General features: G+C 72.7%; 85 protein-coding genes, 9 pseudogenes and 1 riboswitch. Of the genes and pseudogenes, 63 read left to right on the top strand and 31 right to left on the bottom strand.

Going from position 1 to position 100,010, the window contains the following annotated elements; translation table 11 throughout:
* The 8 genes from VT52_RS17470 to VT52_RS17435 form a co-directional block, all read left to right on the top strand.
* Window positions 1-1,330 (top strand): alpha/beta fold hydrolase (locus VT52_RS17470; RefSeq protein ID WP_240509786.1); only part of this gene is annotated, 1,330 nt, incomplete at its 5' end.
* A gap of 251 nt (window positions 1,331-1,581) precedes the next feature.
* On the top strand, window positions 1,582-2,499 hold the full coding sequence (locus tag VT52_RS17465; protein WP_046426999.1) for a GHMP family kinase ATP-binding protein: 918 nt from the start codon (window positions 1,582-1,584) through the stop codon (window positions 2,497-2,499).
* A gap of 1 nt (window position 2,500) precedes the next feature.
* Window positions 2,501-3,559, top strand: coding sequence for a PLP-dependent cysteine synthase family protein (locus VT52_RS17460; protein ID WP_046427000.1), 1,059 nt, complete (start codon window positions 2,501-2,503; stop codon window positions 3,557-3,559).
* Window positions 3,556-4,857: an ATP-grasp domain-containing protein gene (locus VT52_RS17455; protein ID WP_046427003.1), complete on the top strand. Its 1,302-nt coding sequence runs from the start codon at window positions 3,556-3,558 to the stop codon at window positions 4,855-4,857. Before VT52_RS17460 ends, VT52_RS17455 begins: the two co-directional genes overlap by 4 nt.
* Window positions 4,854-6,410 (top strand): argininosuccinate lyase, encoded by a 1,557-nt coding sequence (argH, locus tag VT52_RS17450; RefSeq protein ID WP_053055696.1) that lies wholly within the window; start codon window positions 4,854-4,856, stop codon window positions 6,408-6,410. Before VT52_RS17455 ends, argH begins: the two co-directional genes overlap by 4 nt.
* Window positions 6,407-7,732 carry an MFS transporter gene (locus tag VT52_RS17445; protein WP_046427005.1) on the top strand — a complete coding sequence of 442 codons (1,326 nt, stop codon included), beginning with the start codon at window positions 6,407-6,409 and terminating at the stop codon, window positions 7,730-7,732. The genes argH and VT52_RS17445 overlap by 4 nt, the downstream gene beginning before the upstream one ends.
* A 54-nt stretch (window positions 7,733-7,786) precedes the next feature.
* The gene (locus VT52_RS17440; protein WP_053055698.1) at window positions 7,787-8,521 is read left to right on the top strand and encodes a 4'-phosphopantetheinyl transferase family protein; all 735 of its coding nucleotides are present in this window, start codon (window positions 7,787-7,789) and stop codon (window positions 8,519-8,521) included.
* Between the two features lie 110 nt (window positions 8,522-8,631).
* A complete protein-coding gene (locus VT52_RS17435) occupies window positions 8,632-9,546 on the top strand; it encodes a HipA family kinase (RefSeq protein WP_046427009.1) in 915 nt (304 codons plus the stop codon).
* A 66-nt stretch (window positions 9,547-9,612) separates the two neighbouring features.
* Here VT52_RS17435 and aceB read toward each other — a convergent pair whose 3' ends face one another.
* Together aceB and VT52_RS17425 are read right to left on the bottom strand one after the other, a co-directional pair.
* Window positions 9,613-11,238: a malate synthase A gene (aceB, locus tag VT52_RS17430; protein WP_046427011.1), complete on the bottom strand. Its 1,626-nt coding sequence runs from the start codon at window positions 11,236-11,238 to the stop codon at window positions 9,613-9,615.
* A gap of 184 nt (window positions 11,239-11,422) precedes the next feature.
* Window positions 11,423-12,031: a nucleotidyltransferase family protein gene (locus VT52_RS17425; RefSeq protein ID WP_046427012.1), complete on the bottom strand. Its 609-nt coding sequence runs from the start codon at window positions 12,029-12,031 to the stop codon at window positions 11,423-11,425.
* 160 nt (window positions 12,032-12,191) lie between these two features.
* Here VT52_RS17425 and VT52_RS17420 point away from each other — a divergent pair, with 160 nt between their 5' ends.
* Window positions 12,192-12,536, top strand: coding sequence for a DUF5955 family protein (locus VT52_RS17420; RefSeq protein WP_046427014.1), 345 nt, complete (start codon window positions 12,192-12,194; stop codon window positions 12,534-12,536).
* Window positions 12,537-12,718: 182 nt separating this feature from the next.
* On the opposite strand, the gene VT52_RS17415 is transcribed toward VT52_RS17420, so the two are convergent.
* Window positions 12,719-13,513, bottom strand: coding sequence for an IclR family transcriptional regulator (locus VT52_RS17415; protein ID WP_046427016.1), 795 nt, complete (start codon window positions 13,511-13,513; stop codon window positions 12,719-12,721).
* Window positions 13,514-13,798: 285 nt separating this feature from the next.
* On the opposite strand from VT52_RS17415, the gene allB reads away from it, so the two are divergent.
* The 6 genes from allB (at window position 13,799) to VT52_RS17385 (ending at window position 21,212) form a co-directional block, all read left to right on the top strand.
* Window positions 13,799-15,136 (top strand): allantoinase AllB, encoded by a 1,338-nt coding sequence (gene allB / locus VT52_RS17410; RefSeq protein WP_046427018.1) that lies wholly within the window; start codon window positions 13,799-13,801, stop codon window positions 15,134-15,136.
* 70 nt (window positions 15,137-15,206) lie between these two features.
* Window positions 15,207-16,322 carry an allantoicase gene (gene alc / locus VT52_RS17405; RefSeq protein ID WP_046427020.1) on the top strand — a complete coding sequence of 372 codons (1,116 nt, stop codon included), beginning with the start codon at window positions 15,207-15,209 and terminating at the stop codon, window positions 16,320-16,322.
* Window positions 16,323-16,725: 403 nt separating this feature from the next.
* Complete coding sequence (locus tag VT52_RS17400) at window positions 16,726-18,054, top strand: globin domain-containing protein (protein WP_046427022.1); 1,329 nt, start codon at window positions 16,726-16,728, stop codon at window positions 18,052-18,054.
* Between the two features lie 60 nt (window positions 18,055-18,114).
* The gene (locus VT52_RS17395; protein ID WP_079175091.1) at window positions 18,115-18,927 is read left to right on the top strand and encodes an AIM24 family protein; all 813 of its coding nucleotides are present in this window, start codon (window positions 18,115-18,117) and stop codon (window positions 18,925-18,927) included.
* A gap of 445 nt (window positions 18,928-19,372) precedes the next feature.
* Entirely contained in the window at window positions 19,373-19,777 is a 405-nt protein-coding gene (locus tag VT52_RS17390) for a guanyl-specific ribonuclease (RefSeq protein WP_046427024.1), read from the top strand.
* 238 nt (window positions 19,778-20,015) lie between these two features.
* A complete protein-coding gene (locus tag VT52_RS17385) occupies window positions 20,016-21,212 on the top strand; it encodes a cytochrome P450 family protein (RefSeq protein ID WP_046427026.1) in 1,197 nt (398 codons plus the stop codon).
* An 86-nt stretch (window positions 21,213-21,298) separates the two neighbouring features.
* Here VT52_RS17385 and VT52_RS17380 read toward each other — a convergent pair whose 3' ends face one another.
* A complete protein-coding gene (locus tag VT52_RS17380) occupies window positions 21,299-22,321 on the bottom strand; it encodes a Gfo/Idh/MocA family protein (protein ID WP_046427028.1) in 1,023 nt (340 codons plus the stop codon).
* 117 nt (window positions 22,322-22,438) lie between these two features.
* Here VT52_RS17380 and VT52_RS17375 point away from each other — a divergent pair, with 117 nt between their 5' ends.
* The 8 genes from VT52_RS17375 (at window position 22,439) to VT52_RS38830 (ending at window position 33,372) form a co-directional block, all read left to right on the top strand.
* Window positions 22,439-23,188, top strand: a complete 750-nt coding sequence (locus VT52_RS17375; RefSeq protein WP_046427030.1) for a GntR family transcriptional regulator — start codon at window positions 22,439-22,441, stop codon at window positions 23,186-23,188.
* A gap of 212 nt (window positions 23,189-23,400) precedes the next feature.
* Window positions 23,401-24,405, top strand: a complete 1,005-nt coding sequence (locus VT52_RS17370; protein WP_046427032.1) for a sugar ABC transporter substrate-binding protein — start codon at window positions 23,401-23,403, stop codon at window positions 24,403-24,405.
* Window positions 24,402-25,466: an ABC transporter permease gene (locus VT52_RS17365; protein ID WP_046427034.1), complete on the top strand. Its 1,065-nt coding sequence runs from the start codon at window positions 24,402-24,404 to the stop codon at window positions 25,464-25,466. Before VT52_RS17370 ends, VT52_RS17365 begins: the two co-directional genes overlap by 4 nt.
* The gene (locus tag VT52_RS17360) at window positions 25,463-26,287 is read left to right on the top strand and encodes an ATP-binding cassette domain-containing protein (RefSeq protein WP_420856288.1); all 825 of its coding nucleotides are present in this window, start codon (window positions 25,463-25,465) and stop codon (window positions 26,285-26,287) included. The genes VT52_RS17365 and VT52_RS17360 overlap by 4 nt, the downstream gene beginning before the upstream one ends.
* Window positions 26,288-26,393: 106 nt before the next feature.
* A complete protein-coding gene (locus VT52_RS17355; RefSeq protein ID WP_046427036.1) occupies window positions 26,394-27,539 on the top strand; it encodes an ROK family glucokinase in 1,146 nt (381 codons plus the stop codon).
* Window positions 27,536-28,123, top strand: a complete 588-nt coding sequence (locus tag VT52_RS17350; protein WP_046427038.1) for a hypothetical protein — start codon at window positions 27,536-27,538, stop codon at window positions 28,121-28,123. The genes VT52_RS17355 and VT52_RS17350 overlap by 4 nt, the downstream gene beginning before the upstream one ends.
* Window positions 28,124-28,270: 147 nt before the next feature.
* Window positions 28,271-31,123 (top strand): DEAD/DEAH box helicase, encoded by a 2,853-nt coding sequence (locus VT52_RS17345; RefSeq protein WP_046427040.1) that lies wholly within the window; start codon window positions 28,271-28,273, stop codon window positions 31,121-31,123.
* Window positions 31,120-33,372, top strand: a complete 2,253-nt coding sequence (locus VT52_RS38830) for an SWIM zinc finger family protein (protein ID WP_240509785.1) — start codon at window positions 31,120-31,122, stop codon at window positions 33,370-33,372. Before VT52_RS17345 ends, VT52_RS38830 begins: the two co-directional genes overlap by 4 nt.
* Window positions 33,373-33,473: 101 nt before the next feature.
* Here VT52_RS38830 and VT52_RS17335 read toward each other — a convergent pair whose 3' ends face one another.
* Window positions 33,474-33,977: a transglycosylase SLT domain-containing protein gene (locus VT52_RS17335; protein WP_046427044.1), complete on the bottom strand. Its 504-nt coding sequence runs from the start codon at window positions 33,975-33,977 to the stop codon at window positions 33,474-33,476.
* Between the two features lie 565 nt (window positions 33,978-34,542).
* Between VT52_RS17335 and VT52_RS17330 the strand changes: the two genes are divergently transcribed.
* Window positions 34,543-35,490 carry a ketopantoate reductase family protein gene (locus tag VT52_RS17330; RefSeq protein WP_046427045.1) on the top strand — a complete coding sequence of 316 codons (948 nt, stop codon included), beginning with the start codon at window positions 34,543-34,545 and terminating at the stop codon, window positions 35,488-35,490.
* 25 nt (window positions 35,491-35,515) lie between these two features.
* On the opposite strand, the gene VT52_RS17325 is transcribed toward VT52_RS17330, so the two are convergent.
* The 3 genes from VT52_RS17325 to VT52_RS17315 all read right to left on the bottom strand — a co-directional run bounded on the left by VT52_RS17325 (window position 35,516) and on the right by VT52_RS17315 (window position 38,839).
* The gene (locus tag VT52_RS17325) at window positions 35,516-36,415 is read right to left on the bottom strand and encodes a LysR family transcriptional regulator (protein WP_046427047.1); all 900 of its coding nucleotides are present in this window, start codon (window positions 36,413-36,415) and stop codon (window positions 35,516-35,518) included.
* Between the two features lie 256 nt (window positions 36,416-36,671).
* Window positions 36,672-37,928 (bottom strand): glutamate synthase-related protein, encoded by a 1,257-nt coding sequence (locus tag VT52_RS17320; protein ID WP_046427049.1) that lies wholly within the window; start codon window positions 37,926-37,928, stop codon window positions 36,672-36,674.
* Window positions 37,925-38,839 (bottom strand): asparagine synthetase A, encoded by a 915-nt coding sequence (locus tag VT52_RS17315; RefSeq protein ID WP_240509788.1) that lies wholly within the window; start codon window positions 38,837-38,839, stop codon window positions 37,925-37,927. Before VT52_RS17315 ends, VT52_RS17320 begins: the two co-directional genes overlap by 4 nt.
* A 532-nt stretch (window positions 38,840-39,371) precedes the next feature.
* On the opposite strand from VT52_RS17315, the gene VT52_RS17310 reads away from it, so the two are divergent.
* The 16 genes from VT52_RS17310 (at window position 39,372) to VT52_RS17235 (ending at window position 56,840) form a co-directional block, all read left to right on the top strand.
* Window positions 39,372-40,439, top strand: coding sequence for an LLM class flavin-dependent oxidoreductase (locus VT52_RS17310; protein WP_046427053.1), 1,068 nt, complete (start codon window positions 39,372-39,374; stop codon window positions 40,437-40,439).
* A complete protein-coding gene (locus VT52_RS17305; RefSeq protein ID WP_240509783.1) occupies window positions 40,436-41,677 on the top strand; it encodes an MFS transporter in 1,242 nt (413 codons plus the stop codon). The genes VT52_RS17310 and VT52_RS17305 overlap by 4 nt, the downstream gene beginning before the upstream one ends.
* A complete protein-coding gene (locus VT52_RS17300) occupies window positions 41,674-42,162 on the top strand; it encodes a cobalamin-dependent protein (RefSeq protein WP_046427054.1) in 489 nt (162 codons plus the stop codon). Before VT52_RS17305 ends, VT52_RS17300 begins: the two co-directional genes overlap by 4 nt.
* Window positions 42,163-43,404: an ATP-grasp domain-containing protein gene (locus VT52_RS17295; RefSeq protein ID WP_046427056.1), complete on the top strand. Its 1,242-nt coding sequence runs from the start codon at window positions 42,163-42,165 to the stop codon at window positions 43,402-43,404. It begins immediately after the preceding gene.
* Window positions 43,401-44,906 (top strand): hypothetical protein, encoded by a 1,506-nt coding sequence (locus VT52_RS17290; protein ID WP_046427058.1) that lies wholly within the window; start codon window positions 43,401-43,403, stop codon window positions 44,904-44,906. Before VT52_RS17295 ends, VT52_RS17290 begins: the two co-directional genes overlap by 4 nt.
* Window positions 44,903-46,168, top strand: a complete 1,266-nt coding sequence (locus VT52_RS17285; protein ID WP_046427060.1) for a methylaspartate mutase — start codon at window positions 44,903-44,905, stop codon at window positions 46,166-46,168. The genes VT52_RS17290 and VT52_RS17285 overlap by 4 nt, the downstream gene beginning before the upstream one ends.
* A complete protein-coding gene (locus VT52_RS17280) occupies window positions 46,165-47,421 on the top strand; it encodes an ATP-grasp domain-containing protein (RefSeq protein ID WP_046427062.1) in 1,257 nt (418 codons plus the stop codon). Before VT52_RS17285 ends, VT52_RS17280 begins: the two co-directional genes overlap by 4 nt.
* A gap of 24 nt (window positions 47,422-47,445) precedes the next feature.
* Entirely contained in the window at window positions 47,446-47,946 is a 501-nt protein-coding gene (locus VT52_RS17275) for a flavin reductase family protein (protein WP_046427064.1), read from the top strand.
* A gap of 342 nt (window positions 47,947-48,288) precedes the next feature.
* Window positions 48,289-49,770, top strand: a complete 1,482-nt coding sequence (locus VT52_RS17270) for an ATP-binding protein (protein ID WP_046427066.1) — start codon at window positions 48,289-48,291, stop codon at window positions 49,768-49,770.
* The gene (locus tag VT52_RS17265; RefSeq protein WP_046427068.1) at window positions 49,767-50,189 is read left to right on the top strand and encodes a roadblock/LC7 domain-containing protein; all 423 of its coding nucleotides are present in this window, start codon (window positions 49,767-49,769) and stop codon (window positions 50,187-50,189) included. The genes VT52_RS17270 and VT52_RS17265 overlap by 4 nt, the downstream gene beginning before the upstream one ends.
* Entirely contained in the window at window positions 50,186-50,545 is a 360-nt protein-coding gene (locus VT52_RS17260) for a DUF742 domain-containing protein (protein WP_046427070.1), read from the top strand. Before VT52_RS17265 ends, VT52_RS17260 begins: the two co-directional genes overlap by 4 nt.
* Complete coding sequence (locus tag VT52_RS17255) at window positions 50,520-51,185, top strand: GTP-binding protein (protein WP_046427071.1); 666 nt, start codon at window positions 50,520-50,522, stop codon at window positions 51,183-51,185. Before VT52_RS17260 ends, VT52_RS17255 begins: the two co-directional genes overlap by 26 nt.
* Entirely contained in the window at window positions 51,182-52,456 is a 1,275-nt protein-coding gene (locus VT52_RS17250; RefSeq protein WP_046427074.1) for a cytochrome P450 family protein, read from the top strand. Before VT52_RS17255 ends, VT52_RS17250 begins: the two co-directional genes overlap by 4 nt.
* A complete protein-coding gene (locus VT52_RS17245) occupies window positions 52,453-53,688 on the top strand; it encodes a cytochrome P450 family protein (protein ID WP_046427076.1) in 1,236 nt (411 codons plus the stop codon). The genes VT52_RS17250 and VT52_RS17245 overlap by 4 nt, the downstream gene beginning before the upstream one ends.
* 316 nt (window positions 53,689-54,004) lie before the next feature.
* Window positions 54,005-54,901, top strand: a complete 897-nt coding sequence (locus tag VT52_RS17240; protein WP_240509782.1) for a DUF389 domain-containing protein — start codon at window positions 54,005-54,007, stop codon at window positions 54,899-54,901.
* A 112-nt stretch (window positions 54,902-55,013) separates the two neighbouring features.
* Window positions 55,014-56,840, top strand: coding sequence for an FUSC family protein (locus tag VT52_RS17235; RefSeq protein ID WP_079175090.1), 1,827 nt, complete (start codon window positions 55,014-55,016; stop codon window positions 56,838-56,840).
* On the opposite strand, the gene VT52_RS17230 is transcribed toward VT52_RS17235, so the two are convergent.
* The 4 genes from VT52_RS17230 to VT52_RS17215 form a co-directional block, all read right to left on the bottom strand.
* Entirely contained in the window at window positions 56,824-59,151 is a 2,328-nt protein-coding gene (locus tag VT52_RS17230) for an FdhF/YdeP family oxidoreductase (RefSeq protein WP_046427081.1), read from the bottom strand. The genes VT52_RS17235 and VT52_RS17230 overlap by 17 nt on opposite strands.
* A 179-nt stretch (window positions 59,152-59,330) precedes the next feature.
* Window positions 59,331-59,765, bottom strand: coding sequence for a hypothetical protein (locus tag VT52_RS38445; RefSeq protein WP_046427083.1), 435 nt, complete (start codon window positions 59,763-59,765; stop codon window positions 59,331-59,333).
* 124 nt (window positions 59,766-59,889) lie between these two features.
* On the bottom strand, window positions 59,890-60,900 hold the full coding sequence (locus VT52_RS17220; protein ID WP_046427085.1) for an SDR family oxidoreductase: 1,011 nt from the start codon (window positions 60,898-60,900) through the stop codon (window positions 59,890-59,892).
* Window positions 60,897-62,681 (bottom strand): glycoside hydrolase family 15 protein, encoded by a 1,785-nt coding sequence (locus VT52_RS17215; protein ID WP_240509781.1) that lies wholly within the window; start codon window positions 62,679-62,681, stop codon window positions 60,897-60,899. The genes VT52_RS17220 and VT52_RS17215 overlap by 4 nt, the downstream gene beginning before the upstream one ends.
* 385 nt (window positions 62,682-63,066) lie before the next feature.
* On the opposite strand from VT52_RS17215, the pseudogene VT52_RS38825 reads away from it, so the two are divergent.
* Window positions 63,067-63,213: pseudogene (locus VT52_RS38825) on the top strand (cobalamin biosynthesis bifunctional protein CbiET); the annotation flags it as partial.
* On the top strand, window positions 63,210-63,959 hold the full coding sequence (cobM, locus tag VT52_RS17210) for a precorrin-4 C(11)-methyltransferase (RefSeq protein ID WP_046427086.1): 750 nt from the start codon (window positions 63,210-63,212) through the stop codon (window positions 63,957-63,959). The pseudogene VT52_RS38825 and the gene cobM, both read left to right, overlap by 4 nt.
* A 51-nt stretch (window positions 63,960-64,010) precedes the next feature.
* Here cobM and VT52_RS17205 read toward each other — a convergent pair whose 3' ends face one another.
* Window positions 64,011-65,186, bottom strand: a complete 1,176-nt coding sequence (locus VT52_RS17205; RefSeq protein WP_046427089.1) for a cobalt-precorrin-5B (C(1))-methyltransferase — start codon at window positions 65,184-65,186, stop codon at window positions 64,011-64,013.
* An 18-nt stretch (window positions 65,187-65,204) separates the two neighbouring features.
* Here VT52_RS17205 and VT52_RS17200 point away from each other — a divergent pair, with 18 nt between their 5' ends.
* Window positions 65,205-65,969 carry a cobalt-precorrin-6A reductase gene (locus tag VT52_RS17200; RefSeq protein WP_046427090.1) on the top strand — a complete coding sequence of 255 codons (765 nt, stop codon included), beginning with the start codon at window positions 65,205-65,207 and terminating at the stop codon, window positions 65,967-65,969.
* 106 nt (window positions 65,970-66,075) lie between these two features.
* Here the strand turns inward: VT52_RS17200 and VT52_RS35735 are convergent.
* From VT52_RS35735 to VT52_RS17190, 3 genes and pseudogenes are all read right to left on the bottom strand, one after another.
* Window positions 66,076-66,235, bottom strand: a pseudogene (locus VT52_RS35735) (SAM-dependent methyltransferase); the annotation flags it as partial.
* Window positions 66,232-66,903: a precorrin-8X methylmutase gene (locus tag VT52_RS17195; protein WP_206306542.1), complete on the bottom strand. Its 672-nt coding sequence runs from the start codon at window positions 66,901-66,903 to the stop codon at window positions 66,232-66,234. The gene VT52_RS17195 and the pseudogene VT52_RS35735, both read right to left, overlap by 4 nt.
* Window positions 66,900-68,175: pseudogene (locus tag VT52_RS17190) on the bottom strand (cobalamin biosynthesis protein CobG). The gene VT52_RS17195 and the pseudogene VT52_RS17190 overlap by 4 nt, the downstream one beginning before the upstream one ends.
* Before the next feature lie 102 nt (window positions 68,176-68,277).
* Window positions 68,278-68,353: riboswitch (cobalamin riboswitch) on the top strand.
* An 86-nt stretch (window positions 68,354-68,439) separates the two neighbouring features.
* On the opposite strand from VT52_RS17190, the pseudogene VT52_RS17185 reads away from it, so the two are divergent.
* From VT52_RS17185 to VT52_RS17180, 3 genes and pseudogenes are all read left to right on the top strand, one after another.
* Window positions 68,440-70,025, top strand: a pseudogene (locus VT52_RS17185) (cobaltochelatase subunit CobN); the annotation flags it as partial.
* Entirely contained in the window at window positions 70,005-70,463 is a 459-nt protein-coding gene (locus tag VT52_RS39875; RefSeq protein WP_476756023.1) for a cobaltochelatase subunit CobN, read from the top strand. The pseudogene VT52_RS17185 and the gene VT52_RS39875, both read left to right, overlap by 21 nt.
* Window positions 70,464-70,669: 206 nt before the next feature.
* Complete coding sequence (locus VT52_RS17180) at window positions 70,670-71,317, top strand: superoxide dismutase (RefSeq protein ID WP_046427092.1); 648 nt, start codon at window positions 70,670-70,672, stop codon at window positions 71,315-71,317.
* 730 nt (window positions 71,318-72,047) lie between these two features.
* On the opposite strand, the gene VT52_RS17175 is transcribed toward VT52_RS17180, so the two are convergent.
* Entirely contained in the window at window positions 72,048-72,698 is a 651-nt protein-coding gene (locus VT52_RS17175) for a phosphatase PAP2 family protein (RefSeq protein ID WP_046427094.1), read from the bottom strand.
* A gap of 201 nt (window positions 72,699-72,899) precedes the next feature.
* Between VT52_RS17175 and VT52_RS17170 the strand changes: the two genes are divergently transcribed.
* Complete coding sequence (locus tag VT52_RS17170) at window positions 72,900-73,640, top strand: VTC domain-containing protein (protein ID WP_046427096.1); 741 nt, start codon at window positions 72,900-72,902, stop codon at window positions 73,638-73,640.
* Complete coding sequence (locus tag VT52_RS17165; RefSeq protein ID WP_046427097.1) at window positions 73,637-74,488, top strand: phosphatase PAP2 family protein; 852 nt, start codon at window positions 73,637-73,639, stop codon at window positions 74,486-74,488. Before VT52_RS17170 ends, VT52_RS17165 begins: the two co-directional genes overlap by 4 nt.
* Before the next feature lie 39 nt (window positions 74,489-74,527).
* On the opposite strand, the gene VT52_RS17160 is transcribed toward VT52_RS17165, so the two are convergent.
* The 4 genes and pseudogenes from VT52_RS17160 to VT52_RS17150 all read right to left on the bottom strand — a co-directional run bounded on the left by VT52_RS17160 (window position 74,528) and on the right by VT52_RS17150 (window position 77,534).
* On the bottom strand, window positions 74,528-75,664 hold the full coding sequence (locus tag VT52_RS17160) for an MFS transporter (RefSeq protein WP_046427099.1): 1,137 nt from the start codon (window positions 75,662-75,664) through the stop codon (window positions 74,528-74,530).
* Window positions 75,665-75,702: 38 nt separating this feature from the next.
* Window positions 75,703-75,999, bottom strand: a complete 297-nt coding sequence (locus VT52_RS38820; protein ID WP_240509780.1) for a Chromate resistance protein ChrB — start codon at window positions 75,997-75,999, stop codon at window positions 75,703-75,705.
* Between the two features lie 107 nt (window positions 76,000-76,106).
* Window positions 76,107-76,190 (bottom strand): annotated as a pseudogene (locus VT52_RS39565) (Chromate resistance protein ChrB); the annotation flags it as partial.
* A gap of 423 nt (window positions 76,191-76,613) precedes the next feature.
* The gene (locus VT52_RS17150; RefSeq protein WP_046427101.1) at window positions 76,614-77,534 is read right to left on the bottom strand and encodes an undecaprenyl-diphosphate phosphatase; all 921 of its coding nucleotides are present in this window, start codon (window positions 77,532-77,534) and stop codon (window positions 76,614-76,616) included.
* 221 nt (window positions 77,535-77,755) lie between these two features.
* On the opposite strand from VT52_RS17150, the pseudogene VT52_RS35730 reads away from it, so the two are divergent.
* Window positions 77,756-78,148 (top strand): annotated as a pseudogene (locus tag VT52_RS35730) (HAD-IC family P-type ATPase); the annotation flags it as partial.
* Window positions 78,149-78,206: 58 nt separating this feature from the next.
* A complete protein-coding gene (locus VT52_RS17145; RefSeq protein ID WP_046427105.1) occupies window positions 78,207-78,611 on the top strand; it encodes a hypothetical protein in 405 nt (134 codons plus the stop codon).
* Between the two features lie 54 nt (window positions 78,612-78,665).
* Here VT52_RS17145 and VT52_RS17140 read toward each other — a convergent pair whose 3' ends face one another.
* Window positions 78,666-79,022 carry a metalloregulator ArsR/SmtB family transcription factor gene (locus tag VT52_RS17140; protein WP_046427106.1) on the bottom strand — a complete coding sequence of 119 codons (357 nt, stop codon included), beginning with the start codon at window positions 79,020-79,022 and terminating at the stop codon, window positions 78,666-78,668.
* 73 nt (window positions 79,023-79,095) lie between these two features.
* Between VT52_RS17140 and VT52_RS17135 the strand changes: the two genes are divergently transcribed.
* The 6 genes and pseudogenes from VT52_RS17135 to VT52_RS17115 all read left to right on the top strand — a co-directional run bounded on the left by VT52_RS17135 (window position 79,096) and on the right by VT52_RS17115 (window position 84,235).
* Window positions 79,096-80,235, top strand: a complete 1,140-nt coding sequence (locus VT52_RS17135) for a cation diffusion facilitator family transporter (protein ID WP_046427108.1) — start codon at window positions 79,096-79,098, stop codon at window positions 80,233-80,235.
* Window positions 80,236-80,992: 757 nt separating this feature from the next.
* Window positions 80,993-81,403 carry a DUF302 domain-containing protein gene (locus VT52_RS17125; RefSeq protein WP_046427111.1) on the top strand — a complete coding sequence of 137 codons (411 nt, stop codon included), beginning with the start codon at window positions 80,993-80,995 and terminating at the stop codon, window positions 81,401-81,403.
* Window positions 81,404-81,702: 299 nt separating this feature from the next.
* Window positions 81,703-82,028 (top strand): annotated as a pseudogene (locus tag VT52_RS35720) (transposase); the annotation flags it as partial.
* A gap of 376 nt (window positions 82,029-82,404) precedes the next feature.
* On the top strand, window positions 82,405-82,593 hold the full coding sequence (locus VT52_RS37575; RefSeq protein ID WP_143070879.1) for a hypothetical protein: 189 nt from the start codon (window positions 82,405-82,407) through the stop codon (window positions 82,591-82,593).
* Window positions 82,594-82,700: 107 nt separating this feature from the next.
* Window positions 82,701-83,276 carry a cytochrome b N-terminal domain-containing protein gene (locus VT52_RS17120; protein WP_206306541.1) on the top strand — a complete coding sequence of 192 codons (576 nt, stop codon included), beginning with the start codon at window positions 82,701-82,703 and terminating at the stop codon, window positions 83,274-83,276.
* The gene (locus VT52_RS17115; RefSeq protein ID WP_046427115.1) at window positions 83,273-84,235 is read left to right on the top strand and encodes a hypothetical protein; all 963 of its coding nucleotides are present in this window, start codon (window positions 83,273-83,275) and stop codon (window positions 84,233-84,235) included. The genes VT52_RS17120 and VT52_RS17115 overlap by 4 nt, the downstream gene beginning before the upstream one ends.
* Window positions 84,236-85,154: 919 nt before the next feature.
* On the opposite strand, the gene VT52_RS17110 is transcribed toward VT52_RS17115, so the two are convergent.
* The 5 genes and pseudogenes from VT52_RS17110 to VT52_RS35715 all read right to left on the bottom strand — a co-directional run.
* The gene (locus VT52_RS17110) at window positions 85,155-85,565 is read right to left on the bottom strand and encodes an Hsp20/alpha crystallin family protein (RefSeq protein WP_046427116.1); all 411 of its coding nucleotides are present in this window, start codon (window positions 85,563-85,565) and stop codon (window positions 85,155-85,157) included.
* Between the two features lie 324 nt (window positions 85,566-85,889).
* Window positions 85,890-86,768: a universal stress protein gene (locus VT52_RS17105; protein ID WP_046427118.1), complete on the bottom strand. Its 879-nt coding sequence runs from the start codon at window positions 86,766-86,768 to the stop codon at window positions 85,890-85,892.
* 317 nt (window positions 86,769-87,085) lie between these two features.
* Entirely contained in the window at window positions 87,086-87,934 is an 849-nt protein-coding gene (locus VT52_RS17100; protein WP_046427148.1) for a DMT family transporter, read from the bottom strand.
* A gap of 109 nt (window positions 87,935-88,043) precedes the next feature.
* Window positions 88,044-88,379 (bottom strand): cation transporting ATPase C-terminal domain-containing protein, encoded by a 336-nt coding sequence (locus VT52_RS17095; RefSeq protein ID WP_338059191.1) that lies wholly within the window; start codon window positions 88,377-88,379, stop codon window positions 88,044-88,046.
* A 45-nt stretch (window positions 88,380-88,424) separates the two neighbouring features.
* Window positions 88,425-88,643, bottom strand: a pseudogene (locus VT52_RS35715) (universal stress protein); the annotation flags it as partial.
* 90 nt (window positions 88,644-88,733) lie between these two features.
* On the opposite strand from VT52_RS35715, the gene VT52_RS17090 reads away from it, so the two are divergent.
* The 6 genes and pseudogenes from VT52_RS17090 (at window position 88,734) to VT52_RS17070 (ending at window position 93,230) form a co-directional block, all read left to right on the top strand.
* Window positions 88,734-89,399 carry a cation:proton antiporter gene (locus tag VT52_RS17090; RefSeq protein WP_240509779.1) on the top strand — a complete coding sequence of 222 codons (666 nt, stop codon included), beginning with the start codon at window positions 88,734-88,736 and terminating at the stop codon, window positions 89,397-89,399.
* A 262-nt stretch (window positions 89,400-89,661) separates the two neighbouring features.
* Window positions 89,662-89,778, top strand: a pseudogene (locus tag VT52_RS38440) (universal stress protein); the annotation flags it as partial.
* 159 nt (window positions 89,779-89,937) lie between these two features.
* Window positions 89,938-91,230, top strand: coding sequence for a bifunctional 3-oxoadipate enol-lactonase/4-carboxymuconolactone decarboxylase PcaDC (gene pcaDC / locus VT52_RS17085; RefSeq protein ID WP_046427151.1), 1,293 nt, complete (start codon window positions 89,938-89,940; stop codon window positions 91,228-91,230).
* A 110-nt stretch (window positions 91,231-91,340) separates the two neighbouring features.
* On the top strand, window positions 91,341-91,976 hold the full coding sequence (locus tag VT52_RS17080) for an MBL fold metallo-hydrolase (protein WP_046427123.1): 636 nt from the start codon (window positions 91,341-91,343) through the stop codon (window positions 91,974-91,976).
* A gap of 45 nt (window positions 91,977-92,021) precedes the next feature.
* Window positions 92,022-92,801, top strand: a complete 780-nt coding sequence (locus VT52_RS17075; RefSeq protein ID WP_046427125.1) for an exodeoxyribonuclease III — start codon at window positions 92,022-92,024, stop codon at window positions 92,799-92,801.
* 15 nt (window positions 92,802-92,816) lie between these two features.
* Window positions 92,817-93,230, top strand: a complete 414-nt coding sequence (locus VT52_RS17070) for a DUF6278 family protein (protein WP_046427127.1) — start codon at window positions 92,817-92,819, stop codon at window positions 93,228-93,230.
* 601 nt (window positions 93,231-93,831) lie between these two features.
* Here VT52_RS17070 and VT52_RS17065 read toward each other — a convergent pair.
* Window positions 93,832-94,572 carry a hypothetical protein gene (locus tag VT52_RS17065; RefSeq protein ID WP_046427129.1) on the bottom strand — a complete coding sequence of 247 codons (741 nt, stop codon included), beginning with the start codon at window positions 94,570-94,572 and terminating at the stop codon, window positions 93,832-93,834.
* Window positions 94,573-94,732: 160 nt separating this feature from the next.
* Between VT52_RS17065 and ggt the strand changes: the two genes are divergently transcribed.
* Complete coding sequence (gene ggt / locus VT52_RS17060; protein WP_046427131.1) at window positions 94,733-96,547, top strand: gamma-glutamyltransferase; 1,815 nt, start codon at window positions 94,733-94,735, stop codon at window positions 96,545-96,547.
* Between the two features lie 77 nt (window positions 96,548-96,624).
* Here the strand turns inward: ggt and VT52_RS17055 are convergent, their stop codons facing one another.
* The 3 genes from VT52_RS17055 to VT52_RS17045 form a co-directional block, all read right to left on the bottom strand.
* A complete protein-coding gene (locus VT52_RS17055; protein ID WP_046427133.1) occupies window positions 96,625-99,201 on the bottom strand; it encodes an ATP-dependent Clp protease ATP-binding subunit in 2,577 nt (858 codons plus the stop codon).
* A gap of 184 nt (window positions 99,202-99,385) precedes the next feature.
* Entirely contained in the window at window positions 99,386-99,673 is a 288-nt protein-coding gene (locus tag VT52_RS17050; RefSeq protein WP_046427135.1) for a metal-sensitive transcriptional regulator, read from the bottom strand.
* Window positions 99,674-99,793: 120 nt separating this feature from the next.
* Window positions 99,794-100,010: YgaP family membrane protein (locus VT52_RS17045; protein ID WP_143070878.1), on the bottom strand; the 217-nt coding region annotated here is incomplete at its 5' end.

Genomic DNA, 100,010 nt, shown 5'->3' with positions numbered 1-100,010 from the left:
GCACGACTGCGTGGCCCAGGCGGCCGTGGTCATCGGCGAGATCAGGCCGGGAAACAAGGGCCTCATCGCCTATGTGACACCCCTCGACGGGGCCCGCATCGACATCCCGGGCCTCCGCGCCCACGCCGCCGCGTCGCTCCCCGACCACATGGTCCCGGCGGCCTACGTCCCGCTGGCCGCCCTCCCGCGCACCACCAACGGCAAGCTCGACCGCCGGGCCCTGCCCCAGCCAGGCCCCGACGACCAGTCCGGCACGGGCCGGGGCCCCCGCACCCCCGCCGAAGAGGTCCTGTGCACCCTGTTCGCCGAGGTCCTGGGCCTGCCCTCGGCCTCCGCGGACGACGACTTCTTCCACCGCGGCGGGCACTCCCTGCTCGCCACCCGGCTGATCAGCCGGATCCGCGCCATCTGGAGCACGCACACGACGATCAGCGACCTGTTCCGCCATCCGACACCCGCGCGGCTCGCCGAGCACATCGCGGACGGTCCGGGCGGCGCCGGGGCCAACCCGCTGGAGGCGGTCCTGCGCATCCGCGGCTCGGCCCGGGGCGTGCCGGGCCCGGCGGACGGGGCGGCGCCGCCGCTGTTCTGCGTCCACCCGGTTTCCGGGATCAGCTGGGGATACGCCGGTCTGCTGCGGCACATCGGGGAGGATCACCCCGTCATCGGGCTGCAGTCCCGGCACTTCACCGAGCCCCAGCGCCGGCCCGCCTCCATCGCGGAGATGGCGGACGACTACCTGGCCTCGATCCGCGCGCTCCAGCCGCACGGGCCGTACCACCTGATCGGCTGGTCCTTCGGCGGCATGGTCGCGCACGCCGTCGCCGCCCGGCTGGAGCGGCTGGGTGAGGAGGTACGGCTCCTCGGGCTGCTGGACGCCTATCCGCTGCCGGAGGGCTTCGAACCGCGGCCGATCACCGGCGGGGACGTACTGCACGGCCTGCTCGGCGAGGTGCCGGCGGACGTGTCCGTCCACTGCGCCGACGGGGCGCCTGACGTACGGGAACTCGCACGGCTCGTAAGGGACCGGGCACCCGGGTTCGGCGAGCTCGACGGGCCGGGCGCGGCCGCCGTCGTCGAGGCGACGATCGCCAACCTGGACATCCGGCTGCGCCATGTGCCGGACCTGTCCTTCGGCGGAGACCTGCTCTTCTTCAACGCCATCGGCACACCGGCCCCGTTGACGGCCGCGGAGGCCTGGGCACCGTATGTGCGCGGGCGGATCGAGGAGGTCGGCATCGACTGCCGGCACGCCGAGATGACCGACCCCGAGCCGCTGCGCGCGATCGGAGAGGTCCTGGCCGGCCGACTGCGACCCGCCAGGCGTTAGGACCGCTACCGGCGGCCCCCCGCCCCACCGGCCGGCCACCGACCGACGGCCGACGACCCGTCACCCATCGTCCGCCGCCCGGTCTCCGGGCATCGGTCGGTCGCCGGCCGCGGCCGCGCACCGTGGTGACTGCCCGGGAACTGCCGCCCCAGCCACCGGACCCGGCCGATGCGCTTCCCTAACGTGAACGTGTCCGAACGGCCGACCCGGTACGCAAAGGAGCGGCCCGGCCTCCAGAGGAAGCAAGGGATATGGCTGATCATTCCGGCTGGCGCCTCGGTATCGCTTCGGCTCCCATCCATCACGGCGAGATCCTGCAGGGCGTCTTCCCCCACGAGGGCGGACTCACCAGGGGTCTGGTGACGCTCCCCTGCACCATCTACAAGACACACGCGGCCTTCATGCCGGCGCCCGGTGCCGAACTGTCGGTCTCCCCGGCCTGGAAGACCAAGGCCCTGCGCGCGGCCGAACTCACCATCGCCGCGATCAGCCCGGACGGGGAACACCCCGTGGGCGGTCACCTCGACCTCTCCGGCGACGTCCCGCTGTGCCGCGGCTTCGGTTCCTCGACGAGCGACGTCCTCGCGACCATCTGGGCGGTGAAGGACGCGTTCGTCAGCGCGCTGGCACCCGAGGACGTGGCCCGGCTCGCCGTACAGGCCGAACTGGCCTCCGACTCCCTTATGTTCGAGGAGACGTCGGTACTGTTCGCGCAGCGCGACGGCGAGGTCATCGAGGACTTCGGCTACCGTATGCCGCCGGTGCGCGTCCTCGGTTTCGGCTCGCGGCCGCAGCACAACGGGCAGGGCGTGGACACGCTCGCCTTCCCGCCGGCCAGCTACGGCACCGAGGAGACCAGGAGCTTCGCCGAGCTCCAGGCCATGCTCCGCGACGCCATCCAGACGAAGGACGCGGCCCTCCTGGGAGCGGTGGCCACGGCCAGCACCGAGATCAACCAGCGGCATCTGCCGATACCGGACCTCGACCGGATCCGCCGGATCGTCCGGGAGGTCGGCGCCCTCGGGGTGCAGGCCGCCCACAGCGGTGACATCGCCGGCATCCTCTTCGACCGCGACGACCGCGACGTCGAGGCCCGCACCGAACACGCGAAAGACCTTCTGCACAGCACGGGCATCCACGAGCAGTGGATCTTCACGACGGGTGACTGACATGACGACGACCGTGGTCGCGAGTGCCGCCAAAGTGCACTCGTCCGTAGTGGAAGCCACCGAGCTCCCGCGCATCATCCGACTCACCGACAACCTCTACGGGGCCGCCTTCAGCCTGATGAAGCTGCTGCCCGCCCGCTACATCATCGACCAGGCGGAGGCCGCCGGGACCCTGCTGCCGGGCACCCCGATCATCGAGACCTCCTCCGGTACGTTCGCCCTGGGCCTCGCCATGGTGTGCCGGCTGCGCGGCTACCCCCTCACCATCGTCGGCGACGCGGCGATCGACCGGGAGCTGTACACCCGGCTGACGATGCTCGGCGCGACCGTGGAGATCGTCGAGGACACCGGACAGCCCGGCGGCATCCAGGGCGCCCGCCTCGCCCGGGTGGAGGAACTGCGCCTGCTGCGCCCGGACAGCTTCGTACCGGGCCAGTACGACAACCCCGACAACCCGGCCGCGTACGGCTCGGTCGCCGAACTGATCGGCAACACCATCGGCTCGGTGGACTGCCTGGTCGGTCCGGTCGGTTCGGGCGGCTCCACCGGCGGTCTGGCGGCGGCGCTGCGGCCGGCCGACCCGACCCTGCACCTGGTCGGCGTCGACACCCACGGCTCGATCATCTTCGGTACACCGGACGGCCCCCGGATGCTGCGCGGCCTGGGCAGCAGCATCCACCCGGGCAATGTGCGGCACTCGGCCTACGACGAGGTGCACTGGGTCACCGCGCCCGAGGCGTTCCACGCCACCCATGAACTGTTCCGCACCCACGGCCTGTTCATGGGCCCGACCAGCGGCGCCTCCTTCCAGGTCGCCTCCTGGTGGGCGCGGCGGAACCCCGACAGCACGGTGGTGGCCGTACTGCCGGACGAGGGCTACCGCTACCAGTCGACCGTGTACAACGAGGCCTGGCTGCGCGAGCAGGGCATCACCCCGGCCGCCAACACGGCGGGCCCCGCCCTGGTCGACCACCCGCTGGACGCGCCGGCGACCTGGTCACGGCTGATGTGGGCGCGCCGGCGGTTCGACGACGTGATGGTGCCCGGAGCGAGCGCATGAAAGACCGGCTGCTCCTCCTGATCGAGTCCAACACCACCGGCACCGGCCGCCGGTTCGCACAGCGGGCGGTGGCGGCGGGCATCGAACCGGTGCTGCTCAGCGCGGATCCGGGGCGCTATCCGTACGCCGCCGAGGACGGGCTGCGCACGGTGGTCGTCGACACCGCCGACCCGCCGGCCCTCTGGCCGGCGGTGCGGGAACTGGCCGCGGACGCGGAGATCGCGGGCGTGCTGTCCAGCTCCGAGTACTTCGTGGCCACCGCCGCCGAGGTGGCGGCCCGGCTCGGGCTGCCCGGACCGTCCGCCGACGCCGTGCGGGCCTGCCGTGACAAGGCGTCACAGCGCCGCCTCCTCGCCGGTGCCGGGGTGCCGGTGCCCGGGTTCGCGGAGGCCGGCGAGGTCGCGGAGGCCGTCGGCGCGGCCTCCCGGCTGGGCCTGCCCGTCGTGGTCAAGCCGGTGCAGGGCTCCGGAAGCGTCGGCGTACGGCTGTGCGCGAGCCTCGGGGAGGTCGCCGACCACGCCGGCACCCTGCTGGCGGCCACCGCCAACGAGCGGGGGCTGACCGCGCCCACCCGGATCCTGGTCGAGTCGTATCTGACGGGCCGGGAGTTCTCGGTCGAGGTGGTCGGGCACGAGGCCGTGGCGGTCGTGGCCAAGCATGTCGGTCCGCCACCGGTGTTCGTCGAGACCGGCCACGACCTGCCCGCCGCCCTGCCGGCGCGGCAACGGGACGCCCTGACCGCGTGCGCGGTCGCGGCCGTGCGGGCCCTCGGCCTCGGCTGGGGCGCGGCGCACGTGGAGCTGCGGCTGGACGGGGCGGCGCCCCGGGTGATCGAGGTCAACCCGCGGCCGGCCGGCGGCATGATCCCCGAACTGGTGCGCCACGCCCACGGGATCGACCTGGTCACCGCGCAGGTACGGGCGGCCGCCGGGCTGCCGGTTTCGCTGGAGCGCGACCGGGACGCCGGGGCGTCGATCCGCTTCCTCACCGCCGACGCGGCGGGCACCCTCGGGCCGGCGGCCGCCGTCGAGGAGGCGCTGTCCCGGGCGCGGGCGGTGCCGGGGGTGGTCGACGCCGCGCTGTACCGCGCGCCGGAGGCGCCCGTGGGGCCCGCCGAGGACTTCCGCGGCCGGCTGGGCCATGTGATCACGACCGGACCCTCCGCCGCCGCCTCGGCGCGGGCGGCGCAGGAGGCGGCGGCCGTGCTGGCCCGCGCGCTGCGCCCCTCGGCCGAGCCGTCCGCGGTCCGGTCACCCGCTCGGGGCGACACCGCCTCGGACCGCAAGGAGACCGTATGAGTGCCATCGACGCCATCGACGCGCTCGGCGCCATCACCCGCCGGGCCGAACCTGCCGTTCGCGACGGGGCCGACACCGGCCGGCTGCGGACCACGCTCAACGGCGAGGCGCACCGGATCGTCTACGACCAGTACCTGCCGGGCTCCGGCTCCGGGCAGGACGGCCTGGTCCAGGAGCTGCGCCTGATCAGCGAGGTGGACCTGGCCCATCTGGTCATGCTGGCCGAACGCGGCATCGTGGACACCGGCCGGGTCGCGGTCCTGCTGGACACCATCTCCGGCCTGCGCGACGACGACTTCGCCGCCCTGCGCGGCATGCCCATGCCCCGGGGCGTCTACCTGGCCTACGAGGGCAGGCTGGTGGAGCGGCTCGGCGAGCGGATCGGCGGTGTGCTGCACACCGGACGCTCCCGCAACGACCTCAACGCGACGACAGTGCGGCTGAAGACACGCGGCCCGTACGGCGAACTCCTCGCCCAGGTGGCCGACTTGGCCGACATCCTGCTGGCCGCGGCCGATGTGTACCGCGATGTCACCATGCCCGCGTACACCCACGGCCAGCCCGCCGTGCCGATCACCTACGGGCACTACCTCACCGGTGTGGCCGGCTCGGTGCTGCGCGGTCTGGAGGCGCTGCTGGAGGCGGGCCGGGAGATCGACGTCAACCCGCTCGGGGCCGGTGCCGTCGGCGGCACCTCCGTCCGGATCGACCCGCACCGCACGGCCGAGCTGCTGGGCTTCACCGGTGCGGCACCGAACTCGGTCGACGCGGTCGCCTCCCGCGACTTCGTGCTGCGCCTGCTCGCCGCCTGCTCCACCCTCGGGGTGACGATGGCCCGGGTCGCCCGGGACCTGAGCACCTGGACGTCGGAGGAGTTCGGGCTGCTGCGGATGGCCGACGACCTGGTCGGATCCAGCTCGATGATGCCGCAGAAGCGCAACCCGTTCCTGCTGGAGCACATCCAGGGCCGGTCGAGCGCCGCCCTCGGCAGCTTCGTCGCCGCCTCCTCGGCGATGAGCACGGCCGGCTTCACCAACGCCATCGCGGTGGGCACGGAGTCGGTACGCCACCTGTGGCCGGGCCTGCGCGACACCCTGGACGCGGTCACCCTGCTGCGGCTGGTGGTGGCCGGCGCGGAGCCGGAGCGCGAGCGGATGGAGGAGCGGGCCGCCGGCGGCTTCACCACGGCGACGTATCTGGCGGAGTCCCTGGTGATGGACGGCATGCCGTTCCGCAAGGCCCACCATCTGGTGGGGGAGACGGTGCTGTCGGCCCTGGGCCGGGGTGTCTCGCTGACCGAGGCGGGCCGCGACCGGCCCGAGGTCGCCGCCCTCGCACCGGGGGACGGCTCGTCCTGGCTGGACCCCGCCGACGTCGCCGCCGCCTACGCCTACGGCGGAGGCCCCGGCGCGGACTCCGCCGAGGCGGCCCTCGGCCGGCTCACGGCGGAACTCGAACGGCTGGAGGACGAGGTGGCGGCGCGCAGGACGCGCTGGACGCGCGCGGCCGACCGGCTCGCCGCGACGGTGCGGGCGATGGTCGAGTCGTCATGACCGAAGGGGAAGAGCGGGAGGAGAGGGGCGGGCCGGGGCGCCGGCACGACTTCCGGCTCCTGTGGGGCGGGGAGACCGTCAGCAAATTCGGCAGCAGTGTCTCCGGCGTCGCCATGCCGCTGGTGGCCGTGGTGACCCTGCGCGCCGACACGCTGTGGGTGAGCGTGCTGGCGGCCGCCGCCTGGCTGCCCTGGCTGCTCTTCGGGCTGTCGGCGGGCGCCTGGGTGGACCGGGTGCGCCGGCGCCCGCTGATGATCGCCTGCAACCTGGGTTCGCTGGTGCTGCTGGCCAGTGTCCCCGTCGCCGCCTGGTGCGGCGTCCTCGGCATGGCGCAGCTGCTCGCCGTGGCCCTGCTGACCGGCTGCGCGAGCGTCCTCTTCTCGGTGGCGTACCGCGTCTATCTGCCGACCGTCGTGCCCAGGGAGGAGCTGTCCGCGGCCAACGCGAAGCTCCAGGGCAGCGAGTCGGTGGCGCAGCTGGGCGGTCTGGGCGCCGGCGGTCTGCTGGCGGGGGCCCTCGGCGCGGTGAGCGGGCTGCTGGCCGACGGGGCGACCTTCCTGGTCTCCACGCTGTGCCTGCTCGCCGTCCGCGGCCGGGAACCGCGCGCCGGGAAGCCACAGGCGCGCCCCGGACTGCGCGCCGAGATCCGGGAGGGCCTGCGCTACACCCTGCGCGATCCCTATCTGCGGGTGCTCACGGTCTACGGGTCGGTCACCAACCTGCTGCTGACCGGCTGCCAGGCCATCCTCACCGTCTTCCTGGTGCGTGAACTGGGCGTCGGCGAGGGCGCGGTGGGCTGCCTGCTCGCGGCGGGCGGCGTGGGCGGGTTCCTCGGCGCCCTCGCCGCGGGCCCGACGGCCCGGCGCTTCGGCACGGCCCGCGGCATGCTGCTGTGCAAACTCCTCACCGCGCCCCTGGGGCTGCTGATCCCGTTGGCGGGCGAGGGCGCGCGGTCCCTGCTCCTGGCCCTGGGCCTCGCGGGCCTGTCGGTGGGCGTCGTCTGCGGCAGCGTCATCCAGGGCGCGTTCCGGCAGACGTACTGCCCGCCCGAACTGCTCGGCCGGATCACGGCGAGCTACTCCGTCGCCAACTACGGATCGGTGCCGGTCGGCGCGCTGCTCGGCGGGGCGCTCGGCACGGCCCTCGGGCTGCGGCCGACGCTCTGGCTGCTGACCTCGGGACTCGCGCTCAGCAGCCTGCTGCTGCTGGTGAGACCGCTGGCCGGGCGCCGTGACCTGCCCACCGAGCCGGGGACGGGGAAGCGGGGCGCGACGGAGGCGGCGGCGGTGCCGGTGCGCTCGGCCACGGCCGGCGCGATGTGACGGGCCCCTCGTATGACCGCGTACGTCACCCCCTCCACGGCCGGGAGCAGCCCAGTGGAATCCACCCCCCAGCCCGTACGACGCGGTCTTCCGCCGCCGGGCTCCCCCGACCTGTGGCTGCTCAGGCTGTCCGACGCCTCGGACATCACCCTGAACGCCGCCACGCTGGACGCGTCCGAACGCGAGCGGTCCGCGTCCTTCGCCAGACCCGAGGACCGTGGCCGCTTCACGGCGGCGCACGGCACGTTGCGCGCGGTGCTGGGGTCCTATCTCGGGGTGCCGCCCGCGGAGATCCGCTACGCCCGGGAGACCTGCCCCTGCTGCGGCGGACCCCACGGCCGCCCCGCCCTCCTCGGCTTCCCCGCCGATCTCCACTTCTCGCTGTCGCACCGGAGCGACCTGGTGCTGATCGGCGTCGCGGGAGAGCCGATCGGGGTGGATGTGGAGCTGGTTCCCGACATCGGGGGGAGCGGCGAGCTGGCCCTGATGCTGCACCCCGACGAGCAGCGGGAGGCGTGGGCACTCGACCCGGTCCGGCGCCCGCAGGCCGTCGCCCGGCTGTGGACGCGCAAGGAGGCGTACCTGAAGGGCCTCGGCACCGGCCTCGGCCGCGACCCCGCCATGGACTACATCGGCCTGGGCGCCCCGGACGGCCCGCGCCCCCGGGTCGACTGGCACTTCCGGGACGTCCCGGTGGACCGCGGCTACGTCGCCTCGGTGGCGACGCGCGGACCGATGACCACCACCGCTCCACGCCCGGCCCGCGTCACCGGCCCCGGCACCGGCTGACGCCCGCGGTCTATGCTCACCTCATGCCCGGACCCGGAAGCTCCCGCACCCCGGTGCCTCCGGGGTCCGCTCGTGGAACGCATGGCGCAAGAGGCTGGTGACGTGAGGAGATGCTGAGAGAGGTCACCGCGACCCGCTACATCGAGCCCCTGCGCTCGGGCGGATCGGTCCCCGGGATCGTCGAGGCCGACGACCTGGGCACGTACGTCGTGAAGTTCACCGGTTCGGCACAGGGGCACAAGGCGCTGGTCGCGGAGGTGATCGTCGGGGAGCTGGCCCGCGCGCTCGGGCTGCGCTTCCCCGAGCTGGTCCTCGTGCACTTCGACCCGGCCGTCGCCGCCGCGGAGCCGCACCAGGAGGTGCGCGAGCTGCACAGCGCCAGCGCGGGGGTGAACCTCGGCATGGATCATCTGCCGGGCGCCCGCGACCTCACCCCGGAACTCGCCCGCGACTTCCCGCTGGACCCGCTGGAGGCGGGCCGGGTTGTGTGGCTGGACGCGCTGACCGTCAACGTCGACCGCACCGTGCACAGCTCCAACCTGATGGTGTGGCCCACCCTCGGCACCGTGCCGCCGCGGCTGTGGCTCATCGACCACGGGGCCGCCCTCGTCTTCCACCACCGCTGGGACACCACGGCCCCGGGCAAGCGGTACGACTTCCGCCACCACGCCCTCGGCCAGTACGGCCCCGACGTCCGCGCCGCCGACGCCGAACTCGCCCCGCGCGTCACCCGGGAGCTGCTGCGCGCGATCGTCGCCGAGGTGCCGGACGCCTGGCTGGCCGAGGACGCCGGGTTCGCCACGCCGGACGACGTGCGGGATGCCTACGTCGGCTATCTGCTGGCCCGGGTGCGGCTGTCGGCCGAGTGGCTGCCCACCGAGTTCCCGGGCCGAGAGCAGCTCGCCGCCGAGGAGAGCGCCCGCGCGGCCCGCACCCAGGCGGGCCGCCCGGACTGGCTGAAGCAGGTCCCCGACCTGCACGGGAGGCCGGCCGTGCAACACGACGGAGCGGTCCACCTGCGCTGACGGTTCCGGAGAGACGGCGGGGTGGCCCGGGGCGGGAGCCCCGGGCCACCCGAGACCGGCCGGGGCTCAGCCCCTGAGCTGCTCGTACGCCGGCAGTGTCAGGAAGTCGGCGTAGTCCTCGTCCAGGGACACCCGCAGCAGCAGATCGTGCGCCTCCTGCCAGTGCCCGGCGGCGAACGCCTCCTCACCGATCTCCTCGCGGATGCTGCCGAGTTCCCCGGCGGCGATCTCGCGGGCCAGCTCGGGCGTCGCCTTCTGGCCGTTCTCGAACTCGACGCCGGCGTTGATCCACTGCCAGATCTGGGAGCGGGAGATCTCGGCGGTGGCCGCGTCCTCCATCAGGTTGAAGATGGCGACCGCGCCGAGACCGCGCAGCCACGCCTCGATGTAACGGATGCCCACCTGCACGGCGTTGACCAGGCCGGCGTACGTCGGCTTCGCCTCCAGCGAGTCGACGGCGATCAGGTCGGCGGCCGACACGTGCACGTCCTCGCGCAGCCGGTCCTTCTGGTTCGGCTTGTCGCCGAGGACCCGGTCGAAGGACTCCATGGCGATCGGCACCAGGTCGGGGTGGGCGACCCAGGAGCCGTCGAACCCGTCGTTCGCCTCGCGGTCCTTGTCGGCGCGGACCTTCTCGAAGGCCACCTTGTTGACCTCCGCGTCCCGGCGGGAGGGGATGAAGGCCGCCATGCCGCCGATCGCGTGCGCGCCCCGCTTGTGGCAGGTGCGCACGAGGAGTTCGGTGTAGGCGCGCATGAACGGGGCGGTCATCGTCACCGCGTTGCGGTCCGGCAGGACGAACCTCGGCCCGCCGTCGCGGAAGTTCTTCACGATGGAGAACAGGTAGTCCCAGCGTCCCGCGTTCAATCCCGAGGCGTGGTCGCGCAGTTCGTAGAGGATCTCCTCCATCTCGTAGGCCGCCGTGATGGTCTCGATCAGCACCGTGGCGCGGACGGTGCCCTGCGGGACGCCGACGTAGTCCTGCGCGAAGACGAACACGTCGTTCCACAGGCGTGCTTCGAGGTGCGACTCGGTCTTCGGCAGGTAGAAGTACGGGCCCTTGCCGAGGTCGAGCAGCCGCTGGGCGTTGTGGAAGAAGTACAGGCCGAAGTCCACGAGCGCGCCCGGCACCTGGTCGCCGGCGGCGTCGACGAGGTGCCGCTCGTCCAGGTGCCAGCCGCGCGGGCGCATGACGACGGTCGCCAGCTCCTCGTCGGGCCGCAGCGCGTACGACTTCCCGGAGCCGGGGTCGGTGAAGTCGATGTCCCGGCTGTAGGCGGCGATCAGGTTGAGCTGGCCGAGGACGACGTTCTCCCAGGTGGGCGCGGATGCGTCCTCGAAGTCGGCGAGCCAGACCCGGGCGCCGGAGTTGAGCGCGTTGATGGTCATCTTGCGGTCGGTGGGCCCGGTGATCTCGACGCGCCGGTCGTTCAGCGCGGCCGGGGCCGGGGCGACCCGCCAGGAGTCGTCCGCGCGGATCGCGGCGGTCTCCGGCAGGAAGTCGAGCGTGGAGGTGCGGGCGATCTCGGCGCGGCGCTCGGCCCGGCGGGCCAGGAGTTCGTCACGGCGCGGGGTGAACCGCCGGTGCAGCTCCGCCACGAAGGCGAGCGCCGCATCCGTGAGGACCTCTTCCTGCCGGGGCAGGGGCTCGGCGTCGACGATGGCCAGCGGGGACGGCGCTGGTGCGGACATGAGCTGTCACTTCCTTCAGCGGTGGCACCACGTGCCAAGTGGCACGAAAGGGATGAATCGCGCCCGCTGTGCGGCCGGACGCTTCTGAGCAGTGGATACTAGTTTCCTCATCGTGGAACTTCAATGGTTTGTTGATGTCGAGATTCTCCGGGTCGAGGCAAGCTGACGCCGGGTGCCACCCCGTTCACTCAAGGTGGCTCAGGTCGGCCTCGGTGTCGATGTCGTAGGGCCGCGCCACATCCGCGCACTCCACCAGCCGGACGGCTCCCTCGTGGGCCTTCAGGTAGTCGCGGGCGCCCCGGTCGCCGGTGGCGGCCGCCGCGATCCCCGCCCAGTGGGCCGCCCCGAACAGCACGGGATGCCCGCGCGTCCCGTCGTACGCCGCCGAGACCAGCGCGTTCTCGCCGTCGTACGCCCCGAGGACCCGGGCCACCGCCTCGGGTCCGATGCCCGGCTGGTCGACCAGGCAGACCAGGGCCGCCCGTGCGTCCGTCCGGGCGAGCGCGGCGAGTCCCGCGCGCAGCGAGGAGCCCATGCCCTCGGCCCAGTGCGGGTTGTCCACCAGGGCGCAGCCGTCCAGCTCCGCCCGCTCGCGCACCTCCGTGGCCCGCGCGCCCAGCACGACATGGATCCGCCCGACCCCGGCCGCCCGCAGCACCCCCACCGCGTGCTCGACCAGGGGCCGTCCGTGGTGTTCCAGCAGTGCCTTGGGCCGTCCGCCGAGCCGTCTGCCGCCCCCGGCGGCCAGCACCAGGCCGGCGACCCGCGCGGCGGGCTCCTCGATGTCCGTCATGGCTCCTGCATACCCGACGGCGGCCCGGCTTTCAGGATTCCGTGGGCTGAATTTCGGCATGCCCTGTGGCGCTCGCCGGGCCGGGTGGCGTTTACTGACCCGCGCACGACGGCGTGGCTGCCTGGGGAGGGCTGCTTTGCGGAGCTTGGGGCACAGGCCGGTGACCGGCGGTGAAGGGGACCCGAGGGTGACGGAGCTGCGCCTGGCGGTGACCCGCTTACGCCGCGAACTCGCCGCCCTGCGCACGGACTTCCCGGACCGTGCGATAGCCGAGGACGAACTGGCCGCGCTCGCCGCCATGACCTGCGACGGCTTTCCTGAGATACCCCGGCTGCGCGGCTCCCTGCTTCTCCTCGCGGGCGCCATCGGCTCGATGAGCGCCCTGTCGGGGGCCCTGCGGGACGTCAGGGCCGCGGTGGACCTGTTCGGGGAACCCGCGCGGCGGGGCCAGGGGGCACTGCCCCGTCCGGATCGGCCCTCCGACGCGAACAGCCCCCGCCCCTGAGCCTGTGCGCGGATGCGGCGGTACGACGCGGCCGGCGCCCCGCTCGCCTCCGGCCGGGGCGGTTCCCGGTGTACCGCCCGGCCTCGCGGAGCCGGTCGGTACGGGCGGCGCCGCGGACCGGCTCGCGCGGCCGGGGTCCCTCGCCGGCGGCGCCCCCTCCGGGGCGGCCGGACCGGCCGGGACTACGTGCCGGAACTGGCCAGCGACCGGGACAGCTCGGCCGCGACCTGCTGGAGCACCGGCACGATCTTCTCCGTCGCCTCCTCGGTCACCCGGCCCGCCGGCCCCGAGATGGAGACCGCCGCGGCGGTGGGGGAGTCGGGCACGCAGACGGCGAGGCAGCGCACCCCGATCTCCTGCTCGTTGTCGTCCACGGCGTACCCCTGCCGCCGCACCTCCGCCAGCGCCGCGAGGAACCCCTCCGGCGTGGTGATGGTCCGGTCCGTCGCCGCGGGCATCCCGGTGCGGCCCAGCAGCGCCCGCACCTCGTCGTCCGGCACCGCCGACAGCAGGGCCTTGCCGACGCCCGTGGAGTGCGGCAGCACCCGCCGGCCGACCTCGGTGAACATCCGCATCGAGTGCTTGGACGGCACCTGTGCCACGTACACGATCTCGTCGCCGTCCAGCAGTGCCATGTTCGCGGTCTCGCCGGTCTCCTCCACGAGCTGTGCGAGATACGGCCGTGCCCAGGTGCCGAGCAGCCGGGACGCCGACTCCCCGAGCCGGATCAGCCGGGGGCCGAGCGCGTAGCGCCGGTTGGGCTGCTGGCGCACGTAGCCGCAGGCGACCAGGGTGCGCATCAGCCGGTGGATGGTGGGCAGCGGCAGCCCGCTGGTCGCGGACAGTTCGCTCAGGCCGACCTCGCCGCCCGCGTCCGCCATCCGTTCCAGCAGGTCGAAGGCGCGCTCAAGGGACTGGACCCCGCCACCGCCGGAGGCCTTGGCGGATTCGGGGGTGCTGGCGCTCGACGTCGGCACGGCACGTTCCTTTCGGGGCGGACGGAGGGCAGCAGCCTACCCGGCAGACGGTTGACTCCCCGCTTGTGCGGAGCTACGTTCTGCTTGATGGAATTCTAATTCCGCTTTGTGGAAACGTCCAGGGTGTCATCCCCGGCCCGCCATCGGGTGGACGCCCCTTGACGGCGCCGAACGGGGAGTGAAGACTCCTTCAACAGAACGTTGAAATCCGTTTCATGGCTGTATATCCCGTTCCCCGGGCGCGAAGGCCCGGGTGTCTCGACGGCGGTACGGAAAGGGGTCCGGGTGTCCGACGCTGAACTGGTGCTGCGCTCGACACGCGTCATCACCCCGGAGGGGACACGGGCCGCCACGGTCACCGTGTCCGCCGGGACGATCACGGCCGTGCTGCCGTACGACGCCGAGGTCCCGGTCGGCGCGCGCCTGGTGGACGTCGGCGACGACGTGCTGCTGCCCGGCCTGGTCGACACCCATGTGCACGTCAACGACCCGGGCCGCACCGAGTGGGAGGGCTTCTGGACCGCCACCCGTGCCGCGGCCGCCGGCGGCATCACCACCCTGGTCGACATGCCGCTGAACTCCCTGCCGCCGACCACCACCGTCGAGCATCTGCGGATCAAGCGGGACGTTGCCCGGGACAAGGCGCACATCGACGTCGGGTTCTGGGGCGGGGCCCTGCCCGGCAACGTCAAGGACCTGCGCCCGCTGCACGACGCCGGGGTCTTCGGCTTCAAGGCGTTCCTGTCCCCGTCCGGGGTGGAGGAGTTCCCGCATCTCGATCAGGAACAGCTCGCCCGCTCCCTCGCGGAGATCGCCGGCTTCGGCGGCCTGTTGATCGTGCACGCCGAGGACCCGCACCACCTGGCCGCCGCCCCGCAGCACGGCGGTCCCCGCTACGCCGACTTCCTCGCCTCGCGCCCGCGCGACGCCGAGGACACCGCCATCGCCGCGCTGATCGCGCACGCCCGCCGTCTGGACGCCCGGGTGCACGTGCTGCACCTGTCCTCCAGCGACGCGCTGCCGCTGATCCGCGCCGCCCGCGCCGAGGGCGTCCGGATCACGGTGGAGACCTGCCCGCACTACCTCACCCTCACCGCCGAGGAAGTCCCCGACGGCGCCAGCGAGTTCAAGTGCTGCCCGCCGATCCGCGAGGCCGCCAACCAGGACCTGCTGTGGGAGGCGCTCGCCGACGGCACCATCGACTGTGTCGTCACCGACCACTCGCCCTCCACGGCCGACCTGAAGACCGGTGACTTCGCCACCGCCTGGGGCGGCATCTCCGGCCTCCAGCTCAGCCTCTCCGCCGTGTGGACCGAGGCCCGCGAGCGGGGCCACACCCTGGAGGACGTCGTGCGCTGGATGTCCGCGCGCACCGCCGCCCTGGTCGGACTCGACGCCCGCAAGGGCGCCATCGCACCCGGCCGCGACGCCGACTTCGCGGTCCTCGCCCCCGAGGAGACCTTCACCGTCGACCCGGCCGGCCTCCAGCACCGCAACCGGGTCACCGCGTACGCCGGCCGCACCCTGCACGGCGTCGTCAGGTCCACCTGGCTGCGCGGCGAACGCATCATTTCCGACGGAGAGTTCACCCCGCCGAAGGGCACGCTGCTCGACCGCCCCTGAGCCCTGCCCCGGCCAGGGGCACCCCCGCAGACCCATCCGGCCGACTTCCCGAGAGGAACCACTGATCACCGTGACGGCGACACCAGGTTTTACCGGCGACGCGAACCCCTACGGAGGCGGTGACCCGTACGCGGACTACCGCACCGCCGACTTTCCCTTCACCCAGTACGCCAACCTCGCCGACCGCCGCCTCGGCGCCGGTGTCGTCGCCGCCAACGACGAGTTCTTCGCCCAGCGCGAGAACCTGCTGGTGCCCGAGCGCGCCGAGTTCGACCCCGAGCACTTCGGGCACAAGGGCAAGATCATGGACGGCTGGGAGACCCGCCGCCGGCGCGGTGCCGGCGCCGACGACCCCTGGCCCACCGCCGAGGACCACGACTGGGCCCTGGTCCGCCTCGGCGCCCCCGGGGTGATCCGCGGTGTCGTCGTGGACACCGCCCACTTCCGCGGCAACTACCCGCAGGCCGTCTCCGTCGAGGCCGCCTCGGTCCCCGGCTCGCCCTCGCCCGCCGAACTGCTCGGCGGCGACGTGAAGTGGACCACCCTCGTCCCGCGCACCCCCGTCGGCGGCCACGCCGCGAACGGCTTCCCCGTGTCGCTGGAGCAGCGCTTCACCCACCTGCGCGTCAACCAGCACCCCGACGGCGGCATCGCCCGCCTGCGCGTGTACGGCGAAGTCGCGCCGGATCCCGCGTGGTTGGCGGCGCTCGGCACCTTCGACACGGTCGCCCTGGAGAACGGCGGCAGCGTGGAGGACGCCTCCGACCGCTTCTACTCGCCGGCCACCAACACCATCCAGCCCGGCCGCTCCGGAAAGATGGACGACGGCTGGGAGACCCGGCGCCGCCGCGACCGGGGCCACGACTGGATCCGCTACCGGCTCGTCACCCAGTCCCGCATCGGCGCCGTCGAGATCGACACCGCGTACCTCAAGGGCAACAGCGCCGGCTGGGCATCGGTCTCCGTGCGCGACGGGGAGGACGGCGACTGGCGCGAGATCCTGCCCCGCACCCGCCTACAGCCCGACACCAACCACCGGTTCGTCCTGCCGGAACCGGCCGTCGGCACCCACGCGCGCATCGACATCTACCCCGATGGCGGCATCTCCCGGCTGCGCCTGTACGGCGCCCCGACCGAGGCCGGTGCGGCCCGACTGGCCGCGCGGCACCAGGAACTGGGCGGCTGACACACCGTCACACGGATCGAGGGGCGGGCACCGCGGGGAGGCGGGAGCCCGCCCCTCGTGCTGTCCGCGGTGCGTGCCGCCCGTACAGCGAACCAGCCGCCCACGGGGGATGAAAGGGGCCGAACGGCCCCATCGCACAGGGCCGGACGGCAGCGGGACCGCGGTGCGATACTGCCTCGTCTTCCGGCCGGACCCGCGGCGCCGTGGGCACGAGTGGACCGCCACCGTCTTCTTCCGGCGGTGCACTCGCCCACGCCGTCGCGCGCTCGCGCGGCGCCCCCGACCCGGCGCACCGCGCGGTCCACGCGAAGACGGCGCCGAGAGAGCGCGCCGACGACCGCCGGGTGACGGGGCCGGGCACGGTGGGCGGCGCGCGACGTACCGCAGGGAGAGAGCCAGTTTCGTGAACACCACCAGAAGCGAAGGCCACGACGAGTACCACGCGCTCCTCGCCCGGCGGGACGCGATGCGCCTGCGCCAGCGGCTGCTGTCCCCGTCCGCCCGCCCGGACACCGGCACGGGGCCGTGGCTGGCCGCCGCGCACGGGGCCCAGGGGCAGCCGTACGACGGCGCCGCCGACCAGCGGGTCATCACCCGCCGGCTGCCGCTGGTCACCCCGTTCGGCAAGCTCATCGGGCACCTCTACGACGCCATGTTCGAGCGCCACCCCTATCTGCGCTCGCTCTTCCCCGACTCCATGGAGTTCCAGCGAGTCCATCTCGAACGGGCGCTGTGGTACCTGATCGAGCACCTCGACCGGCCTCGTGAGGTGGCCGACTTCTGCGCCCGGCTCGGCCGCGACCACCGCAAACTCGGCGTCCGGCCGGTGCACTTCGAGGTGTTCGAGCAGGCGCTCGCCGAGGCCCTGCGGCGCAGCGCGGGCGCGCACTGGAGCGAGGAGATGGAGCAGGCGTGGCTGCGCATGCTGCGTTTCGCCGTCGCGGCCATGGTGGACGGGGCCGCCGGCGCGCTGGCCGAACCGCCGTACTGGAACGGCACGGTGACCGCGCACGAGCTGCGCGCCCCGGACCTCGCGGTGCTCCGCGTGCGTCCCGCGGAACCGTTTCCCTACCGGGCCGGGCAGTACACCCGGATCCAGACCCCGCTGCTGCCGCTGACCTGGCGCCCGTACTCGATCGCCTGCGCGCCCGGCCCGGACGGCGAACTGGAGTTCCACGTCCGCCGCACCGCCCCCGGCGGCGTCAGCGACGCGCTGGTCACCCGGACCCGCGCCGGCGATTCGCTCCGCCTCGGCCCCGCCCAGGGTTCCATGGTCCTGGACGGCGATCCCGCGCGGGACGTCCTGGTCGTGGCCGGCGGCACCGGCTGGGCGCCCGCCCGCGCCCTGCTCGAAGAGCTGTCCCGGCGCCCCCTGCACCGCCGCACCCACCTGTTCGTCGGCGCGCGCACCCTGGACGGCCTGTACGACACCGCCGCCCTCGCCCGCCTGGAGAAGAACTGTTCCTGGCTGCGCGTCGTCCCGGTGATCGGCGAGGAGTCCGGCGCCGCCGAGAGCGGTTCGGTGGCCGACGCGGTGGCCCGGCGCGGCGACTGGTCCGGACACACCGCCTACGTCAGCGGGCCGCCCCTGATGGTCACCGCCACGGTGTACGGCCTGACCGGGCTGGCCCAGCCGCCCGACCGCATCCACCACGACCCGGTGGACGGCACCCTGCCCCCGGCCGCGCGACCGTCCCGGGCACAGGCACCGGTGGCGATCACCGGGGGGTGAGCCGCGCCACGCGCGTGCCGTGCCGGAACTCTCACACCCTCCTCCCGCGTTCTTCCTGGCGTGACCCTTCAGCAAGAGATCGTCGGCAACGCCATGCAGATGGCGGTCGTCAACCTGGACCCCGGCCAGACCGTGTACTGCGAGGCCGGGAAGTTCCTGTTCAAGACCACGAACGTGACCATGGAGACCCGGCTGTCCGGCCCCTCCGGGGGCGGCGGGCAGCAGGGCGGCGGGAGCGGCGGCATGGGCGGCCTGCTGCGCCAGGCCATGGGCACCGCCATGCAGGTGGGCCAGCGGATGCTCGCGGGCGAGTCCCTGGCCTTCCAGTACTTCACCGCGCAGGGCGGCCAGGGCACGGTGGGCTTCGCGGGCGTCCTCCCCGGTGAGATGCGTGCGCTGGAACTGGACGGCCGCCGTGCCTGGTTCGCCGAGAAGGACGCCTTCGTGGCCGCCGAGTCCTCGGTGGAGTTCGGCATCGCCTTCGCGGGCGGCCGCACCGGCATGAGCGGCGGCGAGGGGTTCGTCCTGGAGAAGTTCACCGGTCACGGCACGGTGATCATCGCGGGCGCGGGCAACTTCATCGACCTCGACCCGGCGGACTTCGGCGGCCGCATCGAGGTGGACACCGGCTGCGTGGTCGCCTTCGAGGAGGGCATCCGGTACGGCGTCCAGCGCGTGGGCGGCCTCAACCGGCAGGGCGTCATGAACGCCGTCTTCGGCGGTGAGGGACTCTCCCTCGCCACCCTGGAGGGCCAAGGCCGCGTCATACTCCAGTCCCTGACCATCGAGAGCCTGGCCAACGCACTGAAGAAGGCCCAGGGCGGCGACAAGCAGGGTCCGACGGGCGGCCTGTTCTCCACACACGCGGGGTGAGCGCCTGCCGGGGACACCCGGCGGCCGTCCCCGGCCGGCGGGGAGTTCCTCGTGCGGAGGGACGTCACGGAGCGCGGCGCCACGCCGTCGGCCGAGGAGATCGCGGCCGAAGCCGTGCCGGGCCTCCCGCGCGACCAGTTCAAGGCCCTGAGGCCCTGAGGCCCTGAGGCCCTGAGGCCCTGAGCCTCGCGGACGCGGCGGGCCGTCCTCGGTGCGCGGCGTGAGCGCCCCGCACGGGTGCCGCTGCGCCTGTTCGGCCACCTCGGGGACGCCCGGCCGGACCTCCACGACCGGGCGCACGCCGGGCGCCCGGTGACCGCCTCGTGACCTTCCTGCGGGTGTCCCGAGGAGGAAAGTGAACTCGTCGAAAAACAAGGTTACTTGACGGGGAATTCCACAGTGTTGTCGTTGACATGTCCGTGTCTACGCGCGTCATCATGACGTCATGCGAATCCCCCCACGCGCCGCTCGTATCGGCGCCGCAGCCGCAGTCCTGTCCGCACTCCTCGTCGGCGGCACCGTCTCCGCCACCACGGCGGACGCGTCCGTCGTCTCCGCCGCCTCCGTCGGCGGCATCTGCCACAGCGCCCTGCCGCCGCAGGCCGACGACACCCTCGGACTCATCGCCCAGGGCGGCCCCTACCCCTACTCGCAGGACGGCACGGTCTTCTCCAACCGCGAGGGCGTCCTGCCCAGCCAGTCCTCGGGCTACTACCACGAGTACACCGTGGTGACCCCCGGCGCCCCCACCCGCGGCACCCGCCGCATCGTCACCGGTGAGGGCAGCCAGGAGGACTACTACACCTCCGACCACTACGCGACGTTCGACCTGATCGACTTCGGCTGCTGAACCCCCGCCGGCCGACCACTGGTCCGTAGTCGGTCCGCACCGAGCCTCGCCCCGCGGCCCCACCCCCCCACCCGACGGCCGCGGGGCGAGCCGTCTTTGGCCCCCGGCACATCGTTTTCGGCCATCTCCCGCTCCCCGAGGGAATTTCCGCACGGCCGGGCACCAAGCTCGCCCCGTACGCGTTCTCCAGGCACCGGGATGCGCCCGGTCGGCCTCGGGGGAGTCCGGAAGGGGAGTCATGGACCGGCGACAGGCAGTGGATCTGGGGGAGTTCGGGGACGCGTTCCGGCGCGACCCGCATCCGGTGTACGCCATGCTGCGCGAGCGGGGCCCGGTGCACCGGATCCGGATACCCGATGCGGCCGAGGACTACGAGACCTGGCTCGTCGTGGGGTACGAGGAGGCGCGCACCGCCCTCGCCGACCCCCGGCTGGCCAAGGACGGCGCCAAGATCGGCGTGATGTTCGTCGACCAGGCGCTGGTCGGCAGGTACCTGCTGGCCACCGACCCGCCCCAGCACACCCGGCTGCGCAGCCTCGTCACCCGCGCCTTCACCATGCGCCGGATCGAGCAACTGCGCCCGCGCGTGCGGCGGATCACCGACGAACTGCTGGACGAGATGCTGTCACCCGGCGGCGGCCGCGCCGACCTCATCGCCGCCCTCGCCTACCCGCTGCCCCTCACGGTCATCTGCGAACTGCTCGGCGTCCCCGAGATGGACCGCACCGAGTTCCGCAAGATCTCCACCCAGGTGGTCGCCCCGACCGACCCCGAGTCCGAGTCCGAGGCGATCGCCCGGCTCGGCGAGTACCTCACCGAACTGATCGAGGACAAACGCCGCTCCGGGGTCACCGGCGACCTCCTCGGCGAGCTGGTCCGCACCACCGCCGAGGACGGCGACCGGCTCTCGCCCGAGGAACTGCGCGGCATGGCCTTCCTGCTGCTCATCGCCGGCCACGAGACCACGGTCAACCTCATCGGCAACGGCGTCCTCGCCCTGCTCACCCACCCCGATCAACTCGCCGCCCTGCGCGCCGACATGAGTCTGATCGACGGTGTGGTCGAGGAGACGCTGCGCTGGGAGGGCCCGGTGGAGAACGCCACGTTCCGGTACGCCGTCGAGCCGCTGGAGATCGGGGGCGTCCGCATCGAGAAGGGCGAGCACGTGATGGTCGGCCTCACCGCCGCCCAGCGTGACGGCGCCCGCTTCCCCGCGCCCGACCGCTTCGACATCCGCCGCGACGCCCGCGGCCATCTCGCCTTCGGCCACGGCCTCCACTACTGCCTGGGCGCACCGCTGGCCCGCCTGGAGGGCCGCACGGCCATCTCCAGCCTGCTGGAGCGCGCCCCCGGCCTCGCGCTGGACGGCCCGCACGACGAGTGGCTGCCGGGCATGCTCATGCGCGGACTGCGGACCCTGCCGGTGCGCTGGTAGGGGAGCGCCGCCGGGCGGATGGTCGTACGGCTCGCGCGTGACGGTCGTACGACCGCCCCCTGACCGCTCCCGTACGGCACGGCCGCTCAGCCGCCCCCGGCCGCCGCCTCCGTCGGGATCTCCGCCATCGCCACCGCCCGCCGCTCCCGCCGCGACACCTCGCAGGCCTCGGCGATCCGCAGGGCCTGGAGGGCCTCGCGACCGTCGCAGGGGTTGGCGCGTTCGCCGCGCAGCACGTCCACGAAGGCGCACAGCTCGGCCTCGTACGCGGGCGCGAAGCGTTCCAGGAAGCCGGTCCAGGGCTTGTCCGCGGGTGGTGGTCCGGTCGGTTCGGTGGAGGCGAGCGGCGTACGGTCGTCCAGGCCGACCACCACCGTGTCGCGCTCCCCGGCCAGCTCCATGCGGACGTCGTAGCCCGCGCCGTTGGTGCGGGTCGCGGTCGCCGTCGCCAGGGTGCCGTCGTCCAGGGTCAGCAGCGCCGCGCCCGTGCAGACGTCGCCGGCCTCGCGGAACATCGCGGGGCCCGCGTCCGAGCCGGCCGCGCAGACGTCGCTCACCTCCTGGCCCGTCACCCAGCGCAGGATGTCGAAGTCATGGACGAGCGTGTCCCGGAACAGCCCGCCGGACGGCGCCGGCCGGCCGGCCGGGGGAGGGGACTGGTCGCAGGTCAGGGCGCGCACGGTGTGCAGCCGGCCGAGCCGTCCGGCGCGCACCGCCTCGCGCGCCCCGGCGTACCCCGCGTCGAAGCGGCGCTGGAAGCCCATCTGGAGCACCGTTCCGGCCGTCGCCACCTCGGCGAGCGCCTGGAGCGTGCCCGCCAGGTCCGGGGCGACCGGCTTCTCGCAGAAGACCGGCAGTCCCGAGCGTGCCGCCCGGCCGATCAGCTCGGCATGGGCCGCGGTCGCCGTGGTGATCACCACCGCGTCCACGCCCCACCGGAAGATCTCGTCCACCCCCGGCGCCGCCGTCTCGCCCAGCCGCTGTGCGAGCCGCTGCGCCCGCGCCGGATCGGCGTCCGTCAGGATCAGCGAGCCGACCTCGCGGTGACGGCTGAGCGTGTTCGCGTGAAGGGTGCCGATGCGGCCCGTACCGATGACCCCGATGCGCATGGAAACAAAGTGACGGCGCGGCCCGCCCCTGTCAATTCGTATGTCAGGACAATCGGACTTCACGACTTCCCGTCAACTGCGCACGCGGCTACGCTCGGGCCCGTGCCCAAACCACTTGTGGACCCGACCGTCGCGCTCGAACTCCGCGTGGACCGCGGTTCGCCGGTGCCGTTGTACTTCCAGCTGTCCCAGCAGCTGGAGGCCGCGATCGAGCACGGAAGCCTGACCCCCGGGAGCCTGCTGGGCAACGAGATCGAACTGGCCGCGCGGCTCGGCCTGTCCCGGCCCACCGTCCGCCAGGCCATCCAGTCGCTGGTCGACAAGGGGCTGCTGGTGCGCCGCCGGGGCGTCGGCACCCAGGTCGTGCACAGCAGGGTCAAGCGCCCGCTGGAGCTGAGCAGCCTCTACGACGACCTGGCGGCGGCGGGCCGGCGTCCCACCACCACGGTCCTGGTCAACACGGTCGTCCCGGCCTCCGCCGAGATCGCGGCCGCGCTCGGGATCGCCGAGGGCGGCGACGTCCACCGCGTCGAACGGCTCCGGCTCGCGCACGGCGAGCCCATGGCCTACCTGATCAACCATCTGCCGCCCGGACTGCTCGACCTGGACACCGCCCAGCTGGAGGCGACCGGCCTGTACCGGCTGCTGCGCGCCGCCGGCATCACCCTGCACAGCGCCCGCCAGTCGATCGGCGCCCGCGGCGCCACCGCCACCGAGGCCGAGCGGCTCGGCGAGGCCGACGGCGCCCCGCTGCTCACCATGTGCCGCACCACCTACGACGACACCGGCCGCGCGGTCGAGTACGGCGACCACACCTACCGCCCGAGCCGCTACGCCTTCGAGTTCCAGCTGCTCGTACGGCCCTGACCGCACCGGAAGTTCGTCGCATTGTCCGGACAAGGTGACCGGAATCTCCTCCCCGGCCGTCCGCCGGCCGTCCGCGGTGACCGATACTGAAGTGTTTGGGGCTGGTGAGGTCGCCGCCGGGACACACCGACGGTGAGGTCGCCCGCCCCTCACGCACGTCGGAGCAAGGACAGCTGAGAGTCAGCTGGAGACAGCGAGAAGGGCACGGCCTCGTGGCACGGTTTCGGACCTGGGCAGTCATGGCGCTCGCGGGGGCACTCTCGGTGTGCCTCGCGGGGTGCAGCAGCACCGGCGGGAAGCGGGCCGAGGACGCCCGCAAGGCCGCCGTCGCCCAGGGCAGGGCGGCGGTGGACACCCCCCGCTGGACCTTCGCGATGATCACGCACTCCGGAGACGGCGACACCTTCTGGGACATCGTGCAGAGCGGCGCCAAGCAGGCCGCCGTCAAGGACAACATCAACTTCCTGTACTCGCACGACGACGACGCCCAGCAGCAGGCCCAGCTGGTGGACGCGGCGGTCGACAAGAAGGTCGACGGCATCATCGTCACCCTGGCGAAGCCGGACGCCATGAAGGCCGCCGTCCAGCGCGCCGAGAAGGCCGGCATCCCGGTGATCACGGTCAACTCCGGCTCGGAGGAGTCCAAGGCGTTCGGCGCGCTCACCCACATCGGCCAGGACGAGACCATCGCCGGTGAGGCCGTCGGCGACGAACTGAACAAGCGCGGCCGGAAGAAGGCCCTGTGCGTGCTGCACGAGCAGGGCAACGTGGGCCACGAGCAGCGCTGCGACGGCGTCGCCAAGACCTTCGAGGGCAAGCTCCAGAAGCTCTACGTCAACGGCACGAACATGCCCGACGTGCAGTCCGCCATCGAGGCCAAGCTCCAGGCCGACAAGTCCCTGGACAGCGTCGTCACCCTCGGCGCGCCCTACGCCGACACCGCCGTGAAGGCCAGGAACGACGCGGGCAGCAAGGCCGAGGTGGACACCTTCGACCTCAACGCGCAGGTCGCGGCCTCGCTCAAGAACGGCACCCTGGGCTTCGCGGTGGACCAGCAGCCGTACCTCCAGGGGTACGAGGCGGTCGACCTGCTGTGGGCCTACAAGTACAACGGCGACGTCCTCGGCGGCGGCAAGCCGGTGCTGACCGGCCCGCAGATCATCACCAAGGACCAGGCGGCCACGCTGGCGGCGTACACCGAGCGGGGCACCCGATGACCGCAGGACAGGACGCGGTCGAGCGGAAGTCCGTGGAGCCGGCGGTCGACGAGCGGATCCTGCGGACCCCCCTGCCGAAGAAGCTCCTCGCCCGCCCCGAGCTGGGCTCGGTCGTCGGCGCCCTCGCCGTCTTCGTCTTCTTCGCCCTCGTCGCCGACGGCTTCCTGCGCGCCTCCAGCCTCAGCACCGTGCTGTACGCCTCCTCGACCATCGGGATCATGGCCGTACCGGTGGCGCTGCTGATGATCGGCGGCGAGTTCGACCTGTCGGCCGGCGTCCTCGTGACGTCCTCGGCGCTGATCTCCTCGATGTTCAGCTACCAGATGACGGCGAACACCTGGGTCGGCGTCGGCGTGTCCCTCCTGGCCAGCCTCGCCGTCGGCGCCTTCAACGGCTTCATGCTCACCCGCACCAAGCTGCCCAGCTTCATCATCACGCTGGGCACCTTCCTGATGCTGTGCGGCATGAACCTCGGCTTCACCAAGCTGATCGACGGCACGGTCTCCACCAAGACCATCGGCGACATGCAGGGCTTCGCCGGCGCGCACGCCGTCTTCGCCTCCACGGTCACCGTCGGCGGCGTCGGCTTCAAGGTCACCATCCTGTGGTGGCTCGCCCTGGTCGCCCTCGGCTCCTGGATCCTGCTGCGCACCCGCGTCGGCAACTGGATCTTCGCGGTCGGCGGCGACGAGGACGCGGCCCGCGCGGTCGGCGTGCCGGTGGCGAAGACCAAGATCGGCCTCTACATGGGCGTCGCGTTCGGCGCCTGGATCTCCGGCCAGCACCTGCTCTTCTCCTTCGACGCCGTGCAGTCCGGCGAGGGCGTCGGCAACGAGCTGATCTACATCATCGCGGCCGTCATCGGCGGCTGCCTGATCACCGGCGGCTACGGCAGCGCGGTCGGCTCCGCGGTGGGCGCCCTGATCTTCGGCATGACCAGCAAGGGCATCGTCTTCGCCGAGTGGAACCCCGACTGGTTCAAGTTCTTCCTCGGAGCGATGCTGCTCCTCGCGACCCTGCTCAACGCCTGGGTCCGCAAGCGCGCGGAGGCGACGACATGACGGACGGCATCACGGACGGCATGACGGACGAGGCGGCACGGACGACGGCGCCCGCCCTCGTCGAGCTGTCCGGCGTCGGCAAGCACTACGGCAACGTGCGCGCCCTGGACGGCGTGTCCCTCCAGGTGCGCGCGGGCGAGATCACCTGCGTCCTCGGCGACAACGGCGCCGGCAAGTCCACCCTGATCAAGATCATCGCCGGACTGCACCAGCACGACGGCGGCACCCTCGGCATCGAGGGCGAGGAGACCCGCCTCGCCTCCCCGCGCGACGCCCTGGACCGGGGCATCGCCACGGTCTACCAGGACCTGGCCGTCGTGCCCCTGATGCCGGTCTGGCGCAACTTCTTCCTCGGCTCCGAGCCCCGCAAGGGCACCGGCCCCTTCAAGCGCCTCGACACCGCCCTCATGCGCCGCACCACCCGGGAGGCGCTGCTGCGCATGGGCATCGACCTGCGGGACGTCGACCAGCCCATCGGCACCCTCTCCGGCGGCGAACGCCAGTGCGTGGCCATCGCCCGCGCCGTCCACTTCGGCGCCAAGGTGCTCGTCCTGGACGAGCCGACCGCGGCCCTGGGCGTCAAGCAGTCCGGTGTGGTCCTCAAGTACGTCGCCGCGGCCCGCGACGAGGGCCTGGGCGTCGTCCTGATCACCCACAACCCGCACCACGCGTACCTCGTGGGCGACCGGTTCGTGCTGCTGCGCCGCGGCACGATGGTGGGCAATCACACACGGGACGAGATCACCCTGGACGAGCTGACCGCGCAGATGGCCGGCGGCTCCGACCTGGACGCCCTGCGCCACGAACTCCAGCGCGGCTGAGGGACCCGAGGGGCGTCGCGGTCGACCGGGCCACCACCAGGACCGCCCGCCCCTCCCCTTCGCCGATACGGCACCCTTACCGTCGTTGAGGCACAATCGACCAACGATGAGCACCTATCGCGACCTCACGGCCCCCATCGGCTCCCGCCGCGCCCCCGTGCTGCGTACGGCCGGCACCCGGGAGCGGCGGTCCCACCTGACGGCCCCCCGCGTCCCCACCGTCGGCATCGACATCGGAGGCACCAAGGTGATGGCGGGCGTGGTGGACGCCGACGGCAACATCCTGGAGAAGCTCCGCGCGGAGACGCCGGACAAGTCCAAGAGCCCCAAGGTCGTCGAGGACACCATCGTCGAACTGGTCCTGGACCTCTCCGACCGGCACGACGTGCACGCGGTCGGCATCGGCGCCGCGGGCTGGGTCGACGCGGACCGCAACCGCGTCCTGTTCGCCCCCCACCTGTCCTGGCGCAACGAACCGCTGCGCGACCGGCTCAGCGGCCGCCTCTCCGTGCCGGTCCTCGTGGACAACGACGCCAACACCGCCGCCTGGGCCGAGTGGCGCTTCGGCGCCGGACGCGGCGAGGACCACCTGGTGATGATCACACTGGGTACCGGTATCGGCGGCGCGATCCTGGAGGACGGCCAGGTCAAGCGGGGTAAGTTCGGCGTCGCGGGCGAGTTCGGGCATATGCAGGTCGTGCCCGGCGGCCACCGCTGCCCGTGCGGCAACCGCGGCTGCTGGGAGCAGTACAGCTCAGGGAACGCCCTGGTCCGCGAGGCGCGCGAGCTGGCCCAGGCCGACTCGCCGGTCGCCTACGGGATCATCGAGCACGTGAAGGGGAACATCGGCGACATCACCGGGCCGATGATCACCGAGCTGGCCCGCGAGGGCGACGCGATGTGCGTGGAACTGCTCCAGGACATCGGCCAGTGGCTCGGCGTCGGCATCGCCAACCTGGCCGCCGCCCTCGACCCCTCCTGCTTCGTCATCGGCGGCGGCGTCTCGGCCGCCGACGATCTGCTCATCGGCCCCGCCAGGGACGCCTTCAAGCGTCATCTCACCGGCCGCGGCTACCGCCCCGAGGCCCGTATCACCCGCGCCCAGCTCGGCCCCGAGGCCGGCATGGTGGGCGCGGCCGACCTGGCCCGCCTGGTCGCCCGCCGGTTCCGGCGCGCCAAGCGCCGCCGGGTCGAGCGGTACGAGCGCTACGAGCGATACGCCCAGGCCCGCCGCGAACGGGACACCGCATGACCGCCTCCACCTCCCTGCCCCGCCAGGCCGGCGCGCCGGGGCCGGCGCGCCGGCCCCCCGAGGACCCCCGCCACAAGGCCAGGCGCCGGGCGCTCACCCTGCTGATCATCGTGCTGCTCATCGGCGTGCCGGCCGGATACCTGGTGATCTCCGCGAACCAGAGCCGCAACAGCGGCAAGGACAAGGAGGCCAAGTACTCCGCGACCGGCCTCACCCCCGGCTGGCCGTCGAAGGTGCAGCGCCGCCTCTACCAGGTGAACGTCCCGCGCCCCGCCGACCGCATCGCCTCGTACGAGACCAACAACTGGAAGACCAGCCGCCTGTACGTGCAGTTCCGCACCAACCCGGCCGGCCTGGACACCTTTCTCCAGTCCATGGGCTCGCGCCGCGACGAGCTGAAGAAGGGCGACATCGCCGTCGGCGCCCGCGACCGCAAGGTCAGCGGCTGGACCTTCGGCGGCTCCGGCTCCTGGTACGGCCTCACGCACACGCGGAAGAACCCGGCACCCACCCAGGACGTGGTCGTGAACATGGCCGACCCGGACTTCCCGACGGTGTACGTGGTGTCGCGGACCGTGCCGTAGCGGACGGGGCGCGCCCCGCGCGGCGGTGCGCGGCCGGCGATCCCGCCTCGCGGCCGGCCGGGACCGGCCGTCGGGGCCGGTTGTCAGACCCCGCCCGTAGAGTCGGAGACGACTGGTCCGATGTGCGGGCGGGAGGTGGCAGAACGTATGAGCGGTGTGGCGACGACGGCCGAGCGGACGCCGGGACCGCGGACGGCGTCGGGCGGTGACCCCGTGCCCGTGCGCCTGGCCGCGGTGTATCTGCCCGCGCCGCTGCCGCGCGCGGGCCGTATCGCCTTCTGGGACCCCGCCGGCGAGCCCCTGCCCGCCGCGGCCGCCGACCCCGAGGAACTCACGGTCGTGCGGCGGCACGGCGCGGGAGTGCGCCGCCGCCGGGTACCCGCGCTGGGCCTGCCGCTCGCCGAGGCGCTGCCCCTGCTGGTCCGTGCCCGCCGGGACCCCGCCGCGCACCCCGCCACCGCCTGCTGGGGCGCCGCCGCGCTGCACGCGCTGCGGCTCGTCGCCCGGGGGCGGCTGCTGCCCGGTCTCACCTTGAGCGCCCAGGACGCCTGGCGGGCCGGTCCGCTGGAGCCCGGCGACATCGCCCACCTGCGCGCGATCGCCGCCGCCCTGCCCCCGGAGGGGCACGCCGTGCCGCTGCCGGACCCCGGACCGCTGCGGCTGCCCGAGCCGGAGGCACTGGTCCGCTCCTTCCTGGACGCGGTCGCCGACACCCTGCCCCGCACCCCCGCCGCCGCCCACGCCTGCGGCCGCGCCTTCGCCGCGCGCGAGCCCCAGTCCCTGCCGGGGGCGCACGCGTGGGCGGCCGAGGTCGCCGCCGGGATGGACGCGGGCGTACGCGTCTCGCTGCGCCTCGACCTGTCCGCGTACGACGTCTTCGACGCCGGCGCGAGCGCGGGCTCCCGTGCCGCCGGGGCGGCGATCGTGCAGGTCCACAGCCTCGCCGACCCCACCCTCGTGGCCGACGCGGCCGCCCTGTGGGCGGGCGAGGCCGACATCGCCTTCGGCCCCCGCGCCCGGGTGGACGCGGCCCTCGCCGTGCGCCGCGCCGGGCGGGTGTGGCCGCCGCTGGACCGGCTCGCCGAACAGGAGGTGCCCGACGTCCTCGCCCTGTCCGAGGAGGAGCTGGGCGACCTGCTCGGCGTCGCGGCGAGCAGGCTGGCCGCCGCCGGGGTCGCCGTGCACTGGCCCCGGGACCTCGCCCGCGACCTCACCGCCACCGCCGAGGTGCGGCCCGCGCCCGGCTCCGCGACCGACGGCACCGGCTTCTTCGAGAGCGAGGACCTGCTGCGCTTTTGCTGGCAGCTCGCGCTCGGCGGGGACCCGCTGGACGAGGCCGAGATGGACGCCCTCGCCGAGGCCCACCGTCCCGTCGTACGGCTCCGGGACCGCTGGGTGCTCGTCGACCCCGCCCTCGTCCGCAAGGCCCGCAAACGGGAACTGGGCCTGCTCGACCCCCTCGACGCGCTGTCCGTGGCGCTCACCGGCACCGCCGACGTCGACGGCGAGACCGTCCGGGCCGTACCCGTCGGCGCCCTCGCCGCCCTCCGCGACCGCCTCACCGCGGGCCCGCGCCCCGCCGAGGCGCCCCCGGGACTCGCCGCCACCCTGCGCGACTACCAGCTGCGCGGCCTCGCCTGGCTCGACCTGATGACCTCCCTCGGCCTCGGCGGCTGCCTCGCCGACGACATGGGCCTCGGCAAGACCGTCACGCTCATCGCCCTGCACCTGAAGCGGGCGCGCCGCGAACCCACCCTCGTCGTCTGCCCGGCCTCCCTGCTGGGCAACTGGCAGCGGGAGATCAGCCGGTTCGCCCCCGGCGTCCCCGTCCGCCGCTTCCACGGCACGGAGCGCACCCTGGCCGGGCTGGACGGCGGCTTCGTCCTCACCACGTACGGCACGATGCGCTCCGCCGCTGCCCGACTCGCCGAGCAGGCCTGGGGGATGGTCGTCGCGGACGAGGCCCAGCACGTGAAGAACCCCTACTCGGCCACCGCCAGGGCGCTGCGCACCATCGAGGCCCCCGCGCGGGTGGCGCTCACCGGCACCCCGGTGGAGAACAACCTCTCCGAGCTGTGGGCCCTGCTCGACTGGACCACCCCCGGGCTCCTCGGCCCGCTGAAGGCCTTCCGCGCCCGGCACGCCCGCGCGGTGGAGAACGGCGAGGACCAGGAGGCCGTGGACCGGCTCGGCCGCCTCGTCCGGCCCTTCCTGCTGCGACGCAAGAAGTCCGACCCCGGCATCGTCCCGGAGCTGCCGCCGAAGACCGAGACCGATCATCCGGTGCCGCTCACCCGCGAACAGGCCGCGCTGTACGAGGCGGTGGTGCGCGAGTCGATGCTGGCCATCGAGACCGCCGACGGGATCGCCCGCAGGGGTCTCGTCCTGAAGCTGCTCGGCGCGCTGAAGCAGATCTGCGACCACCCCGCGCTCTACCTCAAGGAGGCCGGGGCCACCGACCGGCTGGTCCATCGCTCGGGCAAACTCGCCCTGCTGGACGAGCTGTTGGACACCGTCCTCGCCGAGGACGGCTCGGTGCTGGTCTTCACCCAGTACGTGGGCATGGCCCGGCTGATCACCGCCCATCTGGCCGCCCGCGCGGTCCCGGTGGACCTGCTGCACGGCGGCACCCCGGTGCCGGAACGCGAGCGCATGGTCGACCGCTTCCAGGGCGGGGAGACGCCGGTGCTCGTCCTCTCCCTGAAGGCCGCGGGCACCGGCCTCAACCTCACCCGTGCCGGGCACGTGGTGCACTTCGACCGCTGGTGGAACCCGGCCGTCGAGGAACAGGCCACCGACCGCGCCTACCGCATCGGCCAGACCCAGCCCGTCCAGGTCCACCGCCTGGTCACCGAGGGCACGGTCGAGGACCGGATCGCCGAGATGCTCGCGGCCAAACGGGCCCTGGCCGACGCCGTCCTCGGCTCCGGCGAGGCCGCCCTCACGGAACTGACCGACCGCGAACTCTCCGACCTCGTCTCCCTGCGGAGCACCCCATGACCCCCACCGACCCCGCTCGCCCGGCCGACCTGGCCCGCCAGGCCCTGCGGGCGGCGCGCCGCCGGGCACAGGAGACGGCGGAGCGGACGGCCCGCGGGGACACGGCCGACGTGAGCGAGGGGTTCCAGGAGGCGGACGAGCGGCCCGGCGGGGAGTGGGACGGCGGGGAGCGGCTCGGTCCGGTACCGATGCCGGGGGCGGCGGGCGGTGAGGGGCCGGACGACCGGTCCACGGCGGCCGTGCCGATCGCCGAGGGCAGCGGCGCGGGACGCGATGAGGGGACGGACCCCGGTCCGGGGACGGACCGTGGCGACGGGGCGGAGCCGGCGGACACGCCGGGGCTCGCCGACGCCGCCGCCGGCGCCGTCACCGACGGCCGGGCAAGGGTCCGGGTCCCCGTAGACCCCGGGGGCTCGGGGATCGGGACGGACCCTGACAGCCGTACCGCCGACCGCGCCCCGGGACCCGCGGCTGCCGCGAGGGCCGCTCTGCGAGCCGCCGTCGCCACCGACGGCGCCGAGCACCCGGAACAGCCCACGGAACAACGGGACGGAGCCCGCACGCCGGAAGCCGAACCGCACCCCGGACCCGGAACCCATCACGACGCCACCCCCGGGCCCCGCCCCGGCGACATCGCCCGGGAAGCCCTGCGGGCCGCCCGGCGCGAGGCGCCGCGGGCGGAGGCGGAGGCCGAGCGCGGCGGGCGGCGCGGGTCCGGGCGTTCGCCGGTGGCCGGTAGCGGGGCCCGGGTCGGAGGCGCGTCCGCCGACGCCGCCGCCGGCCCCTCCCGTGCCGCGCGGCTCAAGGCCGCCGGTGAGATGCGGCAGTTCCTCGAGAACGCCTTCCGGATGCCCCCGGAGACGGATGCCGAGCCGGGGGATGATCCCGCGCCCGAGCGGTACGAGGCCGCGCCCACGCTCCCCGAGCACGAGCACGAGCACGAGCACGAGCACGAGTCCGCCGTCCCGCACGCGCCGGCGACCATGGCCACGCCGCACCGCGACGGTGAACACCGGCGTACCTTCCAGGCGTTCGCGCCCCGCGGGGAGCGGACCGGGGACGGGCCCTTCGCCGGTACCTGGTGGGGGAACGCGTGGGTGCGGGCGTTGGAGCGGGGCGCGCTGGACGCCGGGCGGGTGGCGCGTGGCCGGGGGTACGCGGACCAGGGACATGTGGACGCGATCACCGTGACCCCGGGATCGGTCCTCGCCTACGTGCGCGGGAGCCGTCCGCGCCCGTACCGCGTCCAGGTGCGGGTACGGACCCTGGAGGACGCCGAGTGGGAGCGCTTCCTGGACGCCGCCGCCGACCGGCCCGGCCACATCGCCGCGCTGCTCGACAAGGAGCTGCCCCGGTCCCTCGCCGACTGCGGGGTCCCGCTGCTGCCCGTCCCGGGTGACCTCGCCCCGCGGTGCAGCTGCCCCGACTCGGGCCGCCCCTGCAAGCACGCGGCCGCCCTGTGCTACCAGACGGCGCGGCTGCTGGACGCCGACCCCTTCGTCCTGCTGCTCCTGCGCGGCCGGGGCGAGCGGGAGCTGCTCGACGCGCTCTCCCGGCGCAGCGCCGCCCGCGCGGCCCGCGACGGGGAGCGGAGACCCTCGTCCCTGCCCGGTATACGCGCCACCGAGGCGCTCGCCCCGCGCGAGCGCCCTGCACCGCCCCCGCCGGCGCCGGTCCCCGAGCATCCCGGGCAGCCCCCGGCGTATCCCGCGTCGCCCGGCGGCCCGGACCCGTTCGCGCTGGACCAGCTGGCGACCGACGCCGCCGCCCGCGCGCACGCGCTGCTCGGCACCGGACGCGACCCGGTCGGCGAACTGTCCCTGTGGCAGGACGCGGTGCGGCTCGCCGCCGCCCGTCCCGGCTCCGGCCTGACCGTGACGACCCGCGCGCTCTACGCGACGCTGGCCCAGGCCACCGACCGCACCCCGGGCGACCTCGCGCGGGCCGTCGCCGCCTGGCGGCAGGGCGGGGTGGAGGGGCTGGTCGTCCTGGAGGAGCCGTGGGACCCGCCGGCCGGCCGTTTCGACCGGGCCCGGCCGCTGCTGCTCGCCGCCGACCTGCCCGCCTTCCGGCCCTGGCGCAACCGGCTCACCCATCCGCTCGGCCATGTCCAGCTCCGCCTCGGCCGCGACGGACTGTGGTACGTCTACGAGTCCGAGCCCGGCGAGGAGGACTGGTGGCCCCGGGGCACCCCCGACCTCGATCCGGTCGGCGCGCTCACCGGACTCGGCACCCCGGACGGCATCTGACCGAACGCCCCGCTCCCGCGCGGAAGTCGAAAAGGCCGGTGCCGGCAGCGTGGAGCTGCCGGCACCGGCCTTCGGTGCGGGGACCGCGTCGATCAGTGCGATCAGTACGCCGAGTTGACGTTGTCGATCGAACCGTAGCGGTGCGCGGCGTAGTTGGCCGCGGCGGTGATGTTCGCCACCGGGTCGGTGATGTTCTTCGCGGTACCGGCGACGTGGTACGCGTTGAACGTGGGGGAGATCACCTGGAGCAGACCCTTGGACGGAACGCCGTTCTTGGCGTTGATGTCCCAGTTGTTCTGCGCGTTGGGGTTACCACCGGACTCGCGCATGATGTTGCGCTTCAGACCGTCGTAGCTGCCGGGGATGCCCTTGGCCTTCATGATGGCCAGCGACTGCTTGATCCAGCCGTCCAGGTTGTTGCCGGTGCCCGCCTTGCCGGCGGTGGCGGTGTGGGAGGCCTTGACCACAGAGGCGTGCACCTGCGGCATCTCGGCGGCCTGCGCGTTGGCCGGCACCAGGGTCAGGGCCGCGGCCGCGGCTCCCGTGGTGGCGAGGCCGGTGACGGCGAGGCGGGCGATGCGGGTGCGGGTGGTGGCCATGGTCATGCGTGAACTCTTCCTCTGGGGGACAAGGTCGTGCCTGCCGCGAGTCTCGCGGTGGCGGTGGGGCGGTGAGCCCCGCGCTGCGGGTGGGACCGGGCGACTCCGGCGGAGATCCGCTCGGTCCGGCCCGTTGCTTCCCGGCAACGACAGCAATGGTTAGCCGGGGCCGAAGTGCTTGGCAAGGATGTGACGTACTACCTAACTTCGGAGCAATGTCTGCTATGTCCCGATATGGAGATGTCTGGGCAGCTCAGGGCGTTCCCTTTCTACGGCCTGCCCTAGGACGTGATGTGGCTCCTATGGGTGGCGTCACAAGATGGGCCCCCAAAACGGCCCGAAACGGGTCTTATTCGGGCAGGGGGTCGGCGGCCGGGGAAGTCGCGGGGGACGCCTTCGCGGACCGGCCGTGAGGGGACGGTGACGCGGTGTGGGGAAGGCCGAGGCTTCGCCGCGGCATACCCGGCGGCCTCTGGGCTTGACGGAGCCCCCGGCCCAAACTGATGATCTTGCCGGACATCCTGACGATCCCCCTGTCGCTGCCGCGACCCAAGGAGAGGGCACCCCTTCTATGGACACCGCGCCGGACACCGCGCCCACCGCGCCCATCACGCCCACCACGCCCTGGACCATCGCCGTGCTGGGTCCCGGAGGGGTCGGCGGCCTCCTCGCGGCCCTGCTCTCCCGGGCCGGACACCGCGTGATCTGCCTGGCGGGCGAGGACACCGCGCGGACGCTCGCCCGGGACGGCATCCGGGTGTCCAGCCGGCAGCACGGCGACTTCACGGCCCGGGTGGAGGCGGACACCGAGCTTCGCGAGCCCGTGGACCTGTGCCTGGTCACCGTCAAGCACACCGCGCTCGGCGCGGCGCTCGACCGGGTGCCGCCCCGCTTCGCCCGGGGCTTGGTGCTGCCGCTGCTGAACGGCGTCGAGCACGTCGCCGCGCTGCGCGCACGCTATGGCGCCGAACAGGTCGTACCCGCTGTCATCCGGGTCGAGTCCACCCGTACCGCCGCGGGCGTCGTCGAGCACGGCAGCCCCTTCACCGAGATCGACGTGGCCGGCGCGGACGAGGCACGCCTCGCACCGGCCGCCGCCGTGCTGAACGCCGCCGGAGTGAGGACCCGTACGGTCGCGGACGAGAACGCCGCCCTCTGGGCCAAGCTGGCCTTCCTCGCGCCCTTCGCCCTGCTCACGACCCGTTACGGGCTGTCGATCGGCGGCATCCGGGACGAGCACCCCGAGGAACTGGCGGCGCTGGTGGAGGAGACCACCGCGGTGAGCCGGGCCTGCGGGGGGCCGGGTGACGCCGCCCAGGTGCTCGCGCGCTACGAGGCCTTCCCGGCGCGGAGCAAGTCCTCCATGCTGCGGGACGCCGAGGCCGGCCGGGCGCTGGAGCTGGACGCGATCGGCGGCGCCGTGCTGCGGGCGGCCGCGCGGCACGGCATCGATGTGCCGCTCGCCACCCGCCTGGTCGCGGAACTGGCCGACGGCACGACGGCGGCTCCCTCCGTCTGACCGCCCACCCGCGGCGCGGCACGGCTCAGGACGCCTCGTGCTCCCCGGCCGTGCCGCCCCACGCGTCGAGGTGGGCGATCACCGTGTCCGCGAAGGCGTTCGCGGAAGGGGACAGCGCCGACCACTGGCGGGCCGCCCAGCCGACCTTCAGCGGGACCAGTCCGCGCACCGGTATCAGGCGGAGCGGGTCCGGGCGCGAGCTCACCCCGGGGACGGCGGGCACGAGCGCGTGGCCCAGGCCCAGCTCCGCCAGCAGCAGGGCGGTGTCCCAGTCGGTGGCGCCGGTGGGGCCGAGGCCCAGCCGCTCGTCCACCTGCCGCCCGGAACTGGTGCCGGCCGGCGGCCGGATCAGCTGGGTGCGGGAGAGGTCCGCGAGGGACAGGGCGGGCCGCTCGGCGAGGGGATCGTCCCGGTGCACGGCGAGCACCCAGTCCAGGTCGATCACCGGGCGCTGCTCCAGACCGCGGACGTCCGGTGTGATGGTGACCCAGGCCAGTTCCACGAGGCCCTTGCGCAGCGCTTCCAGGCAGCGCTCGCTGGAGCGTTCCGTGTGGAACTCCAGGCGGACGTCGGGAAAGGTGTGCCGGAACTCCTTGACCGAGGCGCCCATGAAATGGCGGATGGTGGTGCTGCCCGTGGCGATCGCCACACTGCCGTGCCGGCCCGTGCGCAGCTCGTCCAGCAGCCGCATGGCGTCGTCGAGCGCGGTGAGCCCCTCCCGCACGGCGCGGTGCAGGATCAGTCCGGCCCCGGTCGGCACCACACCGCGCGGCCGGCGCTCGACCAGCGGCAGACCGGTCTCCTTCTCCAGTCGTCTGATGTGCTGGCTCACCGCGGACTGGGTGCAGTTCATCTCGCGGGCCACCGTGCTGAGGTTGTGCGCCTCGCACACGGCGGCGAACACCTTCAGATCTTCCAGGGTCACCCCGGCATCGTAGGTACTGGATCCAAGGAAACGCTTGGGTTTTCCGGAGAAAACTCCAGGATTGACTGGAGTTCCCGGCCTCTGAGATCTTGGGCGGGCGCGGCGGCAACCTGCCTGTGGCAGTACGAGTCCTGAGCATGCGGGGCCTCGGACGGCTTGTGCCCCGGGCGGGTGCCGACCGTCCAGCGTGCGGAGCCGCCCGGTCCGGGGAGACGATCACCCGTCGCGGACGGCGCCCGCGCGTCCCGCGCCCCGGTCAGCGCGGCCCTGGCCGCTCCTCGGACCAGAGGTCCTCCCGGCTCAGCTCCGAGACCTCGTACTTGCCGAGCGAGCTGAGCAGCATCCGCATCTCCAGCGCCAGGCACTCGACCAGGTTCACCAGACCGCGCTGCGGATCCTCGTCCACGGCCGCGAGCGCGGCCCGGCCGAGGCCCACGGCGCGCGCGCCGAGCGCGAGGCACTTGGTGGCGCGCGCCCCCTCCCAGATCCGCCCGGTGACCAGCAGACAGTGGTCCCGGGGGTCGACCCGGTCGAGGCACTCCGCGAGCGGCAGCCCGACATGGCCGAGGAACGCCTGCGGCGCCCAGCCGGTGCCGCCCTCGGCGCCGTCCACGCCGACCGCGTCCGCCCCGGCCGCCCAAGCGACGGCCGCGGCCTCGCCCACGTCGCGGGCCGGCGGCAGCTTCACCCACACCCGGCAGCGCGGATAGTTGTTCCGCATGAGCCGGATCTGGTTCCGCAGGATCTCGTCGGTGAAGGTGCCCGGACTGCTGCACCGCAGCACCGCGTCGCTGTCGGCGCCGAAGACGTCCATGAGGTCGTACTGCGCGGAGAGCGCCGTGGCCTTCTCCCGCGGTACGAGCGTCATGCCGCCCAGGCCGGGCTTGGCGCCCTGGCCCACCTTCAACTCGAAGGCCAGACGGCCCGATTCGAGCAGCGGCTGCACCGAGGGGTCGCTGTAGACGAGGTTCCAGACCTCGGCGTCGGCGTCCTCGGTGCTCTGCTGGACGACGACACCGCCCTGTCCGTCGGGGACGGCCGCGGCGTACTCCGTGATCCTTTGCAGCAGCGAGCTGGGGGCCGTCCGCTCCATCCGGCCGTAACCGGCGACGGGGACGATGTTCTCGCCAATGACCATAGGGATGCCCAGCCGGCCCGCCTGGCGTGCTACGGCCTGGCCGAGGTCGCCGCTGGCGACCCGGGTCGAGCCGAACGCGGAGACGTAGACCGGCAGCGGAGAGCTGAACCCCCCTATGGTGGCGGTGAGTTCGGCGTCCCCCACTACCGGCTCGCGGCCCAGGTCGATCAGCCGCTCCAGCCGCCGGGGCACGAAGACCGGGGGCACCAGCCGGGTCCGGTCGATCGTGTCCGGGGGAGTGTCCGGCTCCGGGGGCTGCTGCCCGAACATGGTCGTCCCGTAGCCGGCCGCGTCGGGGAACGCCATCGCGGTGCCGCGCCGGGCGCGTTCCGCCACCCGCTGCCGGGGGTATCCCGGGGCGTGCAGATCGGTCATGGCCGCGGGTCCCCCGGGAGCTTCGGGTAGCCCGACGCCTGCCAGGCCGCGTCCAGGCCGCACAGGAACCGGGTGAAGCGCTCCACGCCGAGGCCGAAACCGGCGCTGGACGGGAGCCCCTCGCGGGCGAGCGTCAAGTACCAGTCATACTTCGCGGGGTTCTCACCGGTTTCCCGGATGCGCATGACGAGGTTGCGATAGTCGGATTCGCGTTCGCTTCCGCTCATCATCTCGCCGAAGCCGCCCGGGAAGACGAGGTCGAAGTTGCGCAGCACCCCCGGCTCCGTCGCGCTCTCCTTGTCGTAGAAGCCGCGGGAGCCCTTGGGGTAGTCGGTGATGAAGAAGGGGTGGGTGGCGGCCCGGGAGATGATCTCCTCGCCCTCCCAGTCGACCTCCGCGCCGGCCTCCTGCGCGTGTCCGCGGGCCCGGAGGTCCGCGACGACCTCGGCGTGGGCGCGCCTGCCGTAGGGGCCGGCGAGGATCTGCTTGAAGACCTCCAAGTCACGTCCGAGCAGCGCCAGTTCAGACTGGGCGTGTACGAGGACGTACTCCACCACGTACTTCGTCAGCCGCTCGGCGATGTCCAGGGCGTCCTCGCGGGAGCCCTCGCCGATCTCCACGTCGAGCTGGTGGAACTCCACCAGGTGGCGGTGGGTGACCGCGGTCTCCAGCGGTTCGAGCCGCACGTTCGGGGCCACATGGAAGATCTTGTCGAAGCTGAGAAGGGAAGCCTGCTTGTACAGGATCCCGCTGGTCATCAGCTTGTAGCGGTGCCCGTAATAGTCGATGTCGACCTGCTTGGCACCGCGGGCGCCGGGGTCGGTGACCGGTCCGATCGTGGGCGGCAGCAGCTCCTGGAAGCCCTCGCCGACCAGGAACTCGCGGGCACCGGCGAGGAACTTGCTCTGCACGGCCAAGGTGGCGCGGGTCCTGTCCGACGTCAGGTGGGCGCGTGGGGTGGGCAGTTGGACCCTACCCGTCTCCTGGGACAACCTCGTAACCTTTCATGTCCGTCGGTCGCGTCGGCCGGCCGATCCGGGGCGAATCATTCCGCTCACCTCGGGCTGGACCAACGTTGAGAAATCATTTGCCTTTGCTCTGACCTATTTCGTAAGCGAACGCAAGCCAGCCGCAAACTTTGCGTGTGAGATGAAGCACAGTCCGATCGGTCGTCCGTCGCCCCCGAAGTGAAAGGCGGCGGTTTACTCTCAACGCAAGCGGCGTCGTGATCTTGACGTAACGTCAGGAGACGTGTCAAGGTCGGAAGCAACTCTGGGGCATCGTGGACGGTGCCGTAAACTCCATTCCTGCGGGGGTATGGCAGTGCGAGAAGCGGCTTCTTTGTAATCTTGCACCGTGGCATGAGTTGAGTTTCACAGTTCCTCATTTTTCTCCTTGTTTGGCTGTCGGCTGTCACGACCGAGTCTTTCCAGGTGGGTAGCTATGAACGATCTGAAGTTGCACTGGTGTTCGCCATTGGACAGTGGCCAGCAGAAAGCCACGGACAAGTACCAGGCGGGTGAACTCGACTTTGACGGGATAGTTGATTTCGCCCGTGAGGCGGATGAACTCGGGGTTGATTCCCTGCTCATGGGAATCAGTTACCACATGCCCGATCCCCTTCCGATGATCGGTGCTCTCGTCCGGGAAACCGAACGGGTCAAGTTCATCCTCGCCTACCGTCCTGGACTGGTTTCCCCGACGCTCTTCACCCAGATCGTGAACACCGTCTCCTGGATGTCCGACGGGCGTATCGCGCTGAATCTCGTGGCCGGAATATCGCCCGCCGAACAGGCTTTTTACGGAGACTTTCTCGCGCATGACCAGCGGTACGCCAGATCCGAGGAGTTCCTCGACGTCTGCCACCGTTTCTGGCGCGGTGAGACGCCCCTGACCCACAAGGGCGAGCACTACACCATCGAGGAGGCGCAGCTCGGCCTCGGCTACAAGGGCGGCGGTCGCCCGCACATCTACATCAGCGGCGCCTCCGCGGTCGCCCAGAAGACCGCCGTCAAGTACGCGGACTGCTGGCTGCGTTACGGCGACACCCCGGAGGGCATCGCGGCCGTCACCGGGCCGCTGCTGTCCCAGGGCTGCGAGGTCGGCATCCGGATGCACGTCCTCGCCCGGGAGACCCGCGCCGAGGCGCTGGCCGCGGTCGAGGACATGATGCGCGACCCCGACGAGCAACACCGCGCCTGGGTGAGCGACTTCGTCGGCAAGTCCGACTCCGAGGCCGTCAAGACGTCCTTCCGGCTCGCCGACACGGCCCGCGACGACTGGCTGTCGCCCATGCTGTGGTCCGGCGCCGTCGCCTACCGGGGCGGCCCGGCGCTGTGCGTCGTCGGCAGCTACGCGGAGGTCGCGGAGTACCTCTTCGCCTACAAGGCCGCGGGCGTCAGCGAGTTCATCTTCTCCGGCTGGCCGACGCGCGACGAGATGCGGATCTTCTACACGCATGTCGCCCCGCTGATCCGCGAGCACGAGCGGAACGCGGCGGCGGGTTCGTGATCCTCCGACCCCGTTCCGGCCGCGGCCTGTTCGGCGTTGGCGTGCTGCTCGGCCTGATGGCCGAGCAGGTCGTGATGTTCGCGGTGCCGCTGCTGCTCTTCCAGGACACCAAGCAGGTCTCCACCCTCGGCTTCGCGTTCGCGCTGGAGTGGCTGCCCGGCCTGATCGCCTACCCCTTCGCCGGTCTCATCGCCGACCGGGACGGCGGCGCCCGGCTGTTCTCCGTCGTGACCGGCTCCCGCGCCCTGGTGCTCGCCGTGGTCGTGGCGGTCCTGCTGACCCGGCCCGGCTGGACCACGCCCGCCCTGATGACCAGCGGCGCGGTCCTCTCGGTGCTGGTCGCGCCGACCCGGATGTCCGTCGAGAAGATGGTGCCCCAGCTGGCGGCGGGCGAGGCCATGGCGCGCACCCAGGCGCTGGTGCAGAACATGGAACTGCTCGCGATGGCCCTCGGCCCGGCGCTCGCGACGCTCGCCGCCGCGCTGATCGGCAAGGTGTGGCTGCTGGCCGTGGCCGCCTCCGTGTTCGCCCTCGCCGCCGCCTGCTGGCTGCCGCTGCCCCGCGGCGAGCGGCCGGCCGAACCGGCCACCGCGCGGGGCACCATGCGCGAACTGGGCCTGGGCTGGAAGCTGATGGCCGGCAACCGCCCCGTCCTGCTGCTCGGCATCCTCAACTTCGGCATCAACCTCGTGGTCGCCTCGGTGCTCAGCGCCAACGCGGCGCTGGTGACCGGTGTCTTCGCCGCGCCCGACTGGTCGTTCGCGCTGCTCAACACCTGCGTCGGCGTCGTCGGACTGGTCAACCTGCTGCTGATCCCGCTCGTCCTCAAGCGGTTCGAGGTCCCGCTGCTCGGCGCGCTCGGCTTCGCGGTGCTGTGCGCCGCGCTGCTGCTGATCGGCATCGCCGGCTCGTTCCCGGTCTACGCCGTGCTGTTCGTCGCGGTGCTCACGGGGACGGCGTACTACAACGTCTTCAACCGCACCCAGCGGGTGAAGGTGATCCCCAAGGAGCACCTCGGGAAGGTGATGGGGCCCTTCTACCTGCTCAACCTGCTGTCCTATCCCATCGCGGGACTGCTGGTCGGCAGCGTCGGGGCGACGTACGGGCCGCAGCGGCTCGTGGGCGTGCTCGCCGTCCTGCTCAGCGCCTTCGGCGCCGTCCTCCTGCCCCTGACCATGCGCAGCTTCCGCCGGACGCTCACGGACCGTGAACGACTTCCCGTAGGAGTGCAGTCTTGAGTACGTCCTTCCGGTGCATCGTGAGCACCGTCGAGTCCGATTCCCACATCTGGAACCTGGTCTATCTGCAGAAGCTCCTGGAGGAGCACGGCGGCCTGGTACGCAACCTCGGCAGCTGCACCCCCGTGGCCCAGGTGCTGCGCGGCATCGAGGAGCACCGCCCCGACCTGCTCGTGGTCTCCAGCATCAACGGGCACGGCCACCACGGCGCCCGGGTGCTGATGACCGAGCTCCGGATCCGGGGCGTCGAACTGCCCTGTGTCGTGGGCGGAAAGCTGACCACCTCGGAGTCGGACAACGACCGGGTGCGCGGCGATCTGATCGCCCAGGGCTGGACGGACGTGTTCACCGGCGAGGAAGCCGTGCCCCGCTTCCGGGACTTCCTCCACCGCGGCAAGCAGCACGGCTTCGCCGCCTGGCAGCCGCCGTCCGCCCCCGTACCGCCGTGGGACAACCCGGAACTCGTGATCGCAGGAGCAGTCTGAATGCACATCGTCATCGTCAACCGCTGGCCGCGCTTCTCCGACGGCGTGCGCTGGGACAACGAACTCACGCGCTACGAGGAGTTCATCGACCACGACGCCCACCGGGTCAGCTACGTGGTGGACCCGCTCGGAGCCCAGGGCGTGCTCGCCGATCCCGCGAAGATCGCCGCCCAGGTCCAGGTCGAGGACGTCAACGACTTCGAGGCGCTGCGCGACGCGGTCGCCGAGATCATCCGCCGGGTCGGCCCGGTGGACCAGCTCGTCGCGCTGTCCGAGTTCACCCTGGAGATCGCCGCGCGGGTCCGCCGGGACCTCGGCATCCCCGGTCCGACCCCGGACGAGGTGGCGGTCTACCGCGACAAGGTGCGGATGAAGGAGATCCTCGCCCTCAAGGGCGTCCGGATCCCGCGCTTCGACAGCTGCGAGGCCCCGGAGTCCGCCGTCGAGTTCGCGCGGTCCGCCGGCTACCCGGTGATCCTCAAGCCGGTCGACGGCGCCGCGAGCATCGGCGTGCACCGCGTCGAGGACGAGCGGCAGCTCACCGCGCTGCTGCCCACCCTGGACCTGTCCCGGTACGAGATCGAGGAATTCGTCACCGGGCGCATCTTCCACATCGACGGCTACGCGGACGACAACGCGGAGATCCCCTTCCAGGTCGTCTCCCGCTACGTGAACGACTGCCTGGCCTTCGGGCTCGGTGCCCCGCTCGGCTCGGTCGTGGTCCAGAACAGTGAACTGCGGGACCGCATCGAGGCGTTCAGCCGGGAGTGCGTCCTGGCCCTCGGTATCCGCACCACCCCCTTCCACCTGGAGGTCTTCGTCACGCCCGCCGACGAACTCGTGTTCCTGGAGATCGGCGGCCGGGTGGGCGGCAGCGAGGTGCCGCACCTGCTGAACAAGCTCTTCGGGGTCAACCTCTTCGAGGTCTGGCTGCGTGCCGTGGGCGGCGAGTCCACCACCGGGATCACCACCAAGTCCGGTGACCCGTCCGGTGGCTGGCTGTGCGTGCCGAAGCCGGCGGAGCTGCCCGCACGCGTCACCAAGGCCGTCTCCCCGCGCCCGAACGTGCCCTCGATCTGGCGCGAACTGCTCCCGCCGGTCGGCGAGGTGCTCCAGCCGGGCGGCTCCTACGACGCCCTGCACAGCGGCCGCTTCATCCTCCTGGACGACGACGAGGCCCAGGTGGAGGCCGACATCCACCGCATCATCGACACCTTCGAATTCGAGGCCACGCGGATATGAACCAGCACACGGGGGAACCCGCGAACGAGCGGTACCCGACGCTGCACGCCCAGCTGACCGGTTTCCTCAGCGACGTGGAGCTCGACGGCGTGAAGGCGACCGGGGAGCGGCTCGTGGAGGCCGCTGGCGGCATCGACGCGCTGCCCGACTACAAGGTCATGGTGGCCTACGGCGGCGGCAAGGACAGCACGTACGTCGTCGCGTTCGTGCGCGCGGTGCAGCTGCACCTCGCGCTGAACTTCGGCCGCACCTTCACGCTGCGCGTCGCCAACATGCGGCACGCCGGCGTGCCCCGGGCCGTCATGGAGAACATCGACCGCGTCTACCGGGCGCTCGGCCTGCTCGACGACGACCGGGCGGAGCTGCTCACCGTCGACCACACGCTGGTCCGCCCCTTCCACGTCGACCTGCCGCTGCCCGAGCACCTGGTCGCCATCAACCGCGTCGACGTCCTGATGAACGGCCACCGCGCCGCCGGCGACGGCCGGCCGACCTTCTGCAACAGCTGCAACCTGGCCGTCGCCGACTTCTACGGCCGCGCCGCCTGGTTCGACGGCGGTGTCGACGTGGTGATGACCGGCGACTCCCGGCGCGAGCAACTCCTCTACTCCGCCTGGATCATGCGGCTGGCCAAGGCCTCCGGCGTGGATGTGCAGGAGTGCCGCACGATGGGCTTCAGGGGCATCCTGCTGGCCCTGCGCGGCATCGGCGACACCTACTTCCGCGAGCTGTTCGGCGACGACAGCGAGAGCGAACTCGCCGAACGCGAGGTGTCGACCGGCGACCGCTCGATGCAGCCCCAGTTCATCTCGGTCTACGACCTGGTGAGTTACCGGGTGCACGACCACTGGGACCTCATCGTGGACTTCCTCGGGTTCCAGTTCGACGAACTCGCCTTCAGCTTCAGCGAGTCCGACTGCGCCAACCCCGGACTGATGGCCCATCTGCGTGCACTGCGGGCCGAGTTCGTGCAGGGCCGGACGTACGACGAGGGTCTGGCCGAGTACCTGGAGCTGGCCGAGGAGCTGATGCACAAGAAGGAGATGCCGCAGAACCTCGTCGACCTGGCGCTCGGCCGCTACGACACCGCCGCGAAGCGGGCCCACCGGCGGCGGCTCGCGGACGAGTTCGCGCAGGAGGCGTTCGGACTGTCCGAAGAGGCGCTCGTGGCCATGGTGTTCTCCCCGTTCACCGACCGCGGCGAGCGGCTGGCGGCCTTCCTCGAACGCTGCCACCCCGCCAGGGCGGCCGAGGCGGACCGCATCCACGCGGTGCTCGGCACGGACGGTGCGGCGGACGACGAGACCGCGGCCTGGCTCCAGGACGTCTCCGGCCTCGGCCTCACCCACCTGCGCACCCTCTACGCGAGCGGCCTGGTCGACTTCGGCACCCCGGGGACGATCATCTCCCGCGTCCGGGCCGGCGACCCGCACAAGTACCACGTGGCCACCGTCGACCCGGTCGGCGGAGCCCCCGCCACCGAACTTATCTCAGGGCGGTGAGCGGCCACCTCGACCGGTTCGTGGCCGGCCGCCGGGCCGACCGCACCCTGGTCGTGCAGCCCCGCATGGGCTTCGGCAGGATCGGCGCGATGGCGGCCGGGCTGCGCGAGGTGGCCGCCCTGGACTTCCCCGTGGTCGGGACGATCACCATCGACAGCTACACCCGGGTCGGCGACCACACCACGCCGCTGGAGCGGCTGGCCGCGGACGAGGAGCTGAACGGCTATCCGCTCGTCTCCCACCCCGCGGCCGCCACCCGGCACATGCTGGCCGGCCTGCACAACCCGGAGTTCCCCGTGCAGGTCCGGCACGGCACCGCGCTGCCGCTGGCCGTCTTCCGCCGGCTGGTCGAGGTCGGTCTGGACGCGACCGAGGGCGGTCCCGTCTCCTACTGCCTGCCCTACAGCAGGCTTCCGCTCGCGGACGCGGTGCGCGCCTGGTCGGAGAGCTGCCTGCTGCTGGCGGGGGAGACCGAGCACGGGCACATCGAGAGCTTCGGCGGCTGCCTGCTCGGCCAGCTCTGCCCGCCGTCGCTCCTGGTGGCGACGGCGGTGCTGGAGGGCTGCTTCTTCCATGCCCACGGGCTGCGCCACATGTCCTTCAGCTACGCGCAGGGCACCCTCGCGGCGCAGGACCGCGGGGCGCTGCGGGCGCTGCGCACCCTCGCGTCCGAGCTGCTGGGGGACGTCACCTGGCACGTGGTCCTGTACACGTACATGGGCCTGTTCCCGCGCACCCCGGCGGGCGCCGGCGCGCTCATCGAGGACAGCGCCCGGCTCGCCCGGGACGCGGGCTGCGAGCGGCTGATCGTCAAGACGGTCTCCGAGGCGTGGCAGATCCCGAGCGTCTCGGAGAACCTGTCCGCGCTGCGGCTCGCCGCGGCCGCCGCGCGGGGACCGGCGAGCCCCCGGACCGCCGAGGAGGACGCGTACTACGAGGAGACGCTCGCCGAGGCACGGGCCGTCGTGGAGGCGGTGCTGAACCTCCACACGGACATCGGCACCGCGCTGACCGAGGCGTTCCGGCTCGGACTGCTCGACATCCCCTACTGCCTCCACCCCGACAACAGATCGGCGGCGACCTGCGTCATCGACGAACGCGGCGCGCTGGCCTGGGGGTCCACCGGAAACCTGCCCTTGAACACCCCCACCTCCCGCACGGCCGGCCGGCTCTCCTCCGACGACCTCTACGGGATGCTCGACCACGTGGCGGAGCGCTACGACAGCGCGCCGTCCGAGCCCAGATTGGTTCCCCGCCCATGACTGTCCCGCAACACCCCGCGGACCGGCCCGCCCTGGTCCTGGTCGACGCGTTCTCCACCGGGGCGATGCTGGCCCGGGAGGCGTCCGGGACCCACCGGGTCCTGCACGTGCGCTCCCGAGACCTGGCGTCCGGCACCTTCGGCGCGAGCCTGCCGGGCGAACTCCTCGCCGAGGACCTCACCTACCCCGGCCACGAGACCGAGGTGCTGGCCCATCTGAGGGCCCGGCGGCCCGTGGGCGTCGTCGCCGCGAGCGAGTTCGGCGTCGAGGTGGCCGACGAACTGGCCCACCGGCTCGGGCTGCGCGGCAACGACCCCGTGCTGTCCGCCGCCCGCCGGGACAAGTCCCTGATGATGGACGCCCTCTGTCGGGCGGGCGTGCCCACGGCCCGGCAGTGCCGCTCCGGCGACGCCGCCGAACTCCTCGACTGGTGGCGCCGCCGTCCGGACATCGCGCGCCTGGTGGTCAAGCCGCTGGACAGCGCCGGTTCCGACGACGTCTACACCTGCGACAGCGAGCAGGAGGTCCGGGACGCCTGCCGGGCCGTCCTCGGCAAGACCAACATCATGCTCCGGGTGAACGAGGAGGTGCTCGCCCAGGAGTACCTCGCCGGGGACGAGTACATCGTCAACACCGTGAGCCGCGACGGCGCCCACTGGTTCACCGACGCCTGGATCAGCCGCAAGCAGGTACGGGAGGGCGGCCGCAGGATCTACGAGGCGGAGGACCTGCTGACGCCGGACGACCCGGTGCTCGACGTCGTCCTGCCGTACGTCGCACGGGCGCTGGACGCCCTCGGCATCACCGACGGCCCCGCGCACAGCGAGCTGATCCTCACCGCGCGGGGCCCGTTGCTCCTGGAGACCGGGGCGCGCGTCTCGGGACTGGCCAACCCCGCCGCGCTCGACCTGTGCACCGGCGCCAACCAGGTGAGCCTCACCCTCGACTGCCACACGGGCGACGGCGCCTCGCTCGCCGCGCGCCCGGCCCGCTACCCGGTGCTCCGGCGGGCGCGCTGCGTCAATCTCATGGCGCGTCGTGCCGTACCGCTGCCGCTCGCGGCCATCACGTCCGCCCTGGAGCGGGTCCCCGCCTTCGAGAGCGTCCGGTTCCGGATCGCCGAGGGCGCGCCCACCCGGCCGACCGTGGATCTCAACTCCTCGCCCGGCGCCGTGTTCCTGGTGCATCCCGACCCCGCCGAGATCGAGAACGCGCACAAGGTGATCCGCGAGCTCGAGCACGAACTGCTCTGAACCCGAAAGCATGGTGAGATCCACATGTCCCTAGACAGCGAGCGGTTCCGCAAGATCTTCGGCTCCTTCCCCACGGCCGTCGCCATCGTCACGGCGCTGGACGAGCGGGGCGGGCCGCGCGGCTTCACCTGCAACGCGGTCTGCTCGGTCTCCGCCGCGACGCCGAGGCTCCTGGTCGGGGTCGGCAAGAGTTCCCAGACGTTCCCGGCGCTGGCCTCCTCGGGCGCCTTCGTGGTCAACTTCCTCGCCGAGTCCGGTCAGGAGGCGTCCCGCACCTTCGCGGGCAAGGGGCCGGACAAGTTCGCGGGCCTGGCCTGGGAACCCTCCGTGCACGCCGGGGGCGCGCCGGTCCTGACCGACATCGCGCTCGCCTACGCCGAGTGCCGCACCGTGCAGACCGTGGACGCCGGGGACCACTGGCTGCTGATCGCCGACGTCCACGGGGGAGACGCGTACGACCGGGAGCCGCTGCTGTACTGCCGCGGGTCGTACAGCACCTGGCCGGCCACGGCGGGAAGTCACTGACCGGTGGCGGCGGTTCGCACGGAGGCCCGGCCGTCCGCCGGGCCTGCGCCGCGTGGCCCGGCCGTCTCGCGGGTTCCGCCGCGCCGCCCCCCCTTGAGGGGGTGCGCGGGGGGAGTGGTCGGCGCTTCGCGCAGTCCATTCTGGATATGAATCGGGCGGCGAGTGACTGTCAAATGGTCAAAATGGAGCAGAAGTAAGGCAAATGCCAGGTGCAACCGGCGGCGAACAGTGTGTAGTTTGCCAACTGATTCAACGGACGCCCCTTCCCCAGACGCCCGTCACCCGCCCGTCACCCGCCTGTCAGACGCCCAGACGTATCCGAGATCCCCGAGGTCCCCATCCATGATCGAGATACCGGAGCTGGCCTTCGGAGGCCTGGCCGCCGGGACGGTGTCGGCACTAGCTCTGGGCAGCGGCCTGTGGCGCTCCCGACGTGAACGCGCCCGGCTGCGGCAGGAGATGACCGGCCTGCGCCACCAGGCCGAGCGGTCCGCGCGGGCCGGCGCCGAGGAGGCCGAGCGCATCCGTCAGGCGTTCACCGCGGAGCTGGAGCACCTCGCCGCCCGGCGGATGCCGGCCGAGGCGTCCCGAACCGCGCACCCGCACGTACCGGTGCCCGGCCCGGTCGGTCCCGAGGGCGCCGCGACCGAGCCGGTGCTGGAGGCTCTGCGCACCGCGGTCCTCCAGGAGCGCAAGCGGGTCGACGCCGCCGCCCGCGCCGGCATGCGCGGCACCACCCGGGAGATCCAGGCGAGTCTCTACCGCCTCCAGGACATCCTGCACGGACTCCAGCAGCGCTACGACGAGCCGGAGCTGGCCCAGGACCTCTACAGCCTGGACCACGAGAACGAGCAGTCGCTGCGCCGCGCCCAGGTCGCCGCGGTGGTGTGCGGGGCCTGGGTGGGCCTCGCCCGCGAGGAGTCGCACCTCGTCGACGCCGTCACCGGCGGCCAGGCCCGGCTGTCCGGCTACCGGCGGGTCAAGCTCCACAACCACCTCGATCCCGGCACCGCGCTGGTCTCGCACGCGGTGGAACCCGTCGCGATCATCGCCGCCGAACTCCTCGACAACGCGCTGCGGCACTCCTCCCCGGACACCTCGGTCGTGGTCAACCTCGAACACGTCCACAACGGTGTCGCCGTGACCGTCGACGACGCGGGTGTCGGCATGGCACCCGACGAACGGGCCGCCGCGCAGCGGGTCGTCGCGGGCACCGACCCGATCATGTTCTCCGACCTGGGCGATCCGCCCCGGATGGGTCTCGCCGCGATCGGCCAGCTGACCCGGCAGTTCGACCTCTCGGTGGACCTGTCCACGCCGTCCCCGTACGGAGGCGTACGAGCGGTCCTGCTGGTCGACAAGCACCTGCTGAGCCATGTCGACCCGGCGCTGCGCCCCGCCGCCGCGAGCACCTCGCCCTCCACCCGCACCGGGGAGGTGCCCAGGCCGGAACCGCTGGCCGAGCACGCCGGGCACACCCACGCGCCCGCCCCGCAGCCCGTCGCCGGCGGATCGCGGGAAGCGGACACGCACCAGCCGGTCTCCGGCACCACCGAGCCGGTCTCCGGCACCACCGAGCCGGTCTCCGGCACCACCGAGCCGGCCCCCGGCCCCGCCCGGCCCGAGCCCGCCGCCGGCGAACTGCCCCGCCGTCGCCGCCGTCAGGTCTCGCCGGACCAGGCGGCGATGATCCGTCCGAGCGCGGCCGAGGCCGCCGCCCCCGCCCGCTCGCCCGAGGAGACCGCAGCGGCCCTCGGCGCCCTGCAGTCGGCGACCGCCGCTGCCCGTGATGCAGCTCGACCCGAAGGGACCCCTCCCCGATGACCAACCGCGACACCGGTGACACGGCGTGGGTTCTCGACCCGATCCTCGAAGTCCCGCATGTGAAGGCCGCCGTCCTGCTCACCAGGGACGGGCTGATCTCCGGCTTCTCGGAGGCGCTCACCCAGGACTCGGCCGAGCGGGTCGCCGCGATCACCTCCACCGTCCAGGGCGCCTGCCGGACCGCCGCCGCCGCGTTCGCGGACATGCCGGCCGCCCAGCTGAGGCAGGTCGTGATCGAGTCCGACCACGGCTACATCCTGGTCGCCCCGACCGACCACGGCACCTGCGTCGCCGCGTACGGCGACCCCGAGGTCCGGCTCGACCTGCTCGGCCACCGCGTGCACTCCCAGGTGGCACGGCTCGGCGAGAAGGCGATGGCCGCGGCACCCCGCGCGGCCGAGGGCGGCGCTTTGCTGTGAGGAGCCACCGGTCCGGCCGTCCGCTGGTGCCCGCCTACCTCTCCACCTCGGGGGTGGCACGGCCCAGCCGTAACAGCCTGGAGCGCCTGTCGGTGCTCACCTCCACCGCCGGGCCGGTCTTCGGCGACCTGCCCGCGGCCCAGCACGCGCTGCTCCAGTCGCTGGAGGGCGGCTCCCTGACCGTCGTGGAGGCGGCGGCGCTGCTGCGGCTCCCGGTCTCCGCCGTCAGGGTCCTCGCCGCAGCCCTGATCGACCAGGGGCTGGTGACGGCCCGCCCGCCCGTCCCGCCCGCCGCCCAGCCCGACCACGATCTGCTGAAGAGAGTCGCCGATGGCCTCCGCGCCCTCAAGCTCTGAACCCGCCCCGGCCGAGAGCCGGGTCGCCGACCCCGGTGTCCGGGCCGGGGAACTCCACCTCCCCGCCGCGGCGCGGGAGTTGGTGAAGATCGTCGTCGTCGGCCCGTTCGGCGTCGGCAAGACCACCCTGATCGACTCGGTGTCCGAGATCCGCCCCCTGCACACCGAGGAACACCTCACGCAGGCGTCCACCACCGTCGACGACCTCGACGGCGTGCGGGACAAGAAGACCACCACCGTGGCCATCGACTTCGGCCGGATCACCCTCGGCGGGGAGACCGTTCTCTACCTGTTCGGCACTCCCGGGCAGGAGCGCTTCCGCGCGCTGTGGGCCGACATCGCCTACGGGGCCCTCGGCGCGCTCGTCCTCGTCGACAGCCGCCGCCTCGACGCCTCCTTCGACGTGCTCGGCCTGGTCGAGGAGTCGGGACTGACGTACGCGGTCGCCGTCAACACCTTCCCGGACTCCCACCATTATCCCGAGGAACAGCTGCGGGAGTCCCTGGACCTGGCTCCGGACACCCCGTTGGTGGAGTGCGACGCCCGGGACCGCAACTCCTCCGTCGACGCGCTCCTCGCCCTCGTGGAGCACCTGATCGACCTGAACGCCCGCGCGGTGGCCGGGGAGGTGCGCTCATGACGGCCTACCCCGCCCCCTCGGAGTCCTTCGGCCGTTCCACCCCCGTCCGGCTGTGGGAGGACGGGTTCGCCGTCGACCCGCGCCGCTACTACGAGGCGCTGCGCGCCCAGGGCCCGGTCGGCTGGGCCGAACTCGCGCCGGGTGTACCGGCTTACGTCGTCACCGACCGCCGGGCCGCGCTCGACATGCTGCACGACGACGCGACATGGTCCCGCGACCCGCGGCCCTGGCAGGCGACGGTCCCCGAGGACCTGCCGATCCTCGGCATGATGCGCTGGCGGCCCAACACCCTCTTCTCCGACGGCGCCGAGCACATCCGCTACCGCACCGCCCTGCTCCAGGCCTTCGACCTGGTCGAGCCGCACGATCTGCGCGAACGCGTGCTGCGCGCCGTGCACATCCTGGTCTCCCGGTTCGGCCCGCGCGGCGAGGCGGACCTGGTGAACGACTTCGCCCGCCCGCTGATGACGCTGGTCTTCAACAGCCTCTTCGGCTTCCCCGAGGGCGAGGCCGACCGCCTCAACGACGCGCTGGGCGCGCTGATGGAGGGCGGCGAGGCGTCCGTCCAGGGCGAGGCCGAGTACGGCAGGTACGTCATGGACCTGATCGGCGCCAAGACGGCCGAGCGCGGTGACGACCTCACCAGCCGGCTGCTCGACCACCCGCTGGGCCTCACCACCGAGGAGGTCACCTGGCAGGTCTTCCTCACCCTCGGAGCGGGCCACGAGCCGTCCACCAACCTGGTGAGCAACGCCCTCTCCCGCATCCTCGGCAACCCGGCGTACTACTCCACCCTCACCAGCGGTTCGCGCACCGTGCGGGACGCGGTCCTGGAAGTGCTCCGCTACGAGACCCCGCTCACCAACTACGGGGTCCTCTACGCCCGCAAGTCGCTCAGCTTCCACGGCGCGTGGGTCCGGGCCGCGGTGCCCGTCGTCGTGTCGTACGGGGCGCTCGCGCTGTTCGCGGACGAGGAGCACGGCGGGGCGCACCACCCGCGGGACGCCTCCCATCTGTCGTTCGGCGCGGGCCCGCACACCTGCCCGGTCAAGCACGAGGGGCTGCTGATCGCCACGGAGGCCATCGAACGGCTCACCCAGTGGCTGCCCGACATGGAGCCCACCGTGTCCCGCGACCGGCTCGCCTGGCGGCCGGGCCCCTTCCACCGCTCCCTCGTCTCGCTGCCGGTCCGGTTCACCCCCTGCACGCCCGACCGTCCCGCCGGCCTCTCGGCCGGTCCCGCGCCCTCCCAGACTGGAGCCCGAGCATGACCACTACGCCCGCCCGCGTGCCCATCGACCCGTTCGGGTCCGACATCGTCGCGGAGAGCGCGCGGCTGCGCGGCCTGGGACCGGTCGTCCCGGTGGAACTGCCCGGCGGGATCCCGGCCTGGGCGCCCACCGGTTACGACACCCTGCGCACCCTGATCCTCGACCCCCAGGTCAGCAAGGACCCGCGCAAGCACTGGCGGCTGTGGCCCGAGGTCGGTGAACACCCGGAGTGGGGCTGGGTGCTGGGCTGGATCGGCGTGGTCAACATGCTCTCCACCTACGGCGCCGACCACACCCGGCTGCGCCGCCTGGTCGCGCCCGGCTTCACCGCCCGGCGCACCGAGGCGCTGCGCGGCCGGGTCGACTCCGTCGCGGCGCGACTCCTGGACCGGATGGCGGAGTCGGGGGCGGGCGGGGCCGTCGTCGATCTCAAGGAGGCGTTCGCGCAGCCGCTGCCGATGCAGATCATCTGCGAGCTGTTCGGCGTGCCCGACCACCTCCGGCAGGGCGTCGGCGACCTGGTCGCGGCGATCATGGACACCACCGACCAGAGCCCCGAGCACGCGGCGTCTGTACAGCAGCAGATCGGCACGGTGATCCCCGCGCAGATCGCGTACCGCGCCGAGAACCCGGGTGACGACCTCACCACCGAGCTGATCCGGGTCCGCGACGAGGAGGGCGACCGGCTCAGCGCCGAGGAGCTGGTGTTCACCCTGCTGCTGGTGATCGGCGCCGGGTTCGAGACGACGGTGAACCTGATCGCCAACGCGGTGGTCGAGCTGCTGACCCACCCCGAGCAGCTCGCCGCGGTGCGCTCCGGGGAACTCGACTGGGACCAGGTCATCGACGAGGTGCTGCGCGTGCGGCCCTCCATCGCCTCCCTGCCGCTGCGGTTCGCGGTCAGCGACGTCACCGTGGACGGCGTCACCATCCCCGCGGGCGACGCGATCCTCACCACCTTCGGCGCGGCCGGCTCGGACCCCGCGCACTACGGGGAGACCGCCGAGGCGTTCGACGCCGCGCGCGCCGCCGACGACCACCTCTCCTTCGGTATCGGCGTGCACCGCTGCATCGGCGCCCCACTGGCCCGTATGGAGGCCCGCACCGCCCTGTCCGCCCTCTTCGACCGCTTCCCCCGCCTGGCCCCCGCCTTCACGGCCGGTGAGCTGAAGCAGGTCCCGTCCTTCATCGCCTACGGCTGGCAGACGGTCCCGGTACGACTGGACGGCTGACGCACCTGCGGATCCGGTGGGGGAGCGCCGCGCCCCACCGGACCGTCCGGGACGCCGGTGCCGGACGTGAGTCGGCGGCGCGGCCACGCGCCGAGCCTGTGGTCCACCAGCTGGTCGAGCGCGGCGGCCTCGCCGAAGCCCGCGTCCGCACCGGCCGCCGCTGCGGCTCCTGACACGCCCTCGGCACGGTGTCGCCGTCGACCACGGCGCTCTCCGCGCGATACGGCGCCCTGATCCCGGCCGTGGGGGAATTTATCCGGATACTGGCAGGGTGATGCATCTCAGGGTGGTCTGTGAATTCGAGGACAGTGCCGCCGTGACGCGTCTGCTCACGGAGGAGCCGGGCATCGCCCACCTCACGATCACCGAAGGCGCCGGCCGGCGCCCGCTGGGCGACGTCATCGAGGCCGTCGTCGCGCGAGAGGTCGCCGAGGACGTCCTGTGCCGGCTGACGCGACTGGGTGTGCACCACCGCGGCGAGGTAAGCCTGCGGCCGATCCACACCATGCTCTCGGACTCCGCGGAGGTGGCCGAGCGGGCCGCGGCCGGCGCGGGCGGCAGCGGCGTCGTCTGGGACGAGCTGGTCGCCACCACCGGGGAGGAGAGCCGGCTCAACGTCAGCTTCCTCTGGTTCCTGACCATCGCCTGTCTGCTGAGCGCGGTCGGCGTGCTCAACGACTCGGCGATCACCCTGGTGGGCGCGATGGTGGTGAGCCCCGATTTCGGACCCCTGGCCGCGCTCGCGGTCGGCGTCGTGGGCGGTCGGCGCGATCTCGTGGCCCGCGCCGGGCTCGCCATCGGCGTCGGCTTCCCGGTCGCGATGCTGATCACCGCCGCCCTGACCTGGCTCGCCCGCCTCGGCGGCCTGTTCGACCCCGGCGAGCTGGCCGGCCTGCGGGCGGTGTCCTTCATCTACCAGGTCGGCCCGTTCTCCGCCATCGTCGCGCTGCTCGCCGGTTCCGCGGGCATGATGGCGCTCACCTCGGAGAAGACCGGTGCGCTGGTCGGCGTCTTCATCTCCATCACCACCGTGCCCGCCGCCGGATTCGCCGTGGTCGCCGCGGTGGCGGGTGACTGGGTGCGCTGCGGGGAGGCGCTCGGCCAGCTCCTCGTCAACTTCGCCGGTGTCACCGTCGCCGGGGCGCTCACCCTGCAATGGCGGCAGCGGCACATCGTCCCGCACAGGGGCGTGGCGGACCGGAGGCGGACCTGAGCGGCGGCAGAAGCGGGCGGTGTCGTCGACCATGGGCCGTATGCGTCCCTCCCGCCCCTCCCGCTCTTCCCGCCCGAAGGCGGCGGGGCGTGGCCGCCGGCGTCCGGTGGGCATGGCGCGCGTGCTCTCCCCGCGCGGCGCCCTCGCCCTGCGCACGGTGGACGGGGCGTTCACCCACGCCGCGCAGGCCGCCGTCGCCACGGCACTGCCCGTCCTGGCGCTGCTGCTGCTCGGGCGGCCCGACGACGCCGTCTACACGATCCTGGGTTCCTTCAGCACCACCTTCGGACAGAACCTGCCCTACGCGCGGCGTGCCCGGGTCCTCGCGGTGGCCGGGGCGGCCATGACGGCCTGCGTGGGCTGTGGCGCGGCGCTGGCGGCGTGGGTCCAGCCGTGGGAGGGGACGGCGGGCGCCGCCGTGGTGGTCGCGGCGACGGCCCTGGTGGCGGGCCTGGCCAAGTTCGCCTGCGACGCCACCCGGCTGGGCGGGCTGGGTGCGGTACTGCTGCTCTTCGCGTTCGCCGTCGCGGCCAACGCCGCTCCGACCGCCTTCACGGACGTCCTTCCCCGAACCGCCCTGGCCGCCGCGGGGGCGGCCGTGGTCTGGGCGGTGGCCGTCTCCGGCCGGCTCGTGCATCCGGACCGCCCGCAACGCCTCGCCGTGGCCGCGGCGCTGCGGGCGGTCGCGGAGCTGCTGGAGACGACAGGGGAGGGGCACGCGGCCCAGTCGGCGGGAACCGGGGGTGTGACCGGCGGGGAGGAGACGAGCGGCGCGGGTGAGGTGACGAGCGCGGGGGAGGCGGGCGGCGTTGTGGACGACGGTGGCGCGGGCGGGGTGATCGGAGCCCGGGGCGTGAGCGGGCTCGTACGGAGCCGGGCCACCGGCGCCGTACTGGAGGCGTACGAGTCGCTCGGTCTCATGCCGCCCACCGGCGCGGGACGCGATGCCCCCGGCAGTGTCTGTGTGCGGCTGACGGACCTCTCCTGGTCCCTGCTGATCGACACCGCCCGCCGGCCGCCCGGCGACCCCATGGAAGTGGCCCGGCACCTGCGCCGTCAGGTCGTACCGCTCGTGGACCTGCGCCGGCCGGTCCCCGCCGTGCTGCCCGAGCTGCTGTTCCCGCCGGCGCCGGCCGCGGCCCGCGCCGAAGGCCCGGCCGGGTCCCCCGGGGGCTCCGGGGGACCCGCCGTCGGCCGGGCCGCCGAGCTGCTGACGGGGCACCCCGCTCACGCTTCCGTCCTGCTGGTACCCGCGCTGCGCATGGCCCTGGGCACCGGGCTCGCGGGTGCCCTCGCGCTCTTCCTGGGCCTCGGGCACGGCTACTGGGCGGCGATCTCCGCCGCCGCGGTGCTCCACTCCGTCAACGTCCGCACGGTCGCGCAACGCGCCGTCCAGCGCACGGTGGGGACGATCGCCGGACTGGCGCTCGCCCTCGGCGTGCTGGCCGCGGGCCCGGACGCCACGACCCTGGTCCTGGTGATCGTCGTACTGGAGTTCCTGCTGGAGTACGTCGTGGCCCGCAACTACGGCCTCGGCGTCGTCTTCCTCACCCCGCTGGCGCTGCTGCTCGCCGACCTGGCCGCCCCGCAACCGGCCGGGTCACTCGTGCTGGAGCGCGCGGTGGGCAGCCTGCTGGGGATCACCGTGGGGCTGGCCTGCGCGCTCCTGGTGGTCCACGACCGTGCCGCGGTCCGGGCGGAGCGGGCCATGGCCGGGTGCGTGCGGGCGGCCGAGCACGCCGAACGCGCCCTGGCCGAGGGCCCGGACTCGGCGCTCCCGGTCCTCCAGACGCGGCTGGCCGCCGCCGTGGTGGAGCTGCGCGCGGCCGACGACGCCGCGGCCGGCGAGCTGTGGCCGGCGGAGATCGACCCCGTCGAGCTCACCGCCGTGGAACAGCGCGCGTACCGGATGCTGGAGCGGCTCAGGGCGCGGCCGTGATCGTGACGTCGATGTGCTTCATGAGCGGCTGGTCGCTCTGGGTGCTGTAGTCGCCGATCGCGATCAGGACGTTCATCTCCGGCATGTACCCGGCCGCGCAGCCGCGCGGGATCTCGTACGGGATCGCGAGATAGCCGTCGAGGGAGCGGGTGCTGCCGTCCCGGGCGGTCGCGGTGATGTCCACCCGGCCGAACTCTTCGACGCCGCGCTCACGCATGTCGTCCGCGTTCATGAACACGAGCGTGCGCAGGTTCTTGACGCCCCGGTAGCGGTCGTCGTCCGAGTAGATCGTGGTGTTCCACTGGTCGTGCGAGCGCATGGTGCCCAGCACCAGCCCGCCGGGGGCCGGGACGACGTCGGGCAGCGGTGCCGCGGAGATCTCGGCCTTGCCGCTCGGCGTGTGGAAGACCAGCTCGCGGGCGGGCTGCTTGATGCGGAAACCGAGAGGGAGACGCACCCGGCGGTTGAAGTCCTCGAAGCCGTCGAGTACCTGGGCCATGGTGTCGCGGATACGGTCGTAGTCCTCGACGTACCACTCCCACGGCGTGGAACTGGCGGGCAGTGCGGCGCGCGCCAGGCCGGCGATGACGGCCGGTTCGGAGAGCAGGTGCCGCGAGGCGGGGCGCTTCATCCCGACGGACAGGTGGACCATGCTCATCGAGTCCTCGACGGACGTGCTCTGGAGGCCCCGGCGCTGCTGGTCCTTCTCGGTGCGGCCGAGACACGGCAGGATGAGGGCCTGGCGTCCGTGGACGAGATGGCTCCGGTTCAGTTTGGTACTCACCTGGACGGTGAGTTCGCACTTGCGCAACGCCGCGTACGTGTACGGCGTGTCGGGCGCCGCGAGGGCGAAGTTGCCGCCCATGCCGACGAACACCCTCACCTCGCCGCGATGCATCGCCTTGATGGTGCCCACGGTGTCCAGACCGTGCGCACGCGGCGGGTCGATCCCGCAGACCGCGGCGAGGCGGTCCAGGAACTCCGGGGCGGGCCGGTGGTCGATGCCGCAGGTGCGGTTCCCCTGGACGTTGCTGTGGCCACGCACGGGGGAGGGGCCCGCTCCCTCGCGGCCCAGGTTGCCGCGCAGCAGAAGCAGGTTGACGATCTCGCGGACCGTGTCGACCCCGTGCTCGTGCTGGCTGACGCCCAGGCACCAGCTGATGATGCTGCGGTCGGCGTCGCAGTACACCCGTGCCGCCTTGACGATGTCCGCCCGGCTGAGCCCGGACTGCCGTTCCAGCTCCGCCCAGGAGGTGTTCTCGCACAGCGCCCGGTACTCGGCGAAGCCCGTGGTGTGGCGGTCGATGAACTCCCGGTCCAGCGCCCTGGGATCGGTTCTGGACTGCTCCAGGACCGCCTTGGCCATGCCGCGCAGGAGCGCCATGTCGCCGCCGATGCGCGGCTGGAGGTTCAGGGTGCTGGTGCGGGTCGTCTTGAAGAGCGCCATGTCCACGAAGTCGTGCGGGACGATGGTGCGGGTGGCGGCCGCCTCGACCAGCGGGTTGACGTGCACGATCTGGGCGCCGCGCCGGTAGGCCTCGGCCAGCGCGGTGAGCATCCGCGGCGCGTTGGAGGCGGCGTTGACCCCCATGATGAACAGCGCGTCCGCGGTCTCCCAGTCCCTGAGGTCGGCGGTGCCCTTGCCGGTGCCCAGGGCCGCCTGGAGCGCGCGGCCACTGGCCTCGTGGCACATGTTGGAACAGTCGGGCAGGTTGTTCGTGCCCAGCTCGCGCGCCATCAACTGGTAGAGGAACGTCGCCTCGTTGCCGAGCCTTCCCGAGGTGTAGTAAGAGGCCCGGTTCGGGTCGTCCAGCCCGCGTACGACCCGGCCGAACAGCTCGAACGCGTCCTTCCAGGTGATCGGGACGTAGTGGTCCGTGCCGGGGTCGTACACCATGGGCTCGGTCAGCCGGCCCTGGTCCTCCAGCGCGAAATCGCTCCATTCGGCCAGCTCGGAAACGGAGTGGGCGGCGAAGAACTCACGCCCGACACGCTTGGGTGTCATCTCCCAGGTGACGTGCTTGATCCCGTTCTCGCAGATGTCCAGCTTCAGGCCCTTGAGGTCGTCCGGCCACGCGCATCCGGGGCAGTCGAAGCCGGAGTTCTCGTGGTTCATCCGCATGATGGCCCGAGGCCCGTCGACCAGCGCCTGCTCGCGCATCAGGACCTTGGTCACGCTCTTGGCCGCGCCCCAGCCCGCGGCGGGGTGATGGTAGGGGCGGAACTCCGGAGCCCCCGACGCCGCGGGACCTGCCTCCGGCTCCCGCGGTTCCTGCGTGTCACGGTCGGTGCTCACGGCTCTCAACCCCATCCGGCCTTCGGGGACCAACGAGTGGAACGGCGCTCCCCGGCAGGCTATGTCGGCCGATCAGGGCATGCCACCCGGCGGAGGGGGCCCCGCGGCGGCCGTCCCGAACGGCCGTTTCCGCCGGTGACCGGCCGGGATCCGGCCGGGGGCCCGGCCCGTGGCCGCAGGACGCCGGGCCGGTGTCACCGGTGGGCCGGACGGTGCCCGAACAGCCGCCATCGCCGGTGACTCCCGGTGCTCCCGGTACTCCCGGGAGCACCGGCGGGGGGCTGGTCGCTCCCGTCCGCGTCGGCCGCCCGCTGGACGATCAGATCGTCGCGGTCCTTGCTGATGGCTTCCGTCCTGCGCCGGGACTCGTCGAGCCGGCGACGTGCGGCACGGCCGCGCCGCGCGGTGCGGCCGTAGCCGGCCAGCAACAGGCCCAGACCGATGACCGCGGCCGCCCCGACGACGATGCCGGACAGGAACAGCGCGCCCGTGGAACCGGTGACGTGATAGCCGAACACCGTGAAGCTCTGATAGGCGAGCTGGTGCCCGCCGCCCGTGTTGCCGAACACACCGGCCACGCCGATGATCACCGCGGCCACGAGGATGACGAGGCCGAGAATGACGAACATGGCACTCTCCGATGTTCCACGCCATGTTTGCGGTGACCGTCTCGGCCCGGCATGGCGTTCGACCGGGCTGCCTGTGAGGCGGGACGGCGGACTCGGGTCCGCTCGATTCGTCGCGCGGCCGGGACTAGCGTCGGCGGCCCCGCAGATACCGCGTGGCCAGCAGGGCGGCAGCCCCGATCGTGCCCGCGGTGAGGACCAGGTGCTGCGAGACGCGGAGCTGGGGGGCGTGCTCGTGGGACCGGTCGTCGAAGGCGCCGTGAGCGCCGTGGTCGTGGCCCCCGGGGCCGTCGAGGGGCTCCCAGAGGTTGTGGGGGCGGTGCGGATCGTCCGCCGCCGCGGTCTGCTGGGAGTCGTAGCCGGTGCGGGCGAGGTAGCGGTCGAGCAGGGCGGGGGCGATCTTGTTGCCCCAGATGGTGGCGACGGTGCTGGTCCCGACGTAGTACTGCTTGCGGCACGGGTGGTCCGCCGCGTGGAGGACCGCCCGCGCCGCGACCTCGGGCTGATAGATCGGCGGTACCGGCTGGGGGCGCCTGGGCAGCCGGGACAGGACCCAGGAGAACTGCGGCGTGTTGACGGCCGGCATCTGGGCGATCGTGACGCGGACGCGGCTGTGCTGGTGCAGGAGTTCGGTACGCACGGAGGAGGTGAAGCCGTTGACGGCGTGCTTGGCGCCGCAGTAGGCGGACTGCAGCGGGATGGACCGCGAGCCCAGGGCGGAGCCGACCTGCACGATGGTCCCCTCGTCACGTGGCAGCATCCGCTTGAGGGCGGAGCGGGTGCCGTTGACGAAGCCGAGGTAGGACACACGGGTGACGCGTTCGTACTCTTCGGCCGTGATCTCGGTGAAGGGGGCGAAGACCGAGGTGAAGGCGACGTTGACCCATACGTCGATCGCGCCGAAGGCCTGGACGGCGGCGTCGGCCGCGGCCTCGACCTGTCCGGGGTCCGCGGTGTCGGTGGGGACGGCCAGGGCACGTCCGCCGGCGGCCTCGACCTCACGCGCCGCCGCGTCGAGCCCGCCGCGGCCGCGGGCGAGGAGGACGACGTTGGCTCCGCGCGCGCCGAAGGCGCGCGCGCAGGCGCGGCCGATGCCGGCGCTGGCTCCGGTGATGACGACGGTCTGTCCCTGGTTCATGGCAGCTGCTTTCGGTCGGTAGGGGCCAGACGGGTCGCGGTCTCCAGCATCAGGGCGTGGACGAAGGCCTGGGGAAGGTTCCCGCGCAGTTGGCGCTGGCCGACGTCGTACTCCTCGGTGAACAGGCCCGGAGGACCGCAGGCGGCCCGGTTGCGTTCGAACCAGCGCAGGGCTTCGGCGTGGTGCCCCTGCTGGTGTTCGGCGAGCGCGACCGCGTAGCCGCACAGCAGGAAGGCGCCCTCGGCGTCGGCCAGCGGGCGTCGGTCGTGGCGGAAGCGGTAGGCGTAGTGGTCGTGGGTGAGCCCGGCGGTGTAGGCGGACAGCGTGCGTACGGTGCGCGGGTCGTTCGCCGGCAGGGCTCCGCGCAGGGGCGGCATGAGGAGGGCGGCGTCCAGGCCCGGGTCCTCGGGGGAGCGCTGCCACCGGCCGGTGGGGTGCAGGCTGGTGGCGGCCGTCTCGGCGACGATCCGGTCGGCCAGCGCCGACCAGGCGCCGGCACGTCCGGGCGAGGACGTGGTCCGGGCGACGGCGCGCAGGCCTGCCGCGCAGGTGAGCCGGCTGTGGGTCCAGGCACGGTCGTCGAGTTCCCAGATGCCCGCGTCCGGTTCGTGGTGGCGCCTGGCGACGGCGTCGGCCGCGATGTCGACGGCCCGCTGTCCGGTGCCGTCGAGCCGCCCCTGCCGGTCCGCGGCGGCGAGCAGCAGCAGTGCCTCACCGAAGGCGTCGAGCTGGAACTGCCGGTTGACCCAGTTGCCGACGCGGTCGTAGCCGCCCGGGTAGCCCGGCAGGCTCAGGGTGCGCTGGTCGGGTACCCGGCCTCCGTCGGTGGTGTAGGCGGGCATGAGGCGGTCGCCGTCCTGGTGGAGGCGGGCGCAGACGAATCGCACCGCGTCGTCGAGCAGCGGGTGGCCGCCCGCTGCGGCGGCGGCCTGGCCCGCGTAGCACTGGTCCCTGATCCACACGTACCGGTAGTCGTAGTTGCGTCCCGCCTCGGCCCGCTCCGGCAGGCTCATGGTGGCGGCGCCGACCATCCCGCCCGAGCCGCTGGTGAGACCCCGCAGCACGCTGTAGGCGTGCCGGGCGTCCTCCGGGGCCAGGCCCGTCTCCAGGCGGGGCACCTGACGGGCCCACGCGGCTTCGGTCGCCTTCCAGATCCGGTCGGGATCGAGTGCGGCCGGGAGCGGACCGTCGGACAGTTCCAGGACCAGGTCGTGCCGCTCCCCGGGCCGCAGGGTCATGCTCATGCTCAGCCCGGTCGGACCGATTCCGCGCGGGCCGGGCCGGGCCGCGGCCGCTCCGCTCCAGCGCAGCCGCAGGTCACCGGCCTGGCCGGTCCACACCCCGGCGCGGTCGCGGCGCAGCCGGCGCAGTCGGCGGGTGCCGAACCCGGCGGCCGGCTCCAGCCGCACGCCGACCCGTGCCGTGCCCTCGACCGCGGTGACGCGGCGCAGTACGACGGCGTGGTGCGCGTCGCCGGGGAAGGCGAGGGCCTCGCGGCACTCGACGATGCTGTCCTCGGTGACCCACCGGCTGCGCCAGATCAGCGTCCCGTCCTCGTACCGGCCGCCCCATACGAACCGGCCGGCGGGCTGCACGGTGTAGTGGCCCGCGCCGCCGACGAGTGTGCCGAAGACGGCGTCGGAGTCCCAGCGCGGTGCGCACATCCAGGCGATGTCGCCCTGCGGGCCGATGAGGGCGCCGCGTTCGCCGTCGGCGATGAGCGCGTACTCGCGGAGGCTGTGCGGGCCGGGCGCGGCCGGCGCCTGGATCGTGCGGTTCACATGCTTCCTTCCCACGTGAGGAGGCCAGGAGGCCGGACGGTTCCGTGACGCCCGGCCGCCCCGGCGGGCGGCGTCGCACGTCCGGCGTCCGGCATCCGGTGTTCGGTGACCGCGGGCTGGTCGCGGAATCCCCGTCCGGCCGCCGCGGAAGCGTGCGCGCGCTGCCCGGCCGGACCGGTCCCGCCGCCCCGCGCCGGCACCACGGCACCCGCCGGTGGCTCGCACCACCGCTGGCACGGGCCCGCGGCCCCGCAGCCGTGTCCGGGCCCGTCCCCTGCGACGTTCCCGGGACCCGCGGCGCGGACCGGACGGGTATCCACCGGGCCCGCGGGGAAACGCCCGGCAACGGGCGGCGGGCCCGGCGGGACCCGGTGGCCCCGCCGGGAGGCGGGCGGGCGGCCGGTCACCGGTGCGGCTCGCGGTGGCGCACGCCGTGCCGGTGGGCGGCTTCACCGGCTGGCGGCAGGCCATGCCGGTCACCCGGTGGGCCGTACGGAAGACCGACAACCCCTCACCAGGAGCTGACATATGACCGTGTACTTCATCGGCGCCGGCCCCGGCGCCGCCGACCTGATCACTGTGCGCGGTGCCCGGACGCTCGCCGCCTGCCAGGTCTGCCTGTACGCGGGCAGCCTCGTCCCACGCGAACTGCTGGCCGAATGCCCGCCGGACGCACGCCTGGTGGACACCGCCCGGTCCGACCTGGACGAGATCACCGCCGAGTTGCTCCGCGCCCACGAGCAGGGGCACGACGTGGCCCGGCTGCATTCCGGCGATCCGTCCGTGTTCAGCGCGGTCGCCGAACAGATGCGGCGACTGGACGCGGCCCAGGTCCCCTACGAGGTCGTCCCCGGCGTTCCCGCCTCCGCCGCCGCGGCCGCCTCCCTCAAGCGGGAACCGACCGTGCCCACCGTGGGCCAGACCGTCATCCTCACCCGTGTCGCCAACCGCGCCACCGCCATGCCGGAGGGCGAGGGCCTGGCCACGCTCGGCCGCGGCGGAGCGCTGATCGTGCTGCACCTGGCGGCCAGGTACGTGGACCGCGTGGTGGCGGAACTCCTCCCGCACTACGGCGCCGACTGCCCCGCCGCGGTCGTGGCCTACGCCTCCCGCCCCGAGGAGCTGATCATCCGGGGCACCCTGGACGAGATCGCCCGGCAGGTGAAGGAGGCGGACGTCCTGCGCACAGCGGTGATCACGGTGGGGCGGACGCTCGGGGCGGAGCAGTTCCGCGACAGCCACCTGTACTCGCCCGAGCGGGAGCGCCATCTCCGCTGACGGGCAAGTCGGGTGCACGGGCGTCGGGGCGCTCCGTCCCGGCCGAAGACCTCAGCGGACCGTGCTGCGCCCCACCACCGTGCCGTCCCGGTCGACGCAGATGACGTCCACGGCGACCGGCGCCCCGCGCAGCACGGCGAGGGCCTCGTCCCGGGCCGCCCGCGCCACCAGGTCACCGAGCGGCACCCCGGCCGCCTGGCACAGCTGCAACGCGGCGAGACCGGTGGTGGCGGCGCCCACCCGGGCGGCCAGGGACTCGTCCGCGCCGCCGCCGCGGGCCAGTTCGGCCAGGAAGCCCTTGTCGACCTGGGAGCGCCCGGAGTGCAGGTCCAGATGGCCCGCCGCGAGCTTGGAGACCTTGGCGAAGCCGCCGCAGATCGTGAGCCGGTCCACCGGGTGCCGGCGGATGTACTTCAGTACGGCGCCCGCGAAGTCGCCCATGTCGAGCAGGGCGTCCTCGGGCAGGCCGTACTCGGCGACCACCGTCTTCTCGGACGTCGACCCGGTGCAGCCGGCGACATGGGTGCGTCCCACCGCGCGGGCCACGTCCACACCGCGCCGGATGGAGTCGATCCAGGCGGAGCAGGAGTACGGCACGACGATCCCGGTGGTGCCGAGGACGGACAGGCCGCCCAGGATGCCGAGCCGGGGGTTCCAGGTGGAGCGGGCGATCTCCTCGCCGTCGTCGACGGAGACGGTGATCTCCACGTCGCCGCTGCCGCCGTACCGCGCGGCCACCTCGGCGACGTGCTCGGTCATCATCCGCCGGGGGACGGGATTCACGGCCGCCGCGCCGACCGGCAGGGGCAGGCCGGGCCGCGTGACGGTGCCCACGCCGGGGCCCGCCCTGAAGACGACGCCGCTGCCCGCGGGCAGCCGGCGGACCGTGGCCCGGACCAGCGCGCCGTGCGTGACGTCCGGGTCGTCGCCCGCGTCCTTCACGATGCCCGCCATCGCGCGGCCGGGGGCCAGCTCCTCGGCGGCCAGCGCGAACGACGGAGTCTGCCCCTTGGGTAGCGTGATCGTCACCGGGTCGGGAAACTCACCGGTCAGCAGGGCGGTGTACGCGGCCGTCGTGGCCGCCGTCGCGCAGGCCCCCGTGGTCCAGCCGTGCCGCAGCCCCGTGTGCTCCAGCTGGGCGCGACGGCCGCCGTTCGCCGCACCGGCGACCCGGCCCCCGCCCGTACCGTTCGCCTGACCCACGCCCCGACCCTCACTGCTCCCCATGAACGGAACCACACTCCCATGCACGTACTGATCCTCGGCGGCACCACGGAAGCCCGCCGCCTCGCCGAACTCCTCCACGGCACACCCGGCCTGAGACTGACCAGCTCCCTGGCCGGACGCGTCGCCGGCCCCCGGCTGCCCCCGGGCGAGACCCGCGTCGGCGGCTTCGGCGGGACGCAGGGACTGGCGGCGTGGCTGCGGGAGCACGGCGTCGACGCGGTCGTCGACGGCACCCACCCCTTCGCCGGAGAGATCAGCTTCAACGCGGCACGGGCCGCTGCCGCCACCCATGTTCCCCTGCTCGCCCTGCGCCGGCCCGGCTGGGTCCCCGTCGCGGGCGACCGGTGGCACGAGGTGGGCTCGCTGGAGGAGGCGGCCCGGTCGCTGCCCGCGCTCGGCCGGCGCGTCTTCCTGACCACCGGCCGCCTGGGCCTCGCGGCCTTCGCCGGCCTCACCGACCCGTGGTTCCTCGTACGGTCCGTGGACGCGCCCGAGCCGCCGCACCCGCCCCGCATGGAGGTGCTGCTCGACCGCGGCCCCTTCACCCTCGACCGTGAGCGCGAGCTGCTGGACCACCACCGAATCGATGTCCTCGTCACCAAGGACAGCGGCGGCGCCGCCACCGCGCCGAAACTGACCGCCGCCCGGGAGGCGGGGCTGCCCGTCGTCGTGGTCCGCAGACCACCGGTGCCGGCGGGAGTGCCCGTCCTGCCGGATCCCGGGGAAGCGGCCCGGTGGGTCCGCGCGCACCTTGGGCGGGGATCTTTCCCGGTCATCGACTGATACCCGGTAAGGGCTCCGCCGCACGCCGACCCGTCCCCGCACGACGTCACCGGCCGGTTCGGCACCAGCTTCTCCGGCGCCTGCGTTCTCGACCCGGCGAGCAGCCCGGCCGGATGTGCTTCGCCGCGATCGAGCGCGCGACGGAACGGCCGTGCCGGGCGCTGTGGTAAGCCACCACGTCGGCCCCGGCGATGACCTCGACGGCCCGCACGGTCATCAGCGCGGGGTCACCGGGGCCGAGCCACCCCGTACAGCTTGCCGCTCACTCTTCCTCGCTCGCGATCGCGTTCAGCGCGGCGGCGGCGATGGCGCTGCCACCGCGGCGCCCGCGCACCACCAGGTGCTCCAGGCCGGAAGGATGCCCGGCCAGGGCGTCCTTGGACTCGGCCGCGCCGACGAAGCCGACCGGGACGCCGATGACGGCGGCGGGCCGCGGAGCGCCCTCCTCGATCATCTCCAGCAGCCGGAAGAGAGCGGTGGGCGCGTTGCCGACGGCGACGACCGCGCCCTCCAGCCGGTCCCGCCACAGCTCCAGCGCGGCGGCGCTGCGCGTCGTGCCCATCCTGGCGGCCAGCTCCGGGACGGCCGGGTCGGACAGCGTGCAGATCACGTCGTTGCCGGCGGGCAGCCGCTTGCGGGTGACACCGCTGGCCACCATCTGCACGTCGCAGAGGATCGGTGCGCCGGCGCGCAGGGCCTCGCGGGCGCGGGCCACCACGGCGGGCGTGTGCACCAGGTCCTCGACCAGGTCGACCATCCCGCAGGCGTGGATCATGCGCACCGCGACCTGGCTGACGTCGGCGGGCAGCCCGCCGAGGTCCGCTTCGGCGCGGATGGTGGCGAAGGACTGGCGGTAGATCGCCGCCCCGTCCTTCTCGTAGACGTGGGTGGTCACGGTGCTCTTCTCACTGCTCTCGGTCGTCTTGCGGGTCATGAGGTGATCGCCGCCAGGGCGGCACCTATCCGGGAAGGACCGGCCGCGGTCACGGCCCGCCTGCCGCCGTGGCGGCCGACAGGCGGTACCCGCCGTCCGGGGCGGCGAGGACGTCGACATGGTCACCACTGGGGTGCCCGCAGCGCCGTTCACACCCGGACCAGTACAGGGGGAGGGCGCAGCGGCCCCACGCTTCGAGCGCCCGCGCGGCGTCCGTCCGTACGTCGCCGTGCGCCCGCGCACAACCGGGGCGGCCGACGCAGGCACCCACGCGCAGCCAGGGGGAGGCGGGATCGGTGACCAGTCCGGCCGCGCGGAGACGTCCGAGCGACTCGGCGCCCCGCGCCGCGGTGGCGCCCACGACGGGGACGACCACGCCGCGCCAGGGGTCAGCCGCAGCTCGGTGTCCGCCGCGACCGTCAGCGCCTCCCACTGGGACGCCGAGAGCCGCCCCGGGGCGACGTGCGCGGACAGGGTCTCGCCCACGACGTCCGGGGGCGGCCCGCCGGCCGACCCGGCAGGCTCCGGACGGTCCTCCCGGCCGATGCCCGGGGCCGTCAGCCGGTCCCGCACCAGGCGGTCCAGTTCGCCTTCCGGCAGGGGGAGTTCGGACACCCTCCAGGTCCGTGTCCGGTGCGGGCGGGCGGCCTCCAGGAAGACCTCGGCGGCCACCAGCGCCGCGAGCGGTGCGTCAGCGGCGGCGACCCGGACCGAACCGGGGGTGAGCCACGCTCCGCCGTCCCCGGTCGCGCGCACCGTGACGTCGGTGCCGAGGCCGGCCACATCACCGCGCCCGTCGTCCAGGGCGAACAGGAACCGGCCCGACAGACCTCCGGCGGCCTCGCTCGCGCACAACGCGGCGTCCAGGGCCGTCAGCCAGGGGCGTACGTCCAGCGAACCCCCGCCGTCGAGCCCGGACAGGGGCGAGGCGACGATGTCGCGCACCCGCTCGTGCTCCCGCGAGGGCAGCAGGCCGGCCGCGTCCAGCAACCGCGCCGGCTCCCCGCCGCAGTCGGCCGCCAAGCCGCGCAACTGCACATTGCCACGCGACGTCAGGTGCAGGTCGCCGTCGCCCAGCCGCCGGGCGGCACGGCCGAGCGCCACCGCCTGCCCGACCGTCAGGATCCCGCCGGGGAGCCGGACACGGGCGAGGGCGCCGTCGTCCGCCGCGTGCAGGCGCAGCGCTCCGGGGCAGGCGTCACCGCGGTCCCGCGCGGCCGGGGTGGCCTGGGGCGATGGAGGAGGGGCTGCCGTGGGCATGGCGGTGAGCATACCTACGATCATCAGTGATGTATGCCCCGCGTTAATCCGGTGACCCTTACTGTGCTCCACAGTGGATCACCTGGTCCACGAACCGCCATCACGGCGGCACGAGAGGAAGCCGGTGCGAATCCGGCGCGGTCCCGCCACTGTGAATCCGGCCTCACGACGCCGGATGAGCCAGGAACTCCCCTCCCTCGCCTTCGGCCCGCTCCGAGGGGGAGACCCATTCCGGCACCGCCCGGGGCGCGGACCCCGAGGAAGGCCAGGCGACGCATGCCCACTCCGTCCGGGGAGCGAGTCCCGCCCGCCCACGAGATCCTGCTCCTGTCGACGTCCGACACCGACCTGCTCAGCGCCCGCGCGGCCGCGGGCCCGGTCGGCTACCGCTTCGCCAACCCCGCCCGCCTGGCCCTGGACGACCTCCCGGTCCTCCTCGAAGGTGTCGCCCTGGTGGTGGTACGCCTGCTGGGCGGCATCCGCGCCTGGCAGGACGGCATCGACCTGCTGCTGGCGGACGGGCGCCCGGTGGTCGTCCTGACCGGTGAACAGGCGCCCGACGCCCAGCTGATGGCCGCCTCCACCGTCCCCGTCGGCATCGCCGCGGAGGCCCACGCCTACCTCGCCCACGGCGGCCCGCCAACCTCGAACAGCTCGCGCGGTTCCTGTCGGACACCGTCCTGCTCACCGGTCACGGCTTCGACGCGCCGGCACCCGCGCCGACCTGGGGCCCGCTCGAACGCCCGGACCGGCCGGACAGCGGGCCGACCGTCGCGGTGCTCTACTACCGCGCCCACCACATGAGCGGCAACACGGCCTTCGTCCACGCCCTGTGCGACGCGGTCGAGGAGGCGGGCGGCCGGCCGCTGCCCCTGTACGTCGCCTCCCTGCGGGCGCGCGAGTCGGAACTGATCGCCTCGCTCGGCGCCGCCGACGCCATCGTCACCACGGTCCTCGCGGCCGGTGGCACCAGGCCCGCCGAGGCGTCGGCCGTTGGCGACGACGAGTCCTGGGACGCGGGCGTGCTCACCGCCCTCGACGTCCCCATCCTCCAGGCCCTGTACCTGACCGGCTCCCGCACGGCCTGGGCGGAGAGCGACGAGGGCGTCTCGCCGCTGGACGCGGCCGGCCGGATCGCGGTGCCCGAGTTCGACGGCCGCCTGATCACGGTGCCCTTCTCCTTCTAGGAGATCGACGCCGACGGCCTCCCGGCCTACGTCGCCGACCCCGAGCGGGCGGCCAGGGTCGCCGGAATCGCCGTACGCCACGCCCGCCTTCGGCGCATCCCCCCGGCCCGCAGGCGGCCGGCCCTGGTCCTGCCGGCCTACCCCACCAAGCACTCCCGGATCGGCAACGCGGTCGGCCTGGACACCCCCGCCGGCGTCGTCGCCCTGCTCCGGCGTCTGCGCGACGAGGGCTACGACTTCGGCGCCGGCCCGGACATCCCCGGCCTGGCCTCCGGCGGCGGTGACGAACTGATCCGCGCGCTCATCGAGGCGGGCGGCCACGACCAGGACTGGCTCACCGAGGAACAGCTCGCCCGCAACCCGGTACGTGTCCCGGCGGCCGACCACCGGCGCTGGTTCGCCACGCTGCCGAAGGAACTGCGCGCGGCGGTGGAGGAACACTGGGGCCCGGCGCCCGGCGAGATGTTCGTCGACCACAGCCGCGACAAGGAGGGCGACATCGTCCTCGCCGCCCTGCGGTTCGGCAACCTGCTCGTCCTCATCCAGCCCCCGCGCGGCTTCGGCGAAAACCCGATCGCCGTCCACCACGGCGGCTTCGGGGCGGACGCGGTGATCCACCTCGGCAAGCACGGCGACCTGGAGTGGCTGCCGGGCATGGTCGCGACCGTCCGCGCGCTGCACGGCACCGCGCCCGAGGCGTACATCGGCGACTCCACCCGCCCGGAGACCGTCCGCACCCGCACCCTCGTCGGGGAGACCTCACGCGTCTTCCGGGCGCGCGTGGTCAATCCCAAGTGGATCGAGGCGATGCGCCGGCACGGTTACAAGGGGGCCTTCGAACTCGCCGCCACCGTGGACTACCTGTTCGGCTATGACGCCACGACCGCAGTGGTCGCCGACTGGATGTACGACAAGGTCACCGAGACGTACGTCCTGGACCCCGCGAACCGCGCGTTCCTCCAGCAGGCCGACCCCCGGGCCCTGCACGGCATCGCGGAGCGGCTGCTGGAGGCGGAGTCGCGGGGGATGTGGGCGAAGCCGGACCCGGCGCTGCTGGCGGAGCTGCGGCAGGCGTACCTGGAGACCGAGGGCGACCTGGAGGGCGAGGGGTGACGCGCCCGCCCGGGACGAACGACTCGCGAGCGCGCCCGGACCCGCGGAAGGCCGGCCGGCGCCCTCGGGGCGCCCGGCCTGCCTGCCCTTCCCGCGGCGTGTCATGGGGGAGTGGGTCCTGCGTCCGACGCCTGATCGCAAGTTGGCGTTCTTACTGCTAGTGTGCATCTGCATATCATTCGCAATAACGTCGGAGGGCGTTGGACATGGCGCTTTACACGCTTCCGGAACTTCCGTACGACTACTCGGCGCTCGCCCCGGTCATCAGTCCGGAGATCATCGAGCTGCACCACGACAAGCACCACGCGGCGTACGTCAAGGGCGCGAACGACACGCTGGAGCAGCTGGCCGAGGCGCGGGACAAGGAGGCGTGGGGGTCGATCAACGGCCTGGAGAAGAACCTGGCCTTCCACCTCTCCGGACACATCCTGCACAGCATCTACTGGCAGAACATGACGGGTCCGAAGGACGGCGGCGGCGAGCCCCTCGCCCAGGACGGCGTCGGTGACCTGGCCGACGCGATCACCGAGTCCTTCGGCTCCTTCGCCGCATTCAAGGCCCAGCTCACCAAGGCCGCCGCCACCACCCAGGGTTCGGGCTGGGGCGTGCTGGCGTACGAGCCGCTGAGCGGCCGCCTGATCGTGGAGCAGGTCTACGACCACCAGGGCAACGTCGGCCAGGGCTCCACCCCGGTCCTGGTCTTCGACGCCTGGGAGCACGCCTTCTACCTCCAGTACAGGAACCAGAAGGTCGACTTCATCGACGCCATGTGGGCCGTCGTCAACTGGCAGGACGTGGCCAAGCGTCACGCCGCCGCCAGGGAGCGCGGCGACAGCCTGCTGCTCACGCCGTGACGCCCTGGGCTCCTGGACGCGCCGGAACGCCGGGCCCTGCTCGCCCGTGAGCGTGCGCACCTGCGCCATCGGCACCATGTGTTCTCACTGGTGCTATATCTTGCGGCCACGATCGATCCGTCGCTGCGGCCGCTGGAGCGGGCCGGGGCGTATGCGGTCGAGCGGTGGGCGGACGAGGAGGCGGGGGTCGAGGTGGCGGACCGGCGCCTGGTGGCGCGGGCCGTCGCAGGGGCGGCCTTGGCGGTGAGCCGCGCCCGGCAGGCGGCTCTGGCCGCCACGGGTGGGCCGGTGCCGCAGCGTGTCCAGGCGCTGATGGCCCCGGCCGCTGTCGCGGCACAACGGCGCGACGGCGGCGTTCGCGGTGCTGATGGCGGCCTGCTGCGCGAGCCTGGCTCTGACCGCGCACGACACGGAGCGGCTGTTCGAAGCGGCGATGCACGCCCATGCCGCCGGAGCACACCTGCCCACGAGGTGACCGGCCCGGTGCGGAGGGGTGTGAGCGGGAGCGGTCTTCCCTGGCTGGGGCGCGCCGCTCGTACACGGTCCCTGGGTCGCCGCGTTCGCGGTGTTCGTGTTCGCCGTCACGCCTGGCGGTCTCGGCGTGCGTCGGAGGCCGGGCCCTGATCAACGGCTACGACCGGCGACGCGCGAAGCTCGGGGATTCCCCGTACGACTGGCGTCGGCACCCTGTGGAAGCCGGTCTGTGACAGTGGTCGGATGCGGCAGAGGTTTACCGGGCGTGCTTCGGGGCGGCTACGGGTTCGCCGGCCAGCAGCGGGCGCAGGGCGCCGGTGCTCAGGGATGCGACCAGCGGGGTGGCCCAGCGGCGCAGGGCGAGGCTCGTGAGGTAGGCGACCGGGAGGGCGAGGAGCGTGGAGCCGAGGACGTCGTGGGGGTAGTGGGCGCCGACGTAGACCCGGGTGAAGCCCTCCACCACGGCGAACAGGGCCGTGATGGCGCTCAGGCGGCGGTCGAGCAGGAACAGGGCGGCCACGGTCGCGGCGGCGACGGTGGTGTGGCCGCTGGGGAAGGCGTAGTCGGAGGGCGCGGGGCAGGCGTCGACGATGTAGGCGTGGGGCATCGACCGGCAGGGCCGTACCTCGCCGACGATCTTCTTGACCACCTCGGCGGCGGCGAAGGCGGCCACGACGGCGACCGGCGCGGCCAGTGCGACCGTCGTCTCCCGTGTGCCGCGGCGGCGCGCGTTCCACCAGCCCAGCACCATGAGCACCGCGAAGACGCCCAGACCGAGGTTGGTCCACAGCTCCAAGGGGGTGTTCAGCCACTTGGTGTCGCGGGCGAAGTCGGTGACGGCGGTGAACAGCGAGCCGTCGACGCCGGATCCGTCGAAGGCCAGTTGCGCGGTGGCGGCCTCGGTCATGGGCAGGTCCTTCCGTGTCAGCAGGAGGCGGCGCGGAACGGCCCGGCGCCGCCGGTCATCCCCACGCCCGCGATGGCATGCTGATGACTTCGCGGTGAATCAGTGGTGGCCTTCTCGCTAATCTACTACATGTTGTAGAAGCATGGCTGTGGGTCGGCCCGACGGTTCGGTGGGGGAGCGCGCGGTGCGACACTCGCCGAGGTGGACGCGGCAGCGGCGCTCCAGCACCGGGTGGACCGCAAGTACCTGGACCCTCTCGACCGGGCCCGCCGTCTCGTCGCCCACCTGGCCGACAGCCACCATGTCCTCGATCTCGGCGGGCGCCGTACGACGAGCTACCTCAGCATGTACTTCGACACCGAGCAGCTCGGCGCCTGGCGGGCCCACGTCCAGCGGCGCCGCCGCTGGAAGGTCCGTACCCGCCTGTACGCCGAGGACGGCCTGTGCCGGGTCGAGGCCAAGACCAAGGACGGTCGCGGCGCCACGCTCAAGCACGCCCTGAAGGTCCCGGCCACCGGGTACGGGGACCTCACCGAGCGTGCGGCCCGGTTCGTCGACGAGATGCTGGAACGGGCCGGTGTCCCCGTCATGGCCAAGGAACTGTCCGCCGCCGCCGAGGTCCGCTACGTCCGTGCCGCCCTCGCCGACCTCGACGGTGGCAGCCGGGTCACCCTCGACGGCGTCCTCAGCGGCCACCGCACCGCCGCGCTCGACCCCGGACACGTCCTGATCGAGACCAGGGGCGGAACGCGGCCTGCCCCCGCCGACCGGCTGCTGCTCGGCATGGGTGTCCGGCCGGTCTCGCTCAGCAAGTACATCGTCGGCCAGTCCCTGCTCACCCCGGGCCTGCCCGACAACGACGTGCGCCGGCTCGCCCGCGCACACTTCACCACCGCGGTGAACCCCGCACCGCTCCCCGCCGAAAGGATCCCCGCCGCATGAACGTCCTGCGCGGTATCAAATGGCCGTACGCCCTGATCGCGCTGCTCGCCGTCGCGGCCATCGCCGTCGGCGCGCTACGACCGCAGCTGATCACGCCGGCCGCCTCCTCGAAGAAGAAGCCCGGCGCGACGGACAAGATCAAGCAGGATCCGCCGCCCACACTCTTCAGCGACGCCCAGATCGCCGCCATCGGTAAGAAGGCGGACGACCAGCGCGCAAGGGCCGACGCCCTCTTCGCCCAGTGGAAGAGGGCACACGGCACCACCCGCGACGACAAGGCGTTCGCCGCCTGGGCCGCCCAGCAGATCCCCGCCCCGCCCGCGGCAGCGCAGCGCACCGCCGAACTCCACCAGGTCCAGCAGCTCGCCAAGACCCGCACGGCGGCGGGTAAGAAGGCCGCCACCTGGCTGGAACTGCACGGCAAGAAGGACATCTGGAAGCTCTACCTCCAGGACCAGCGCGACATGGTCCCCGCCGCGCAGGGCACGGCCGAGAAGGCAGAGCTCAAGGCGGCGCTGAAGCTGGCCAAGACCATCAGCGACCAGGTGGCCGCCAAGGACAAGCAGCCCGCCCCCTACGTCCTGGACACCACCCTGCGCCCGGACAAGCACATCAAGCCCGGAGCCAAGGGCCCGTACTCCTACCCCTCCAGCCACGCCGCCCGGTCCGCCGCCGTCATCTACCTCACCGCCCTCTCCCCGCACCGGGCCGCGGACTACCGGTGGATGCAGGACGAGGTCCTCTACTCCCGCCTCTACATGGCCGGCCACGTCCCCAGCGACATCACCGCCGGCACCCTTCTGGGCGACCTGGCCGGCGACTACGAACTCGCCGTCAGCGGCCGCTGACACCCGCCGTCGCACCCGGCGCCGTCCACTGTGCGGGGTTCACCCCCCGGCGGGGCGGCGCCGTACGGCGCTGAGGAGCGGACCGAGAGCGAGGAGGACACCGAGTACGGCGTAGCCGTGGGTGAGGGTGGTCAGGGAGGCGACCGTCGCGACGAGCAACGGCCCGCCCGCGTCGCCGAGTTCACGGCCGAGCTCGGCGGCGCCCATGGTCTGCCCGAGCCGTTCGGCGGGGGTGCCGACGGCGAGGGCGGCGAAGCCGAGCGGGGTGATCAGGCCGGTTCCGGCTCCGATCAGGGCGGCGCCCAGGAGGATCCCCGTGAGGCCCGGCAGCGTGGCGAACCCCATTCCGGCAGCGGTGAGCAGCAGTCCCGCCGTGATGCCCGTACGGGTCGTGAGCCGCCCCCGGTCCAGTGCGCGTCCGGCCTGCGGCTGGACCACGGCCGCGCAGGCGGCCAGCACAGACACGGCAGCGCCGGTGGTGACCGTACCCAGGCCCGCCGCCCGCCCGGACACAGGCAGGAAGCCCACCCCGACCGACAGGGCGGCCGTCGCCGCGGCGAGCGCCGCGGTGGGGGCGAGGAACGCCGGGTCGGCCAGCCGCCGGGCGAGATCCAGCACCGTCTGCCGGGCCTTGGGCAGCGGTGGTACGACAGGGACGGCGAGGGCGGCGCATACGGCGACCACGGCGCCCAGCATGGCGAGGACGGCGAACAGCAGCCACAGGCCCCCGGCCCACACCAGGACACCGCCGAGAAGGGGGCCGAGGGTGTAGCCGATCGACTTGTAGAAGCCGTAACTGCCAAAAGCCCGGCCGTGTTTGGCGGCCGGGTTGAGCCGGGCGACCAGTGCGGAGGCCGACGGGGAGAAGGCGGACGCCGCCGCACCCTGCCCGAGGCGGGCGGCCCACAGCCAGCCGGGACTGTCGGCGACGACGTACAGGGCGGACGCGGCGGCGAAGGCCACGAGCCCGCCGAGCAGCACCGGGCGCGCGCCGATACGGTCGGCGAGCGTCCCGAACACCGGCTTGAGCAGCACTTCGGCACCGTCGTACAGGGCGAGCAGACCGCCGAGGACCAGCAGCGAGGTGACCGCGCCCCTGGTGTGGCCGCCGAGGTTGGCGGCGATCCCGTGCGCGCCGAAGGCGGTGGTGAAGCCGGCGGCGTACAACGGCCACATGTGCCGGGCCGGAGCCGCCTGCCCTGTCGATGCGGTGCTCACTGTTCCGTCTCCGGGGCCTGGTGCAGGGCGGCGAAGATGGGCTCGGCGTACTCCTCGCAGACGGCCGCGCACAGCTTGAGCCGTCGGCCGGCCTCGGCCGCCTCCGGGGTGCCGAACACGTCGCGTGCCGTCAGGTCGCGGTGCCGGCGCCGCAGCCGCTCCAGTGACTGCTCCTCCTCCAGTTCGGCAAGCGTGAACTTGGCGACGCGGATCTCGTTGGCGATCTCCGCCTCGAACCTGCCGCAGTCGGCCACGAACTCCGCCCAGTCCGCGGAACGGGCGGCATCGAACATCTCCTGCAGACGCACGGCGTTCCGGGGGCCATGCCCGGAGGCGTTGGCGTCACGACCTGGCCGTCGGCCTGCTCGGTCAGCGAGACCGCCCGCGCGATGCCGTCGGTGAAGACCGGCACGTCCGGTACGGCCCGGGTCCCCTGGCCGAGCGAGAGGGCGCCGATCCTGCGCAGCTCCCGCCAGACGCCCACCCGGTGCCGTGACGGCTGTGCGGGAAGTCTGATCAGAAGGACGAGCCAGCGGCTCACGGGTTCAGCATTTGCCACCTTTCGAAAGGTAGCAGGCGTCACATCGCACGACGCGGGTGAGCGCCGAAGGCGTGCGCCGGCCCGGGCGGAGATGCGGGCGGTGCCCCGGTCGGCGCAGCGTTCGTGCGGCCAGGCCGTGCCAGCGGGACTTGGTGCGTTGCCAGACCCGGGAGTTCCGGGAGGCGGCCGGCTCGGTGAACAGCTCTTCGTAGGTGTCGACGATGCGCTCGGGGTCGTAGCGGGTCGTAGCGGTGGGCTGCCCGGCGGGCGGCGCGGCCCATGCGACGGCGGGCGGGCTCGTCGGCTGCCCGAGCCGGCGTGACGGTCCGGCGGGTGCGGCCCTGGTGTGCGTGAGAGGGTGTCCGTTCAGCCGATGGTGAAGTAGGCGAGGCTGCCGAGCCCGGCCAGGGTGCAGTAGACGGCGAACGGGATGAGGGTGCGGTTCTCGAAGTACCGGACCAGATAGCGGGTCGCGAGGTAGGCCGCGACGAAGGCGGCGACGCTGCCCGCCAGCAGAGGTCCGCGCAGACCGTTGCCCCCGGAACCGAGCAGTGGGGGCAGCTTGAGCATCGCGGCTCCGCCGATCACGGGGGTGGCGAGCAGGAACGCGAAGCGGGCGGAGTCCTCATGGTTGAGGCCCTTGAAGATGCCCGCGCTGATGGTGGAGCCGGAGCGGCTGATGCCGGGCAGCAGGGCGAGGATCTGGGCCGCGCCGATCGTCACGGCCTGGCGGATGGTCATCCGCGTGATCCGCAGGTCGGACTGCTCGTCCGCCGGCAGATGCTCCTCGTCGGGGGTGACGGCGGCCCCGGCCCGTCTGTGGCCCGTCCCGCCGCGCCGCAGCTGTTCGGTGACGAAGAGGACGATGCCGTTGAGAGCCAGGAAGATCGCGGTGGGGACGGGTCGTCCGAGCGTCGTACGGAAGACTTTGTCGAGCGCGATGCCGGCGACGCCCACCGGGATACAGGCCGTGATGATCAGCCAGGCGAGCTTCTGGTCCACGGTCTGGATGCGGCGCTGGGTGATCGAGGTTGTGAGGCCCCGGATCACGCGGATCCAGTCCCGCCGGAAGTAGACGACGAGCGCGAGTGCGGTGGCCAGGTGCAGGCCGACCAGCTCGTTGAGGTAGAGGGACCCGTCGGCGGACACGTCCAGGTCGTGCTTCCAGTGCCCGCCGAGCAGCGCGGGTATCAGGATGCTGTGCCCCAGGCTGGAGACGGGGAACAGCTCGGTGACGCCTTGCAGCAGGCCGACGCCCACGGCTTCGGGATAGGTCAGGACGGACATGGAGGGCCTTCGACTCGGAATACGGGAAAGTCAGGCTTCGGAAAACGCTCGCGGCGGCTCCGACCCCATCCGGAAGCTACTACATCTTGTAAAATCTGATGGCGGAGGCGAAGGGTGTTCATGGCGGTGTTTCGCAAGGTTCACCTTCCCTTGCCGGGTGTCGCGTCGGCGGCGGAGGCCGGCGGGATCGAGCTCCTTGATGTCGAAGGGGTGCTCGGCCCGACGTCCGCGCGGGACTGCTCCCGCAGGACAAGGTCACCGCCGTGAAGGAACTGCGGCAGGCCGGGCACAAGGTGCTGGTGGTGGGCGACGGCGTCAACGACGCCCCCGCCCTCGCCGCCGCCCACACCGGCATCGCCATGGGCCGGGCCGGATCCGACCTCGCCCTGGAGACCGCCGACGTCGTCGTGGTCCGCGACGAACTCGCCACCATCCCCACCGTCGTCGCGCTCTCGCGTCGCGCCCGGCGCCTGGTGGTGCAGAACCTCGTCATCGCCGCGGTCTTCGTCACCGGTCTGCTCATCTGGGACCTGGCCGGCACCCTGCCGCTGCCCCTCGGTGTTGCCGGGCGCGAGGGCTCCACCGTCATCGTCGGCCTGAACGGCCCGCGCCTGCCGGCCCGCGCCTGCCGGCCGACGCCGCCTGGTGCCGCGCCCGCAGCGGGAACGGCCCGTGAGCCGCCGCAGCCGCAAAGCCGCCCCCGCCAACCCTGGGGCGGCCCGCAGTACGGTCACCGTCTGCCGCGGCTGCTGCTGCGGCACGGCCAAAATCCCCGGCCCGGACCACGCCGCCCGGCTCGACCAGCTCCGCTCATCCCTCGCACAGATCGCACAGGTGCGCGTCACCGGCTGCCTGGACGCCTGCGAACACGCGTTCGTCGTCATCCAGCCCTCCGCCGCCGGCCGCGCGGCCGGCGGACGGCCCGTCCGGCCCGGCCTGGTCAACGACCGCGACGCCGCAGACGACATAGCGGCCTGGGTCCAGGCCGGCGGGCCGGGACTTGCCGACCCGCCCGGCGTCCTCGACCTGCACGCCTTCACCCCTTCCCGCCGCATCCGCCAAACCGTCGAACCGTGACCCGCCCGATCCGCTGACCACGTCACCGGCCGGTATCCCCTGCGAAGTGGGGCGTCAGTCGTGGGGCGGCAGGTGGCCGATCTGGTGGTCGGCGACGTTCAGCGCCTCATCAACCAGACGGCGCAGGTGTCCGTGGCGCAGGCCGTAGACGACCCGGCGCCCCTCCTTGCGCGTGGTGACGAGCCCGGACAGGCGCAGCCGGGCCAGATGCTGGCTGACCGAGGTCCGCGTCGCACCGGTCGCTGCGGTCAGGGTCGTGACATCGGCCTCTCCCTCGCCGAGCCGCCGCAGCAGGGCCAGACGCGTGCGGTCGGCGAGCAGACCGAGAACCTCCACCGCCACAGCGATGCGTTCACCCTCCGCCGGCTGGTGCGAGTCGTGCGCACCTGGTAGATGCATGCGTGCGTTCATACGCACATAATGGGGTTCGACAGTACTGAAGTCCACATCCACCACCAGCCCGCCGCCGTGAAAGGTGCCCCCCGTGAGCGAGCAGCCCCACAGCCACGAGCCGCACGGACATCCGCACTCGCACGCCGACAGCCACCGCGACCAAGGGCCCGGCGCGACCGCCCGCGATCATGGGCACCAGCACGGTGACCACGGCCACGGGCACGACCATCCTCACGGAGGCGGGCGGTGGGCGCGGACGCGCCACCAACTCGCCCACCTGGTCACTCCGCACAGCCATGAGGCGATGGACAAGGTCGACTCCGCGATGGAGACCTCCCGCGAGGGGATGCGCACCGTCTGGCTTTGCCTGGGCATCCTCGGGGCGACCACGGTGATCCAGGCGGTGATCGTGGCGATATCCGGCTCTGTGGCGCTGCTGGGCGACACCATCCACAACGCGGCCGACGCGCTGACCGCCGTCCCTCTCGGTATCGCGTTCGTCCTCGGCCGCCGGGCTGCGAACCGCCGCTATACCTACGGGTATGGCCGGGCCGAGGACCTGGCCGGCATCGCCATCGTGCTCACGATCACCGCTTCCTCCGCGCTGGCCGCCTACGAAGCGGTCGACCGGTTGCTCAGCCCCCGCGGCATCACGCACCTGTGGGCGGTGGCCATCGCCGCCGCGGTCGGCTTCATCGGCAACGAGTGGGTGGCCCGTTACCGCATCCGCACCGGCCGCAGGATCGGCTCCGCCGCGCTGGTCGCCGACGGCCTGCACGCTCGTACCGACGGCTTCACCTCCCTGGCCGTCCTCCTCGGTGCCGGTGGCGCCGCGCTCGGCTGGCGCTGGGCCGACCCGGTCGTCGGCCTGCTGATCACCGCCGCGATCCTCATGGTGCTCAAGGACGCCGCTCGCGAGGTCTACCGGCGCCTGATGGACTCGGTCGACCCGAAGCTGGTCGATGCCGCCGAGACCTCGCTGCGCGACGTCGACGGTGTCCTCGGCGTCGGCCAGGTCCGCATGCGCTGGATCGGGCACGCCCTACGCGCCGAGGCCGACATCGTGGTCGATCCCCACCTGACCGTCGTCGCCGCCCACGAGGTGGCAGTCGCCGCAGAGCACGCCCTCATCCACGCCGTGCCCCGGCTGACCGCCGTCACCGTCCACACCGACCACCTGCCGCACGGCGCCGATCCGCACGCCGCCCTCGCGCACCACAGCGCGGCCTGAGCGGTCGGGCGGTCGGGCGGGGCCTGGTTCAGGCGGCCGTGCCGAAACCCGTCGCGGCCAGGTCCTGCTCGCGCAGCGGGGTGAAGTCGACGTCCAGCTTCGGGTCGTACGGTCCGGGCTGGATGCCGGGTTCGTGCGTGGAATTCGCCGAACCGGTTGATGTGCTCGGTCGGGTACGGCGAGATGTGGGCCAGGTCCTCCGGCTCGATCGTCCGGCGCCCGGTCCCGGCCGATCCGCCCGTACAGCAGCGGCTCCAGGTACCGGCCTGCAGGACCAGGGCCTGGACGAAGGCGGGCAGGGTCGGGGAGACCTTCCCGCCCAGCCGCCGGACTGGCACGGTTGCCGGGCTCGTGATGCCGCCACCCGCACCGGCTTTGACACTTCCGTGGGGCGTTGTGGGCGGGACCGGCATCGTCGGCGTGGCAGACGGCGTCATGACCGCGTGAGGGGGATCCGGCTCGGGGCGATGAAAGCGCCGTGCCGACGTGCGTCGCAATGCGAACCGCTCCTGTCCCGACGCTGGAAACCGGTCGGCCATGGCCCGGATCAAGCTGTTTTCCCAGCCCGCCGGGCAGGCCTGCGCCTTCGCAGGCAGAGGGATGCGTGGTCCGTGGTCCGCCTTCCGGGTGATGCTCTCAAGAGGTCCCGGGTAGGCCGGAAGCCCGTGTGGGAGGCCCCTGACGAACAGCTGACGCATGCCTGGCCTGCGGATGGACACCCGTCAGCGCCAGGCGAGCCGACAGGAAAGGCCGATCCATGAGCTACGACCGCACGGTGTACCTCGACACCGACTTCGCCACGGCCCTCACGCGGGTTCGCGAGGCCCTCGGTGAGCAGGGTTTCGGCATCCTCACCGAGATCGACGTCACCGCCACCCTCAAGGCGAAACTCGACCAGGACATGGAGGACTACGTCATTCTCGGCGCCTGCAACCCGCCACTCGCCCATCAGGCTCTGGAGGCAGACCGCACCATCGGCCTGCTGTTGCCGTGCAACGTGGTCGTCCGCGCCGACGGCGACCACACCGTCGTACAGGCCCTCGACCCGCAGACGATGGTGGCCCTGAGCGGACTCGACGCGCTCCGGCCGGTCGCCGATGAGGCCACCCGCCGCCTCGACGCCGCACTCGCCTCCCTCACGGGGACCGTTGCGGAAGGGCGACCCTGACGATGGGGGATGAGCCACCCGGCGGAGGGTTCGTCAGCTTCAGGTCGATCGACCCTCACACGATGACTTCATGACGTCCGGAGCTCGCCCCGGCTCCGGGGCGAGCTCTGTGCGCTGGACGTGACTGCTCCTGGCCCTGGTGGCGGGAGTGCTGGAGATGCATGCCCTGGCACCCTCCGGTATGCCGGCTTCGGGCCGGCATGACGCGATGATGTCGGTGGGGCCACGAGGCCATCACGTGTTCGTGGTGACGAACAGCCTGCGGCTGCGCACGTTCACGTAGGGACGGCACCCGAGACCAAGTCGAAAAGCTCGCCGAGTCCCTCGGGGTGACGCAGTTGTCGAAGTCCCAGGTCAGCGCGATGGCCAAGCACCTGGACGAGCAGGTCGCAGCCTTCCGCAACCGGCCCTGGACGCCGGCCCGTACTCGTTCGTCCGGGTCGACGCGCTCACCCAGAAGATCCGCGAGGGCGGCCGCATCATCAACGTCCACGCTCTGATCGCGGTCGGCGTCAACGCCGACGGCCACCGCGAGATCCTCGGCCTGGACGTCGCCACCGCCGAGGACGGCGCCGGCTGGCTCGCCTTCCTGCGCTCCCTGATCGCCCGCGGCCTGTCCGGCGTACCGGAGCCCGCCGCTACATGGGCCGCGAACTCCTCGCCAAGGCCCGACTCCACCCGATCGAGTCAGAAACCGACCGCCCTGCCCACCGAACTCACCGCATTGCCTCGAAGACGAGATCACCGAGTGGCCGTCGATACACCACTTCAGCGGACGTGACCGACGTCGGTCCCACTGGCGTTTCCACCTCACGCGTGAGTACCGGTGGCGCTGTCCCAGCCTCGGGCCGGCGAGAACACGGCCTCACCGCTGGATATCGCGATATTCCCTGTGAAAGAGGTGCAGTCTGTGTCAGATGGCGGAGCCGCAGCGGGCGTGGACCCGACTCCACTGGTAGTACTCGGTAGGGCGATGGCACCGGGAAGGAGTGGTGGCTGCGATGACAGACGGACCGATGCATCCGGGACGCGTGCTGGCGGCGCCCGTGGATCTGGGCGGCACCGGGTACTACATCCACTGGGGTGTGCTGCAGATTTCGGCGGCGAATGCCGTGTTCATCGTCCTGATGCTGATTGTTTTCATGTTGGCGCTGCTCCTGCCCTTCCCCCGCGGTCGGCAGCGCCGATGAGCGGCGCGCCGGAAGGCCGGCCCAGCGGCTCGGACAGCGTCTTTGGGGGAGGGTGGACCGGCGCCGTGCAGCGGCGCGCCTTGCGTGCCTTGCCCCCGGACAAGCTGTTGCCCACCACCCAGCCGGAGTACGTGGCCTCCTGGATCTACGTGTTCGGGGTCCTCACCCTGTCCAGCCTGGTGGTCGTCGTCTCCACCGGATGTGTTCTGGCGCTCTTCGGCCCTACGTGGTGGCACGTCTCCGACGTCGGCAGGTACATCAACAGCCTTCACTTGTGGAGTGTCGAACTGTTCATGTTCGCCATGGTCGTCCACCTGTGGGGCAAGTTCTTCATGGCCGCCTGGCGCGGTCGGCGGGCACTGACCTGGATCACCGGGGCCGTTGTCTTCCTCGCCTCGATCGGCGCCGCCTTCACCGGATACCTGGTGCAGCAGAACTTCGACTCGCAGTGGATCGCGGACCAGGCGAAGGACGGCCTGAACTCGGTGGGCGTCGGTGCCTGGTTCAACGTGCTGGACTTCGGCCAGATGTTCATGTGGCACATCGTGTTGCTGCCCTTGGCCGTGGTTGTCCTCGCGGTGTGGCACATGCTGCTGGTGCGGCTGCGCGGCGTGGTGCCGCCCATCGGAGCTGCCACGGCCGAAGCCGTGCCCGGCGCCGGCGGATCGCAGGAGCCCGCGTGAGAGGACGAAAGCCCCGGCGTGATCCGGTGCCCGACTCCGGCGCCTTCCCCAAGCGGCCGTACGACCTGGTCAAGGAGTTCACCATCGCGCTGCTGGCGACCGTTGTGTTGACGGTCGGGCTCGCGGCGGTCTTCTCCTCACCCGACGAGACCCCTGTCACCCTGGCTCGCTGGGCGAGGATCGCGCCCAGCGACTTCACCGCCACCGCCGCCGCTGAACTGGCCGGTACCAGTGGCACCGCGCAGTACGGGCCCCCGTATAACAACACTCCCGGTGCCGGACAGAAGATCGGGCCGATGAGCCTCCAACGCGCGGCCGGGGTGACCATCCCGATCAACACGGCACGCGACTTCGTGCTCCGCCCGCTCACCGCCGCGCCGAAGGCTGCTTCTGTCTCCGGCGCCCTGGCCGCATGGCGTACTGCGCCCGCCCGACGCCAACAGCAATGGGCTACCGCCTACGCTGACGCGCTCGGCAAGGCCCCCGGAGGGGATGCAGCCCGGTTACCGCCCGGTGACTACGGACCCGTCCCAGTGTTGATCTCACGCCTGCTGGAACTCGCGAGGGCGGGGGCACTCGACGGCGAACTGGTAGCTGCCGGACATTTCTACCAGACGGACTACACCAAACCGCTGTTGTTCCTGGGGGACGGCTCGTACCTCGAAGACCAGGCCCGGGCCCGGCACCTGGCCGGTGACCAGTGGGGAATGATGAACGAGACCGGCAACTACCCAGGCCAGCCCTGGCTCTGGCTGTACACGCTGTGGTACCAGATCGAACCATTCAGCAGCTCGGGCAATGCCGACGCCCTGGTCTGGGGCCTTATGGCGCTGTTCACTCTCGCGTTCGTCCTGGTGCCGTTCATCCCAGGCGTCAGATCGATCCCACGGTGGAGCGGCGTCTACCGCCTCGTCTGGCGCGACTACTACCGCTCGCACCGCACGGCACGGCGTCATTGACGATACGAGCGCGCAACCCCACAACCATGGGCCAGGAACACACTTGATCACGATCCGCCCTCGCAACAAACCACCAGCAGAACAAGCAGCAGGTGACCAGTTCGATGGCGCGGCCCGCACCCGCTTGCCGACGCCGTGGTGCTGGTCCCGTGCTTGTTCTTCGAGCCGGGAGGGCCGTCGGGGCCGGGCGGGATGGCTTTCGTGCGGCTGCCGGCGGGGCACGGTCGCAAGGATGTCGCGACGTTGCGAAACCCCCGGCGGACACGTTGCTGGCTCTGCCCAGCCCCGGTCCAACGCCGCATGCAGCGTGCCGTGCCGAGGCTGAACGTCGAGCCGAGGCGTGCCCAGGACTCGGGCTCGACGCCTGCCGTTGACCGGTGACAAACAACAGACCGGGCGTCGGGTGGGGGCCGTCACGCTCCCCGCCCGGCGCCCGGCGCGTTCGACCCCCTCCAAGCTGCCGTAACAGCAGGGCGCCGACGAGGACGGTGGCCAGCCCTGCCGTTCGGCCTTTCCGCACCCTGTACCGACGTGCTCCCGCATGGCTACGGACTGTTGGCGGCTTTCTTGTAGCCTGCAGGCCGTTTCCGCCCCATGCGGCACGCTGGATGGTGAAGGCGGCCGGGGCCCCGTGCTGTGGGTCTGAATCCCTCAGCATCTGCCACGGGACACCATCGCGGAACTCCAGATGGCCGTCGGGACGGACCAGTGCGTAGATACCAGTCATGGAATGCCGGGTGTCTGCGTCGGCAGCGGGCCTCCCGCCGGGCCGGGCATCCGCGGTGCGTGAGGTGCGGACCGTATGGATGGGGTCCCGTCGGCCCCGTCGCAGCCCGGTGCCGCCGGGATTCCCTGAAAGCGGGTAGTCCTGTTTTCAGGCGGTGGGGCCGGGCGCCTCGACGCCACTGCTACTGCTGCCTCAGGCTTGGGTGATTTCGATGTGGTGCGGCTTGGCCGCCTGGGCCTTGGGGACGGTGACGGTCAGCACCCCGTCGGCCAGCGTCGCTGTGCTGTGGCGCAGGACGCCTTCATGCCCGCATTCCTTGTAGTCCCCGGTGATGAACAGTTCCCGCTCGCTGACCTCGACGTCGATGTCCTCGCGCTTGATTCCGGGCAACTCCGCCTCGACCGCGTAGGCGTCATCCGTCTCGTGCAGGTCAGCCAGGGGCGACCAGGCCCCGACGGCGGGTGCGGTACCGGTGGCCTGCAGGAACCGGTTCATCCGTTCGAAGAGGTCGTCGAACTCGGCGGTGAGCGGCTCACCCCAGCTCAGGGCAGGGAACGGCCGTTCCAGGAGCCGACCAGGCCGGTGGTGCACGGGCAGGGTCATCGCGGTTCACCGCCGCGAAACGACGGCGTTCGGGCTCCTTCCATGCTGCGGGTCTCCGTGGCAGCGAACGAAGAAATGCCTGGAGCATGCCGTACCCGCCCAGCCGCCCGTGCCGATCGACCCCGACCCGGACGAGGTCGCCAAGAAACACCAACAGGAACTGTAGGAACAGATCAGCGGTCTTTCCCATGGAAACGCCTGTCGTGAACGAGTGCGCGGTCGAGGACTGCATGACAACCGCGACCACGCCTGCCACGCGCTGGCCATCACCGTGGCGGCTCCTCAGGTCGGCTGTGTCACCGTGTCCCGGCGCGGGAATCCTTGTCACTCCTCGCCCCGGACCACGGCGACGGGGCAGTGTGCGTGATGCAGCAGGGCCTGGCTGACCGAGCCGAGCAGCAGGCCGGTGAAGCCACCGCGTCCGCGAGCGCCGGCCACGACCAGCTGCGCGTCGTGGCTCGCGTCGATCAGGGCCGTGCGGATCCGTGAGCGCACCAGGCGCCGCTCCACAGCGACCTGGGGATAGCGGGTCTGCCACGGGGACAGGGTCTCGTCCAGCAGTTGCTGCTCCGCCGCACGCAGCCGCTCGATGTCGACCACCACGTTCAACGGGTCGCCGGGCCCTTCGTAGGCCCGTTCGCTCCAGGTGTTCCACACGTGCAGGGCGAGCAGGCCCGCATTGCGCATGGCTGCCTCGGCGAAGGCGAACTCGACGGCCTTCTCGCCTGCCGGTGAGCCGTCCACGGCCAGCAGCACGGGACCGGTCGGGTTCGGCCCGCCCCGTACCACGAGGACCGGACAGCGGCCATGGGCGGCCAGATGCACGGCGGTGGAGCCGAGCAGCAGGCTGCCGAACGCGCCCAGGCCGCGGCTGCCCACCACGACGAGACAGGCGGTGCGCGACTCTATCTCCAGAACCATCAGCGGCTCGCCGACGGTGACCTCGCGGGTGATCTCCAGGTGCGGCGTAACCTCACGGGCCCGCTGTTCGGCCTTGACTAGCGTGCCGTCCACCAACTCGCGCACCCCCGCCGCGGCAGGGGTCCAGGGCGGCACACCGGGCGGTGGGCGGATCGAGGGCCACCCGAAGGCGTGCACCAGCCGCAGCCCGGTCCCGCGCAGTGCGGCCTCGCGTGCCGCCGCCCCGACCGCTTCGAGACTGGACGGCGAGCCGTCGACTCCCACTACGACCGGTTCAGCCATTGCAGCGCCTCCTTGTCGAACGGCCGTTGCCGCCGCCCTGTCGGGCCTCCCTCCCAGCCTCTGCCAACATGCCACGCGGCGCATCGGGCAGTAGGGCTCGTCGACAGAGCGGTCGTCGCTTCGCACGTCTGCGCGAGGCCGGTCTTGTCGCTGGCGCCCTTCGACGGCGTCGAAGGGACCAGATGGGGCACCGGGGCTTCGCAGGCGGTCGTGGTGGGGCGGTCAGCTGCTTCGGGTTTCGCGGACATGCGTCCGGGACGGGCCGGATGACCGGAGCGTGCGTCGGCGCGGTGCGTCGCCTGCTGGTGCGGCCAGGTTCATGTGCGCACCAGCGGCGACCGGTCCAGGATGACGATGCCGGTGACGGCCAGAGCCGCGCCGAGGATCTGGATGGCGAGGTAGCCGGACGTGGCCAGGCGTTCGTGGAGGACGGCGGCACCGATCAGCACGGCGCCGATCGGCTCGATGGTGTCGATGAGGGGAAGACTGACCGCCAGTGATCCCGCTTGGAACGAGCTTTGCGCCAGCAGCAGCCCCGCTCCGCCGACGACCATCAGCGCGTACGGCTCCCAGTGCACCAGAGCGGCCAGGCCCCGGTCGCGGAACAGACCTGCCGTGCTCTTCGTCAGCGCGTCCAGGAGGGCGAAGAGGAGCCCGGCAGCCGCCGCGTACACGGCCGCGCGCACCCGGCCGGAGGTCCGGAGCCCGGCGGGTACCAGCACAGTGACGCAGGCCGCGATGACCGCCAGGAGCGGCAGCCAGTTTCCTATGCCGGGCCGGGTCTCACTCGCGGAGTAGGGCAGCACGGCCAGGAAGGCGGCCACGCCGCCGGCGGTGCACACCGCTCCCGTCACGTCCCACCGGGTGAGGCGCCTGCGGCGCCGCCGGGCGATGAGCGGCAGGGCGAAGAGAAGGTCTGTCGAGGCCAACGGCAGCACGAGCACGAGGGGGCCGAAAGCGAGGGCCGCGCCCTGGATGACGAAGGAGAGGGCCGACAGGGCGATGCCGGCCAGCCACAGCGGCCGGTGGGCCAGAGCCCAGATCAGCTGGGGCCGGAGGGACTCTCTCTCGGGCATGGTCGCTGCGGCCTCCTGCTGCAGCACGGCCGCCACGGCGAAACAGCAGGCGGCCAGGAGCGCGGCCGGTACGGCAACGGCGAGGGCCATGACCACAGGATGCTGGCCGGCCGGTGAAGCCGCACACCAGTGGGAGCGGCCCTTCCGGGCGAGCGCCCCGTACGCTGCGACCAGAACGCGCGAGGGCCAGGTCGGCTGGTCACATCGGTGGACGGCGCAGGCGTTTGTCCGCGGCGACGACGAGTGCGGTGAGGGCGGCGATGCCGAGGACGCGCAGCCATGCCGGGCCGGTGATCGCGGTGGTGTGGAAGAGGTGGTTCATGGCCGGGAGGTAGGTGAGGGCGAGTTGTCCGGCCGCCTGGGTGAGGATGCCGCTGGTGACCCACCGGTTGCTGAACGGGCCGAGGTGCCATGCCGAGTGGGTCAGGGAGCGGCAGCTGAAGAGGTAGAACGCTTCGACGGTGACGAACAGGTTCACCGCTGCGGCGCGTGCCTCGGGCAGGCTCGCGCCCATGCCGCGTTCCCGGGTGAACAGCCACCAGGAGCGGGGCCGGAGGTCTGCCCGGGCACCCCGGCAGCCTCATCGCCGGTCACCGGAACCTCGCACCACCGCGACCGGACAGTGCGCGTGATGCAGGACCGCCTGACTGACCGAGCCGAGAAGCAGGCCGGTGAACCCGCCGCGCCCCCGGGCACCGACGACAAGCAGTCCGGCCCTCGCACTCGCCCCGATCAGGAAACGATCCTCGCGGGCCGGCCGACGGCGGCGTAGGCGAGCAGTGGCCACCTCGGCCGTCCGGAGCGGCGGCGAGCCGGGGCGGTGACTGTACGGCACGACGGTACCGCGCCAGTCGCCGCAGGCGGACCCTCGCCCGATTGCCCGCTGCACTTGCCCCGATCGAACACCCACAGTGAAACTCACGCGCTGCTGGGAGTACTGCTCGCCCTCGGTTCGGTGCTGGCCACGCTCGCCGCGTCATACTGGTGGGGGCACCACCTGGGGCGTCTGCTGTCGCATCCTGAACCCGAGCAGCTGCTGCTGCGAGTGCTCGGTGTGACGCTGATCGTCGCCGCGCTGGCCGAGGCCGTCCACGTCTCCGCAGCGGTCGGTGCCTTCCTTGTCGGGCTGTCCCTCACCGGCGAGGCGGCCGACCGGGCGCGGGAGGTGCGGGGCCCCCTGCGAGACCTGTTCGCCGCGGTGTTCTTTCTCGCCATCGGTTTGTCCGTCAGCCTGAGCACGCTGCTCCCCGTGCTCCCCGTCGCCCTGTTGCTGGCCCTGGTCACCGCCGTGACGAAACTGGCGTCGGGCTGGTATGCCGCGAGGCGCGAGGGCGCGCGGCGCGCAGGCCGGCTGCGTGCCGGGACCGCGCTCATCGCACGCGGCGAGTTCTCGGTCGTCATCATCGGCCTGGCCGGGATGGGCCAGGACCGGATCGGAGCGCTGGCAGCCGCCTACGTCATCGTGCTCGCCGTGGCCGCACCCGTGCTCACCCGCCTCGCAGGCGCACGTCCTGTCGGCTCGCCTCCCCCGGGGCAGGAGGCGACGGGGCACTGAGGGCAGGAACGAGAGGAAGCCAGTGCCGTCGCGGGACCTGCCTACGGCGCCCAGCGCGGTACCCCGCTCAGGAGCACCTCTGTGCCGATGGCCCCCGTCCACCGCGGCTCCGTACTGACCGCGCCGTCGGTACGGCTCACCGCCGACCGTCTTCAGACGCCAACTCGTTCCGCACACACCCGCACCCGGCCGAAGTGGTGGCCTCCCGCTCCGGCGGGGAAGGTGGGAGGGAAGCGAACAAGCATGACCCGGTAGGTGCGTGATGAACAACATGGCAACATCCGCTCCCCGGATCGTGGTGGGCGTCGACGGTTCCGAATCGTCGAAAGCAGCGCTCCGCTGGGCAGTGGACCAGGCGAAACTGATCGGCGGTTCGGTGAATCCCGGAAGGTTTTCAGGTGCGTCATGCCGATCCTTGGGACCCGTACGTGGACCCATGAGGGTCTCGGCAGTGCCGAGCGTGCCGCGCCGCGAGGTCACGAGCCGCCGGGTTCACCTGGCCGTGTGAGATTTCGTGAGACGTGAGAGGGTCTTGGGCGTGAGCGAGACACCACCGAACACCCTGCAATACCGCCTCGACGGGCCGGAAGAGGCCCCGGTCCTGATCCTGGCTCCCTCACTGGGCACCACCTGGCACATGTGGGACCGGCAGGTCCCGGAGCTGGCCAAGCAGTGGAGGATCTTCCGGTTCGATCTGCCCGGCCACGGCGGGGCGCCCGCTCATCCGGCCGGTTCCGTGGGCGAGCTGAGCACCCGGTTGCTGGCGACCCTGGACTCGCTCGGTGTGCAGCGCTTCGGGTACGCGGGCTGTGCGCTGGGCGGTGCGATCGGCATCGAGCTGGCGCTGCGCCACCCCGAGCGGCTGGCCTCGCTGGCGCTGGTCGCGGCCTCGCCCCGGTTCGGGACGGCCGACGAGTTCCGCCAGCGCGGAGTGGTCGTACGCACCAACGGCCTGGACCCCATCGCCCGGAGCTCGCCGGACCGCTGGTTCACCAGCGGGTTCTCGGCGGCGCAGCCCGCGATCACCGAGTGGGCGGTGCAGATGGTGCGCACCACGGACCCCGGCTGCTACATCGCCTCCTGCGAGACCCTCGCCGCCTTCGACGTGCGGGCCGAGCTGGGCCGCGTCGCGGCGCCGACGCTGGTCCTGGTCGGCTCCGAGGACCAGGTCACCGGCCCGGCCGAGGCCCGCACGCTGGTCGCGGGCATCCCGGACGCCCGGCTCGCGGTCGTGCCCGGCGCCTCCCACCTCGTACCGGTCGAGCAGCCGGCCGCCGTCACCGATCTGCTGGTCCACCACTTCTCCACGACCTGGCGGCAGCCGTACGAAACCGGCCAGATCGCCCTGCCGGGCGCGCAGGTCACGCCGCCGCCGATGGTGCCGCCGCAGGCCGTGGCCCCGGTCGCGGAGATCGCCCCGCCGGCCGCGGCGGCGCCGCCCGCGGACCGGGCCGACCGGTACGAGACCGGGCTCAAGATCCGGCGGGAGGTGCTCGGGGACGCGCGCGTCGACCAGGAGCTGGCCGGGGCGGACCGGTTCTCCGGGGACTTCCAGGAGTTCGTCACGCGCTACGCCTGGGGCGAGATCTGGGACCGGCCGGGCCTGGACCGCCGCACCCGCAGCTGCGTCACGCTCACCGCGCTGATCGCCGGCGGTCACCTGGACGAACTCGCCTCCCACACCCGCGCCGCCCTGCGCAACGGACTCACCCCCGACGAGATCCGCGAGATCCTCCTGCACACCTCCCTCTACTGCGGCCTGCCCGCCGCCACCAGCGCCTTCAAGGTGGCCCAGCGGATCATCCAGGAGGAGACGACCCCGGCGGAGTGAGATCTCCTGCCCGAGGACGGGGACGCCCCTTAGGGGCGGCACCCGCTCCGCGGACGCCCGGCAGCCCGCCTCCGGGCGTCCACCCGCCCCCTCGGGCAGGATGGTGAGGCATGAAGCTCACCAAGAAGTCGCACGCCTGTGTCCGGGTGGAGAAGGACGGGCAGGTGCTCGTCATCGACCCCGGGAGGTTCAGCGAGGAGGACGCCGCGCTCGGGGCGAACGCGATCCTCGTGACGCACGAGCACGCGGACCACTTCGACGAGTCCCGGCTGCGGGCGGCGATGGAGGCCGACCCGGCCGCGCGGATCTGGACGCTGCGCTCCGTCGCGGAGCGGATCGCCCCGGCGTTCCCGGGCCGCGTGCACACCGTCGGGCACGGCGACACGTTCACCGCCGCCGGCTTCGACGTACAGGTGCACGGCGAGCTGCACGCCGTGATCCACCCGGACATCCCGCGCATCACCAACGTCGGGTACCTCCTCGACGGCGGGAAGATCTTCCACCCCGGCGACGCGCTCACGGTCCCGGACCGGCCCGTGGAGACGCTGATGCTCCCGGTCATGGCCCCCTGGAACAAGATCGCCGAAGTGATCGACTACGTGCGCGAGGTGCGCCCGCGGCGCGCCTACGACATCCACGACGCCCTGCTCACCGACCTGGCCCGGCCGATCTACGACCACCAGATCGGCGCCCTCGGCGGCACCGACCACCACCGGCTCGCCCCGGGGACCTCGGCCCGGCTGTGAGGCGGGCGGGCCGGGTTGTCGTACCCGCCAGGTAGGTTGTGAGACATGCGCATCGCGACCTGGAACGTGAACTCGATCACCGCCCGCCTCCCGCGCCTGCTGGCCTGGCTGGAGAGCAGCGGCACCGACGTGCTCTGCCTCCAGGAGGCCAAGGTCGCCGAGGAGCAGTTCCCCGTCGAGCCGCTGCGCGAGCTGGGCTACGAGGCCGCGGTGCACGCCACCGGCCGGTGGAACGGCGTGGCGGTGCTCTCCCGTGTCGGCCTGGCGGACGTCGTCAGGGGACTGCCCGGCGACCCCGGGTACGAGGGCGTGACCGAGCCCCGCGCCATCTCCGCCACCTGCGGCCCCGTCCGCGTGTGGTCGGTGTACGTGCCCAACGGCCGCGAGGTCGACCACCCGCACTACGCGTACAAGCTCCAGTGGTTCGAGGCCCTGCGCGCCGCTGTGCTCGGCGACGCCCGGGGCAGCCGCCCCTTCGCCGTCCTCGGCGACTACAACGTGGCGCCGACCGACGACGACGTCTACGACCGGGCCGCCTTCGAGGGCGCCACCCATGTCACCCCCGCCGAGCGCGCCGCCCTCACCGCCCTGCGCGGGGCCGGCCTCGACGACATCGTCCCGCGCCCGCTCAAGTACGACCACCCGTTCACCTACTGGGACTACCGCCAGCTCTGCTTCCCCAAGAACCGCGGCATGCGCATCGACCTGGTGTACGGCAACGCGCCCTTCGCCAAGGCCGTCAAGGACGCGTACGTCGACCGTGAGGAGCGCAAGGGCAAGGGCGCGTCCGATCACGCGCCCGTGGTGGTCGACCTCGACGTGTGATGCCACGCTGGGTCCATGAACCTTCCGTTCCTGGGCCCACGGCACAAGAAGCACCCCGTGCTGCCCGCCGACCCCGAGTCGGTGGCCGCGCTGCTGTCCGAGTGCGATCTGCTGCGTGCCCAGGCGGCCCGGGGCGGCGTCCGTCTGGACGACACCCCGGCCTCCCTGGAGGCCCTGGACCAGATGGTCCCGCGCTGGCGCGACGACGCCGAGACGCTGCCCTGGCTCGGCCATGACGCCGGGCTGTACCTGGGCACCGTCGCGGTGCGCACCGTGCCCGGCGCCGCCTGGCGGATCGGCGCCGGCGGCGAGCCCGTCCTGCGCCTCGCCTCCGGCCGCGAGGTGGAGGTGGTGGACGCCGGGCGCCAGTGGGCCGCGACCGGCGTGCCCGAGCTGTCCCAGCTGTACGCGGAGATCGCCGAGGTCTGAGCCCCCGCACCCCCGGGCGCGCTCTCCCCTCAACACGGCCTTAAATACGGCTAATGCCGGAAAGGTGCGTGTCGCCCCCGACTCCTCGGCGCGGCTGGATAGTTTGCGGCAACCACCACCCAGCGGAGAGTGGAGTAGGGCTGCGTATGGCCGTCGATCCGTTGATCGAACCGAGGAACGGCGACTGGAAGAAGGCGTACCAGGCAACGCGCACCGGCCGGTTCACCCGGCGCCCCGTCAATCCCCGTCCGTCACCCGGCTTCGCGGCCCACCCGTTACCGGGGTGCGCGGACGCGTTCCGCAGCCGGCCCCGGCGACTGCCCGCGGGCCCTACCGCCATGCCGGGAACCCCGGCCCCCGACGTCTCGACTACGATGGTGCGTTCCGCCCCGTGGTGAGGTGATCAAGCCCCGCCGCACCGGGATGGAGACACTGCCGCAGGGCGGGGACCCCATGGCCCCCGCACCGTGAGAGGGGCGGCAGTTCACACGGGCCAGGCTCGTCCGGCGGCAGCCGGAGATCACTGCTCGCACGGGCGAGGAGAAGGTCAGCTGCGCCGGACGAGTTGCGCTCGACGGTCCGTCACCGCCCCGGCCGCGCCTCACGCGGACCCCGCGGGCTCGGGCTCCGGCAGCGGACTGCGCGCCGCCCGCGTCACGTCCGCCACCAGCTCCACCACGTCGGGCCCGTAGGCGTGCGAGTTGAGGACCTTCAGCAGGAGCACGAACGTGCCGCCGCCGTACTTGCGGGCCAGCCGTTCGTGATGGCGGGCCAGGTAGCGGGTCGCGGCCTGGTTGGTGATCGCGCTCTGGCCGCAGAACAGGAACACCGGGCGGGCCCGTTCCTCGGTGGTCACCCGCGCGAGCAGCACGTACTCCGACACGCCTCGTTCCATCGGGTACTGCTCCCCGCCGATACGGAACTTGCCCCGCTCGGCGACCGGTTCGGGATCGGTGGTGATCCGCAGCCCCGGCAGCAGCGCCGACAGGTGCGCGGCCGTACGGCGGTTCGAGGCCGGACCGCCCACACAGAACTCGGTGCGCTCGCCGAAGCCCTGGCGGACCGTGTCCTGGGTGGCCACCTCGGCGTGCGCCCCGCACTCCTTGATGAGCGCCGACAGTTCCAGCAGCGCGAACACGTCGTAGCGGTGCACCGCGGGTTCGGTCGCGGCGGGGTCCCGGTTGACGACGAGCAGCGCCTCGGCGTGCTCCGGCAGCCCGAAGAAGGTCTGCTCGCGCCGGAGTCTGCGGCGCCACAGACAGGTGCGGGCCAGCCAGCCCAAGGAGGCGGAGATGCCGGTCGCCACCAGGCCCAGGACGATGTTGCGCACGTCGTCGTTCATGGCCGCGCATGCTAGCGCCTCTCTTTCGGAGCCTGCCGGGCCAGGGCGCCCTGGGCGTACCGGCGTTCGAACCGCGGTCCTGCGGCGAGCGGCCGAGGCGTACTGTCGCTAGTGTGACAATCTGGTTACGCTGCGCTGACTGTCCCGACGGGAGGTACGGATGGGTCGTCCAGGCACGCGGAGACTGGCGGTTCTGACGGTGGTCTCGGCCGCCGTGGTGACGGTGGGGGCCGCGGCGCCGCCCGCCCCGAAGGCGAGCGAGCCGGTCGGCAAGCAACCGGTGGCCGTGGGCTACGGCGGCGCCGTCGCCAGCGTCGACAAGGACGCCACCGCCGCCGGCATCGAAATCCTCAAGCACGGCGGCAACGCGGTGGACGCCGCCGTCGCCACCGCCGCCGCGCTCGGTGTCACCGAGCCCTACTCGTCCGGCCTCGGCGGAGGCGGCTACTTCGTCTACTACGACGCGAGGACGCGCACGGTCCACACCATCGACGGCCGTGAGACGGCGCCCCGGAGCGCCGACTCCGGCCTCTTCGTGGAGAACGGCGCACCGCTCTCCTTCGCCGACGCCGTCACCAGCGGACTCAGCGTCGGCACCCCCGGCACCCCCGCCACCTGGCAGACGGCCCTCGACCAGTGGGGCAGCGAGAAGCTCGGCAGCGTCCTGAAGCCGGCCGAGCGGCTCGCCCGCGACGGCTTCACCGTGGACGACACCTTCCGCTCGCAGACCGCCGGCAACGAGACCCGGTTCCGCTATTTCCCCGACACGGCGAAGCTGTTCCTGCCCGGCGGCCGGCTGCCCGTCGTCGGCTCGACCTTCAAGAACCCCGAACTCGCCAAGACCTACAAGGAATTGGCGAAGAAGGGCATGGGGGCGATCTATCACGGCGACATAGGCGACGACATCGTCCGGACCGTCGAGCACCCGCCCGTCGACCCGGCCTCCGGCTGGAACGCCCGCCCCGGCAAGCTCGCCGAGAAGGACCTCGCCGTCTACCGGGCCAAGCTCCAGGCACCCACCAGGACGTCGTACCGCGGTCGATACGTCTACTCCATCGCCCCGTCCTCCTCGGGCGGCACCACGGTCGGCGAGGCGCTCAACATCCTGGAGGGCTTCGACCTGTCGAAGATGAGCGAGACGCAATACCTGCACCACTACATCGAGGCCAGCCGGATCGCCTTCGCCGACCGCGGCCGCTGGGTCGGCGACCCCGCTTATGAGAAGGTCCCCACCCGCCAGTTGCTCTCGCAGCGGTTCGCCGACTCGCGGGCCTGCCTGATCAAGGACGACGCGGTCCTCGGCAGCCCGCTCGCCCCGGGCGACCCGTACCACCCCGTGTCCTGCGCCAAGGGCGGCAAGGCGGCGCCGACGACGTACGAGGGCCGGAACACCACTCATCTCACCGTGGCCGACAAGTGGGGCGACGTCGTCTCGTACACCCTCACCATCGAGCAGACCGGCGGCAGCGCGATGACCGTCCCCGGCCGGGGCTTCCTGCTCAACAACGAGCTGACGGACTTCTCCTTCACCCCGGCGAGCCCGTCCGTGCCCGACCCCAACCTGCCCGGTCCGGGCAAGCGGCCGCGCTCCTCGATCTCGCCGACCATCGTCCTCGACGGCGGCAACCGGCCCGTGGTGGCGCTGGGTTCGCCCGGCGGCGCGAGCATCATCACCACCGTGCTCCAGACCCTGACGGAGTTCCTCGACCGGCGTCTGCCGCTGGTCGACGCCATCGCGGCGCCCCGCGCCAGCCAGCGCAACGCGGCCCGGACGGAACTCGAACCCGCCCTGTACGACAGCTCGTCGAGACGGCAACTGGAGGCCATCGGCCACCACTTCACCCTCAACCCGGAGATCGGTGCCGCCACCGGGGTGCAGCGGCTGCCGAACGGCGAGTGGCTGGCCGCGGCCGAGAAGGTACGACGCGGCGGGGGCTCGGCGATGGTGGTGGACCCGGCGGCCCCGACCCCTTAGGCCCCTGAGGCGCCGTACGGACGGCGTCCGCGAGGGTGCCGGGGGCGGCTCGCCCCCGGCACCCTCGCGCACGGGTCTCATCCGGCGGGCGGGGCCTGCTCGGGTTCCGCCGCGGCCGCCGGCGGCTCGGGCGTGCGGAAGTCCAGCCGCCCGCCCTTGACGTCCACGGTGACCCGGCCGCCCTCGGTGATCGTGCCGTTCAGCAGCAGCCGCGACAGCCGGTTGTCCACCTCGCGCTGGATGGTGCGGCGCAACGGGCGTGCGCCGTACTCCGGTTGGTAACCGCGCTCGGCGATCCAGTCGACCGCCGCGTCCGTGAACCGGACCGCGACGCCCTGCCCGTCCAGCAGCCGCCGGGTGCTCTCCAGCAACAGGTCGGTGATCTGGCGCAGTTGCTCGCCGGTGAGCTGCCGGAAGACCACGATCTCGTCGATGCGGTTGAGGAACTCGGGCCGGAAGTGCTCGCGCAGCGGCCGCATGATCCGCTCCCGCCGTGCCTCCTCGTCGGCCTCCGCGCCGCCCGGTCCGAAGCCGATGCCCGCGCCGCGCCGGGTGATCGCCTCGGAGCCGAGGTTGCTGGTCATCACGATGACCGTGTTGGTGAAGTCCACCGTGCGTCCCTGGGAGTCGGTGAGCCGGCCGTCGTCCAGCACCTGGAGCAGGATGTTGAAGACGTCCGGGTGCGCCTTCTCCACCTCGTCCAGCAGCAGCAGCGAATAGGGGTGCCGACGCACCACCTCGGTGAGCTGGCCGGCCTCCTCGTGACCGACGTAGCCGGGTGGGGCACCGACCAGCCGGGAGACGGTGTGCCGCTCCTGGTACTCGCTCATGTCGAGGCGGACCATGCGCTCCTCGCTGCCGAACAGCGCCTCGGCGAGCGCGCGGGCCAGCTCCGTCTTGCCGACACCGGTCGGGCCGAGGAAGAGGAAGCTGCCGATCGGGCGGGAGGGGCTCGCCAGCCCGGCGCGCGAGCGCAGCACCGCCTCGGCGACCACGGCGACGGCCTCCTCCTGGCCGACCACGCGCTGGTGCAGGTGTGCCTCCAGACCGAGCAGCCGTTCCTTCTCCTCCTGGGTGAGCCGGCTGACCGGGATGCCGGTCTGCCGCGAGACCACCTCGGCGACGGACTCCGCGCTCACCTCCAGCTGCCCCTCGTCGGCCCGCTCGTCCCCGGACGCCTCGGCGATCAGCCCCTTCAGCTCGGCGATCCGGTCGCGCAGCTGCTTCGCCTGCTCGTAGTCCTCGTCGGCGACCGCCTGGTCCTTGTCCCGGACCAGCTGGTCCATCTCGCGCTCCATCGCGCGCACATCGGTGCCCTTGGTGCGGGCGCCCAGCCGGACCCGGGCGCCGGCCTGGTCGATCAGGTCGATCGCCTTGTCCGGCAGCCGCCGGTCGGTGAGATACCGGTCGGACAGCTCCACGGCGGCCACGAGCGCCTCGTCGGTGTAGCGGACCTGGTGGTGGGCCTCGTAGCGGTCGCGCAGTCCGCGCAGGATCTCGATGGCGTCCTGGACGGTCGGCTCGGGCACCAGGACCGGCTGGAAACGGCGGGCCAGCGCCGCGTCCTTCTCGATCCGGCGGAACTCCTCCAGCGTGGTCGCGCCGACGATGTGCAGCTCGCCCCGGGCCAGCGCGGGCTTGAGGATGTTGCCGGCGTCCAGCGAGCCGCCCTCGCCACCGGATCCCGCGCCGACGACGGTGTGCAGCTCGTCGATGAACACGATCAGCCGGTCGGAGTTGGCGCGGATCTCCTCGACGATGTTGTTCAGGCGCTCCTCGAAGTCGCCCCGGTAGCGGGTGCCGGCCACCACCCCGGTCAGGTCGAGGGCGACCACCCGCCGTCCGGCCAGCTGGTCCGGGACGTCCCCGTCGGCGATCCGCTGTGCGAGGCCCTCCACGATGGCCGTCTTGCCCACGCCCGCCTCGCCGATCAGCACGGGGTTGTTCTTGCCGCGCCGGGACAGCACCTCGATGGTCTGTTCGATCTCGGTGTCCCGGCCGATCACCGGGTCGATCCGGTCCTCCCGGGCCAGCGCGGTCAGATCACGGCCGTACTTGTCCAGGGTGGGCGTGCCGGTGGGCCGCTGCCGCTGCCGCTCCACGCGGACCTGGCCGGTAACCTCCGGCGCCTCCGGCGGCAGTCCGCTCGCCGGGAAGCGGGCCGCGTGCAGGATGTGACCGGCCGCGGAGTCCGGGTTCGAGGCGAGCGCGCTGAGCACGTGCTCCGGGCCGATGTACCCCGCGCCACTGGAGCGGGCCATGTCGTGCGCGTCCAGCAGGGCCCGCTTCACCGCGGGGGTCAGGGACAGCGAGGTCGGCGGGGGCACCTCGCCCGGCGGGTGCTGCACCGGTCCCGCCCGGTTGTCGATCTCCGTGGCCAGCGAGTCCGGATCGGCCCCGGCCCGGGTCAGCAGGCTCCGTGTGGGCTCGGCGGAGACGGCCGCGCGCAGCAGATGCTCGGTGTCCAGGTCCCGGCTGCCGTGCTCGGCCGCGTACTGCGCCGCCCCCTTGACCAGCTCCCGCGCCGGCTGGCTGAGCAGCCGGCCGATGTCGATGTGCCGCGGCCCGGCGGCGCCGCCGGTACCGCCGGCGGCACCGCTGAAGAAGCGGGCGAGGAATTCACCGAAGGGGTCAGGAGGGTAGCCGTTGGTCATGGCGATGCGTTCCTTCGCTGACGGTGGCTCCGCCGGATAACCGGGGTGGGGCTGCTCATGCCCACGATGGCATGAAGTGTGGGGGCGGGCATGCGGTGGGCAGGCTCCGCCCGGCGGTCCGACGCCTCTCCGGGGGCCCCACCGGTTCGGCGCCCCTTCCGCCCTCAGCGGGGGACAGCAGGAGCTACGCCAGGGACAGGAAGAGCTTCTCCAGGCGGGCGCGCATCTGCTCGGTGTCCTCGCCGTTCCTGTGCGCGTCCTCCATGTCGATCACGCATTTCTGCAGACCGGTGGCGATGATCGCGAATCCGGCGCGGTCCAGCGCCCGCGAGGCGGCGGCCAGCTGAGTGACCACGTCCTCGCAGTCCCGGCCCTCCTCGATCATCCGGATCACCCCGGAGATCTGGCCCTGCGCACGCCGCAGCCGGTTCAGCACGGCCTTCAGGGACGCGCCCTCGAGATCCAGTTCCACGCTCACTCCTCAAGAAATACCCCTAGGGGTACTGTACGTCCCGGTTCGGGGTCGGTGTCGGCCGCCGAGACGGATGCGTACGGTGTCCCGTGCGTCCCGGCACACGGGACACCGTACGGATCAGAGGCTGCGCAGGCGGGCCAGCGTGGCGTCCAGGTCGGCTTTGCGGGGCCGGTTGTGGGGCAGTTTGCCGAGCATGGCGGCCATGCCGCAGGTGTTGGTGACGGCGGAGAACACCAGGCCGCCCGCGATGCCCGCGGACAGCAGCCTGAAGGCGGGGTGGACGGCCTCGCCGAGGGCGAGGCCGAGCAGCACGAGGGAGCCGGCGGTGAGGCGG

This window comes from Streptomyces malaysiense (genome assembly GCF_000980885.2).
Lineage (GTDB): Bacteria > Actinomycetota > Actinomycetes > Streptomycetales > Streptomycetaceae > Streptomyces > Streptomyces malaysiense.
Note: the sequence above shows the minus strand (reverse complement) of the source record. Positions and strands in the feature narration are given on the sequence as shown.

Bases quoted from the DNA above. Each gene is read 5' to 3' on its own strand.
- VT52_RS17465 (WP_046426999.1), top strand. From the start codon at position 1,582: ATGGCTGATCATTCCGGCTGGCGCCTCGGTATCGCTTCGGCTCCCATC.
- VT52_RS17460 (WP_046427000.1), top strand. From the start codon at position 2,501: ATGACGACGACCGTGGTCGCGAGTGCCGCCAAAGTGCACTCGTCCGTA.
- VT52_RS17455 (WP_046427003.1), top strand. From the start codon at position 3,556: ATGAAAGACCGGCTGCTCCTCCTGATCGAGTCCAACACCACCGGCACC.
- argH (WP_053055696.1), top strand. From the start codon at position 4,854: ATGAGTGCCATCGACGCCATCGACGCGCTCGGCGCCATCACCCGCCGG.
- VT52_RS17445 (WP_046427005.1), top strand. From the start codon at position 6,407: ATGACCGAAGGGGAAGAGCGGGAGGAGAGGGGCGGGCCGGGGCGCCGG.
- VT52_RS17435 (WP_046427009.1), top strand. From the start codon at position 8,632: ATGCTGAGAGAGGTCACCGCGACCCGCTACATCGAGCCCCTGCGCTCG.
- aceB (WP_046427011.1), bottom strand. From the start codon at position 11,238: ATGTCCGCACCAGCGCCGTCCCCGCTGGCCATCGTCGACGCCGAGCCC.
- VT52_RS17425 (WP_046427012.1), bottom strand. From the start codon at position 12,031: ATGACGGACATCGAGGAGCCCGCCGCGCGGGTCGCCGGCCTGGTGCTG.
- VT52_RS17390 (WP_046427024.1), top strand. From the start codon at position 19,373: ATGCGAATCCCCCCACGCGCCGCTCGTATCGGCGCCGCAGCCGCAGTC.
- VT52_RS17385 (WP_046427026.1), top strand. From the start codon at position 20,016: ATGGACCGGCGACAGGCAGTGGATCTGGGGGAGTTCGGGGACGCGTTC.
- VT52_RS17380 (WP_046427028.1), bottom strand. From the start codon at position 22,321: ATGCGCATCGGGGTCATCGGTACGGGCCGCATCGGCACCCTTCACGCG.
- VT52_RS17365 (WP_046427034.1), top strand. From the start codon at position 24,402: ATGACCGCAGGACAGGACGCGGTCGAGCGGAAGTCCGTGGAGCCGGCG.
- VT52_RS17360 (WP_420856288.1), top strand. From the start codon at position 25,463: ATGACGGACGGCATCACGGACGGCATGACGGACGAGGCGGCACGGACG.
- VT52_RS17355 (WP_046427036.1), top strand. From the start codon at position 26,394: ATGAGCACCTATCGCGACCTCACGGCCCCCATCGGCTCCCGCCGCGCC.
- VT52_RS17350 (WP_046427038.1), top strand. From the start codon at position 27,536: ATGACCGCCTCCACCTCCCTGCCCCGCCAGGCCGGCGCGCCGGGGCCG.
- VT52_RS17345 (WP_046427040.1), top strand. From the start codon at position 28,271: ATGAGCGGTGTGGCGACGACGGCCGAGCGGACGCCGGGACCGCGGACG.
- VT52_RS38830 (WP_240509785.1), top strand. From the start codon at position 31,120: ATGACCCCCACCGACCCCGCTCGCCCGGCCGACCTGGCCCGCCAGGCC.
- VT52_RS17335 (WP_046427044.1), bottom strand. From the start codon at position 33,977: ATGACCATGGCCACCACCCGCACCCGCATCGCCCGCCTCGCCGTCACC.
- VT52_RS17330 (WP_046427045.1), top strand. From the start codon at position 34,543: ATGGACACCGCGCCGGACACCGCGCCCACCGCGCCCATCACGCCCACC.
- VT52_RS17320 (WP_046427049.1), bottom strand. From the start codon at position 37,928: ATGACCGATCTGCACGCCCCGGGATACCCCCGGCAGCGGGTGGCGGAA.
- VT52_RS17310 (WP_046427053.1), top strand. From the start codon at position 39,372: ATGAACGATCTGAAGTTGCACTGGTGTTCGCCATTGGACAGTGGCCAG.
- VT52_RS17295 (WP_046427056.1), top strand. From the start codon at position 42,163: ATGCACATCGTCATCGTCAACCGCTGGCCGCGCTTCTCCGACGGCGTG.
- VT52_RS17290 (WP_046427058.1), top strand. From the start codon at position 43,401: ATGAACCAGCACACGGGGGAACCCGCGAACGAGCGGTACCCGACGCTG.
- VT52_RS17280 (WP_046427062.1), top strand. From the start codon at position 46,165: ATGACTGTCCCGCAACACCCCGCGGACCGGCCCGCCCTGGTCCTGGTC.
- VT52_RS17275 (WP_046427064.1), top strand. From the start codon at position 47,446: ATGTCCCTAGACAGCGAGCGGTTCCGCAAGATCTTCGGCTCCTTCCCC.
- VT52_RS17270 (WP_046427066.1), top strand. From the start codon at position 48,289: ATGATCGAGATACCGGAGCTGGCCTTCGGAGGCCTGGCCGCCGGGACG.
- VT52_RS17265 (WP_046427068.1), top strand. From the start codon at position 49,767: ATGACCAACCGCGACACCGGTGACACGGCGTGGGTTCTCGACCCGATC.
- VT52_RS17255 (WP_046427071.1), top strand. From the start codon at position 50,520: ATGGCCTCCGCGCCCTCAAGCTCTGAACCCGCCCCGGCCGAGAGCCGG.
- VT52_RS17250 (WP_046427074.1), top strand. From the start codon at position 51,182: ATGACGGCCTACCCCGCCCCCTCGGAGTCCTTCGGCCGTTCCACCCCC.
- VT52_RS17245 (WP_046427076.1), top strand. From the start codon at position 52,453: ATGACCACTACGCCCGCCCGCGTGCCCATCGACCCGTTCGGGTCCGAC.
- VT52_RS17235 (WP_079175090.1), top strand. From the start codon at position 55,014: ATGGCGCGCGTGCTCTCCCCGCGCGGCGCCCTCGCCCTGCGCACGGTG.
- VT52_RS17230 (WP_046427081.1), bottom strand. From the start codon at position 59,151: ATGGGGTTGAGAGCCGTGAGCACCGACCGTGACACGCAGGAACCGCGG.
- VT52_RS38445 (WP_046427083.1), bottom strand. From the start codon at position 59,765: ATGTTCGTCATTCTCGGCCTCGTCATCCTCGTGGCCGCGGTGATCATC.
- VT52_RS17220 (WP_046427085.1), bottom strand. From the start codon at position 60,900: ATGAACCAGGGACAGACCGTCGTCATCACCGGAGCCAGCGCCGGCATC.
- cobM (WP_046427086.1), top strand. From the start codon at position 63,210: ATGACCGTGTACTTCATCGGCGCCGGCCCCGGCGCCGCCGACCTGATC.
- VT52_RS17205 (WP_046427089.1), bottom strand. From the start codon at position 65,186: ATGGGGAGCAGTGAGGGTCGGGGCGTGGGTCAGGCGAACGGTACGGGC.
- VT52_RS17200 (WP_046427090.1), top strand. From the start codon at position 65,205: ATGCACGTACTGATCCTCGGCGGCACCACGGAAGCCCGCCGCCTCGCC.
- VT52_RS17195 (WP_206306542.1), bottom strand. From the start codon at position 66,903: ATGACCCGCAAGACGACCGAGAGCAGTGAGAAGAGCACCGTGACCACC.
- VT52_RS39875 (WP_476756023.1), top strand. From the start codon at position 70,005: ATGGTCGCGACCGTCCGCGCGCTGCACGGCACCGCGCCCGAGGCGTAC.
- VT52_RS17180 (WP_046427092.1), top strand. From the start codon at position 70,670: ATGGCGCTTTACACGCTTCCGGAACTTCCGTACGACTACTCGGCGCTC.
- VT52_RS17175 (WP_046427094.1), bottom strand. From the start codon at position 72,698: ATGACCGAGGCCGCCACCGCGCAACTGGCCTTCGACGGATCCGGCGTC.
- VT52_RS17165 (WP_046427097.1), top strand. From the start codon at position 73,637: ATGAACGTCCTGCGCGGTATCAAATGGCCGTACGCCCTGATCGCGCTG.
- VT52_RS17160 (WP_046427099.1), bottom strand. From the start codon at position 75,664: ATGTGGCCGTTGTACGCCGCCGGCTTCACCACCGCCTTCGGCGCGCAC.
- VT52_RS38820 (WP_240509780.1), bottom strand. From the start codon at position 75,999: ATGTTCGATGCCGCCCGTTCCGCGGACTGGGCGGAGTTCGTGGCCGAC.
- VT52_RS17150 (WP_046427101.1), bottom strand. From the start codon at position 77,534: ATGTCCGTCCTGACCTATCCCGAAGCCGTGGGCGTCGGCCTGCTGCAA.
- VT52_RS17140 (WP_046427106.1), bottom strand. From the start codon at position 79,022: ATGAACGCACGCATGCATCTACCAGGTGCGCACGACTCGCACCAGCCG.
- VT52_RS17125 (WP_046427111.1), top strand. From the start codon at position 80,993: ATGAGCTACGACCGCACGGTGTACCTCGACACCGACTTCGCCACGGCC.
- VT52_RS37575 (WP_143070879.1), top strand. From the start codon at position 82,405: ATGACAGACGGACCGATGCATCCGGGACGCGTGCTGGCGGCGCCCGTG.
- VT52_RS17110 (WP_046427116.1), bottom strand. From the start codon at position 85,565: ATGACCCTGCCCGTGCACCACCGGCCTGGTCGGCTCCTGGAACGGCCG.
- VT52_RS17105 (WP_046427118.1), bottom strand. From the start codon at position 86,768: ATGGCTGAACCGGTCGTAGTGGGAGTCGACGGCTCGCCGTCCAGTCTC.
- VT52_RS17100 (WP_046427148.1), bottom strand. From the start codon at position 87,934: ATGGCCCTCGCCGTTGCCGTACCGGCCGCGCTCCTGGCCGCCTGCTGT.
- VT52_RS17080 (WP_046427123.1), top strand. From the start codon at position 91,341: ATGAAGCTCACCAAGAAGTCGCACGCCTGTGTCCGGGTGGAGAAGGAC.
- VT52_RS17075 (WP_046427125.1), top strand. From the start codon at position 92,022: ATGCGCATCGCGACCTGGAACGTGAACTCGATCACCGCCCGCCTCCCG.
- VT52_RS17070 (WP_046427127.1), top strand. From the start codon at position 92,817: ATGAACCTTCCGTTCCTGGGCCCACGGCACAAGAAGCACCCCGTGCTG.
- VT52_RS17065 (WP_046427129.1), bottom strand. From the start codon at position 94,572: ATGAACGACGACGTGCGCAACATCGTCCTGGGCCTGGTGGCGACCGGC.
- ggt (WP_046427131.1), top strand. From the start codon at position 94,733: ATGGGTCGTCCAGGCACGCGGAGACTGGCGGTTCTGACGGTGGTCTCG.
- VT52_RS17055 (WP_046427133.1), bottom strand. From the start codon at position 99,201: ATGACCAACGGCTACCCTCCTGACCCCTTCGGTGAATTCCTCGCCCGC.